This is a genomic window from Streptomyces sp. NBC_01267, from assembly GCF_036241575.1.
Taxonomy (GTDB): domain Bacteria; phylum Actinomycetota; class Actinomycetes; order Streptomycetales; family Streptomycetaceae; genus Streptomyces.
In genome coordinates this window covers 1,298,385-1,413,105 of record NZ_CP108455.1, presented here as the reverse complement: position 1 = coordinate 1,413,105, position 114,721 = coordinate 1,298,385, and the positions used below count along the sequence as shown (strand labels likewise).

102 protein-coding genes and 1 tRNA gene (2 of these 103 only partly in view) are annotated in these 114,721 nt (G+C 70.5%); 64 read left to right on the top strand and 39 right to left on the bottom strand.

Translation table 11 applies throughout. The annotated features are described in order from the left end of the window. The 3 genes from OG709_RS06560 to hmgA form a co-directional block, all read right to left on the bottom strand. On the bottom strand, positions 1-1,108 hold the beginning of the coding sequence (locus tag OG709_RS06560) for an MMPL family transporter (protein ID WP_329165212.1). It extends 1,163 nt beyond the left edge of the window; 1,108 of the gene's 2,271 nt are visible here — the first part of the coding sequence; it begins with the start codon at positions 1,106-1,108; the stop codon falls past the left edge of the window. 189 nt (positions 1,109-1,297) lie between these two features. Then, on the bottom strand, positions 1,298-2,047 hold the full coding sequence (locus OG709_RS06555; protein ID WP_266643831.1) for a GntR family transcriptional regulator: 750 nt from the start codon (positions 2,045-2,047) through the stop codon (positions 1,298-1,300). Between the two features lie 52 nt (positions 2,048-2,099). Further along, positions 2,100-3,437, bottom strand: coding sequence for a homogentisate 1,2-dioxygenase (gene hmgA, locus OG709_RS06550; protein WP_250303214.1), 1,338 nt, complete (start codon positions 3,435-3,437; stop codon positions 2,100-2,102). A gap of 101 nt (positions 3,438-3,538) precedes the next feature. Here hmgA and OG709_RS06545 point away from each other — a divergent pair, with 101 nt between their 5' ends. The 5 genes from OG709_RS06545 to OG709_RS06525 all read left to right on the top strand — a co-directional run bounded on the left by OG709_RS06545 (position 3,539) and on the right by OG709_RS06525 (position 10,622). Continuing rightward, positions 3,539-4,144, top strand: a complete 606-nt coding sequence (locus OG709_RS06545; protein WP_250303215.1) for a TetR family transcriptional regulator — start codon at positions 3,539-3,541, stop codon at positions 4,142-4,144. 122 nt (positions 4,145-4,266) lie between these two features. Beyond that, entirely contained in the window at positions 4,267-6,498 is a 2,232-nt protein-coding gene (locus tag OG709_RS06540; protein WP_250303216.1) for a molybdopterin oxidoreductase family protein, read from the top strand. Between the two features lie 62 nt (positions 6,499-6,560). Beyond that, complete coding sequence (locus tag OG709_RS06535; RefSeq protein ID WP_250303217.1) at positions 6,561-7,901, top strand: ABC transporter ATP-binding protein; 1,341 nt, start codon at positions 6,561-6,563, stop codon at positions 7,899-7,901. Positions 7,902-8,051: 150 nt separating this feature from the next. Continuing rightward, positions 8,052-9,446, top strand: coding sequence for an aldehyde dehydrogenase family protein (locus OG709_RS06530; RefSeq protein ID WP_329165209.1), 1,395 nt, complete (start codon positions 8,052-8,054; stop codon positions 9,444-9,446). A gap of 96 nt (positions 9,447-9,542) precedes the next feature. After that, positions 9,543-10,622 (top strand): Zn-dependent alcohol dehydrogenase, encoded by a 1,080-nt coding sequence (locus OG709_RS06525; RefSeq protein ID WP_329169063.1) that lies wholly within the window; start codon positions 9,543-9,545, stop codon positions 10,620-10,622. 118 nt (positions 10,623-10,740) lie between these two features. Here OG709_RS06525 and OG709_RS06520 read toward each other — a convergent pair whose 3' ends face one another. Beyond that, positions 10,741-11,397, bottom strand: a complete 657-nt coding sequence (locus tag OG709_RS06520; protein ID WP_250303219.1) for a TetR/AcrR family transcriptional regulator — start codon at positions 11,395-11,397, stop codon at positions 10,741-10,743. Positions 11,398-11,458: 61 nt separating this feature from the next. Between OG709_RS06520 and OG709_RS06515 the strand changes: the two genes are divergently transcribed. The 3 genes from OG709_RS06515 (at position 11,459) to OG709_RS06505 (ending at position 13,753) form a co-directional block, all read left to right on the top strand. Then, positions 11,459-12,610, top strand: a complete 1,152-nt coding sequence (locus OG709_RS06515; RefSeq protein ID WP_326695138.1) for an acyl-CoA dehydrogenase family protein — start codon at positions 11,459-11,461, stop codon at positions 12,608-12,610. 112 nt (positions 12,611-12,722) lie between these two features. Next, positions 12,723-13,010 (top strand): YiaA/YiaB family inner membrane protein, encoded by a 288-nt coding sequence (locus OG709_RS06510; RefSeq protein ID WP_250303221.1) that lies wholly within the window; start codon positions 12,723-12,725, stop codon positions 13,008-13,010. Positions 13,011-13,114: 104 nt separating this feature from the next. After that, the gene (locus OG709_RS06505) at positions 13,115-13,753 is read left to right on the top strand and encodes a TetR/AcrR family transcriptional regulator (protein WP_250303222.1); all 639 of its coding nucleotides are present in this window, start codon (positions 13,115-13,117) and stop codon (positions 13,751-13,753) included. A 41-nt stretch (positions 13,754-13,794) separates the two neighbouring features. On the opposite strand, the gene OG709_RS06500 is transcribed toward OG709_RS06505, so the two are convergent. Further along, on the bottom strand, positions 13,795-14,256 hold the full coding sequence (locus OG709_RS06500) for a MaoC family dehydratase (RefSeq protein WP_250303223.1): 462 nt from the start codon (positions 14,254-14,256) through the stop codon (positions 13,795-13,797). Between the two features lie 112 nt (positions 14,257-14,368). On the opposite strand from OG709_RS06500, the gene soxR reads away from it, so the two are divergent. Then, the gene (soxR, locus tag OG709_RS06495) at positions 14,369-14,836 is read left to right on the top strand and encodes a redox-sensitive transcriptional activator SoxR (RefSeq protein ID WP_250303224.1); all 468 of its coding nucleotides are present in this window, start codon (positions 14,369-14,371) and stop codon (positions 14,834-14,836) included. 98 nt (positions 14,837-14,934) lie between these two features. Here the strand turns inward: soxR and OG709_RS06490 are convergent, their stop codons facing one another. Next, positions 14,935-15,546 carry a hypothetical protein gene (locus tag OG709_RS06490; protein ID WP_250303225.1) on the bottom strand — a complete coding sequence of 204 codons (612 nt, stop codon included), beginning with the start codon at positions 15,544-15,546 and terminating at the stop codon, positions 14,935-14,937. Between the two features lie 214 nt (positions 15,547-15,760). Here OG709_RS06490 and OG709_RS06485 point away from each other — a divergent pair, with 214 nt between their 5' ends. Then, on the top strand, positions 15,761-18,538 hold the full coding sequence (locus OG709_RS06485) for a penicillin acylase family protein (RefSeq protein WP_250303226.1): 2,778 nt from the start codon (positions 15,761-15,763) through the stop codon (positions 18,536-18,538). 81 nt (positions 18,539-18,619) lie between these two features. Here OG709_RS06485 and OG709_RS06480 read toward each other — a convergent pair whose 3' ends face one another. Further along, positions 18,620-19,861, bottom strand: coding sequence for an exo-beta-N-acetylmuramidase NamZ family protein (locus OG709_RS06480; RefSeq protein ID WP_250303227.1), 1,242 nt, complete (start codon positions 19,859-19,861; stop codon positions 18,620-18,622). Between the two features lie 118 nt (positions 19,862-19,979). On the opposite strand from OG709_RS06480, the gene OG709_RS06475 reads away from it, so the two are divergent. From OG709_RS06475 to OG709_RS06465, 3 genes are all read left to right on the top strand, one after another. Then, positions 19,980-20,741 (top strand): SDR family oxidoreductase, encoded by a 762-nt coding sequence (locus OG709_RS06475; protein ID WP_250303228.1) that lies wholly within the window; start codon positions 19,980-19,982, stop codon positions 20,739-20,741. Further along, the gene (locus OG709_RS06470) at positions 20,738-22,393 is read left to right on the top strand and encodes a class I adenylate-forming enzyme family protein (RefSeq protein WP_329165202.1); all 1,656 of its coding nucleotides are present in this window, start codon (positions 20,738-20,740) and stop codon (positions 22,391-22,393) included. Before OG709_RS06475 ends, OG709_RS06470 begins: the two co-directional genes overlap by 4 nt. 85 nt (positions 22,394-22,478) lie before the next feature. Continuing rightward, positions 22,479-23,075, top strand: coding sequence for a TetR/AcrR family transcriptional regulator (locus OG709_RS06465; RefSeq protein WP_250303230.1), 597 nt, complete (start codon positions 22,479-22,481; stop codon positions 23,073-23,075). A 39-nt stretch (positions 23,076-23,114) separates the two neighbouring features. Here OG709_RS06465 and OG709_RS06460 read toward each other — a convergent pair whose 3' ends face one another. From OG709_RS06460 to OG709_RS06450, 3 genes are all read right to left on the bottom strand, one after another. Then, positions 23,115-24,329: an acyl-CoA dehydrogenase family protein gene (locus OG709_RS06460; protein WP_250303231.1), complete on the bottom strand. Its 1,215-nt coding sequence runs from the start codon at positions 24,327-24,329 to the stop codon at positions 23,115-23,117. Between the two features lie 7 nt (positions 24,330-24,336). Beyond that, the gene (locus tag OG709_RS06455) at positions 24,337-25,359 is read right to left on the bottom strand and encodes a phosphotransferase family protein (RefSeq protein ID WP_266643847.1); all 1,023 of its coding nucleotides are present in this window, start codon (positions 25,357-25,359) and stop codon (positions 24,337-24,339) included. 106 nt (positions 25,360-25,465) lie between these two features. After that, positions 25,466-26,377 carry an MBL fold metallo-hydrolase gene (locus OG709_RS06450; protein WP_250303233.1) on the bottom strand — a complete coding sequence of 304 codons (912 nt, stop codon included), beginning with the start codon at positions 26,375-26,377 and terminating at the stop codon, positions 25,466-25,468. Between the two features lie 204 nt (positions 26,378-26,581). On the opposite strand from OG709_RS06450, the gene OG709_RS06445 reads away from it, so the two are divergent. Next, the gene (locus tag OG709_RS06445) at positions 26,582-27,538 is read left to right on the top strand and encodes an NADP-dependent oxidoreductase (protein WP_250303630.1); all 957 of its coding nucleotides are present in this window, start codon (positions 26,582-26,584) and stop codon (positions 27,536-27,538) included. A 92-nt stretch (positions 27,539-27,630) separates the two neighbouring features. On the opposite strand, the gene OG709_RS06440 is transcribed toward OG709_RS06445, so the two are convergent. Beyond that, entirely contained in the window at positions 27,631-28,122 is a 492-nt protein-coding gene (locus OG709_RS06440) for an NUDIX domain-containing protein (protein WP_250303631.1), read from the bottom strand. A 104-nt stretch (positions 28,123-28,226) separates the two neighbouring features. Next, positions 28,227-29,114, bottom strand: a complete 888-nt coding sequence (locus tag OG709_RS06435) for a DMT family transporter (protein WP_250303234.1) — start codon at positions 29,112-29,114, stop codon at positions 28,227-28,229. 160 nt (positions 29,115-29,274) lie between these two features. On the opposite strand from OG709_RS06435, the gene OG709_RS06430 reads away from it, so the two are divergent. Beyond that, positions 29,275-30,963, top strand: a complete 1,689-nt coding sequence (locus OG709_RS06430) for an FAD-binding dehydrogenase (protein WP_329165199.1) — start codon at positions 29,275-29,277, stop codon at positions 30,961-30,963. 106 nt (positions 30,964-31,069) lie between these two features. Here OG709_RS06430 and OG709_RS06425 read toward each other — a convergent pair whose 3' ends face one another. Then, a complete protein-coding gene (locus OG709_RS06425) occupies positions 31,070-31,492 on the bottom strand; it encodes an ASCH domain-containing protein (protein ID WP_266643851.1) in 423 nt (140 codons plus the stop codon). A gap of 145 nt (positions 31,493-31,637) precedes the next feature. On the opposite strand from OG709_RS06425, the gene OG709_RS06420 reads away from it, so the two are divergent. Together OG709_RS06420 and OG709_RS06415 are read left to right on the top strand one after the other, a co-directional pair. Continuing rightward, a complete protein-coding gene (locus OG709_RS06420) occupies positions 31,638-32,579 on the top strand; it encodes a hypothetical protein (RefSeq protein WP_250303237.1) in 942 nt (313 codons plus the stop codon). 26 nt (positions 32,580-32,605) lie between these two features. After that, positions 32,606-34,150 carry an APC family permease gene (locus OG709_RS06415; protein ID WP_250303238.1) on the top strand — a complete coding sequence of 515 codons (1,545 nt, stop codon included), beginning with the start codon at positions 32,606-32,608 and terminating at the stop codon, positions 34,148-34,150. 93 nt (positions 34,151-34,243) lie between these two features. Here OG709_RS06415 and OG709_RS06410 read toward each other — a convergent pair whose 3' ends face one another. The 4 genes from OG709_RS06410 to OG709_RS06395 are packed head-to-tail and all read right to left on the bottom strand — an operon-like array spanning position 34,244 to position 38,039. Further along, positions 34,244-35,278 (bottom strand): L-idonate 5-dehydrogenase, encoded by a 1,035-nt coding sequence (locus OG709_RS06410; protein ID WP_250303239.1) that lies wholly within the window; start codon positions 35,276-35,278, stop codon positions 34,244-34,246. Beyond that, positions 35,278-36,045 carry an SDR family oxidoreductase gene (locus OG709_RS06405; RefSeq protein WP_250303240.1) on the bottom strand — a complete coding sequence of 256 codons (768 nt, stop codon included), beginning with the start codon at positions 36,043-36,045 and terminating at the stop codon, positions 35,278-35,280. The genes OG709_RS06410 and OG709_RS06405 overlap by 1 nt, the downstream gene beginning before the upstream one ends. A gap of 52 nt (positions 36,046-36,097) precedes the next feature. Next, the gene (locus OG709_RS06400) at positions 36,098-37,492 is read right to left on the bottom strand and encodes a GntT/GntP/DsdX family permease (protein ID WP_250303241.1); all 1,395 of its coding nucleotides are present in this window, start codon (positions 37,490-37,492) and stop codon (positions 36,098-36,100) included. Positions 37,493-37,529: 37 nt separating this feature from the next. Next, positions 37,530-38,039, bottom strand: a complete 510-nt coding sequence (locus tag OG709_RS06395; protein ID WP_250303242.1) for a gluconokinase — start codon at positions 38,037-38,039, stop codon at positions 37,530-37,532. A 130-nt stretch (positions 38,040-38,169) separates the two neighbouring features. Here OG709_RS06395 and OG709_RS06390 point away from each other — a divergent pair, with 130 nt between their 5' ends. From OG709_RS06390 to OG709_RS06375, 4 genes are all read left to right on the top strand, one after another. Beyond that, on the top strand, positions 38,170-38,871 hold the full coding sequence (locus OG709_RS06390; RefSeq protein WP_250303243.1) for a FadR/GntR family transcriptional regulator: 702 nt from the start codon (positions 38,170-38,172) through the stop codon (positions 38,869-38,871). A 144-nt stretch (positions 38,872-39,015) separates the two neighbouring features. Continuing rightward, positions 39,016-40,464 (top strand): amino acid permease, encoded by a 1,449-nt coding sequence (locus tag OG709_RS06385; protein WP_250303244.1) that lies wholly within the window; start codon positions 39,016-39,018, stop codon positions 40,462-40,464. 40 nt (positions 40,465-40,504) lie between these two features. Continuing rightward, positions 40,505-41,590, top strand: a complete 1,086-nt coding sequence (locus OG709_RS06380; RefSeq protein WP_250303245.1) for an S-(hydroxymethyl)mycothiol dehydrogenase — start codon at positions 40,505-40,507, stop codon at positions 41,588-41,590. After that, positions 41,590-42,219 carry an MBL fold metallo-hydrolase gene (locus tag OG709_RS06375; protein ID WP_250303246.1) on the top strand — a complete coding sequence of 210 codons (630 nt, stop codon included), beginning with the start codon at positions 41,590-41,592 and terminating at the stop codon, positions 42,217-42,219. Before OG709_RS06380 ends, OG709_RS06375 begins: the two co-directional genes overlap by 1 nt. Before the next feature lie 43 nt (positions 42,220-42,262). Here the strand turns inward: OG709_RS06375 and OG709_RS06370 are convergent, their stop codons facing one another. The 3 genes from OG709_RS06370 to OG709_RS06360 are packed head-to-tail and all read right to left on the bottom strand — an operon-like array spanning position 42,263 to position 44,212. After that, complete coding sequence (locus OG709_RS06370; protein ID WP_250303247.1) at positions 42,263-43,069, bottom strand: SAM-dependent methyltransferase; 807 nt, start codon at positions 43,067-43,069, stop codon at positions 42,263-42,265. A 46-nt stretch (positions 43,070-43,115) separates the two neighbouring features. Continuing rightward, entirely contained in the window at positions 43,116-43,352 is a 237-nt protein-coding gene (locus OG709_RS06365; protein WP_250303248.1) for a DUF397 domain-containing protein, read from the bottom strand. Beyond that, the gene (locus tag OG709_RS06360) at positions 43,352-44,212 is read right to left on the bottom strand and encodes a helix-turn-helix domain-containing protein (RefSeq protein ID WP_250303249.1); all 861 of its coding nucleotides are present in this window, start codon (positions 44,210-44,212) and stop codon (positions 43,352-43,354) included. The genes OG709_RS06365 and OG709_RS06360 overlap by 1 nt, the downstream gene beginning before the upstream one ends. Before the next feature lie 204 nt (positions 44,213-44,416). Between OG709_RS06360 and OG709_RS06355 the strand changes: the two genes are divergently transcribed. The 4 genes from OG709_RS06355 to OG709_RS06340 all read left to right on the top strand — a co-directional run bounded on the left by OG709_RS06355 (position 44,417) and on the right by OG709_RS06340 (position 47,394). After that, on the top strand, positions 44,417-44,875 hold the full coding sequence (locus OG709_RS06355) for an ATP-binding protein (RefSeq protein ID WP_250303250.1): 459 nt from the start codon (positions 44,417-44,419) through the stop codon (positions 44,873-44,875). Then, entirely contained in the window at positions 44,869-45,225 is a 357-nt protein-coding gene (locus OG709_RS06350; protein ID WP_250303251.1) for a hypothetical protein, read from the top strand. The genes OG709_RS06355 and OG709_RS06350 overlap by 7 nt, the downstream gene beginning before the upstream one ends. 166 nt (positions 45,226-45,391) lie before the next feature. After that, the gene (locus OG709_RS06345) at positions 45,392-46,126 is read left to right on the top strand and encodes a FadR/GntR family transcriptional regulator (RefSeq protein ID WP_329165190.1); all 735 of its coding nucleotides are present in this window, start codon (positions 45,392-45,394) and stop codon (positions 46,124-46,126) included. Then, positions 46,123-47,394 carry a CynX/NimT family MFS transporter gene (locus OG709_RS06340; protein ID WP_250303253.1) on the top strand — a complete coding sequence of 424 codons (1,272 nt, stop codon included), beginning with the start codon at positions 46,123-46,125 and terminating at the stop codon, positions 47,392-47,394. The genes OG709_RS06345 and OG709_RS06340 overlap by 4 nt, the downstream gene beginning before the upstream one ends. 40 nt (positions 47,395-47,434) lie before the next feature. Here the strand turns inward: OG709_RS06340 and OG709_RS06335 are convergent, their stop codons facing one another. The 5 genes from OG709_RS06335 to OG709_RS06315 form a co-directional block, all read right to left on the bottom strand. Continuing rightward, on the bottom strand, positions 47,435-50,287 hold the full coding sequence (locus OG709_RS06335; RefSeq protein ID WP_326695143.1) for an FUSC family protein: 2,853 nt from the start codon (positions 50,285-50,287) through the stop codon (positions 47,435-47,437). Then, the gene (locus OG709_RS06330) at positions 50,284-50,748 is read right to left on the bottom strand and encodes a MarR family winged helix-turn-helix transcriptional regulator (RefSeq protein ID WP_250303254.1); all 465 of its coding nucleotides are present in this window, start codon (positions 50,746-50,748) and stop codon (positions 50,284-50,286) included. The genes OG709_RS06335 and OG709_RS06330 overlap by 4 nt, the downstream gene beginning before the upstream one ends. Positions 50,749-50,833: 85 nt before the next feature. Continuing rightward, complete coding sequence (locus tag OG709_RS06325; protein ID WP_326695144.1) at positions 50,834-53,251, bottom strand: glycosyl hydrolase family 95 catalytic domain-containing protein; 2,418 nt, start codon at positions 53,249-53,251, stop codon at positions 50,834-50,836. A gap of 55 nt (positions 53,252-53,306) precedes the next feature. After that, positions 53,307-55,682 (bottom strand): right-handed parallel beta-helix repeat-containing protein, encoded by a 2,376-nt coding sequence (locus OG709_RS06320; RefSeq protein ID WP_250303256.1) that lies wholly within the window; start codon positions 55,680-55,682, stop codon positions 53,307-53,309. 307 nt (positions 55,683-55,989) lie between these two features. Next, positions 55,990-56,074 (bottom strand) — tRNA-Leu (locus OG709_RS06315). Positions 56,075-56,279: 205 nt separating this feature from the next. On the opposite strand from OG709_RS06315, the gene OG709_RS06310 reads away from it, so the two are divergent. The 3 genes from OG709_RS06310 to OG709_RS06300 all read left to right on the top strand — a co-directional run bounded on the left by OG709_RS06310 (position 56,280) and on the right by OG709_RS06300 (position 58,965). Continuing rightward, positions 56,280-57,596 carry a M20/M25/M40 family metallo-hydrolase gene (locus OG709_RS06310; protein WP_250303632.1) on the top strand — a complete coding sequence of 439 codons (1,317 nt, stop codon included), beginning with the start codon at positions 56,280-56,282 and terminating at the stop codon, positions 57,594-57,596. Between the two features lie 212 nt (positions 57,597-57,808). Further along, positions 57,809-58,042 carry a chaplin ChpH gene (chpH, locus tag OG709_RS06305; protein WP_250303257.1) on the top strand — a complete coding sequence of 78 codons (234 nt, stop codon included), beginning with the start codon at positions 57,809-57,811 and terminating at the stop codon, positions 58,040-58,042. Positions 58,043-58,185: 143 nt separating this feature from the next. Then, positions 58,186-58,965, top strand: coding sequence for a chaplin (locus OG709_RS06300; protein WP_250303258.1), 780 nt, complete (start codon positions 58,186-58,188; stop codon positions 58,963-58,965). Positions 58,966-59,034: 69 nt separating this feature from the next. Here the strand turns inward: OG709_RS06300 and OG709_RS06295 are convergent, their stop codons facing one another. Then, the gene (locus tag OG709_RS06295; protein WP_250303259.1) at positions 59,035-59,223 is read right to left on the bottom strand and encodes a DUF5703 family protein; all 189 of its coding nucleotides are present in this window, start codon (positions 59,221-59,223) and stop codon (positions 59,035-59,037) included. A gap of 47 nt (positions 59,224-59,270) precedes the next feature. Between OG709_RS06295 and OG709_RS06290 the strand changes: the two genes are divergently transcribed. Then, positions 59,271-59,969: a hypothetical protein gene (locus OG709_RS06290; protein ID WP_266643861.1), complete on the top strand. Its 699-nt coding sequence runs from the start codon at positions 59,271-59,273 to the stop codon at positions 59,967-59,969. 60 nt (positions 59,970-60,029) lie between these two features. On the opposite strand, the gene OG709_RS06285 is transcribed toward OG709_RS06290, so the two are convergent. Further along, positions 60,030-62,282, bottom strand: coding sequence for an ATP-dependent RecD-like DNA helicase (locus tag OG709_RS06285; RefSeq protein ID WP_329165185.1), 2,253 nt, complete (start codon positions 62,280-62,282; stop codon positions 60,030-60,032). Further along, positions 62,279-63,262, bottom strand: a complete 984-nt coding sequence (locus OG709_RS06280) for an aldo/keto reductase (protein ID WP_250303261.1) — start codon at positions 63,260-63,262, stop codon at positions 62,279-62,281. Before OG709_RS06280 ends, OG709_RS06285 begins: the two co-directional genes overlap by 4 nt. A gap of 128 nt (positions 63,263-63,390) precedes the next feature. Between OG709_RS06280 and OG709_RS06275 the strand changes: the two genes are divergently transcribed. Further along, positions 63,391-64,440 carry an LLM class F420-dependent oxidoreductase gene (locus OG709_RS06275; RefSeq protein WP_250303262.1) on the top strand — a complete coding sequence of 350 codons (1,050 nt, stop codon included), beginning with the start codon at positions 63,391-63,393 and terminating at the stop codon, positions 64,438-64,440. Positions 64,441-64,670: 230 nt separating this feature from the next. Further along, positions 64,671-65,459 carry a ferritin-like domain-containing protein gene (locus tag OG709_RS06270; RefSeq protein ID WP_250303634.1) on the top strand — a complete coding sequence of 263 codons (789 nt, stop codon included), beginning with the start codon at positions 64,671-64,673 and terminating at the stop codon, positions 65,457-65,459. 33 nt (positions 65,460-65,492) lie between these two features. Here the strand turns inward: OG709_RS06270 and corA are convergent, their stop codons facing one another. Further along, positions 65,493-66,485, bottom strand: a complete 993-nt coding sequence (gene corA, locus OG709_RS06265) for a magnesium/cobalt transporter CorA (RefSeq protein ID WP_250303263.1) — start codon at positions 66,483-66,485, stop codon at positions 65,493-65,495. Between the two features lie 74 nt (positions 66,486-66,559). Here corA and OG709_RS06260 point away from each other — a divergent pair, with 74 nt between their 5' ends. From OG709_RS06260 to OG709_RS06240, 5 genes are all read left to right on the top strand, one after another. After that, the gene (locus OG709_RS06260; protein ID WP_250303264.1) at positions 66,560-67,246 is read left to right on the top strand and encodes a histidine phosphatase family protein; all 687 of its coding nucleotides are present in this window, start codon (positions 66,560-66,562) and stop codon (positions 67,244-67,246) included. A 73-nt stretch (positions 67,247-67,319) separates the two neighbouring features. Next, complete coding sequence (locus OG709_RS06255) at positions 67,320-67,910, top strand: DUF3090 domain-containing protein (RefSeq protein ID WP_250303265.1); 591 nt, start codon at positions 67,320-67,322, stop codon at positions 67,908-67,910. Then, on the top strand, positions 67,874-68,692 hold the full coding sequence (locus tag OG709_RS06250) for an SCO1664 family protein (RefSeq protein ID WP_250303266.1): 819 nt from the start codon (positions 67,874-67,876) through the stop codon (positions 68,690-68,692). Before OG709_RS06255 ends, OG709_RS06250 begins: the two co-directional genes overlap by 37 nt. Positions 68,693-68,845: 153 nt before the next feature. Next, a complete protein-coding gene (gene mshC / locus OG709_RS06245) occupies positions 68,846-70,075 on the top strand; it encodes a cysteine--1-D-myo-inosityl 2-amino-2-deoxy-alpha-D-glucopyranoside ligase (RefSeq protein WP_250303267.1) in 1,230 nt (409 codons plus the stop codon). Between the two features lie 140 nt (positions 70,076-70,215). After that, positions 70,216-73,287 carry an NPCBM/NEW2 domain-containing protein gene (locus OG709_RS06240; RefSeq protein WP_329165180.1) on the top strand — a complete coding sequence of 1,024 codons (3,072 nt, stop codon included), beginning with the start codon at positions 70,216-70,218 and terminating at the stop codon, positions 73,285-73,287. 59 nt (positions 73,288-73,346) lie between these two features. Here the strand turns inward: OG709_RS06240 and OG709_RS06235 are convergent, their stop codons facing one another. After that, positions 73,347-74,354, bottom strand: a complete 1,008-nt coding sequence (locus OG709_RS06235; protein ID WP_250303269.1) for a PAC2 family protein — start codon at positions 74,352-74,354, stop codon at positions 73,347-73,349. 272 nt (positions 74,355-74,626) lie between these two features. On the opposite strand from OG709_RS06235, the gene OG709_RS06230 reads away from it, so the two are divergent. The 5 genes from OG709_RS06230 (at position 74,627) to OG709_RS06210 (ending at position 80,445) form a co-directional block, all read left to right on the top strand. Further along, positions 74,627-75,952 carry an enolase C-terminal domain-like protein gene (locus tag OG709_RS06230; RefSeq protein ID WP_250303270.1) on the top strand — a complete coding sequence of 442 codons (1,326 nt, stop codon included), beginning with the start codon at positions 74,627-74,629 and terminating at the stop codon, positions 75,950-75,952. Next, positions 75,949-76,728 (top strand): SDR family NAD(P)-dependent oxidoreductase, encoded by a 780-nt coding sequence (locus tag OG709_RS06225; protein ID WP_329165176.1) that lies wholly within the window; start codon positions 75,949-75,951, stop codon positions 76,726-76,728. The genes OG709_RS06230 and OG709_RS06225 overlap by 4 nt, the downstream gene beginning before the upstream one ends. 104 nt (positions 76,729-76,832) lie before the next feature. Continuing rightward, a complete protein-coding gene (locus tag OG709_RS06220) occupies positions 76,833-77,870 on the top strand; it encodes a sugar ABC transporter substrate-binding protein (protein WP_250303272.1) in 1,038 nt (345 codons plus the stop codon). 2 nt (positions 77,871-77,872) lie between these two features. After that, positions 77,873-79,414: a sugar ABC transporter ATP-binding protein gene (locus OG709_RS06215; RefSeq protein ID WP_250303273.1), complete on the top strand. Its 1,542-nt coding sequence runs from the start codon at positions 77,873-77,875 to the stop codon at positions 79,412-79,414. Next, on the top strand, positions 79,411-80,445 hold the full coding sequence (locus OG709_RS06210) for an ABC transporter permease (RefSeq protein WP_250303274.1): 1,035 nt from the start codon (positions 79,411-79,413) through the stop codon (positions 80,443-80,445). The genes OG709_RS06215 and OG709_RS06210 overlap by 4 nt, the downstream gene beginning before the upstream one ends. 22 nt (positions 80,446-80,467) lie before the next feature. On the opposite strand, the gene OG709_RS06205 is transcribed toward OG709_RS06210, so the two are convergent. From OG709_RS06205 to OG709_RS06185, 5 genes are all read right to left on the bottom strand, one after another. Next, positions 80,468-81,139, bottom strand: coding sequence for a FadR/GntR family transcriptional regulator (locus OG709_RS06205; protein WP_250303275.1), 672 nt, complete (start codon positions 81,137-81,139; stop codon positions 80,468-80,470). Positions 81,140-81,446: 307 nt separating this feature from the next. Then, positions 81,447-83,063, bottom strand: a complete 1,617-nt coding sequence (locus OG709_RS06200; RefSeq protein ID WP_250303276.1) for a glycerol-3-phosphate dehydrogenase/oxidase — start codon at positions 83,061-83,063, stop codon at positions 81,447-81,449. Between the two features lie 6 nt (positions 83,064-83,069). Further along, complete coding sequence (glpK, locus tag OG709_RS06195; RefSeq protein WP_250303277.1) at positions 83,070-84,599, bottom strand: glycerol kinase GlpK; 1,530 nt, start codon at positions 84,597-84,599, stop codon at positions 83,070-83,072. 46 nt (positions 84,600-84,645) lie between these two features. Continuing rightward, positions 84,646-85,422 (bottom strand): MIP/aquaporin family protein, encoded by a 777-nt coding sequence (locus OG709_RS06190; protein WP_250303278.1) that lies wholly within the window; start codon positions 85,420-85,422, stop codon positions 84,646-84,648. 250 nt (positions 85,423-85,672) lie between these two features. Next, positions 85,673-86,437: an IclR family transcriptional regulator gene (locus OG709_RS06185; RefSeq protein ID WP_266643869.1), complete on the bottom strand. Its 765-nt coding sequence runs from the start codon at positions 86,435-86,437 to the stop codon at positions 85,673-85,675. 240 nt (positions 86,438-86,677) lie between these two features. Between OG709_RS06185 and metH the strand changes: the two genes are divergently transcribed. The 3 genes from metH (at position 86,678) to OG709_RS06170 (ending at position 93,174) form a co-directional block, all read left to right on the top strand. Then, a complete protein-coding gene (gene metH / locus OG709_RS06180) occupies positions 86,678-90,193 on the top strand; it encodes a methionine synthase (RefSeq protein WP_250303280.1) in 3,516 nt (1,171 codons plus the stop codon). 181 nt (positions 90,194-90,374) lie between these two features. Next, complete coding sequence (locus OG709_RS06175) at positions 90,375-91,088, top strand: HAD family hydrolase (protein WP_329165168.1); 714 nt, start codon at positions 90,375-90,377, stop codon at positions 91,086-91,088. Between the two features lie 484 nt (positions 91,089-91,572). Continuing rightward, positions 91,573-93,174 carry an ABC transporter substrate-binding protein gene (locus OG709_RS06170; protein ID WP_250303282.1) on the top strand — a complete coding sequence of 534 codons (1,602 nt, stop codon included), beginning with the start codon at positions 91,573-91,575 and terminating at the stop codon, positions 93,172-93,174. Positions 93,175-93,264: 90 nt separating this feature from the next. On the opposite strand, the gene OG709_RS06165 is transcribed toward OG709_RS06170, so the two are convergent. Together OG709_RS06165 and OG709_RS06160 are read right to left on the bottom strand one after the other, a co-directional pair. Continuing rightward, entirely contained in the window at positions 93,265-93,939 is a 675-nt protein-coding gene (locus OG709_RS06165; protein WP_250303283.1) for a response regulator, read from the bottom strand. Positions 93,940-94,034: 95 nt separating this feature from the next. Continuing rightward, entirely contained in the window at positions 94,035-94,913 is an 879-nt protein-coding gene (locus OG709_RS06160; protein ID WP_401277263.1) for a RecB family exonuclease, read from the bottom strand. Between the two features lie 94 nt (positions 94,914-95,007). Between OG709_RS06160 and OG709_RS06155 the strand changes: the two genes are divergently transcribed. The 3 genes from OG709_RS06155 (at position 95,008) to OG709_RS06145 (ending at position 97,959) form a co-directional block, all read left to right on the top strand. Further along, entirely contained in the window at positions 95,008-96,246 is a 1,239-nt protein-coding gene (locus OG709_RS06155; protein ID WP_250303285.1) for a site-2 protease family protein, read from the top strand. A gap of 18 nt (positions 96,247-96,264) precedes the next feature. Next, complete coding sequence (locus OG709_RS06150; RefSeq protein ID WP_250303286.1) at positions 96,265-97,212, top strand: tRNA (adenine-N1)-methyltransferase; 948 nt, start codon at positions 96,265-96,267, stop codon at positions 97,210-97,212. Between the two features lie 165 nt (positions 97,213-97,377). Then, entirely contained in the window at positions 97,378-97,959 is a 582-nt protein-coding gene (locus OG709_RS06145) for a hypothetical protein (RefSeq protein WP_250303287.1), read from the top strand. Positions 97,960-97,963: 4 nt separating this feature from the next. Here the strand turns inward: OG709_RS06145 and OG709_RS06140 are convergent, their stop codons facing one another. Then, positions 97,964-98,275 (bottom strand): ferredoxin, encoded by a 312-nt coding sequence (locus OG709_RS06140; RefSeq protein WP_266643876.1) that lies wholly within the window; start codon positions 98,273-98,275, stop codon positions 97,964-97,966. 241 nt (positions 98,276-98,516) lie between these two features. Between OG709_RS06140 and arc the strand changes: the two genes are divergently transcribed. The 5 genes from arc (at position 98,517) to prcA (ending at position 104,174) form a co-directional block, all read left to right on the top strand. Next, positions 98,517-100,283, top strand: a complete 1,767-nt coding sequence (arc, locus tag OG709_RS06135) for a proteasome ATPase (protein WP_250303289.1) — start codon at positions 98,517-98,519, stop codon at positions 100,281-100,283. Between the two features lie 235 nt (positions 100,284-100,518). After that, positions 100,519-102,030, top strand: a complete 1,512-nt coding sequence (gene dop, locus OG709_RS06130; protein WP_250303290.1) for a depupylase/deamidase Dop — start codon at positions 100,519-100,521, stop codon at positions 102,028-102,030. A gap of 134 nt (positions 102,031-102,164) precedes the next feature. After that, positions 102,165-102,383 carry a ubiquitin-like protein Pup gene (locus OG709_RS06125; protein WP_250303291.1) on the top strand — a complete coding sequence of 73 codons (219 nt, stop codon included), beginning with the start codon at positions 102,165-102,167 and terminating at the stop codon, positions 102,381-102,383. Positions 102,384-102,529: 146 nt separating this feature from the next. Further along, positions 102,530-103,375 (top strand): proteasome subunit beta, encoded by an 846-nt coding sequence (gene prcB / locus OG709_RS06120; protein WP_329165162.1) that lies wholly within the window; start codon positions 102,530-102,532, stop codon positions 103,373-103,375. Between the two features lie 46 nt (positions 103,376-103,421). Continuing rightward, positions 103,422-104,174 carry a proteasome subunit alpha gene (gene prcA / locus OG709_RS06115; protein ID WP_250303292.1) on the top strand — a complete coding sequence of 251 codons (753 nt, stop codon included), beginning with the start codon at positions 103,422-103,424 and terminating at the stop codon, positions 104,172-104,174. A gap of 114 nt (positions 104,175-104,288) precedes the next feature. On the opposite strand, the gene OG709_RS06110 is transcribed toward prcA, so the two are convergent. After that, entirely contained in the window at positions 104,289-105,257 is a 969-nt protein-coding gene (locus tag OG709_RS06110) for a LacI family DNA-binding transcriptional regulator (RefSeq protein WP_250303293.1), read from the bottom strand. A gap of 239 nt (positions 105,258-105,496) precedes the next feature. Here OG709_RS06110 and OG709_RS06105 point away from each other — a divergent pair, with 239 nt between their 5' ends. The 12 genes from OG709_RS06105 to OG709_RS06050 all read left to right on the top strand — a co-directional run. Continuing rightward, a complete protein-coding gene (locus tag OG709_RS06105) occupies positions 105,497-106,753 on the top strand; it encodes an MFS transporter (protein ID WP_250303294.1) in 1,257 nt (418 codons plus the stop codon). 9 nt (positions 106,754-106,762) lie between these two features. After that, a complete protein-coding gene (gene pafA, locus OG709_RS06100) occupies positions 106,763-108,124 on the top strand; it encodes a Pup--protein ligase (RefSeq protein ID WP_250303295.1) in 1,362 nt (453 codons plus the stop codon). A gap of 138 nt (positions 108,125-108,262) precedes the next feature. After that, positions 108,263-109,264, top strand: a complete 1,002-nt coding sequence (locus tag OG709_RS06095; RefSeq protein ID WP_266643881.1) for an FKBP-type peptidyl-prolyl cis-trans isomerase — start codon at positions 108,263-108,265, stop codon at positions 109,262-109,264. Between the two features lie 42 nt (positions 109,265-109,306). Beyond that, positions 109,307-109,678, top strand: coding sequence for an FKBP-type peptidyl-prolyl cis-trans isomerase (locus OG709_RS06090; RefSeq protein ID WP_250303297.1), 372 nt, complete (start codon positions 109,307-109,309; stop codon positions 109,676-109,678). A 156-nt stretch (positions 109,679-109,834) separates the two neighbouring features. Further along, complete coding sequence (locus OG709_RS06085; protein ID WP_250303298.1) at positions 109,835-110,791, top strand: helix-turn-helix transcriptional regulator; 957 nt, start codon at positions 109,835-109,837, stop codon at positions 110,789-110,791. A gap of 7 nt (positions 110,792-110,798) precedes the next feature. Beyond that, positions 110,799-111,755: a helix-turn-helix transcriptional regulator gene (locus tag OG709_RS06080; RefSeq protein WP_250303299.1), complete on the top strand. Its 957-nt coding sequence runs from the start codon at positions 110,799-110,801 to the stop codon at positions 111,753-111,755. Between the two features lie 24 nt (positions 111,756-111,779). Continuing rightward, on the top strand, positions 111,780-112,025 hold the full coding sequence (locus OG709_RS06075; protein ID WP_250303636.1) for a hypothetical protein: 246 nt from the start codon (positions 111,780-111,782) through the stop codon (positions 112,023-112,025). A gap of 9 nt (positions 112,026-112,034) precedes the next feature. After that, positions 112,035-112,232 (top strand): hypothetical protein, encoded by a 198-nt coding sequence (locus OG709_RS06070; RefSeq protein WP_329165155.1) that lies wholly within the window; start codon positions 112,035-112,037, stop codon positions 112,230-112,232. A 208-nt stretch (positions 112,233-112,440) separates the two neighbouring features. After that, complete coding sequence (tatA, locus tag OG709_RS06065; RefSeq protein ID WP_250303301.1) at positions 112,441-112,728, top strand: Sec-independent protein translocase subunit TatA; 288 nt, start codon at positions 112,441-112,443, stop codon at positions 112,726-112,728. A gap of 62 nt (positions 112,729-112,790) precedes the next feature. After that, positions 112,791-113,753, top strand: a complete 963-nt coding sequence (gene tatC, locus OG709_RS06060; protein WP_250303302.1) for a twin-arginine translocase subunit TatC — start codon at positions 112,791-112,793, stop codon at positions 113,751-113,753. An 18-nt stretch (positions 113,754-113,771) separates the two neighbouring features. After that, complete coding sequence (locus OG709_RS06055; RefSeq protein ID WP_250303303.1) at positions 113,772-114,662, top strand: diacylglycerol kinase; 891 nt, start codon at positions 113,772-113,774, stop codon at positions 114,660-114,662. Between the two features lie 58 nt (positions 114,663-114,720). Continuing rightward, a protein-coding gene (locus OG709_RS06050; protein ID WP_250303304.1) for a DEAD/DEAH box helicase crosses the window boundary here: on the top strand, position 114,721 shows a 1-nt sliver of it. Its footprint extends 2,828 nt past the window's final position; a 1-nt sliver of its 2,829-nt coding sequence is all that appears in the window; only part of the start codon is in view: it crosses the right edge, with 1 base visible at position 114,721; its stop codon lies beyond the right edge, outside the window.

The window sequence follows — 114,721 nt, the reverse complement described above, 5'->3', positions numbered from 1 at the left end:
GCTTGCGGACCCGGTACTTGTCGATCCGCGGGCCGAGCAGCCCCAGCAGCGCGGGCACCAGGGTGAGCGCTCCGAGGACCGCGGTGACCACGGTGACAGCGGCGGCGACGCCGAGTTTGGAGATGAAGCTGATGCCGGAGACGGACAGCCCGGCCAGGGCGATGACGACCGTGCAGCCGGACACCAGGACCGCGCGCCCGCTGGTGGACACCGCCCGGCCCGCGGCCGTCACCGCTCCGGCGCCGTCCATCAGGCCCTGCCGGTGGCGGGTGATCAGGAACAGCGCGTAGTCGATGCCGACACCGAGGCCGATCATGGTGGCCAGGGTGGGGGCGACCGTGGCGAAGGCGAACGCGGAGGCGAGCAGCCCGAGACAGGCGAGCCCGCAGACGACACCGATCAGCGCGGTCAGCAGGGGCACACCCGCCGCGAGCACGCTGCCGAAGCCGATCACCAGGACCAGGATCGCCACCCCGAAGCCGATGAGTTCGCTGATCCTGTCGTTGGGCTGCGGGCGGGCCAGTTCGCCCAGCGGGCCGCCGTACTCGACGTCGACCCCGGCGGAGCGCAGCGGCTGGACGGCCCGGTCCACGCCGTCGAGGTAGGACGGATCCAGAGTGGAGGGCTGCACATCGAAGCGGACCGTGATGTAGCCGGTCGATCCGTCCGTGGACAGCGGCCCGACGTTCGGGCCCGACTGCGGGGGCGGAGTCGAGCCGTCGGACGGCAGCGGACTCTGCGCGGAGAGCACGTGCGGAAGCTTCTGAAGGCTGCCGATCACCGTGTTCATCTGCGAGCCGAAGTCCGTGAGCGGCTTCGACGTGTCGTGCAGCACGATCTGGCTGCCGTACCCGCCGACGGCCGGATCGTGCTTCTTCAGGACGTTCTGGCCCTTCTGCGCCTGGGACCCGGGCAGGGAGAAATTGTCGGAGTAGTCACCGCCGTACGTGTGGCTCAGGCCCTGGAGCGCCGCGAGGGCGACCAGCCAGCCCACGATCACCGTCACCCAGTGGCGGGCACACCACTCACCGAGCCCGCGCAGCGCGTCCTTCTTCCCGGGCGCCGCCCGGTGGGACCCCGGGCCGTGCGGCGGCTGAGCCAGCGGCATGCGTCTCTCCCAACGGGAACCGGCGCACGCGGGCCGCCGAGATCTGGAGGAGCCTTCCCGCGCGCTGCTCCGGAACGGGGCACCGTGCGACATGAAGAATTAAAGGCTCAAAACGCTGCTGAGGCATGTGCGGACCACCGCCGCGACGGGGCGCCTACGGGGGCCAGGGTCCGAAGGGTCCGACGGGCCCTACGGGGCCTCCACGGTGACCGAGAAGGAGAACCGGTCCCCCCGGTAGCGGATCCGGGCCACGTCGACGACCTGACCCGCCTCGTCGTACGTCACCCCGGTGTAGTGCAGGATCGGCGAGAGCAGCGGGACCTGGAGCAGGTCGGCCGTCACCGGGTCCGCGAGCCGTGCCTCGACCGTGTCGGTGATCCGGCTGATCCGCACCCCCACCCCGTCCCGCAGCACCTTGGTCATCGGCCAGCGCTCCAGGTCGCCGACGTCGACCCGGGCGGCGATCTCCGGGCGGAGCGCGTTCTCCGCCCAGTTGGTGGGCTCCCCGCTGTCGCCGTCGCAGCGCAGCCGGGTGTAGTCGACGATCTCCTCCAGGCCGGGGAAGTACTCGGCGAGCTCACCGGGCACCGGAACCGCGCCGTGCCCCAGTACCGTCGTGCGTTCGCCCGACTGCTGGGCGACGATCGCGTCGATCGACCCCAGCAGCCGGCGCGGAGCGCTCGGGCGGGCGCCGGGGTCGATGAAGGTGCCGCGCCGCCGGTGCCTGGTGATCAGCCCCTCGGTCTCCAGCTCCTTGAGGGCCTGACGCATGGTGAGCACACTGACGCGGTAGTGCCCGGCGAGCTGTTCCTCGGTGGGCAGCCGCAGCGGGTCCTGCGGACGGCGGCCCAGTATCGAGGCGCGCAACGACTGCGAGACCTGGTACCAGAGCGGCAGTCTGCGGTTCAGGACCAGCGAGTCGGGCGCGAAGGCGGTCACCTGGGTCTCCGTACGTACATACGACCGGCTGTCGTTTCCGGTGGAGTATCCCTCAGGCCTTCCAGTGACGTTGCAGCCCCTGCCACACGTCGTCGTACCGGGGCTGGAGGTGTCCCGCGGTCGCCGCCTGCCCGGTCGCCGTCACCGGCCAGCGCGTCTCGAACATGAAGGCCAGCCCGTCGTCGACCTTCTGCGGCTTCAACTCGGCCGCGCTGGCGCGCTCGAAGGTCTCCCGGTCGGGCCCGTGCGCGGACATCATGTTGTGCAGGGAGCCGCCGCCGGGCACGAAGCCGCCCTTGCCCGCGGTCTTCGCGTCGTACGCGCCCTCGATCAGGCCCATGTACTCGCTCATCACATTGCGGTGGAAGTACGGCGGCCGGAAGGTGTCCTCGCCGACCAGCCAGCGCGGCGCGAAGACCACGAAGTCCACACCGGCGAGCCCCGCGGTGTCCGACGGGGAGGTCAGCACCGTGAAGATCGACGGGTCCGGGTGGTCGTAGCTGATGGACCCCAGCACGTTGAACCGGTGCAGGTCGTAGACGTACGGCACGTGGTTGCCGTGCCAGGCGACCACGTCCAGCGGCGAGTGGTCGTAGGTCGCCGACCAGAGGTTCCCGCAGAACTTGTTGATCACCTGTACCGGGCGCTCCGCGGCCTCCCCGTCCTCGTACGCGGCGACCGGGGCCAGGAAGTCCCGTGCGTGCGCGAGGCCGTTGGCGCCGATCGGGCCCAGGTCGGGGAGCTGGAAGGGGCGGCCGTAGTTCTCGCAGACGTACCCGCGGACCGTGTCGTCGAGCGGCTCGACGCGGAACCGCACCCCGCGCGGGATCAGCGCGATCTGTCCGGGCCCGGCGCTCAGCAGCCCCAGTTCGGTACGGATCAGGAGCCCGCCGCGCTCGGGAACGATCAGCAGCTCGCCGTCGGCGTCGCTGAACACCCGGTCGGTCATGGGGGAGTTGGCGTGGTAGAGGTGCACGGCCATCCCGGTGCGCTGCGCCGCGTCGCCGTTGCCGCCCAGGGTCCACAGGCCGGCGAGGAAGTCCGTGCCCGGCGCGGGCTCGGGCAGCGGGTCCCAGCGCAGCCGGTTGGGGTCGGGGACCGTCTCGGTGAACGGCGCCCCGCGCACCGTGCCGTTGTCGATCCGTACGAAGGGCGGGTGCGCGGCCGACGGCCTGATCCGGTAGAGCCAGGAGCGCCGGTTGTGGGCGCGGGGCTCGGTGAAGGCGGAGCCGCTGAGCTGTTCCGCGTACAGGCCGAGCGGTGCGCGCTGCGGGGAGTTCCGCCCGTGCGGCAGGGCGCCGGGCGCCGCCTCCGTGCTGTGTTCGTTGCCGAAGCCGGAGGCGTAGGTCAGTGCCCCGGCCGTCTTCCTGGCCTGCTCGATGCCGCTCATCGCCCGCTCCTGTGCCGAAGGAATCCTATGCTCAACAGTAGGATTGCGGTTACCGCCCGTCAACGGGAGACTTCCCGGGCGGCCGGAGCGCGGCAGGCATCATGGAGCCCATGCCCGATCCGAACGCGCTCCGTCGCGTCCCCGTCCAGCAGCGCAGTGCCGAGCGGCTGACCCGGATACTCGACGCCTGCGCGGAGATCCTCGACGAGGGCGGGTACGAGCAGCTGACCACCCGTGCCGTCGCCGCGCGGGCCGCCGTCCCCATCGGCTCCGTCTACCGTTTCTTCGGCAACAAGCGCGCCATGGCCGACGCCCTGGCCCAGCGCAATCTGGACGGCTACGCGGACCGGGTCGCCGACCGGCTGAGCGCCGTCCCGCCGGCGGACTGGCGTGGTGTGATCGACACCGTGCTGGACGAGTACCTCGGTATGCGGCGTACCGTCCCCGGCTTCGCGTTCGTCGACTTCGGCGGACCAGGGGCCGTGGACGAACCCAATCCGAAGGTCGCCGACCGCCTTTCGGAACTGCTCGCCGCCCACCTCGGCCGCGCGGCGGACGGCAGGCTGCGCCGCAAGGTTCTCGTGGGCGTCGAGGCCACCGACGCCCTGCTCCAACTCGCCTTCCGCGCCCAGCCGTCGGGGGACACCGAGCTGATCGGGGAGACCCGGGAACTGCTGTACGCATACCTCGCGCCGGTGCTGGACTGAGACCGGCCCCGCACCGGGGGTGGGCGCGCGTCCCCGGATCCGGCCCGATCCCTCCCGTACATGCCTACCGGTCGGTATGCTCGGGGCGCCCGTGTGCCACCGCTGTCGCCCCGGGAGGGCCCGTGCTCGCACCTGACGAGGTACCCGCCACCAGCGCGGTCCGTACCGCTCCGCGTATCTGCCCGCTCTGCGAAGCCACCTGCGGACTCACCCTCACCATCGAGGGGACCAGCGTCACCGGGGCCCGCGGTGACCGTGACGACGTCTTCAGCCGCGGCTTCATCTGCCCCAAGGGCGCCTCGTTCGGCGAGCTCGACGCCGACCCCGACCGGCTGCGCGCCCCGCTGATCCGTCAGGGCGGCGCCCTCCGGCAGGCGGGCTGGCAGGAGGCCTTCGACCTGATCGCCGAGCGGATGCGGCCGTTGATCCAGGAGCACGGTCCGCACGCCGTGGGCGTCGTCCTCGGCAACCCGAACGTCCACACCGTCGCCGGGGCCCTCTACCCGCCCGCCCTGCTCGCCGCGCTGGGCACCCACAGCCTCTTCACCGCGAGCACCCTCGACCAGATGCCGAAACACGTGTCCAGCGGACTGCTCTTCGGCGATCCGCTCGCCATCGCGGTGCCCGACCTGGACCGTACGGACCACCTGCTGCTCCTCGGCGCCAACCCCCTGGAGTCCAACGGCAGTCTGTGCACCGCCGGGGACTTCCCCGGCAGACTCAAGGCGCTCCGCCGCCGCGGCGGCACCCTCACCGTCGTCGACCCCCGCCGGACGCGCACGGCGAAAATGGCGGACCGGCATCTCGCCATCCGGCCCGGCGCCGACGCCCTGCTGCTCGCCGCCCTCGTCCACACCCTCTTCGACGAGAAGCTCACCGCCCTCGGAGCGCTCACCGACCACGTCCAGGACCTGGACGAAGTCGAGCAAGCCGTACGGGACTTCACCCCCGAAGCCGTCGCCGGGCCCTGCGACCTGGACGCCGTCACGATCCGTACCCTCGCCCGCGACCTCGCCGCCGCTCCCACGGCCGCCGTCTACGGCCGGGTCGGCAGCAGCACCGTCGAGTTCGGCACCCTGGCCAACTGGCTGGTCGACGTGCTCAACATCCTCACCGGCAACCTCGACCGGCCGGGCGGCGTCCTCTTCCCGCTCTCCGCCACCGGCCGGGCACCGCGCCCCGCGGCCCCCGGCAAGGGCTTCGAACTCGGCCGCTGGCGGAGCAGGGTGAGCGGACACCCCGAGGCCAAGGGCGAACTGCCCATGACCGCGCTGGCCGAGGAGATCGAGACACCCGGCGAGGGGCAGATCCGCGCCCTGATCTCCATCGCCGCGAATCCGGTGCTCTCCGCACCCGACGGGGAGCGCCTCGACCGGGCTCTGGCCGGGCTCGACTTCATGGTGAGCATCGACCCGTACCTCAACGAGACCTCGCGCCACGCGGATGTGGTGCTGCCCCCGCCGCCGCCCTCGCAGAGTGCCCACTTCGACTTCGTCTTCAACGCGCTGGCCGTGCGCAACCAGGTCCGCTACTCACGGCCCGCCGTGCCCCTCGACCCGGGGCTGCTCGACGAGAGCGAGATCCACGCCCGGCTGATCCTGGCCCTGGGGGAGATGCACGGCAGCGACCCCGCCCAGGTCGACGCCGCGATCATCGGCCGGACGCTCAGCAGGGCGGGCGCACCCGCGGAACTGGCCGGGCAGCTCACCGGGCGAACCGGGCCCGAACGGCGCCTCGATCTGATGCTGCGCCTGGGCCCGTACGGCCTCACCCTCGACCAGCTCGTGGACCAGCCGCACGGAATCGATCTGGGACCGCTGCGGCCACGCGTACCGGAGGTGCTCAGGACCCGCAGCGGGCGCATCGAACTCCTCCCGGCCCCCCTCGCGGCCGATCTGCCCCGGCTGCGCCGCTCGCTGACCGCGCGGCCCGCGCCGCTGGTCCTCGTCGGCCGCCGTCATCTGCGCTCCAACAACAGCTGGATGCACAACCTTCCGGCCCTCAACGGCGGCTCCAACGTCTGCACCCTCCAGATCGCTCCGCAGGACGCCGCCCGGCTCGGACTCACCGACGGCGACCGGGCCAGGGTCCGTTCGGCGGGCGGCGAACTCGATGTACCGGTGGAGGTGACCGACGCGGTCAGGGCCGGAGTGGTGAGCCTGCCGCACGGCTGGGGGCACGACAGGAAGGGCACCCGGACGGCCGTCGCAGCCGCCCGCCCCGGGGTCAATGTGAACCAGTTGCTCGACGGTTCCCTGATCGATCCGCTTTCCGGGACCGCTGTGCTGAACGGATTCCCGGTCGAGGTGGAAAGGTCCGTTCAGGCCATTCCCAACCCCTCGGTATGCGGTTAGTTTGCGGACCGGTCGTCACATCAGTTCACAGCCGTCGCGCTGATCGCCCCGAGCGGAATTCCATGTCTCGCGCCATCTCTCTTCGCAGCGTCTCCAAGTCCTACGACCGTGGCGTCCGCGCCGTGGACCGTGTCTCCCTCGACGTGGAACCGGGCGAGTTCCTGGTGCTGCTGGGCCCCTCGGGATGCGGGAAGTCGACCGTCCTGCGCATGGTGGCCGGGCTGGAGGACATCACCGAGGGCGAGCTGCTGCTCGACGGCGCGTACGCCAACCACCTGCCGCCGGGAGAGCGCGGGATGGCCATGGTCTTCCAGAACTTCGCCCTCTACCCGAGCATGACCAGCCGCGACAACATCGGTTTCCCGCTCCGCTTCGAGGCACCCGGGGAGGACTCCGGCCCGCGGGTCGAGGCGACCGCCCGGATGCTCGGCATCGAGGACATCCTGGACCGCTACCCCGGCCAGCTCTCCGGCGGCGAACGGCAGCGCGTCGCCATGGGGCGGGCGATCTCGCGGCGCCCGTCGGTCTTCCTGATGGACGAGCCGCTGTCGAACCTCGACGCCAAGCTGCGCAACCATCTGCGGGCCGAGATCGCGCACCTCACCCGCGAGTTGGGTGTCACGACCGTGTACGTCACCCACGACCAGTCCGAGGCGATGTCACTCGGGGACCGGGTCGCGGTCATGCGCGGCGGGGTGCTCCAGCAGGTCAGTCGGCCACGTGAGGCGTACGGACTGCCGGAGAACGTCTTCGTCGCCGCGTTCATCGGCACCCCGCGCATCAATCTGCTGCAGGCCGTCGTGCACGCGCCGCTGGAGGGCGCGATGTCGATCGATCTCGGCCGGCAGCGGCTGCGGCTGCCCGAACCGCTCAGTACCGACCACCAGTTGCTCCGGATCCAGCAGGGCAGACAGCTCATCGTGGGCCTGCGCTCGGAGGCCGTACGGATCGCTCCGCCCAGCCAGGCCCGCCCCGGCGAGGTCCCGATCAGCGGTCTGGTCGAGCACCTGGAGTACCAGGGGCACGAGGCGCTGGTGCACCTCGACACCGGCTCGCGGCCCGCCGTCGTACCCGACCTGGAGTCGCCCCGCGCAGCCCCGCCGTCGCGGCGCCGCAGGAACCCCCCGCCGGGCGTACTGAACCGGATCAAGGCGCGTGCCGAGCGGCACGTCTCGGGACCCGTCGTGGTCCTCGACGAGCCCCAGGCCCCCCGCCCGGTGCACGCCCCGGACCGGCCCACGCTCGGGGGAAGCGACCTGGTGGTGCGCACCAGCCCCGATCTCCGGGTGCGGACCGGCGCGCAGGTGCCGCTCCTCGTCGACCTCGCCCACCTGTACGTCTTCGACCACTACGGGCGCAGGATCTGCCCGGCGCCGGCGGACCTGCCCGGACTCGACGTCTGATCCGTGGCGGGGCGTGTCCTGGCGCCGGAAAACTAACGGCGCTAGTTTGGGTGCTGGACGACTCACGCGGACGGCCTACGTGAACGGCTCATGGGGTCACGTCGCGTGTACGACGCGGCGGTACCTCGCCGGAGGCTCTGGAGGAGTGCGATGAAGGCCCACGACGGGATGTACATCGGCGGCGAGTGGCGGGCCGCCGCGGGCCAGGACACCATCGCGGTGGTGAATCCCGCGGACGAGCAGGTCATCGGCCGGGTCCCGGCCGGTACGCCGCAGGACGTGGACACCGCGGTGCGGGCCGCCCGCGCGGCTCTCCCCGGCTGGGCCGCGACCCCGCCCGCCGAGCGGGCCGCGCGGATCGCCGCCCTGCGGGACGCCCTCGTCGCCCGCAAGGACGAGATCGCCGAGACCGTCACCGCGGAACTCGGCTCACCGCTGCCGTTCTCGCAGACGGTGCACGCGGGCCTGCCGGCCCTGGTCGCGGGGTCGTACGCCGAACTGGCCGCCACCTACCCCTTCGAGGAGAAGGTCGGCAACTCCACCGTCCTCTCCGAACCGGTCGGCGTCGTCGGCGCGATCACCCCCTGGAACTACCCGCTGCACCAGATCGTGGCCAAGGTGGCCCCGGCGCTCGCCGCGGGCTGCACGGTCGTACTGAAACCGGCCGAGGACACCCCGCTGACGGCCCAGCTGTTCGCCGAGGCCACCGGCGAAGCGGGCCTGCCCGCCGGGGTGTTCAACCTCGTCACCGGGACCGGTCCCGTCGCGGGCCAGGCCCTGGCCGGTCACGACGGCGTCGACCTGGTCTCCTTCACCGGGTCCACCGCCGTGGGCCGGCAGATCGGCGCGGTCGCGGGCGCGGCCGTCAAGCGGGTCGCCCTGGAACTCGGCGGCAAGTCCGCCAACGTGATCCTCCCGAGCGCCGACCTGGCCAAGGCCGTCCATGTCGGGATCGCCAACGTCATGGGCAACTCCGGCCAGACGTGCAGTGCCTGGACGCGGATGCTGGTCCACCGCGACCAGTACGAGGAGGCGGTGGCCCTCGCCGCCGCCGCGATCGGCAAGTACGTACCGGGCGAGCGGGTCGGGCCACTGGTCAACGCCAAGCAGCAGGCCCGCGTGCGCGGCTACATAGCGAAGGGCGTCGAGGAGGGCGCCCGGCTCGTGGCGGGCGGCCCCGAGGCGCCGCTGGACCGGGGCTACTACGTCAGCCCGACCCTCTTCGCCGATGTCACCCCGGAGATGACCATCGCGCAGGAGGAGATCTTCGGCCCGGTCGTCTCGATCCTCCGGTACGAGGACGAGGAGGACGCCCTGCGGATCGCGAACGCAACCGTCTACGGCCTCGCGGGCGCCGTCTGGGCCGCGGACGAGGCGGAGGCCGTCGCCTTCGCCCGGCGGATGGACACCGGTCAGGTCGACATCAACGGCGGCCGGTTCAACCCGCGTGCCCCCTTCGGCGGTTACAAGCAGTCCGGCGTCGGCCGCGAGCTCGGCTCGCACGGCCTCGCCGAGTACCTCCAGACCAAGTCGCTCCAGTTCTGACCCGGCCTTCCGGTTCCGCCCCGGCTCTTCACCTCCGGCCCGGTTCTCCGGTTCCGGGCCGCAAGCCCTCCCGTTCCGAGCAAGGAGTACGTGAACGTGGTCCGCGCCGCCGTCCTGCCCGCTGTCGGTTCTCCCTTGGAGATCACCGACATCGAACTCCCCGAACCCGGCCCCGGCCAGGTGCGGGTCCGTCTCGCCGCCGCCGGGGTCTGCCACTCCGACCTCTCCCTCACCAACGGCACCATGCGGGTGCCCACCCCCGCCGTCCTCGGCCACGAGGGCGCGGGCACCGTCGTCTCCGTCGGCGAAGGCGTCACCCATGTCGCGCCCGGCACCGGCGTGGTGCTCAACTGGGCACCTTCCTGCGGAAGTTGCCACCCGTGCAGGCTGGGCGAGGTGTGGCTCTGCGTCAACGCGCTCGCGGGCGCGGGCCGTGTCCACGCCCGCACGGCCGACGGTACGGAGCTGCACCCGGGCCTGAACGTCGCGGCGTTCGCCGAGGAGACGGTCGTCGCCGCCGACTGCGTCCTCCCGGTGCCGGACGGCATCCCGCTCACCGATGCGGCGCTCCTCGGCTGCGCGGTCCTCACCGGGTACGGCGCGATCCACCACTCCGCGCGGGTCCGTGCGGGCGAGACGGTCGCGGTCCTCGGTGCCGGCGGTGTCGGGCTCGCCACGCTCCAGTCCGCCCGGATCGCCGGGGCGTCGGTGATCGTCGCGGTCGATGTCTCGCCGGAGAAGGAGGAGTTGGCGCGGGCGGCCGGAGCCACCGAGTTCGTGGTCGCGTCCGGCACGACGGCCAAGGACATCCGGAAGCTCACCGGCGGGTCCGGGGTGGATGTCGCCGTCGAGTGCGTCGGCCGCGCGGTGACGATCCGTACGGCCTGGGAGTCGACGCGGCGCGGTGGCCGCACCACGGTGGTCGGCATCGGCGGCAAGGACCAGCAGGTCACGTTCAACGCACTGGAGATCTTCCACTGGGGGCGCACCCTCTCCGGCTGCGTCTACGGGAACTGCGACCCGGCGGTGGACCTACCGGTGCTGGCCGGGCATGTGCGGGCGGGGCGCCTCGACCTGGCCGCGCTGGTCACCGAACGCATCGCGCTCGACGGGATTCCGGCCGCCTTCGAGAACATGATCGCGGGCAGGGGAGGCCGGGCGCTGGTGGTGTTCTGAGGGTGGTCGAGCGCACCAGGGCCGAGCTCCGCAGGACCGCTCAGGGCCTCTCGTCCGGATCAGGGTCGGGCGGCGGCAGAGGGGGCACGTTCTCCGGTGGCCGTGCCTCCAGGGTGCGTCAGTGAACCTTAGGCGCGGGCCGAACGGTCTCGTACTGCAGCGCCAGGCCGTCCACCAGCGCCCTGAGCCCCGTCTCGAAGGCGCCCTCGTCGACCTTCTGCTGCCGGTCGGCGAGCAGATGGGCCTGCCCGAGGTGCGGGTAGTCCGCCGGGTCGTACGCCGTCTCGTCGTCGACGAAGCCGCGGGCGAACGAGCCGAGCGCCGAGCCGGTGACGAAGTACCGCATCAGCGCCCCGATGTAGGTCGCCTGAGCGGGCGGCCAGCCCGCCCGGACCATCGCGCCGAACACCGCGTCGGCCACCCGCAGCCCCGCGGGGCGGCGGCCGGGGCCCCGTGCCAGTACCGGCACCACGTTGGGGTGCTCGGTGAGGGCCGCTCGGTAGGAGACGGCCCAGTCGTGCAGCGCCGTCCGCCAGTCGCGGGTGTCGTCCTCGTCGAACATCGACAGGTCGATCTGCGCGGAGAGGGCGTCGGCGACCGCTTCGAGGATCTCGTCCTTGGTGCGGAAGTGGTTGTAGAGCGAGGGCCCGCTGACCCCCAGTTCGGCGGCGAGCCGACGGGTGGAGACGGCCCCGAGCCCCTCGGAGTCCACGAGGGCGCTCGCGGTCGCGACGATGCGCTCCCTGCTGAGGAGGGGCTTGCGTGGGCGGGCCATGGCGCACATAGTAGGGCCTGCCAGCCAAAAACTAGCAGTGCTAATTAAAACGAGGTGCCCCATGAACCTGGAGCTCAGTGAGGAGCAGTCCGCCGTACAGCAGCTCGCCCAGGACTTCGTACGGCGCGAGATCAGCCCGTACGTCGTCGAGTGGGACCGCGCCGAGAGCGTCGACCGCTCCCTGGTGCGCAAGCTCGGCGAGGTGGGCTTCCTCGGGCTGACGGTCCCCGAGGAGTACGGGGGCTCTGGCGGCGACCACCTCTCTTACTGCCTCGTCACCGAGGAACTGGGCCGTGGCGACTCCTCGGTGCGCGGCATCGTCTCGGTCTCGCTGGGGCTGGTGGCCAAGACCGTCGCGCACTGGGGCAGCGAGGAGCAGAAGCGGCGCTGGCTGCCCGGCCTGACCTCCGGCGAACTGATCGGCTGCTTCGGCCTCACCGAGCCGGGCACCGGATCCGACGCCGGGAACCTCACCACGCGGGCCGTCCGGGCCGGCGGCGACTACGTCGTCAACGGCTCCAAGATGTTCATCACCAACGGCACCTGGGCCGATGTGGTGCTCCTCTTCGCACGCTCCACGGACGCCCCGGGCCACCGCGGGGTGTCCGCGTTCCTGGTCCCCACCGACACTCCGGGACTCACCCGCCGCACCGTCCACGGCAAGCTCGGGCTGCGCGGCCAGGCCACCGCCGAGCTGACCTTCGAGGACGTACGGATCCCGGCCGCCGCGATGCTGGCCCCCGAGGGCAAGGGCTTCTCGGTCGCGATGTCCGCGCTGGCGAAGGGGCGGATGTCGGTGGCCGCGGGCTGTGTGGGCATCGCGCAGGCGGCGCTCGACTGCGCGGTGGCGTACGCGACCGAACGCGAGCAGTTCGGCAGGACCATCGCCCACCACCAACTCGTCCAGGAGCTGATCACCGACATCGCGGTGGATGTGGACGCCGCCCGACTGCTGACCTGGCGGGTCGCCGATCTGATCGACCGGGGGGAGCCGTTCGCCACCGAGTCGTCCAAGGCGAAACTCTTCGCTTCGGAGGCCGCCGTACGGGCCGCGAACAACGCCCTCCAGGTCTTCGGCGGTTACGGCTACATCGACGAGTACCCGGTGGGCAAGCTGCTGCGCGACGCCCGGGTGATGACGCTGTACGAGGGCACCAGTCAGATCCAGAAGCTCGTCATCGGCCGTGCGCTGACCGGGGTTTCCGCGTTCTGACCACCAGGGCTGATCATCAGGGCTGACCGCCAGGCCTGACCGCCAGGCCTGAGTACGCGGCCTGAGTATCCGGGCGGATGTGGCACCGGGCGCGTCCGCCGATGCTGGCGGTATGAGTGACACACCGGTCAAGCCGCAGAACACCGCCGCGTACTTCGGGCAGGCCGTCGCCTCCTTCGGGATCGCGCTGGCCGCGATGGCCCTGGGGATCCTGAACCTGGACGTCGATGTCTGGGTGCGGGCCTTCCTCGGTCTCGGGCTGCTCTATCTCACGACGTCCGCCTTCACCCTCGCCAAGATCATCAGGGACCGGCAGGAGGCCGGGCAGATCGTGACCCGCGTCGACCAGGCCCGGCTGGAGAAGCTGCTGGCCGAGCACGACCCGTTCCAGAAGCTCTGACGCCTGTTTCTAAGCGCTTGCTCACCCTCGGGGTAGGGTGTGGATCCTGCACCGGAGCTGTACCAGCGGTGCGCCGGACTGCGTCACGGGTGGAGGAGCGAGCAATGAGCACGGCGGAGGAGACGGCCCGCGGCGACGATCAGCCGTGGGCCGAGGTCGGTCCCGAAGCTGCCAGGCGGCTGCTCGTCGCCGCTGTCGAGGCCTTCGCCGAACGCGGCTACCACGCGACGACCACACGTGACATCGCGGGCCGGGCCGGGATGAGCCCGGCCGCGCTCTACATCCACTACAAGACCAAGGAAGAGCTGCTCCACCGGATCAGCCGGATCGGCCACGAGAAGGCGCTGGAGATCCTGGAGACGGCGGCGGACGGCGACGGCACCCCCAGCGAGCGGCTAGCCGCGGCCGTCCGCTCCTTCGTCCGGTGGCACGCCGGGCACCACATGACGGCGCGCGTCGTGCAGTACGAGCTCGACGCGCTGGGTGACGAGCACCGCACGGAGATCGTCGGACTGCGCAGGCGCAGCGACGACGCGGTGCGCCGGATCATCGACGACGGGGTGCGGACAGGGGAGTTCGACGTGCCCTACGTCCCCGGCACCGCGCTGGCCGTGCTCTCGCTCTGCATCGATGTGGCGCGCTGGTTCAACGTCGAAGGACGCAGCACGCCCGACGAGGTCGGCGTGTTCTACGCCGACCTCGTCCTGCGCATGGTCACGGCCCCGGACCGGGCCCGGAAGTAGCCCTGGCCCAGTAGCAGTGCGGACACAGGAGCAGTCCCGGTTCAGAAGTAGTAGCGGGACACCGACTCCGCCACGCACACCGGCTTCTCGCTGCCCTCGCGCTCGACCGTGACGGCTGCGGTCACCTGCACGCCCCCGCCCGCCTCGGACACATCGGTGAGGACCGCGGTCGCCCGCAGCCGTGAACCGACCGGCACGGTGGCCGGGAAGCGCACCTTGTTGGTGCCGTAGTTGATGCCCATCTTCATGCCCTCGACCCGGAGGATCTGCGGAACGAAGGTGGGCAGCAGCGACAGCGTGAGGTACCCGTGCGCGATCGTCGTCCCGAACGGACCGTCCGCGGCCTTCACCGGATCCACGTGGATCCACTGGTGGTCCCCGGTGGCGTCGGCGAAGAGGTCGATCCGCTTCTGGTCGATCTGCAGCCACTCGCTCTGCCCCAACTGCTCGCCGACCCCGGCGCGCAGTTCCTCGGCGGATGTGAAGATCCTCGGCTCTGCCATGTTCGTGGTCCTGCCTTCCCGACGGAGTGTCCAAGCGCTTGCTCAGCATCGTCGGGTGCGCCGGTTCCTGTCAACGACCGGCCGTCCGGCCGCGGGCAGTAGGGTTCGATGAGTGCCGCAGATTCCAGAGAAGATCCATGAACTCACGGTCGGCCAGCTCTCCGCGCGCAGCGGGGCCGCCGTCTCCGCCCTGCACTTCTACGAGACCAAGGGCCTGATCAGCAGCCGCAGGACGAGCGGCAACCAGCGCCGCTACAGCCGTGACGCGCTGCGCCGGGTCGCCTTCGTACGCGCGGCACAGCGTGTCGGTATCCCGCTCGCCACGATCAGGAAGGCGCTCGCGGAACTGCCCGACGAGCGCACCCCCACCCGTGAGGACTGGGCGCGGCTCTCCGCCGCCTGGCGCTCCGAACTCGACCAGCGCATCGATCAGCTCGGCCGGCTCCGCGACCACCTCACGGACTGCATCGGCTGCGGCTGTCTGTCGCTGGAGAACTGTGTGCTGTCCAACCCGGACGACGTCGTCGGCGACCGGATCGTCGGATCGAGGCTGCTCCCCGGGGTGTCCGCGAAGCCCTGACCGCCCGTAGCCCCTGACCGCCGTAGCCCCTGACCACCCGTAGATCCGGACGCCCCGGAAGCCGCGGACCGCCCGGAAGTCCCTGGCCGCCCGGGTGTTCAGGCCGCCGAGGCGAGTTCCGTGTGCCGGTTCTTCCTGGCGCGGGCCAGTGCGACCGGGGTGAGGACCGGCTGGGGCACCAGGATCCCGCAGCGGGTGCAGACCGGGCCGGTCCACGGCTGCCTGGCGGACCCCGGGGTCCAGGTGATCGTTTTCTCGGCGCACACCGGGCAGGCCGTCGCGGGTTCCCCCCGGAGGGCGGAAATCAGCCGCCGCAATACCTCCGCCAGCGGCCGGGAAGGGTGCACCGCGGGGTCCCCGCACCAGGCGACACCGCACCCGCCCCAGGTCTGCCGGTGCCAGTCGTCGAAGGCGCCGGGACTGCGCAGGCCGTCGTGCTTCTCCCGCTTGCGGCGCTCCGCGAACTCCGCCTCGTAGGCGAGCCAGACGGCCCGTGCCTCCTCCAGTTCGTCGAGTGCGGCCATCAGCCGCGCCGGGTCGGGTGCCCGGTCCTCGGGCTCGATCCGGTGCCTGGCACACAGATGGTCCCAGGTCGCCCGGTGTCCGTAAGGGGCAAACCTCTCCAGGCACTTGCGCAGCGAATACCTCCGCAGGGCCAGATCGTGGTGCGGGTCGCGCACCTGTCTCGCGAGACTCCGGAAACCGGCCATCGCACTGCCACCTCCGTCGCTGATACATCGGCGTCATGTAGTGGACGTACGACTACCCGATTCGGCTCCATCGAATTTCCGATGACTGTCCTCGGTCGATGCGCCTTCCCTGGAACCCGTGTGGTGATTCGGAAAAGGTGACGCATGTTCACCTTACTGGCGGGTCACTTCGCCAGTAACGTCCGTCGAATCCGCTTCCCCTTCAGGAGCATGCATGCGACGACGTACCGGAAAACTCAGAACTGCCATCGCTGTAGCGGTGTTCGCACTGGGCGCGGGCCTGATGACACCGCTGCCGCAGGCGACCGCCGCGGCCGCGGACCCCGTCACCGACTACTGCAACAACCAGTGCAACGACATCATGCCGCCCGGCGAGAACGGCAACGCCACCCTCGCCGACATCCTCGGCAACCGTGCGTTCGGCACCCGCCCGGACCACAGCGCCGACCAGCTCGGACCGTACGACGCGCTGCCCGCGGGCGCCCCGTCCCTCACGGACGCGACGCTCAGCAACTTCTTCAACGACGCCTCGTTCGGGGTGCCCGCCGATCAGGTCGCCTCGGTCACCGCACCGCGCAACGACGTCACCATCACCCGGGACAAGAAGACCGGGGTGCCCCACATCAAGGGCACCACGCGGTACGGAACCGAGTTCGGCGCCGGCTACGCGGCCGGGCAGGACCGGCTCTGGCTGATGGACCTCTTCCGGCACATCGGGCGCGGCGAACTCACCTCGTTCGCCGGTGGTGCGCCCGCCAACCAGGGCCTGGAGCAGGAGTTCTGGCCGCAGGCCCCGTACACCGAGCAGGACCTCCAGGACCAGGCCGACCGCATCGCCGCCGGGAGTGCGCGCGGCAAGCAGGCCATGGAGGACGCCCAGGCGTACGTGGACGGCATCAACGACTACCGGCAGAAGGCCAAGGACGGCCGCTACTTCCCCGGTGAGTACGTCCTCACCGGGAAGATCGACGCCATCACCAACGCCGGTGAGATCGAGCCGTTCAAGATCACCGACATGATCGCGCTCGCCTCGGTCGTCGGCGGACTCTTCGGCGGTGGCGGGGGCGGCGAGGTCCAGGCCGCGCTCTCGCTGCTCTCCGCGCAGCAGAAGTACGGCGTCACCGAGGGCAGCAAGGTCTGGGAGTCCTTCCGGGAGCGCAACGACCCGGAGGCGACCCTCACCGTCCACGACGGCACCAGCTTCCCCTACGCGGAGAAGCCGGCCGACCCGAAGGGCACGGCCATGCCGGACCCGGGCTCGGTCAAGTCCGAACCGCTGATCTACGACCAGGTGGGCGGCGCCAAGACCGACGCCAAGACCCCGGTGAACGCCCCGAAGAAGCTCAAGCCGGTCCAGGGCATGTACGACGACGGAGTGCTGCCCGCCCATCTGTTCAGCAGCAAGAAGGGCATGTCCAACGCCCTCGTGGTCTCCGGTCAGCACACCGCGAGCGGGAACCCCATCGCCGTGTTCGGCCCGCAGACCGGGTACTTCCTGCCGCAGCTGCTGATGCTCCAGGAGATCCAGGGTCCCGGGATCAGTGCCCGCGGTGCCTCGTTCGCCGGTGTCGGCATGTACGTCCAGCTGGGCCGCGGCCAGGACTACGCCTGGAGCGCCACCTCGGCGGGCCAGGACATCACCGACACCTTCGCCGTCGAGCTGTGCCAGGACGACACCCACTACCTCTACCACGGCGTCTGCACGCCGATGGAGAAGATGGAGCGGACCAACTCCTGGTCGCCCACGGTCGCCGACTCCACGGCGGCGGGCTCGTACCGGATGCAGGTCTACCGGACCAAGTACGGCATCGTGACGCACCGGGCCACCGTGGGCGGCAAACCCGTCGCCTACACCTCGCTGCGCAGCACGTACCAGCACGAGGCCGACTCGGTCGTCGGCTTCCAGATGATGAACGACCCGTCGTACGTGAAGGACGCGAAGACCTTCCAGGAGGCCGCCGACCACGTCGGCTACACCTTCAACTGGTTCTACGCGGACTCCCGTCAGGCCGCGTACTTCAACAGCGGCATGAACCCGGTGCGCGCCGCCGGTGTGGACGCCTCGCTGCCCGTGCTGGCCGAACCGGCCTACGAGTGGAAGGGTTTCGACCCCGACAAGCACACCACCGACGTGACCCCGGCCGCCGAGCACCCGCAGTCCGTCGGCCAGGACTACTACGTCTCCTGGAACAACAAGCAGGCCAAGGACTTCACGTCCGCCGGGTTCGGCAACGGCTCGGTGCACCGGGTCGACCTGCTCGGTGACCGGGTGGCGAAACTCGTCGCCAAGGGCGGCGTGACCCGTGCCGATCTGACCCGCGCCATGGGTACGGCGGCCGTCACCGATCTGCGCGGCGAGGACGTCCTGCCCGAACTGCTGGACGTCGTACGGAGCAAGCCGGTCACCGACCCGGCGCAGGCCAAGGCCGTCGAGCAGCTGGAAGCCTGGGTGTCCGACGGCAGTCAGCGCAAGGAGAACGCCCAGAGTTCGCACGTCTACACCCACCCGGACGCGGTGCGGATCATGGACGCCTGGTGGCCGCTGCTCGTCGAGGCCGAGTTCAAGCCGGGCCTCGGTGACGATCTCTACTCGGCGCTCACCGCCAACCTCAGCACCGACGAGTCCCCCTCGGCCGGACACGGGCCCACCGGGGCGCACGCCGGATCGGCCTTCCAGTACGGCTGGTGGAGCTATGTCGACAAGGACATCCGCACGGTGCTGGGCCGTCCGGTCAAGGGCGGACTGGCCAAGACGTACTGCGGGGGAGGCGACCTGAGCGGGTGCCGCGACATCCTGCTCGACACCCTCACCCAGGCCGCGGCCAAGACCCCGGCCCAGGTCTACCCCGGCGACGCCAGTTGCTCCGCCGGTGACCAGTGGTGCTCGGACGCGATCATCCAGCGTCCGCTGGGCGGGCTCCAGTTCTGGCCGATCACCTGGCAGAACCGGCCCACGTACCAGCAGGTCGTGGAGTTCCCCTCGCACCGCTAGGGGAGTCCGGGAACAGTAGTCCGCGGGCCGGGCCGGGAACTCCGGTCCGGCCCGCGGCAGTTCGCCGGTGTGGGGGGCCGGTCAGCGGTACGTCAGGTACCTCTTCCGTACGGCGCGGAAGGCGGCCAGCTCGCCCTGCCAGGCTCCCACCACCTCGTCGGTGGACGCGCCCGCGTCGATCATCGTGCGGACCGCGGTGGAGCCCGTGAGGGTGTCGATCCAGTTGTCGGGCCGCCAGGCGAACCCGTCCCAGACCTTCTTCGCCGTCACCAGCAGGCCGATCGCCGTACGCACCGGGTCGAACAACTCGCGGTCCTGCACGTGGAGTTGGACGCCACCGACGGTCTTGCCCGCGAACTTCGAGAACGTCGGCGCGAAGTACGCCTCACGGAAGGTGACCCCGGGCAGCTCCAGCGCCCGCGCCGCCTCCGCCCACCGGCGGTCGATGCCCTCGGCGCCCAGCAGTTCGAACGGCCGGGTGGTACCCCGCCCCTCGGAGAGGTTCGTGCCCTCGAAGAGACAGGTCCCCGAGTACACCAGGGCGGTGTCGGGTGTCGGCATGTTGGGGCTCGGCGGCACCCAGGGCAGTCCCGTCGCGTCGAAGAAGTCGCCGCGCCGCCAGCCCGACATGGACACGGTCTCCAGCCGCACCGGCTCGGCCAGGAACTCACCGTTGAACAGCCGGGCCAGCTCCGTCACCGTCATGCCGTGGGCCTGGGAGATGGGCTTGCGCCCGACGAACGTCGCGAACTCCTTGTGCAGCACGGGGCCGAGGGCCGCCCGGCCGGTGACCGGGTTCGGACGGTCGAGCACCACGAACCGCTTGCCCGCGAGCGCCGCCGCCTCCATGCAGTCGTACAGCGTCCAGATGTACGTGTAGAAGCGGGCGCCCGCGTCCTGGATGTCGAAGACGACCGTGTCCACGCCCGACGCGGTGAAGATGTCCGCGAGGGCGCTGCCGCTCCTGGTGTACGTGTCGTAGACCGGCAAGCCGGTCGCCGGGTCGTCGTAGCGCCCCTCGGAGCCGCCGGCCTGGGCCGTGCCGCGGAACCCGTGCTCCGGACCGAAGACGGCGGTCAGCTTCACCCGCTTGTCGGCGTGCATGACATCGACGATGTGCCGGACGTCGTGGGTGATCCCGGTCGGGTTGGTGACGATGCCGACCCGCTGCCCGTCGAGCAGGCCGTAGCCGTCGGCGGCCAGCCGGTCGAAACCGGTACGCACCCGGCCGCGCGCGGGGTCGGCCGAGGCCGCCCCCGGCGTGGCCGCCACCATCCCCACGGCGCCGCCCGCGGCCAGCAGTCCCCGCCTGGACAAGTTCATCGCGCTACCTCCATGATCTCGCCGACTGTCATGGGCACGCAGGCTAGCCCGCACCCCTTCCCCTGTGACATACCGACTGGTTAGTCTGCTGGTGCATTCAACGGAGAGGCAGGTCCCGATGGGTACGGTCGACGGCGCGGGTGTCGTGGTGACGGGAGCGGGCGGCGGTATCGGCGCCGCGCTGGCCCGCAGATTCACCGCGGAGGGAGCCAGGGTCGTGGTCAACGACCTGGACGCCGGGAAGGCCGCAGCGGTGGCCGCCGAACTCGGCGCCACGGCCGTTCCCGGCGATGCCTCGACGGTGGTGGAGGCCGCCCGTGCCGCACTCGGCGGCCGGGTCGACATCTACTGCGCCAACGCGGGCCTCGGCTCACCCGGCGACCCCTTCGCCGACGAGTCCGTGTGGGCCTCGGCCTGGGACGTCAATGTCATGGCCCATGTCCGGGCAGCCCGCGCGCTGTTGCCCGACTGGCTGGAGCGCGGTGAGGGCCGGTTCGTCTCCACGGTGTCCGCCGCCGGGCTGCTGACGATGATCGGGGCGGCCCCGTACAGCGTCACCAAGCACGGCGCGCTCGCCTTCGCCGAATGGCTCTCCCTCACCTACCGCCACCGCGGTCTGAAGGTCCACGCGATCTGCCCGCAGGGGGTGCGCACCGACATGCTGACCTCGGCCGGATCGGCGGGCGAACTGGTGCTGGCGCCGACGGCGATCGAGCCCGCCGAGGTCGCCGACGCGCTCTTCGACGCCATCGCCGAGGACCGCTTCCTGGTACTGCCGCACCCCGAGGTCGCCGAGTACTACCAGGCGCGGGCCGCCGACCCCGACCGGTGGATCGGCGGGATGAACCACCTCCAGCAGAAGTGGGAGGCCGGGCAGTGAACGCCTCCGGGTACGCGGCCAGACCCTGGCTCGCGCAGCTCAGCGAGGCCCAGCGGCGCCCCGTGCACCCGGCGGCCAGTGTGGTGCACGCCTTCCGCGCCAGTGCGGCCCGCGCGCCGGGCCACCCGGCCCTCGCCTACTTCGACGGACGGCTGACCTACCGCGAGACCGACCGGCTCTCCGACTCGGTCGCCGGGCATCTCGTGGCGAAGGGCCTGCGCCGCGGCGACCGGGTCGCGATCATGCTGCAGAACACCCCGCACTTCGTGCTCGCGCTGCTCGGCGCCTGGAAGGCCGGCGCGGTCGTCGTCCCGCTCAACCCGATGTACAAGTCCGGCGAGGTCGCTCACGTCCTGCGGGACGCCGGGGTCACCGCGCTGATCTGCTCCGACCGCGCCTGGGAGGGGTACCTCAGGGAGACCGCGGCGGCCTCCGCGCTCCGGTTCGCGCTCACCGCCTGCGAGCGCGACCTGCAGACCCGCGACGACGAACGTGTCCTGGGCTTCGAGCGGCTGCCGCGGCCCGCGGACACCGACGACCTGGTGGCGGTCGCCCGCGCCGGCGCCGCGGCCCCCGCCGACCGCGATCCGCTCACCACCGACACCGCGCTGATCAGCTACACCTCGGGTACCAGCGGCGCCCCCAAGGGCGCCATGAACACCCACGCCAACATCATGGTCAACGCCGAGCGCCAGCGCACCGGCCACCCCGTCGCGGAGGGCTCGGCCTACTTCGCGCTCGCGCCGCTCTTCCACATCACCGGCATGGTCTGCGAACTCGCCGCGTGCCTCACCAACGCGGGCACCCTGGTCCTCGCCTACCGCTTCCACCCCGGCGTGGTGCTCGACGCCTTCGCCGAACACCGGCCCGCGTACACGGTCGGCCCGTCGACGGCCTTCATGGCGCTCGCCGCCGACCCGGCGGCCACCCCTGACCACTTCGCCTCCTTCGCCGTCATCTCGTCGGGCGGCGCCCCGCTGCCGCCCGCGCTGGTGGAGAAGTTCCGCGCGCGCTTCGGCCCGTACCTCCGCAACGGCTACGGACTCACCGAGTGCACCGCCCCCTGCGCCTCGGTCCCGCCCGAGAAGGAGGCCCCGGTCGACCCGGTCTCCGGCACCCTGTCGGTGGGTGTCCCCGGACCGGACACGGTCGTACGGATCGTCGACGCGCAGGGCGGCGAGGTCCCCTTCGGCGAGCAGGGCGAGATCGTGGTGCGCGGCCCGCAGGTGGTCCCCGGCTACTGGGGCCGCCCCGAGGCCACCGCCGAGGCGTTCCCGGACGGGGAACTGCGCACCGGCGACATCGGTTTCATGGACGGCGACGGCTGGCTCTACGTCGTGGACCGCAAGAAGGACATGATCAACGCATCCGGCTTCAAGGTCTGGCCGCGCGAGGTCGAGGACGTGCTCTACACGCACCCGGCCGTGCGCGAGGCGGCCGTCGTGGGCGTCCCCGACGCCTACCGCGGGGAATCGGTCAAGGCCTACGTGAGCCTGCGGCCGGGCGCGACCGTGGCGCCCGAGGACCTCGGCGCGTACTGCGAGGAGCGGCTCGCCGCGTACAAGTACCCCCGGGAGGTCGAGATCCTGCCGGAGCTGCCGAAGACCACGAGTGGGAAGATCCTCAGGCGGGAACTGCGTTCCCGGCACTGACGAGGCTCACGGTCGCGCGGGGCTCACCGCACGACCAGCACCAGCACAGGCACGACAGCACAGGCACAGAAGGAAGGTGGCGGCCATGGCAGCCAGGACGACCGACGGGAACGGCACCCCCGTCCCCCAGAGGCTGCTGGCCGCCGCCACCCGGCTCTTCGCCGAGCGCGGGTACGACCGGACGTCCGTCCAGGAGATCGTGGAGGCAGCCGGCGTCACCAAGGGCGCCCTCTACCACTACTTCGGCTCCAAGGAGGACCTGCTCCAGGAGGTCTACGCCCGGGTGCTGCGGCTCCAGCAGGAGCGGCTCGACGCCTTCGCCGACGCGGACGCCCCGGTCGAGCAGCGGCTGCGCGAAGCGGCGGCCGACGTCGTCGTGACGACCATCGACAACCTGGACGACGCGGCGATCTTCTTCCGCTCGATGCACCATCTGAGCCCGGAGAAGAACAAGCAGGTCCGGGTGGAACGGCGCCGCTACCACGAGCGGTTCCGCGCGCTGGTCGAAGAGGGCCAGCGCACCGGGGTCTTCTCGACCGGTATCTCCGCGGACCTGGTCGTGGACTACCACTTCGGGTCGGTCCACCACCTGTCGACGTGGTACCGGCCGGACGGGCCGCTCACGCCGCAGCAGCTGGCGGACCAGCTGGCCGATCTGCTGCTGCGGGCGCTGCGGCCGTGACGCGCGGGGGCACCCGGCCGTAGCGCCCCCGCCGCGCCGCTACAGGTACTTCTTGAGTTCCCGCCGGGCCAGCGAGCGCTGGTGCACCTCGTCGGGGCCGTCCGCCAGCCTCAACGTCCGTGCTCCCGCCCACAGTTCGGCCAGCGGGAAGTCCTGGCTCACGCCGCCCGCCCCGTACAGCTGTACCGCGTTGTCGATGATGTCGATGACCGCCCGCGGTGTGGCGATCTTGATGGACTGGATCTCGGTGTGCGCGCCGCGGTTGCCCACGGTGTCCATCAGCCAGGCCGTCTTCAGCACCAGGAGGCGCAGCTGCTCGACCGTGACGCGCGCGTCCGCGATCCAGTTCTGCACGACGCCCTGCTGGGCCAGCGGCTTGCCGAACGCCGTACGGGACACCGCGCGGCGGCACATCAGCTCGATGGCCCGCTCGGCCATGCCGATCAGCCGCATGCAGTGGTGGATCCGGCCGGGGCCCAGCCGGGCCTGGGCGATGGCGAAGCCGCCGCCCTCCTCGCCGATCAGATGCGACGCGGGGACCCGTACGTCGTGGAGGACCACCTCGGCATGGCCGCCGTGGGAGTGGTCCTCGTAGCCGTACACCTGCATGGCGCGGCGGACTTCGAGCCCCGGGGTGTCGCGCGGCACCAGGATCATCGACTGCTGACGGCGGACGTCCGCGCTGTCCGGGTCGGTCTTGCCCATCACGATGAAGATCTTGCAGTCCGGGTTCATCGCCCCGGAGATGTACCACTTGCGGCCGTTGATGACGTAGTCGTCGCCGTCCCGCACGATGCGCGTCTCGATGTTCGTCGCGTCCGACGAGGCCACCTCGGGCTCGGTCATCGCGAAGGCCGAACGGATCTCACCGGCCAGCAGCGGTTCCAGCCACTGCTTCTTCTGCTGCTCGGTGGCGAACTGGGCCAGCACCTCCATGTTGCCGGTGTCGGGGGCCGCGCAGTTCAGCGCGGTGGGCGCCAAGTGCGGGGAGCGGCCGGTGATTTCGGCGAGCGGGGCGTACTGGAGGTTGGTGAGCCCCGCGCCGTACCGCTCGTCCGGCAGGAAGAGGTTCCACAGGCCCTGCCTGCGCGCCTCCGCCTTCAACTCCTCCACCACGGCCGGGGTGTCCCAGGGCGACGTGAGGAGCTGCCGCTGCTCGTGGGCGACGGCCTCGGCGGGCAGGACGTGCTCGTCCATGAAGGCGAGGAGCCTGGCGCGCAGCTCTTCGGTGCGCGCGTCGAATGCGAAGTCCATGGGGTGTTCAGCCTTCCTGGAGGGTGATGAGGCCGTGCTGGATGAAGGCCGGGACCAGGTCGCCGATCCGGTCGAAGCCGGCGCCGACGGTCTGCCCGAGGGTGTACCGGTAGTGGATGCCCTCCAGGATCACGGCGAGCTTGAACCAGGCGAACGCCGTGTACCAGGCGATGGCGGAGGTGTCCCGGCCGGAGCGGGCCGCGTAGCGCTCGACGAGCTCGGCGGGGGAGGGGTGGCCGGGGGCGCCACTCGTGGTGGAGACGGGGGAATCCGGGATGCCCAGGTCGGAGCTGTACATCACCAGCAGGCCGAGGTCGGTGAGCGGATCGCCGAGCGTCGACATCTCCCAGTCCAGGATCGCGTTGATCCGGTCGTCGTCACCGAGCAGGACGTTGTCCAGCCGGTAGTCGCCGTGCACCACGGTGGGGGCGGGGGAGCGCGGCAGGTCGCGTCCGAGCGCGGCGTGCAGCTCGTCGATGCCCGCGAGTTCACGGTTGCGCGAGGCGTCGAGCTGCTTGCCCCAGCGGCGCAGCTGCCGGTCGAGGAAGCCGTCGGGGCGGCCGAAGTCGCCCAGGCCCACGGCCCGGGGATCGACGGCGTGCAGATCGACGAGCGTGTCGACCAGTCCGAGGACCGCCGCCCGGGTGCGCTCGGCGCCGAGGGGGGCGAGCTGGTCGGCGCTGCGGTACGGGGTTCCTTCGACGAACTCCATGACGTAGAACGGCGATCCGATGACCGACTCGTCCTCGCACAGCAGCACCGGCTCGGGCACCGGCACACCGGTCGGGTGCAGCGCGCTGATCACCCGGTGCTCGCGCCGCATGTCGTGGGCGGTGGCCAGTACGTGCCCCAGCGGCGGCCTGCGCACCACCCAGCGGCCGGAACCGTCCGTGACCGCATAGGTCAGATTGGACCGGCCGCCCTCGATCAGCCGGGCACTGAGCGGTCCGCGCACCAGTCCGGGCCGCTCGCGGTCGAGGTGACCGCGCAGCGCCTCGGGGTCGATTCCTGGTGGGTGGACTGTGCTCATGGTGCACCTCCGTGCGTAGGGGCGGAACGGCCCGCGCGACCGTTCGCCGAACCGTCCCGCCCCATCATGCCGACCAGTCGGTATGTCGTCCACCCCCGGGTCGGTCCTATGCGTGGCAGGCCACCGGCACACCGCCGTTCATCGCCGTCATGTCACCGAAGACGAGCAGCGGGTCGAGCGGCGAACCCTCGGGCAGTCCGTCCAGCTCGGCGTAGGCGCGGTGCAGATTCGCGACCAGTCGCTCGCGCTCCCGCAGCCCCGCGAACTCCCCCAGATCCGTCTGCCGGGCGGTCTCCAGCGGGCTGATCCCCTTGGCGTGTCCCTCCTCGGCGATCCCGGAGACGAAACGCAGATACCGCTCCGTCGCGTCGAAGGCGGACGGATCGGTGACCGGGCCGTGGCCGGGGACGACCGTCTCCGCGCCGAGACCGCGCAGCACGTCCAGGGCGCGCAGCGAACCGCTGACCGAGCCCATCGCGAGGAACGGCGTGCCGCCCTGGAAGATCAGGTCGCCGGTGAAGACGATCCGCTGCCCGGGAAGGTGCACGATCGTGTCCCCGATGGTGTGCGCCACCCCCGGATGGATCAGCCGGACCTCGACCCCGCCCACCTGGACGGTCAGCCGGTCGCCGTAGGTCAGCTCGGGCGGGGTGATCTCGACCTCGCCGAAATCGGTCCCCGGCCACACCACGTGCAACTGGCGCCCGGCGGCGAGCACTTCACTGCGGCAGGCGTCGTGCCCGATCAGCACGGCGTCCGGCCGGAAGACACTGTTGCCGTAGGTGTGGTCCCCGTGATGGTGGGTGTTGACGACGGTACGGGGGAGCGGCGCCCCGGCCGCGAGCACGGCCGCGCGCAGCGCGTGCGCCCGCGGCAGCGTCGCCGCCGTGTCGACGAGGAGGGTGGAGTCGCCGTCGGTGACGAACCCCGCGTTGTTCAGGCACCAGCCGCCGTCCGGCTGGACGTAGGCGTGGACGCCCGGCGCGAGCCGGACGGTGTACGGATCGGTGGCGGTCATGCAGGCCCCCAGGGTCTTTCGTCGTGGAGATCAGGCCGGGCTCGCGGAGTCTGGCACGACACTTCGCCGGTCGGAGGGACCCGGGGGGAAAACCGGTCCGTGGACGTCCCGGTTCCGATGGCCGCCGACCCGGTTGCGGTCCCGCTGCTGTCCCCGCTGCCGTCCCGGTTGCGCGAGGACAGGCCCGGCCAGAGGCTCGTAGGTATGAAGGCGATCAGCTACAGCCGTTACGGCGGCCCCGAGGTCCTGCAGTACGGCGACCGGCCCGACCCCAAGCTGGGGCCCGACTCCGTCCTGGTGAAGGTGCGGGCCGCGGCCGTCAACCCCGTCGATGTGCTCGCCCGCGAGGGCCACCTCGACAGCGCCCTGGACGTGGTCTTCCCGGTCGTGCCCGGCTGGGACGTCTCCGGGGTCGTCGTGCAGCCGGGTGCCGCGGTGACGGAGTTCGCGGTGGGCGACGAGGTGATGGGGTACGTACGCGAGGACTTCCTCTCGCGCGGCACCTTCGCCGAGTACGTGGCCGCGCCGGTCCGTACGCTCGCCCGCAAGCCGCTGCGGCTGAGCTTCGAGGAGGCCGCCGGACTGCCGCTGGCCGGACTCACCGCGTACCAGGTGCTCAGGGCGCTGGAGATCCGCTCCGACGACACGGTTCTCGTCCACGCGGCGGCGGGCGGGGTCGGCTCGATGGCCGTCCAGCTCGCCCTGCACTCCGGTGCGCGGGTCATCGGTACCGCGAGCGAACGCAACCACGCCCATCTGCGGGCGCTGGGTGCGGAGCCGGTGGCGTACGGGGACGGGCTCGCCGACCGCGTCAGGGCGCTGGCCCCCGAGGGCGTCGACGCGGTCTTCGACACCGTCGGCGGTGACACCCTGAAGATGTCGGCGAATCTCCTCGCCCCCGAGGGGCGGCTCGCGTCCATCGTCGACGGCGAGGTCATCGAGCTCGGTGGCCGCTATGTCTACGTACGGCCCGACGCGCTCGATCTGCACGTGCTCGGTGAGCTGGCCGACCAGGGGGTCGTCTCCGTCCACGTGGACCGGGTCCTGCCGCTGGAACAGGCCGCGGAGGCGCAGCGGCTGTGCGCGGAACGGCACACCCGGGGCAAGATCGTGGTCACCGTCGCCTGGGATCCCGTACCGCCGATCGACGCGCCGCTCTAGTGCCGCGACGGGGCAAAGCTTGCCGGGAACGGCACTAGCAAGTCGATCACCGCCGGGCGGTAGCGTCCGGCGGTGATCGCCCGCCTCACCGACTACAGCGGCCGGCGCGCGGTCAGCCTGCGGTACGCGGCGAGCCCGTCCGGCACCCACTCCCACTCGGTGAGGCGCCGCTCCAGTTCGCCGGGGGTGAGGAAGTCGTGCCAGGCGACCTCCTCCACCTGCGGGTTCACCGGCAGTTCGCAGCGCACCTCGTACACCCTGGACCACCAGCCCTGCCCCGCGCCCTCGTACAGGAACGTGAACAGCGGTACGGGCGCGGGCAGTCCCGGGACACCCAGCTCCTCCTCGGCCTCCCGCAGCGCGGCGGCGTCGTAGGACTCGCCGGAGCCGACCACGCCGCCGACGAACATGTCGTACAGCGAGGGGAAGACCAGCTTCACCGGGGTGCGCCGGTGGACGAAGATCCGGTCCTCGGCGTCGCGGGCGAGCACGAAGACGCAGCGGTGCAGCAGCCCCTTCGCGTACACCTCGCCCCGGCGCGCCCGGCCGATCACCTGGTCGGACGCGTCGACGACATCGAGCATCTCGTCGGCCGGGGAAGCCGTAGAAGCCGTAGAAGCCGGGGAATCCGCAGAATCCGGGACGTCGGGGGAGGCCGGGGAGCGTGGGGTGCCGGGGGTCGGAGCGGTCATGCGGCCATCTTCTCGCGGGTCGCTCGCGCCGTCCCCGGCGGCATCGCCGGATGTCGTCCCAGCAGTACGATCCCCAGCACGACCGCCGCCAGACCCGCCGCCTCCCAGGCCAGGGCCCCGGTGTCGGTGCGCAGTTGGTCCCCCAGGAAGCCGACGCCGCAGACGATGCCCGCGAGCGGCTGCGCGGCCGTCAGCGCCGGGAGGGACATCCGCAGCGGCGCCGTCTCGAAGGCGCTCTGCACGAGGACCAGACCGCTCACCCCGATCACCACCACGACGTACGGCTGCCACGTGGCGGCGAGCCCCGCCAAGCCGCTGTGCCCCAGCACCTGCCCGCTGACCCGGGTCAGGGCGTCCTGGAGTCCGTACAGCAGACCGGCCGCGAGCGCGAGGAGCGCGGGGCCGATGCTCAGCCTGGTGCGCTTGGCGCAGACCGTGACGAGCAGCGCCGTACCCGCGACCACGCCGATGATCAGCCAGTGCCGCAGCGGATTCACCGAGGCCGCGCCGGGATGCGGCTGGCCCGCCAGGATGAAGGTGGCGACGCCGCCCGCGAGCAGTGCGAGGCCGCCCCAGCCCTGTCGGCCCAGTGGCTGTCCGGTCTGGCGGCGCGACAGCGCCATGGCGAAGAGCAGGTTCGTCGCGAGCAGCGGCTCGACCAGTGAGATCTCGCCATGACCGAGCGCGAGCGCGCCCAGCACCATCCCGCACACCATCAGCGCGATGCCGCCGAGCCAGCGCGGCACCCGCACGAGGTCGAGCAGCAGTCGCAGGGAGAGGAAGTCGCCCAGCGGGGCGTGCTGGGCGGCGTTCTGCTGGAGCACGAAACCGAAGCCGAGACAGCAGGCCGCACTCACCGAGAGCGCGAGGACCAGTACCGACACGTGATCTACCTCAAGACCGGCCAGAAGGGGCGGGTTCCACGCGACGATAACGCCTGTGCGGGTACCCGCACCCGTCGAGTGAACCGAACGGGACGGTTGACGCGGCATCGGTACGAACTGAAGATGTGACCGACAAGTAACCTGGCAGGGGACGGAGCCCATGGCGGACGACGCTGACGTGATCGTGATCGGGGCCGGGCTCGCGGGCCTGGTGGCCACCGCCGAGCTGGTCGACGCGGGGAAGAAGGTGATCCTCGTCGACCAGGAGCCCGAGCAGTCGATCGGCGGTCAGGCGCACTGGTCCTTCGGCGGACTCTTCTTCGTCGACTCGCCGGAACAGCGGCGCTTCCGGATCAAGGACAGCCACGCGCTGGCGATGCAGGACTGGCTGGGTACGGCCGGTTTCGACCGCCCGGAGGACCACTGGCCGCGCCGGTGGGCCGAGGCGTACGTCGACTTCGCGTCGGGCGAGAAGCGGGCCTGGCTGCACGCGCAGGGGATGCGGTTCTTCCCGGTCGTCGGCTGGGCGGAGCGCGGCGGGTACGACGCCACCGGGCACGGCAACTCCGTACCCCGCTTCCACATCACCTGGGGCACCGGTCCGGGCGTCGTCGCGCCCTTCGAGCGGCGGGTGCGGGCGGGTGTCGCGCGCGGGCTGGTGCAGCTGCGGTTCCGCCACCGGGTCACGGGGCTCTCCCGCAGCGGTGGCGCCGTGGACACCGTGACGGGCGAGGTACTGGCGCCGAGCGGCGCCGAGCGGGGCACCGCCAGCAGCCGTGAGGTCGCCGGGGAGTTCTCCCTCAAGGCGCAGGCGGTGATCGTCACCTCCGGCGGCATCGGCGGCAACCACGATCTCGTCCGGGCCCAGTGGCCGGAGCGCCTGGGAACCCCGCCCGCCCATCTGCTCTCCGGCGTCCCCGCGCACGTGGACGGGCTGATGCTGGGCGTCGCGGAAGCGGCGGGCGCGCATCAGATCAACAGTGACCGGATGTGGCACTACACCGAAGGCATCCAGAACTGGAACCCGATCTGGGCGAAGCACGCCATCCGCATCCTGCCGGGCCCTTCGTCGCTCTGGTTCGACGCGCGCGGCAAACGGCTGCCCGTGCCGCTCTTCCCCGGCTTCGACACCCTCGGCACCCTCGACCACATCATGAAGTCCGGGTACGACTACACCTGGTTCGTCCTCGATCAGCGCATCATCGGCAAGGAGTTCGCGCTGTCGGGCTCGGAACAGAACCCGGACCTGACGGGAAAGTCGGTCCGGGGCGTGATCGGGCGGGCGCGCGCCGACGTTCCGGCGCCGGTGAAGGCGTTCATGGACAACGGCGCGGACTTCGTCGTCGAGAAGGATCTGGCCTCGCTGGTGCGCGGAATGAACGCGCTCACCGAGGAGCCGCTGATCGACGAGGCGGAACTGCGCCGCGAGATCGTCGCCCGCGACCGGGAGATCGACAACCCCTTCACCAAGGACCTCCAGGTGATGTCGATCCGCGGCGCCCGCAACTACCTCGGGGACAAGCTCATCCGGACGGCGGCCCCGCACCGGATCCTGGACCCGGCGGCGGGCCCGCTGATCGCGGTGAAACTGCACATCCTGACCCGCAAGTCGCTGGGCGGTCTGGAGACCGATCTCTCCGCGCGGGTCCTCGCCGAGGGCGGCGACCCGGCGCCGGACTCCGGTTCGCCCAGGGGGAACCCCGTCCCGGGGCTGTACGCGGCGGGCGAGGCGGCGGGCTTCGGGGGTGGCGGGGTGCACGGGTACCGGTCGCTGGAGGGGACGTTCCTCGGCGGGTGCATCTTCTCCGGGCGTACGGCGGGCCGGGCGGCGGCCCAAGCGGTGGATTAGGGTCCTTCGTCCGGGCCGGGCGGGCCGGGTGGGCCGGGCGCCGGACCAGGTGGTTCGAACCGGACGCTTCCCGGGCGGGCGGCGGGCGGCAGTTCGAGGACAGGCCCTACAGCCGCTCGACGACCCGGAACCTCTCGGCGACGATCATCGTCTCGTCGTCGACCGTGAAGTCCTCGTCGCCCAGCGCCTCCCGCATCTCCTCCCCGTTCCAGTACCGCTCGTGCCCCGCGCGCCATTCCGCGACCGATGTGTACCCCTCACCCTCGTCCAGCGCGTGCTGAAGGTCGACATCCCCCAGCCGCAGTACCCGAACCTCCGTCACCTCGATCACCGCGACCTCGCGCCCGTCCGAATCGATCAGGGCCGAACGCTCGCCGACGGGCGGGAGTTCCTCCTTCTCGGCTTCGAACTCGGCGAGAAGCCCGCTGGTCGAGACCTTTTCGCCGCGGAGAACGGCCTGCACCAGCTGGTCGCGCAGCGGGCCGGGAAACGCGAGCAGATACGGCTTCAGAGGTTCACGGTTCGTCATCCGGCCAGCCTACGCACCCGGTAAAACTAGGCGGTGCAAGGGGAGTTGAGGGCGCCGTGCGGACCGTCCGGCCTTGACGGGGAGCCGTCACTACCGCTTTGCTGTGCGTGATCATTGCCCCCGGCGCCCTTGAGGAACCCCGCGGATGCCCCCTCTCCTCGGCCGCTCCCGAAGACGGGGCGGCCCGCTCGCCGACCCGGCTCTCGACGACGTCGAACTCTCCGAAGTACGGACGCAGTTGGCGCAGGGGCGCTGGGTCAGAGTCAGCTCGCTGCTGGCCGCCACCGCCGACGACTGGGACCGCCGCGGTCACCGGCTCGTCGTGCTCGCAGAGGGCTCCGGATCGGCCGCGTGGGCGCGGGACTGGCTGCTCGCCGAGCCGGAGAGCGCGGACGCCGCGACCCTGCTGGCCTGTGCCACGGTCCTGCGCGCGCTGCGCGGCAAGGATCCGGAGGACCAGGCCCGTGAGGCGTGCCGCGCCGCTGCCCGGATGGCGCCCTCGGACCCGACTCCCTGGCTCGGCCTGCTGATCCTCGCCCGCTCCCGCGGCACCGAGGAGGAGGTCAGCCGGCTCTTCGACGAGGTCCGTTCGCGCCACCCCGAGCACCACCACGCCCACCATCTGATGGCGGCGCGGCTCGCGGAACGCCACCCGGACGCGGGCCAGGACCCGCTCCACGAGGTGTACGACTTCGCGGCCTGGGCCGCCGAACAGGCCCCCGCCGACTCGCCGCTCGCGGTACTGCCGGTGGTCGCCCACGCCGAGCGCTACCGGGTCCTCGCCACCGCCGGGAGCGAGCCGGACGACCCCGCGCTCTCCACGCACTGGACGGGCCGCCGCGCCCGCCAGGTGATGAAGGCCGCCTTCGACTGGTGGCTGGAGTGGGAGCGGGAGGACCATCCGCGCAACCGCATCGACCTCAACTTCCTGGCTCACGCGAAGTTCTGCGAGGGCCGTCCGGCCGAGGCCGCCGCGCTCTTCCACCGCATCGGTGAGCATGTCACCGCAGCTCCCTGGTCCTACCCGGACCGGGACCCGTACCGGGCATTCAAGGCCGCGCGCGGCGCCGCGCTCGGCACCGTGTAACTCCTCACCGAAAGGACCGACCCGCCATGCCGTCGGGCAGTTCGAGCACGAGCGAGATCAACGAGATCAGAACGTTCAAGGGCCAGGACCAGGCACTGCGGGCCGGCCGGCTGGGGACGGCGGGGCTGCTGCTCTCCGTACTCGCGGCGAGCGCCCCCCTGATGGTGGTCGCAGGTGTCATGCCCACGATCTTCGGGCTGATGGGGATCGTCGGCCAGCCGCTGATCTACGTCATCCTGGCCGTCGTGCTGGCGCTCTTCAGCGTCGGGTACGCGGAGATGAGCAGGCACGTCCACAACGCCGGAGCGTTCTACGCGTACATCGCCCGCGGCCTCGGCGCCACCGCGGGGGCCGGCGCCTCCTTCGTCGCCCTGGTCGCCTACAGCGCCATGCAGGTCGGCATCTACGGCATCTTCGGCTTCGAGGTGTCCGGCCTCTTCTCCACCTACCTGGACATCGAACTGGTCTGGTGGGTACCGGCGTTGGCGGCCGTCCTGATCGTCGGTGTGCTGTCCTGGCTGAAGATCGACCTCAATGCCAAGGTGCTCGGCGTCCTGCTGCTCATCGAGTGCGCGCTCGTGGTGATCTTCGATGTGGCCGCCGTCGCGAACCCGGCGAAGGAAGGCCTCTCGCTGCACGCCTTCAACCCTGACACCCTGACCGGTGCGGGCTTCGGCACCGCGCTCTGCTTCTGCATCGCGGCGTTCGTCGGCTTCGAACAGGCGCCGGTGTACGCCGAGGAGACCAGCCGCCCGCAGGTCGTCGTGCGCCGGGTGATGTTCCTCGCCGTCGGGTTCGTCGCGCTCTTCTTCGCCGTCAGCTCCTGGGCGCTGACCGTCGCCGCGGGACCGTCGACGATCGCCTCCCAGGCCGGGAAGCTCGGCCCCGGGCTCCTCTTCGGCCTCAGCGAGGGAACACTGGGCAAGTCCTTCACCGACGTCCTGCACGTGCTCTTCGTCACCGGAATGTTCGCCGCGATGCTCAGCTTCCACAACGTGGTCGCCCGCTACGCGTTCGCGATGGGCCGCGAGGGCCTGCTGCCCGCCACCTTCGGCCGTACGAACAAGAGCAGCGGCGCACCCGGCATCGGTTCCCTGCTGCAGACCGTGATCTCCCTGGTCGTCGTCATCGCCTTCGCGGTGACCGACAGCAAGCCCACCGGTGACCCGACGGCTCCCGTCCTGCATCTCTTCACCTGGATGGGGAACATCGGCGCGCTCGGCATCATCCTGCTGATGGCCGCCGCCTCCGTCGCCGTCATCGCCTTCTTCGTGCAGCGCGGCGCGGCCGGAGCGCAGATCTGGCGGCTGGTGGCCGCCGGGCTGGCCTGCCTGGCCCTGCTGGCCATCGCGTTCATGACGGTCAAGGACTTCGACGTACTGGTCAGTGCCGGTCCCGGTTCCGTACTGAGCTGGCTGCTCCCCGCCATCATCGGCCTGGCGCTGGCCGGAGGTCTTGTCTACGGCCTGGTGCTCCGCTCGCGGAAGCCGGAGGTGCACGCCCGCATCGGGCTCGGCAACGAGGCGTTCCAGCTCGACAAGGTGGCGGAGGCGGAAGCCGCCCACGTCTGACCGGCGGCTGACGCACGACGTACGCGCGACCGCCGGCTTCCGGCAGTCGCGCGTACGTCCTCGAACCCCGTTCTCGAACCCTTCGGGGCCTCCTCAGGCTCCGAAGTCCACCAGCACCTTGCACGACCGGCTGCGGTCCGCCGCGAGCGCGAACGCCTCCGCCGCCTGCTCCACCGGAACGACCGCACTCACCAGCGCGTCGAACGACGCCTCCCGCGCCAGCAGCGCGATCGCCTCGTCGAACTCCGTGTCGAAGCGGAACGCCCCGCGGAGCTCGATCTCCCGGCTCACCACCAGGTTCCCGGCGAACGGGCTCATCCCCGGCGGGAGCATCCCCAGCTGTACGACGGTGCCGCCCCGCCGCACCCGCCGCAGACAGGTGTCCAGACCGGCCGCCACCCCGGACGCCTCGATCGCCGTGTCCACCTCGTCGGGCCAGCCGGGATCGGCCGGATCGTCGGCCCGCACCAGGGTCGTCGCGCCCGCGGCGGCGGCGAACTCCAGGGCGCGCGGCAGGAGATCGGTGACCGTGACGGCCGCCGCACCGGCGGCCTTCAGCGCCGCGACCACCAGGCAGCCGATCGGCCCGGCGCCGGTGACCAGGACGTGTTTGCCCTCGACCGACCCCGCCCGGCGCACCGCGTGCAGCGCCACCGACAGCGGCTCGGCCAGTACGGCCCTGCGCAGTCCGAGACCGTCGGGCAGCGCCCGCAACTGGTCCGCGGGCACCACGACCAGGGCCGCGAACCCGCCCTGCACATGCGGCATGCGGGCCGCGCTGCCCAGGTAGCGGGTGTCCCGGCAGACATGGGCCCGGCCGTCCAGGCACTCGGGGCACGCCCCGCACGGGGTCGCCGGGTGCACGGCGACGGCCGTACCGACCGCGGGGCTCCCGACCGCCGGGACGCCCTCGCCGTACGCGACCACGGTGCCGACGACCTCGTGACCGAGCACCATCGGCTCGCGGAGCAGGAAGTCACCGACGCCGCCGTGGCGCCAGTAGTGCAGATCGGAGCCGCACACCCCGCCGTACCGCACCGCGACGACCGCCTGGCCGGGTCCGGCCACCGGCTCGGGCAGCTCGTCGACCCGGAGGTCACCGGCCCCGTGGATCACACATCCGCGCATCACAGCACACTCGTCATTCCGCCGTCGACGTACAGGATCTGGCCGCTGACGAAGTCCGCGGCCGGGGAGGCCAGGTAGAGCACCCCGCCCACCAGGTCCTCGGTCCGTCCCCAGCGCCCCGCCGGGGTCCGGCCGCGCACCCAGGAGCTGAACTCCTCGTCGTCGACCAGCGGCCGGGTCAGCTCGGTCTCGATGTAGCCGGGGCCGAGACCGTTGACCTGGATGCCGTACGGGCCCCAGTCGGCGCACATGCCCTTGGTGAGCATCTTCAGCGCGCCCTTGGTGGCGGCGTACGGCGCGATACCGGGGCGGACCACCTCGCTCTGCAGCGAGCAGACGTTGATGATCTTTCCGTAGCCGCGCTCCGTCATCCGCCGGGCCGCCTCGCGGCCCACCAGGAAGGCGCTGGTGAGGTTGGTGTCCACGATGCGGTGCCAGTCGGAGTCGGTGAACTCCAGCAGGGGTGCGCGCAGTTGCATGCCCGCGTTGTTGACCAGGATGTCGAGCGGTCCGGCCTGCTCCTCGATCCCGGCGATCCCGGCCGCGACCGAGGGGCCGTCGGTGACGTCGAAGGCGGCGGTGAGCACCGTGCCCCCGGTGTCCGAGAGCTCCTCTGCCGCGGCCTTCAGCCGGTCCTCGTCCCGGCCGTTGATCACCACGGTGCAGCCCGCTTCGAGCAGCCCACGGGCGAGTGCGTGGCCGATGCCCCGGCTCGACCCGGTGACCAGGGCGGTACGGCCGCTGATCTCGAACAGTGGATGTGCCATGACGTGTCTTTCCTCCGGAGTGCGGCAGGCGTACGGGGTGTCGCGCTCCGCGCTAGATGACGATCGAAAGCAGCAGGACGAAGATCAGCGAGACCACCGAGATGAGGGTCTCCATCACCGACCAGGTCTTGACCGTCTGGCCGACGTCCATGCCGAAGTACTCCTTCACCAGCCAGAAGCCCGCATCGTTGACATGGCTGAAGAAGAGCGAACCCGCACCGATCGCGAGCACCAGCAGCGACACGTGCGCGCTGGACATGTCGGCGGCGAGCGGGGCGATCAGCCCCGCGGCGGAGACGGTCGCGACCGTCGCGGAGCCGGTCGCCAGGCGGATCACCACGGCGATCAGCCAGGCCAGCAGCAGCGCCGGGATCGACCAGTCCTTGGAGATGTCCAGGACCATCTGCCCCACACCGGAGTCGATCAGGGTCTGCTTGAACCCACCGCCCGCGCCCACGATCAGCACCACACCGGCGATCGGGGCGAGCGACTTCTCGACGGTCGTCGAGAGCCGGTCCCGGGTGAATCCGGCCGCGCGGCCCAGCGTGAACATGGCCACGAGCACCGCGGCCAGCAGGGCGATCAGCGGCGAACCGGCGACGTCGAAGACGCGCTGGACGGTGTTCGCGGGGTCGTCGATCACGATGTCGACGAGCGCCTTGGCGAGCATCAGGACGACGGGCAGCAGCACGGTGCACACCGTGGCGCCGAAGCTCGGCAGCTTCTTGACGTCGGCCGAGGGGCGCTCGGGAACCATGCCGTCCGGCACCTGGATGTCGACCCAGCGGGCCGCGTAGCGGGAGAACACCGGACCCGCGATGATCACGGTCGGGATGGCGACGACCACCCCGAGTGCGAGCGTGAGACCCAGGTTGGCGTGCACGGCGTCCACGGCCACCAGCGGGCCGGGGTGCGGCGGAATGAGGCCGTGCATCACGGACAGACCGGCCAGCGCCGGGATGCCGATGCGCATCAGGGAGAAGTTGCCACGCTTGGCGACCAGCAGCACCACCGGGATCAGCAGCACGATGCCGATCTCGAAGAAGAGCGGCAGACCGACTATGGCCGCGATGAGCACCATCGCCCAGGGCATGCTGCGCCTGCTCGCCTTCGCGAGGATGGTGTCGACGATCTGGTCGGCGCCGCCGGAGTCCGCGAGGAGCTTGCCGAGGATGGCACCGAGCGCGATCAGCACACCGACGCTCGCGGTCGTGGAGCCGAGCCCCCCGGTGAAGCTGAGGATGACCTTGTCGAGCGGGGCGCCCGCGACCGCTCCCAGCACGAGCGAGCCGATGGTCAGCGACAGGAACGCGTGGAGCTTGAACTTCGTGATGAGCAGAACGATGACGGCGATGCCCGCGAGGACGGCTATCCCCAACTGGGCGTGACCGGCCGAGGATATCGGCGCTACGTCCGCTGCCAGCATCTCGACGCTGAGACTGGACACGTGGATTCCTTCGAGTTCGTACGGTGGGTAGAGGGTGCTACTGACCGAGGCGGCGCAGCGCTGCCACGGCCCGCTCGGTGATGTCCTCAGGCGTGCCTGAGATGTCGACGGCGACGCCGGTCTCGTCCGGCTCCAGCGGCTGGAGCGCGGCGAACTGCGAGTCCAGGAGCGCGGTGGGCATGAAGTGGCCCTTGCGCTCCGCCATCCGCTCCTCGATCAGGGCGCGGTCGCCGGTCAGATGCAGGAAGACGATGCCCGGCGCCTCGGCGCGCAGGCGGTCCCGGTAGGAACGCTTGAGCGCCGAGCTGCTGACCACCCCGCCGAGCCCCGCCCGGCCGTGTGCCCACTGGCCTATCGCATCGAGCCAGGGCCACCGGTCCGCGTCCTGGAGGGGTGTGCCGGCGGCCATCTTGGCGATGTTCGCCGGCGGGTGGAAGTCGTCGCCCTCGGCGTACGGAACGCCCAGTGCGGCGGAGAGCAGCGGACCGATCGTGGTCTTGCCGGTCCCTGCCACGCCCATCAGGACGACGACTTTCGGGGTGCTCATCGGTGGTGCCTCGTCTTCTTCGACATGGGTCCGTCGCGATACTGAAACCCATTAGGTACGACTTATTCAAGAGGTTGTGACCTAAAAGTCATACGTAATGTGAACGCGATGCGCATCGTAGGGTGAGCCCATGACCAATCAGGGCCCGGGGCTGCACGCCCATGTGCTGGGCAATCTCGGTCCCTCGATCACCTCGGGGGAGTACCCGCCGGGCAGCGTGCTGCGGACCGACGAGCTCGCCCAGCGCTTCGAGGTCTCCCGCACGGTGATCCGCGAGGCGGTCCGCGTCCTGGAGTCGATGCGGCTCGTGGAGTCCCGGCGCCGGGTCGGGGTGACCGTCCGGCCCACCGAGGAGTGGAACGTCTACGACCCGCAGGTCATCCGGTGGCGGCTGGCCGGGGCCGACCGGCCGCGCCAGCTCCGCTCGCTGACCGTCCTGCGGTACTCCGTGGAACCGGTCGCGGCCGGGCTCGCCGCCCGGCACGCCACACCGGAGCAGTGCGCCGCCCTGACCGAGCAGGCGCTCGGCATGGTCGCCACCTCCCGCGGCCAGCAGCTGCCCGCGTACCTCGTCCACGACATCGCCTTCCACCGCCTGGTGCTGCACGGTTCGGGCAACGAGATGTTCGCGCGGCTCGGTGACGTGGTCGCCGAGGTCCTCGCCGGACGCACCGAGCACCAGGTGATGTTCGACGACCCCGACCCCGCCGCGGTGACCCTGCACGTACAGGTCGCGGAGGCGGTACGGGAGGGCGACGCGGACCGCGCCGAGGACCTCACGAGAGAGATCGCGGTCGGCGCCCTGAAGGAACTCGACGTCCTGGCGCCCTGACCGCGCGCGGTTTCAAACATTCTGTGAAAAAGACGGCAATCGGTTCCCGGGCCACGGACGGCCCTTCTACGCTGACGCCCTGATCAGCCGGTCCTCCCCCATCACACCGGCAGTCCAGTCCCCCCACGTAAGGCGACGCACCACATGAGTGACCGCACCATCACCGCGGAAGCAGTCGTTCCCTCTCCGCACGTCGATGCCGGAGACGAGGGCTACAGCAAAGACCTGAAGTCCCGCCACATCAACATGATCGCCATCGGTGGCGCCATCGGCACCGGTCTCTTCCTCGGCGCGGGCGGCCGGATGGCAGGCGCGGGCCCCTCGCTGGCCATCGCCTACGCGATCTGCGGCGCGTTCGCCTTCTTCGTCGTACGGGCGCTCGGCGAGCTCGTGCTCTACCGTCCGTCCTCCGGCGCGTTCGTCAGCTACGCCCGTGAGTTCATGGGCGAGAAGGGTGCCTACACCGCGGGCTGGCTGTACTTCCTCAACTGGTCGACCACCGCGGTCGCCGACATCACGGCCGCCGCGACCTACGCCCACTTCTGGGCGATGTTCAGCTCGGTCCCGCAGTGGGTCTGCGCCCTGGTCGCGCTGGCCGTGGTGCTCACCGCCAACCTCATCTCGGTCCGCTACTTCGGCGAGATGGAGTTCTGGTTCGCGATCATCAAGGTCGCGGCGCTGGTCGCCTTCATGTGCATCGGCATCTACCTGGTGGTCACCCAGCACCAGGTCGACGGGCACACCCCCGGGATCGCCACCATCGGCGACAACGGGGGCATCTTCCCCAAGGGCATGATGCCGATGCTGCTGGTCATCCAGGGCGTCGTCTTCGCCTACGCCTCCGTCGAACTGTGCGGCGTGGCCGCGGGCGAGACGGAGAACCCCGCGAAGATCATCCCCAAGGCCATCAACTCGATCATGTGGCGGGTCGGCATCTTCTACGTCGGCTCCGTGGTGCTCCTGGCGCTGCTGCTCCCGTACACCGCGTACTCCGACGGCGAGAGCCCCTTCGTGACCGTGCTCGCCAAGATCGGCGTACCGGGGGCGGCCGGGGTGATGAACCTGGTCGTGCTGACCGCCGCGCTCTCCAGCCTCAACTCCGGCCTGTACTCCACCGGCCGCATCCTGCGCTCGATGGCGCTCGCCGGGTCCGCGCCCCGGTTCACCGGCCGGATGAACAAGGGGCAGGTGCCCTACGGCGGCATCCTGCTCACCGCGGGCTTCGGTGTGCTGGGTGTCGTGCTCAACTACCTCGTCCCCGGCAAGGCGTTCGAGATCGTCCTCAACTTCGCCTCGATCGGCATCCTGGGCACCTGGGGCATGGTCATGCTCTGCTCGCTGCTCTTCTGGCAGCGTTCGCGGGAGGGCCGGGTCAGCCGTCCGGCGTACCGGCTGCCGTGGGCCCCGTACACCCAGATCGTCACCCTCTGCTTCCTGGTCGTCGTGGCGTTCCTGATGTGGTGGGGCGGGGGAGTGGGCCGTACGACCGTGGAGTGCCTGCCGCTGATCGCCGCGGCGCTGGTCGGCGGCTGGTTCCTGGTGCGCGGCCGGGTCGCCGCCGTCGCCGCGGAGCGTCAGGGCCTGGGAGACTGAACCGACATACCGCTCGGTGACACGGAAGGCTGTTGACGGCATGACGCAGCAGGTCCAAGGGGTTGTGGCCCCAGGCAAGAACGAACCTCTCCGCGTGGAGACGATCCTGGTCCCGGACCCGGGCCCCGGCGAGGCCGTGGTCAAGGTCCAGGCCTGCGGCGTCTGCCACACGGACCTCCACTACCAGCAGGGCGGGATCAACGACGACTTCCCGTTCCTGCTCGGGCACGAGGCGGCGGGGATCGTCGAGTCGGTGGGCGCGGGCGTCACCGACGTGGCCCCCGGCGACTTCGTGATCCTCAACTGGCGCGCGGTGTGCGGCCAGTGCCGGGCCTGTCTGCGCGGCCGGCCGCAGTACTGCTTCGACACGCACAACGCGAAGCAGAAGATGACCCTCACCGACGGAACGGTGCTCACCCCGGCGCTGGGCATCGGCGCCTTCGCCGAGAAGACGCTCGTCGCGTCCGGCCAGTGCACCAAGGTCGACCCGGCCGTGTCCCCGGCCGTCGCCGGGCTCCTCGGCTGCGGGGTGATGGCCGGCATCGGCGCCGCCATCAACACCGGACAGGTCGGACGCGGCGACTCGGTGGCGGTCATCGGCTGCGGCGGCGTCGGTGACGCGGCCGTCGTCGGCGCCCGGCTCGCCGGAGCGGCCCGGATCATCGCCGTCGACATCGACGACAAGAAGCTCGCGACCGCCGTGAAGATGGGGGCCACGCACACCGTCAACTCCCGTACGACGGACCCGGTCGAGGCGATCCGCGAACTCACCGGCGGCTTCGGCGCGGACGTCGTGATCGAGGCGGTCGGCCGCCCCGAGACGTACCAGCAGGCCTTCTACGCCCGTGACCTGGCGGGGACGGTCGTCCTGGTGGGCGTCCCGACGCCGGAGATGCGGCTGGAACTCCCGCTCATCGACGTCTTCGGACGCGGCGGCGCGCTCAAGTCCTCCTGGTACGGGGACTGCCTGCCGTCCCGTGACTTCCCGATGCTCGTCGACCTGCACCAGCAGGGCCGGATCGACCTCGGCGCCTTCGTCACCGAGACCATCCGGCTCGACGAGGTGGAGAACGCCTTCGCGCGGATGCACGAGGGCGATGTGCTGCGCTCGGTGGTGGAGTTCTGATGGCGGCCCGCATCGACCGTCTCGTCACCTCCGGGACCTTCTCGCTCGACGGCGGCACCTGGGACGTCGACAACAACGTCTGGATCGTCGGCGACGACCGGGAGGCGGTCGTCATCGACGCCGCCCACGACGCCGCCGCCATCGAGGACGCGCTCGGCGGCCGTACGCTGCGCGCCATCATCTGCACGCACGCGCACAACGACCACATCGACGCGGCGCCCGCACTCGCCGCCGCGACCGGGGCACCGATCCTGCTGCACCCGGACGATCTGCCGCTGTGGAAGATGACGCACCCGGACCGGCTCCCCGACGGTGAACTCACCGACGGACAGACCCTCTCCGTCGCGGGCACCGGGCTGACGGTGCTGCACACACCGGGTCACGCGCCGGGTGCGGTCTGTCTGTACGCCCCCGAGCTGGCCACCGTCTTCACCGGGGACACGCTCTTCCAGGGCGGGCCCGGCGCGACGGGACGTTCGTTCTCGGACTACCCGACGATCGTCGCGTCCATCCGCGACCGGCTGCTGGCACTGGACGGCGACACGGTGGTGTGCACCGGCCACGGTGACTCCACCACGATCGGCGCGGAGGCCCCGAGCCTGCCGGAATGGCTGGCGCGGGGCCACTGAGAAGGTGCCGGACGGCCTCTGAGGCTGCGGGAAGCCCGGCAGGTCAGCGCTTGCGGGCGACGCCCACCCAACCGGGGATCGGGTCGTCGCCCGCGACCGGCACGGGCTCACCGAGCTCCGGCCGCCACTCGGCGGCCAGCGAGACCCCCGGCTCGATCAGCTCGAAGTCCGCGAAGAACCGGGCCGTCTCCTCGCGCGAACGGGGCCGCAGGGTCAGGCCCCTGGCGCGGTACATCGCCGCGGCCTTCGCCGAACCCTCCGGGTCGAAGTCCCCCGTGACGTGCGAGAGCACGAGACAACTGCCGGACGCCAGCGGCTCCATCAGCCGGTTCACCAGGTCGTACGCGTCCTCGTCGGCCACGAAGTGCAGCAGGGCCACCAGGGAGAGCGCGATCGGCCGGTCGAAGTCGAGGATCTTCCCGGCCGCTTCGATGATGGTGGCGGGTTCACGCGCGTCCGCCTGGATGTAGTCGGTCGCCCCCTCGGGGGAGGAGTGCAGCAGCGCCGCGGCGTGCGCCAGCACGATCGGGTCGTTGTCGCAGTAGACGATCCGGGCGTCCGGCGCGGACCGCTGGGCGATCTGGTGGAGATTGGGCTCGGTCGGTATGCCGGTGCCGACGTCCAGGAACTGACGCATGCCGCTCTCCGCGAGACAGCGGGTCGCGCGGTGCATGAACGCCCGGTTGACCCGCGCCATCTCCCTGCCCCGCGAATCCAGGGCGAGCAGTTGCTCGGCCATCTCCTGATCGACCGGGTAGTTGTCCTTGCCGCCCAGGAACCAGTCGTACATCCGCGCGGGATGGGGCTTGCTGGTGTCGATGTGGACGGATGCGGGCTCTGCTCCGGTCATGTGACGCTCCAGAAGTGGAAGGCGATACGGACAAAAGGTGCAGTAGTCAGGTGAGGAGGAAGTCGGCCTGGCCGGACTTGGCCCCCTGGATGAACGCGGCGATCTCGCCGGTGGAGTAGATGAGCGCGGGGCCTTCAGGGTCGGTCGACTGGCGTACGGCGACCCTGCCGTCGGCCAGCTTCATGGCCTCCACGCAGTTGCCGCCGTTGCCGCCGCTCCATGGCTTGTGCCAGCCCTCGGCACCGAGGTCCGCGGCGGGCATGCCGTTGTATATGCGATCCATTACAGCTCCTTGCGGAAATCCTTGAGGATCTCCTTCGTGCGTTGTGCAGTCGCGGCCTGAGCCGCCATGCGGTCCATGACCTCCAGGTGGGCCGCCACCTCCGGACGTGAGTCGAGGTAGACGGCGCCGGTCAGGTACTCGCTGTAGACCATGTCGGGCAGTTCGGGAACGGCGAACCGGAACAGCACGAAGGGGCCGTAGGTCCCCGGGTGGTGTCCGCTCGCGAATTCCGCGATCTGCAGGGTGACATGAGGCAGTTCGGCGACCTGCAGCAGCTTGTCGACCTGCCCCCGCATGACGTCGGGGCCGCCCGCGTGACGCCGGAGCACCGTTTCGTCCATCACGACCCACAGTGTCGGAGCATCCGGCCGCGTCAGCAGCGACTGCCGCTCCATGCGCAGCGCGACGTGCCGCTCGATGTCCTCCGGCCGGGTCTCGCCGACCGCGCCGCTCATCATGACGGCGCGCGCGTACCCCTCCGTCTGGAGCAGGCCGGGAACGAAGTGCGGCTCGTACTGCCTGATGAGCGCCGCGGCGCCCTCCAGGCTGACGTACATGCTGAACCAGTCGGGCAGGATCCCGTGGAACCTCTGCCACCAGCCGGGCTGGTTGGCCTCTTCGGCGAGCTCGACGAACGCGTCGGTCTCGGCCTCGTTGTTCCCGTACGCCTTCAGCAGTAACTGCACATAGGGGATCTTCAGCGCCACCTCGGCGGTCTCCATCCGACGGATGGTGGCCGGGGCGACCCGGAGTACCTTGGCAGCCTGTTCGCGACTCAAGTCGGCTTGCTCGCGCAGTACTTGCAGGCGCTTGCCGAGCACGACCTGGCCGACGGTCGGGGCGGACCGCGGCTCACTCAACTGAGACCTCCACATGGGCAGTTGTCCAGCAGTCTGCCATGCCCGTCCCGTCCATGAAACGCCACTCTGAACATTTCAAAGTGCCTCTTGCCAAGGTGTCCGATACGGAGGAGAGTAGACGGGCGAAGCAGTTCACGCGACTGGCGTGCGCCCATGGGGGATGGCGCGGCAGTCGCGGTACCCCCCACCGTGAGGATTTCGGCTGTGGCTCCAGGCACCGCGCTCATCCCCCAGCTCATCGACCGGTGCCCCGGGAGTGACGTACGGCGCTACGCATTCGAATTACCAGCACGTACCGACTCCGTCGCCCGCGCCCGTCGCCTGGCACGGAATCGGCTCGCCTGCTGGGACTTCTCCGAGGATGCCAGCGATACCGCGCTGTTGATCATCTCGGAACTGGTCACCAACGCGGTCGTGCACACGGCGGGTGATCACATCGCCTGTGAACTCCGTGACAACGGCGGCCAGTTGCGCATCGCGATACAGGACCAGGGGCACGCCTCCGCCGGTCCGCAGCTCTGCCGCACCCCCGAGGGGGAGCACGGCAGGGGTCTGCTGCTGGTCGACGCCGTGAGCAGCTCCTGGGGGGTGCGCGAGGCGGTGCACGGCCCCGGCAGGCTGGTCTGGGCGGAGCTGGAGCGCGACGCGGGGCGGCCGTGCTGAGGAACGCGCTCGCGCGCGTCCCGGCGCTCTCCACCCCGCTCGGCTGCGACGCGGTGGGCGTGCCCGACCACCACGGATTCCGGCTGCTGGCGCGGCTTCCCAACCCGGGCTGCGTGTTCGCCGACGACGACTGGTGGTGGTGGATCGTCCCCGCCGGGTCCGACCTCGAACTCGCCTGGCCTTCGCAGGTGCGCTACGCCCCCGGCGCCTACGCCCCGGCGTCACGTCCCCGCCTGCTCCACTGGCCGGAGGACTCCCTGCCCTACACGCCGCCGATCCCGCTCTACCTCATGGTGTGCCAGCTCGTGGGCGCGGTGCCCGACTGGGGCGGACCACTGACACCCGCCTGACCGGCCGGGTCCGGCGCGGGCGGGCGGACCGGCCCCGCCGGGTTGCCCTCGGGGCTGTCCGGCTCGCCATCCGCTGCCTTCCTTCCTGTTTCACCCGACCCCGTACACCCATGGATTCAAACATGGGATGTTAGGTTGATGGGAGTTATTCAATCTGGAGGTGGACATGCCGCTGCGCGCGACGGAGCGCTCCAGCCTGGTCGGACGGGTGATCGACCAGCTGCAGACCCTGATCGAATCCCGGGAGTGGCCGGTCGGTACGAAGATTCCCGCCGAGCCGGTCCTGGTGGAACTGCTCGGTGTCGGGCGCAACACCGTGCGCGAGGCCGTACGCGCACTCGTCCACAGCGGCATGCTGGAGCCGCGCCAGGGGGACGGGACCTATGTACGCGCCGCCGACGATCTCGGTGCCGCGCTGCTGCGGCGGCTGCGCCGGGCGAGCCATCTGGAGGCGCTGGAGGTCCGTGCCGGACTGGAGCGCGACGCCGCCCGGCTGGCGGCCGAACGCCGTACCCCCGAGGACGTGACCGCGCTGCGTGCCGCCCTGCGCCGGCGTGACGAGGCCCGGCAGGACCCCGATACCGGGAGGTTCGTCGACGCGGACGTCACCTTCCACCAGGCGGTCGTCGCCGCCGCGCACAACGGCATGCTCGCCGATCTGTACGGCCATCTCACCGAGGGGCTGCGCGCCGCGGTCACCTCCGTCGCCCATGCCCCGCTGCCGGACGGGCCGCGCTTCCAACTGGACTCGCACGCCGCCCTCGTGGACGCGATCGAAGCGGGCGACGCCGACCGGGCCATCGGCTGTGTCGAGAACTACATCAACGAGACCATCGCCTCCGTACGGACCCTGCAGGACGCGGATCCGCTGCCCGGCGAGAACACCGGAGCCGGCTCATGAAGAATGCCCGCACGCAGCAGGCCGCGACGCACCGGCAGCAGGAGCGCATACCGTCCGCACCGGCCTCCGGCGTACGGCCCGGCGGGCTCCTCGCCTTCGGCGTGATCGTCCTGGCCCTGAATCTGCGCCCGGCCCTGGTCGCCGCCTCCCCGCTGCTCGACACCATCCGCACCGACACCGGCATGTCCGCCACCGCCGTCGGGCTGCTGACCACCCTGCCGCTGCTCTGCTTCGGACTGCTGGCCCCCTTCGCACCACGGCTGGGACGCAGGTTCGGCATGGAACCCGCCCTCCTCGGCACCATGGTGCTGATCTGCGCCGGAACCGCGCTGCGGCTGATCCCGTCGATGGCCGCGCTGCTCGGCGGCACCGTGATCGTCGGTGCGGGCATCGCCGTCGCCAACGTCCTGCTGCCCGGAGTCATCAAGCGCGACTTCCCCGACCGGGTCGGCCTGATGACGGGCCTCTACTCGATGTCGCTGTTCGGCGGAGCCGCACTGGCGGCCGGCATCACCGTTCCCGTCGAGCACGCCGCCCACCTGGACTGGCGCACCACGCTCGCCCTGTGGGGGCTGCTGGCGGTACTGGCGGTGCTCGTCTGGGCCCCGCAGCTCCGGCGCCACAGCCGCCCCACCGCGGCCGAGGCGAGCGGCGCCGCGCACCCGGTCCGGGGGCTCTGGCGCCACCCGGTCGCCTGGCTGGTCGCGGGCTACATGGGCCTGCAGTCCCTCTCGTACTACGCCGCCGCCGCATGGCTGCCGACCATTCTGAGCAGTGCGGGAATGGCGGAGGGCACCGCCGGGTGGATGCTCTCCTTCTCCAGCTTGCTGGGGATCGCCGGGGCGTTCTTCACCCCGGTCCTCGCCTCGCGCGGGGTGCGTCCCGGACTGCTGGCCACGGTCGGCGCCGTGCTGACCGTGGCCGGTTTCGCCGGGCTGATCGTCGCTCCGGTGGGCGCGGCGTACCTCTGGATGGTGCTGCTCGGGCTCGGCCAGGGCGCGGCCATCTCGCTGGCCATGCTGTTCATCGTGGAGCGGGCACCGGACGGCCGGCACGCCGCCCAGCTGTCGAGCATGGCGCAGTGCTGCGGCTATCTGCTGGCCGCGGCCGGGCCGCTCGCCCTGGGCGCCGTGCACCAGGTGAGCGACAGCTGGACGGTGCCGCTGGTGCTGCTCATCGTGCTGCTGGTGCCGCAGGCGGTCATCGGTGTCGGCGCCGCCCGCGACCGGCACGCGGCGCCGGACCAGGGACCGCGGACACAGGACTGACGAACCGGGTCCGGCGGGCGCGGGCCCGCCGGACCCGGGCTCACTGCTGTGACGCGGACTTCAGCAGGATGTCGTGGTGCATCTCGCCCGCCGCGAGCTCCACCGTGAGGAACTCGGCGCGCGGGGCGTGCGACGAACCGGCGGCGATGAGCGTGTAGGTGCCGGGCTCCAGACCGGTGATCCGGTAGCGCCCGGCGACCGCGCGTACCCCTGCCCGGCGCTTGCCGCGGGCGCCGACCACCGTGATCCACGCGTCGCAGTCGGCGGGGTGGTCCGGGCACCGCAGGGAACCGCTGACCGTGACCGGACCTCCTGCGCCGCGCGTCCGTTCCCGTCCGGCGTTCTCCGTACGCGCGATGGCCACCGCGCCCGGTCCGGCATCCGGCGAAGAGACCAATGTGTCCGTCGCCACCGGGGGCGCGGCGTCGGCCGCGCCCGGTCCGCGGGCTTCCGGCGCCCGGTCCGGCTTCCGCTCGTCGGCCCGCCGGGTGTGTACCGCCCAGGCCGCCAGGACCTCCTGGGTACGGCGTTCCTGCGGCGTGGCGGCCGGTACCCGGGGAACTTCGGCGGGTGCCGGCCGCCGGTCGGCGGACGCGGCGACGGCCCGCAGCCCGAGGCCCTCGGCGAATCCCGCCAGCACCTCGTCCAGCGCCGCCAGTTCCCTGAGCGCGGTGTGCAGCCGGTCGGCGCGCGGCCCGGCCGGGGCCCGCAGTTGCGCTTCGAGCTCCCGCACCAGCGGGCTCACCCGCACCCAGGTGCCGCCCGGTTCACCGGTCGAGAAGTGCCGGTCGAGCGCGTGCAGGGACTCCAGGAAGGTCCGGGTGATCCGTTCGGCGTGACCGGTGAGCCGGGGCCCGAGGTCGATGTCGACGTCGGCCGCCGCGGCGAGCGCCCGCGCGTGCGCGGTGGCCGTGGCGAGGAGCGCGAGCCGGTTCTCGGCACCACGCCCCCGTACGCCCAGCGGCATCCGGACCAGCGGCCGGGCCACACCGCGGACCTGGAACAGCGCCGCGTCGACCCCGCGGGCCGCGCCGCGCAGCCGGACCGGGGCCTCCGGGTCCGCCCACCGCTGCTGGATCTGGGACACCAGGTGCTCCAGCGCCGCGACATAGCCCCGGTCGGCCTCCTGGGCGATCTTCCGGGTGCTGAGCGGGAAGATCAGCGCCGCGCAGGCGGTGGCGACGAGGATGCCGAGCCCGTTGTCCAGCAGACGCTCGGCCAGCAGGTGGTCCATGCCGCTGTACGGGGTGGACATGCCGTACAGCTGGACGAGAGCCGTGACGAGCCCCACGACCCAGTAGGCGTACTGGCGTTGCATGCCCCAGGCGCCGAGGGTCAGCCCCGCCACGATGACCAGCAGCGTCCAGTAGAGGTGTCCGGGGCCGATCAGCCGGAGCAGCCAGATGCCGATCACCGCGCCGGCCACCGTGCCGGCCATCCGGTGGGCGAGCTTGCGCAGGCGTTCGTGCGTGGTGTTGGTGCCGAACAGCGTGATCATGACGCCGACCAGGCCCCAGTAGAAGCGCCGGGGGTCGATGGCGTCGGTGATCGGGCAGACGATGGCGCAGGCCACCGCCGCGTGCAGCGGCACCCGTACGTACGGGACGACTCGTTGCCATCCCGTCAGTTCCTGGGCCGCCGCGATCCGCCGGGCGACGGCGCCGGTTCCGGCCGGGCGGTTCTGTTCCAGCGCGACCGTGGGCCGGAAGGGGACCTTCGCCCGCGCCCGCGGCGCGTTCCAGCCGAGGTCGAGCCAGTGCGCGAGGGCGTCGGCGAGTGAATCCAGCAGATGGCCGACGCGACGGGCCAGTACCGCGGCCTCGGCGTCCTCGGGGCCGCAGTCCGGATCGGCGAGGACGTCACCGGCCTGCTGCTGGATGAGCCGGGCCGCCGGGTGCAGCGCGTCGGCCCGGCCGAGCGGGGTGTCGCGGGCGACGACCAGTGCCACGACCAGCGCCTCGCGCAGATGCGGGGGGACGGACAGCCGGGCCAGCCGCTGCACCGCCTGGCCGATGCCCTGCAGGGCGAGTTCGGCGTCGAAGAGGTACTGGTGGAGCAGTTCGGCGGTGTGCGGGTCGGCGGCGACCTCGGGCTGGGCGAGGCGGCCGTCGATGGTGACGGTGGTGATGTTGAGACGGCGCAGGCTCCGCCGCATCCGCTTGACCGCGGCGTCCGGGGCGGCGGGGCCGGCGTCGGGGTCCAGCGCGGCGATGGCCGCGTCGCCCACCCTGCGGGCCTCGACGACGAACGCGCGCTGGGTACGGAGCAGATCCTCCCGCGGCATCGGACAGCAGAGCAGCAGCCGGGCGGCGAGGACGGCCGCCGAGGTCACCAGGGCCACGACGAAGAGCTTCCCGCACAGGTTCAGCGGGATGTCCGCCATCACGCCGACCATGAAGGAGTTGAAGAGCATCATGCCGGTGAGCAGCGCCAGCGACCCGAACCGCGCGAGGAAGAAGGTCAGCGCGAGCGCCACCACCATCAGGGTGAGTTCCAGCGCACGGTCGTCGTGCAGCCACGCGGTGAGCGGCAGCACGGCGGAGTAGGGGAACGGCATCCACAGGATGGAGCGGGTCAGCCGGAGCGGGGTGTTCTCGGCTATGGCGAACGCGCTCATCAGCCCCATCATGCCGCCGACCATCATGCCGAGCATGGCCGGCAGGGTCAGCAGGACGGACATCCCGTACCCGACCGCGAGGCCGGTGGTGATCGAGACCAACGAGCGCCAGCCGGCCTGCAGTTGGCCCAGACCGGGGTCGGCTGCCAGTACCCCGTCCCACCAGCGTCTCGGCCCGCCGACCCGGCGGGGTGCGACGGCACCTCCCGTACGGGGTGGGCGGCCCGCCTCCTGTCCGGTGGCGGGGTCCAGGGCTTCGGTGGCTGAGGTGGTCAACTGACCTCCGGTTCGACGGCGTGCAGAAGGGTGGACACCGCATCCCGGGCCAGGCCCACGGACCGCTCCGGATCGTCGACGGCAGCGGATGACCGCAGCCCTTCGAGGAGGGCGGCGGCCATCCGCTGCCGCGCCCGCTCCAGCAGCTCTGCGCCCGCGGGCGTGAGCGACGCCTCCACGACGCGCCGGTCCCGGGAGCAGCGCTCCCGCTCGATGAGCCCGCGCTCCTCCAGCTCCTGGAGGACGACGGTCACCCGGGGCTGGGCGATGCCGGTGTAGGCGGCGATCCCGGTGACCCGGCGCGCCTCCGGCTCCAGGGCGTCGAGTACGGCGACATGGCTGCGCGGCAGCCCGAACTCCCCGGACCGGAAGAGCGCTTGGGAGAGCCGCCCGATGCCTCGCAGGAGCCCTCGGGCGGCGTCCTCGATCCGCTGCTCGTCGGGGACCGGAGATAGATGCATAGCGCAATTATATGTTGCCGCCGTACCGCCCGGTGCACCGCCTCCCTCAGGGCGGCGCACCGGGTCACCGCCGGTCCCGCACACGTCACGGCCGCAGCGTGACCTCCCGGCCCGCCTTCAGCTGGACCGTGCGGTGCCAGCTCCCGGCCCGCACCTCGGTGGTCGTGCTCACCGAACTGCGCAGGACGGCCTGGGTGACCTTCCCCGCGCTCCACTGCAGATCCACGGTGATCCCGCCACGGGCACCGACACCGGTGATCCGGCCCGCCGCGGCCCAGGCGTCGGGCAGCGCGGGAAGCAGCTCGACCACCCCGGGCCGGGAGTAGACCAGCATCTCGATCATCGCGGTCGGGGCGCCGAAGTTCGCGTCGATCTGGAGGGTGGCCCGGGAGCCGAGGTCGTACATGTCGAAGAGGTTCGGCGAGGTGCCGTTGCTGCCGCCGGTGGACGGCTTCATGACCGTACGCACCAGCTGGTACGCCTTGTCCGCGTCCTTGAGCCGCGCCCAGCTGGCCGCGCGCCAGGCGCAGCCCCAGCCGAAGCTCTCCATCCCGCGCGCCGTGAGCAGATTGCGTACGCCGGTGACCAGCGCCGCCGGGCTGTCCTGGGGGGTGATCCGGTCCCCGGGGAACAGCCCGATCAGCGGCGAGAGGTGGCGGTGCGCCGTCTCACCGAGGTTCGCCGGGGTCATCCACTCCTCCAGCCAGCCGGTCTCCGGGCTGACCTGCGGCATGTACAGCTGGGACTGGAGAGTGGCGATGGTCTTCGCGTAGGCGGCGTCCTTGGAGAGCAGCCCGGCCGCGGTGCGGTAGCTCGCGAAGAGGTCACGGACCAGTTCCTGGGCGTAGGTGATGCCCTTGGCGTCGGTCGGGCCCTGCTCCGGCGACCAGTCGCTGTCGTCGATGAGGACCTGGCGGGAGGCGCCGGTGTCCGGGTCGGTGACGGTCGTGGTGATCAGCCGCGCCTCCCAGAACTCGCAGGCGCCCTTGAGCAGGGGGTAGATCTTCTTGAGTTCCTCGCGGTCCTGGGTGTACTCGTAGTGCTGCCAGAGCGAGTTGCACAGCCAGGCGTTCCCGGCCGGGTGCCACCACCAGCCCATGCCGCCGTAGACATTGGTGGAGATGGCGGTCGTCCAGCCGGCGATCTTCCCGCTGGAGTTGCGGAACCCGTTGCGCGGGTCGTTGAACGTCTTCTGCGTGGTCACCGTCCAGGACGGCACCTGGGTGACGCAGTAGTCGAGGAACGCGTCGAAACAGTCGGACAGGCCCGCGCGGTCGGCCAGCCAGTAGTTCATCTGGACATTGATGTCCGTGTGGTAGTCGCCCATCCAGTCCGGGTCCGTGCGGTCGATCCACAGCCCCTGGAGGTTGAGCGGCACGCTGTCGCGCGAGCCGCTGATCATCAGATAGCGGCCGAACTGCAGGTAGGCGGCCTCCAGTTCCGGGTCGGCGGGCGCGCCGGTGGCGCCCAGCGCGCTGAGCCGGGCCGCGGTGTCGAGGGAGCGCTGCGCATCGGTGGAGGTACCCAGGTCGACCGTCATCCGGTTGAACAGCGGCTGGTAGTCGGCGAGATGCGTGCGCAGCAGCGCGGGGCCACCGGCCTTCGCGGCGGCCCGCAGCCTGCTCGCGGCGATGGCTCCCGGGTCGGCCGCCGGGTCCTTGTGGCCGGTGGAGGCGTCGCGGGAGTAGTTCGTGCCGCCGGTGAGGAGGACGAGTACCTCGTCGCAGCCGGTGAAGGTGACCCGGGCGCCGTCCACGGCCACCGTGCCGGTCGCGCTCGTGGCGCTCGCCGTCGCCGCGTAGGCCAGGCCGTTGGCGAACTTGCCGGTGAACGACGCGGCCTTCCCGGCGGCGTCACCCGTGGTCGTCTCGCCGTGCCACCCGCCGAGGGTGAGCGACCCCGTGTACGTGCCCCCGCCGCTCTGCGTCAGGCGGACGACGACGACGTCGTCGGGGTGGCTCGCGTACACCTCGCGCCGGTAGTCGACACCGCCCAGCGTGTAGGTGACCGTACTGAGGCCGTTGCTGAGATCGAGGGTGCGGCGGTAGCCGGTGACCTTGGACAGGTCATGGCCGGGCAGCTGGAGCGTGGCCTTGGCCAGCAGCGTGAAACTGCCGAAGTTGTCGGCGTCGTACGGGAACTGGCCGTCGCCCTGGAGGCTGTCGTTCAGCCCGCCGGTCCACAGGGTGGCATCGGTCAGGTAGAGCACGTCGTTCGCGGGGTCGCCGGTCAGCAGCGCGCCGATCCGGCCGTTCCCGATCGGCAGCCCCTGCTGGATGATCACGTTCTCGGCCGCGGGCGCCGGGTAACGCAGCACGGTGGCGGCGGCTTCGGCCACCAGGTGTGCTCCGTGGCCGGCGTGCCCGGCGTGGTGGCGGGGCGTGGCGGCGGCAGCGGTGAACGGCCGGAGACCGCCGAGCGCGAAGCCCGCCGCGAGAGTGCCGCCCGCCACCCCCAGAACGCTGCGACGCGAGGGGGCTGGCCGGTCCGGGGTGTTGCTCATCTGTCGGTCCCTTCGATGGGGTGGGTGGATCCGGGGTGTCGAAAGCTGCGGGCGGTCAGGTCCGCGCGGCGCTGCCCCGCGCCGCGGGCTGCGTGGGGGCGGAAGCGGTGACGCTTCCGCCGCGGGTCACCACCGTCAGCCGCGACGGGGGGACACCGGCGGGTGCGGTGGCGACCAGGAAGCCGGGCGAGAGCACGGTGACCTTCGTGGCGGGGACGTCCCCGAAGCTCACGCGGGCGTGCGCGTCGAAGCCGGTGCCCGCCACGAGTACGTCGGTGGGGGCGGAAGCGGATCCGCCCGGCGTGCTCTGCAGGTATCCGACGGTCGGCGCTTCCGTGGCGGCCGGATGCTGGAGGCGGCCGGCCGGTCCGGCCGAGGCCAGGGTGTCGAGCGGCAGGTCGGCGGGGCCGGGACGGGCCGGGAGCGTGCGGTTGTCGGCGAACCGGGTGTCGACCGGCGCGGGCGGCGAGCAGGCGAACTGGCCGATCGGATCGGCGGAGGCGTTACCGGTGTAGTCGAGGTGCCCGGTGGTCTCGCAGCCGCCCTGGCCGAGGGCGCCGCCCCATTCGACATTGCCGGTCCAGGCCAGCCACTGGGCGCCCGCGTCGTCGTACCAGGTGAAGTTGGAGTTGCCCTGGTCGTAGGCGACGTTGTCGGCGACCGTGAGCCCGTGCGCGATGCTCGCGGCCCGGTCGACGGAGCCGTCGGCGGCGGTGAGCGTCTGCCCCTGGTGGCCTTCCACGTACACCGCGCCGCCGTCCTTGAGGACCTGCATGAAGCGGTGGATCAGGTTGTGGCTGATGGTGTTGTCGCTGTTGATGTTGGTGGAGTTCTCCGGGTGCGCGGCATTGTCGACATGGCCCTGGATCACTCCGGCGGTGATGGCGGTGTACGGCAGGTCCCGCAGTTCGTTGTGCACGACGCTCGTGTGCTGGGTGAAGAACAGGGTGATTCCCGCCGCACTGGGGTAGTCGGCGCCGACGTGGTGGATCAGATTGCCGACGACGGTGTTGTACGCGCTGATCTCCCGGTCGTCGGCGCCCACGTCGGACGGGTGCGGATCCGTGGTGTCGCCGAGAATGATCCCGTTCCCGGAGATGTCCGCGAAGGTATTGCCCTCGACGGTGTTGTCCCGGCTCCCGTACTCCAGGACCAGCCCCGCGGCGCCGAGATGGCTGAAGGTGTTGCCCGCGAAGGTGATGCCGTGCGCGGCGGTGAACCCGACATTGCCCGGCTCCCGGGTCAGCGCCCCGAACGGGCAGGTGCCGGGCGGGGTGCCGAAGGTACAGGTGGCCTGCGGGTGGGCCGGATCGTCACCGGTCAGGCGGAGGTTGTCCTGCACATCGGCGAATCCGGCGCGGCTGCTCGGGTCCAGCCAGGTGGCGTACGAGAACTGGAGGCCGGAGAAGGTGATGTTCCGCACCGGCCGGTCCGGGGTACCGGTGCCCGTCACCAGCGAGCTGAGGCGCGGGACCTCGACATCGGTGGCCGACAGGTCCTGGCCCGCGGCGGGAACGTAGTCGAGGACGGCGCGCTCGCGGTCCAGGAACCACTGCCCGGTGTGCAGGAACGGATAGGCGTTCTCGATCCGGGTGGGCGCGGTGCCCGCCGCCATCGACGGCAGGCCGCCCGACGCCTGGGTGAAGACCGGGCGTTTGATGACATTGCCCCAACAGGGCTGCTGCATGAGGACGTTCGGACCGTCGGTGGGGGCGATCCGGCAACGCGACTGGGTCCAGGGGCCGTTACCACCCTGGTAGACGAACTCCACCCCGGACAGCGCGGCCGTACCGATCCGGCTCCGCAGGTCCTGGCCCCAGGACGCCGGGGTGGTGGTGTAGCCGCCGTCGGCAGCGGCGAAGGTGAGCTTCTGCTCGGCGGGCGTCGTCTGCGCGATCGGCGCCCGCACCCCGTCGACGTACACCTGCCGGGTGTCCAGGCCCTTCGGCACCGGAGCCTCCCAGATGCCCCGGTCCGCGTCGTGCAGCTTCCAGCCGGTGACTCGTACGGCTCCGCTCAGCACGGGATGCGCCCCCGGAGCGGCCGTCCAGTTCACCCGGTGCCCGCCGCGGCCGGAGTCCTGGGGGCCGAACCGCAGCGGCTTCGAGAGCCGGTACGTGCCGTCGCTCAGCTCGACGGACAGGTCCGCCGACCTTCCCGCTCCGGCGCCGAGCAGCTGTGCGACCCGCTGTTGGGCACCGGGGAGGGAGCACGGCCGGTGCTCCGTGCACGCGCTGCCGGTGCCGTCCGGAGCGGCGTGGAGGACCTTCGCCGGAGGCCCGGCGTGCGCGACGGCGGCCGGCGCCGCCTCACGTGCGCTGCCGGCCGCCGCTGGGGGAGCGGCAACTGCCGTACCCGGTAACGAGGAACCACCGGCCGCCGTGGCGACGACGACCATGGAGACGACCCATCGTCCGACTGCGCGAAACACCCGCCCACCCCCGAAATTGCTGGTTTAGACCACTTCGGATGGCAGCGGACTCTACTGGCGCCCAGCGGTCGGCGCCAGAGTTCGCGCACGCTGAATCGCCTTATAGATCCGATCAATTGAGTCGAGCGGCCTGGAAGAACCGGTGGAGTGTCACGGTATCGACCGGTTCGGTGACTGGCGGTGCGGATACATGGGACGTTAGCCGGGTCGGAGAGGCGGAGCCCGAAACGAACGAAGCCCGCTCCTGGCCAAAGCCGGGAACGGGCATCGAAAGCTGCTGGCGAAAAGAGCCAACGTGTATGAAAAGTGTCCGAGGGGGGACTTGAACCCCCACGCCCGATAAAGGGCACTAGCACCTCAAGCTAGCGCGTCTGCCATTCCGCCACCCGGACAAGGTGTCTGTCTCGCGGCCCTGGGCCGTTCCGACGTGGAAAACCATAGCAAACATTGGGAGGTGCTCGATCACCCGCCGGCCGGCGTGAACCCCGTATGACAACGGGCGGCCGGGCTTGGGTACGAGAGGGCGGCGCGGGAGGATGGGACGGCGGACCACCAGCAGTGACAGTGGGAGGAAACAGCGTGAGCGAGTCGAACAGGATGGACAAGGCGCAGCCCGTCTCCGGCGAGGACGAGGTCGTGGACCTCTGTCGCGATCTGATCCGGATCGACACCAGCAACTACGGCGACCACTCGGGGCCGGGGGAACGTGCCGCCGCGGAGTACGTGGCGGAGAAGCTCGCCGAGGTCGGTCTCGAACCGCAGATCTTCGAGTCCCACCCCGGACGCGCCTCGACCGTGGCCCGGATCGAGGGTGAGGACCGGTCGAGGCCCGCGCTCCTCATCCACGGCCACACCGATGTCGTACCGGCCAACGCCCAGGACTGGCAGCACCACCCCTTCGCCGGGGAGGTCGCGGACGACTGCGTGTGGGGCCGGGGCGCGGTCGACATGAAGGACATGGACGCGATGACCCTCGCGGTCGTCCGCGACCGGATGCGCAGCGGCCGTAAGCCCCCGCGCGACATCGTCCTGGCCTTCCTCGCCGACGAGGAGGCGGGCGGTACGTACGGCGCGCGGTACCTCGTGGACAAGCACCCGGGTCTCTTCGAGGGCGTGACCGAGGCCATCGGTGAGGTCGGCGGCTTCTCCTTCACCGTGAACGAGAACCTCCGGCTGTACCTCGTGGAGACCGCGCAGAAGGGCATGCACTGGATGCGGCTCACCGTCGACGGCACCGCGGGCCACGGTTCGATGACCAACAACGACAACGCCATCACCGAACTGTGCGAGGCGGTGGGGCGGCTCGGCCGGCACGAGTGGCCGGTGCGGGTCACCAAGACCGTGCGGTCCTTCCTCGACGAGCTGTCCGACGCGCTCGGCACGCCGCTCGACCCCGAGGACATGCAGGCCACGCTCGCCAAGCTCGGCGGCATCGCGAAGATGGTGGGCGCCACCCTGCGCAACTCCGCGGCGCCCACCATGCTCGGCTCCGGCTACAAGGTGAACGTCATCCCCGGACAGGCGACCGCCCACGTCGACGGCCGGTTCCTGCCCGGCTACGAGGAGGAGTTCCTGGCCGACCTCGACAAGCTGCTCGGTCCGCGGGTGCGGCGCGAGGACGTCCACGGCGACAAGGCGCTGGAGACCACCTTCGACGGCGATCTGGTGGATGCCATGCAGGTGGCGCTCAAGGCCGAGGACCCGATCGCGCGGGCCGTGCCGTACATGCTCTCCGGCGGCACCGACGCCAAGTCCTTCGACGACCTGGGAATCCGCTGCTTCGGCTTCGCGCCGCTGAAGCTGCCCCCCGAGCTGGACTTCGCCGGGATGTTCCACGGTGTCGACGAGCGGGTGCCGGTCGACGGCCTGAAGTTCGGTGTGCGCGTGCTCGACCGGTTCCTGGACAAGTGCTGAACCGGTTCCTGGGCAAGTGCTGAACCCGTTTCTGGGCAAGCGCTGAACTTGTCGTCTTCGACCGGGGAGGGGCACCGAATAATCGGCTGTACGTGCGCAACAGACCGGAAAGAGTGAATGGTCCGACCGGGTCGTAGCCCCGCCGGATTCTCCTCGTTACAGGTGATGCGGTCCGCAGTCTGGGGCCGCATTGCCAACTAGGAGGAAAACCAATGATCAAGAAGGTCGTCGCCGTTGCGGCTGCCACCGGTGGTCTGGTGCTCGCAGGTGCGGGCATGGCCATCGCGGACTCGGGCGCTCAGGGTGCTGCCGTGCACTCCCCCGGCGTGATCTCGGGCAACGTCGTCCAGGTACCGATTCACATTCCGGTGAACCTGTGCGGCAACACGATCTCCGTGATCGGGCTGCTCAACCCCGCCTTCGGCAACACGTGTGTCAACGCCTGACGTTGTTCCTCCGACCCGCAAGGGTCTGAGCCTCACCGGCCTCGGAGCGCGCGCCATGCGCTCCGGGGCCGGAGAGGCATTCGGCCCCTGGGCAATGAAGTCCGCGGGCTTTTCCGGAAGGTAGAAGGCAGGAAACGAAACCTATGCGACAGGTCACGAAGAAAGGCCTGATCACGGTGGCGGCTGCAGGCGGGGTGCTCGCCATGACTGGCGGCTACGCGCACGCCGACTCCGCGGCTGACGGCAGTGTCTCGAATTCGCCCGGTGTGCTGTCGGGCAACTCGATCCAGGCCCCGGTGAACGTGCCGGTGAACGTCTGTGGCAACACCGTCGATGTCATCGGACTGCTCAACCCGGCGTTCGGCAACAAGTGCGTCAACGCGTCGTCGGCCACGCCCGGCCCTGGGAAGTCCCACACCGGGAACCAGAACGCCGGGGGTCAGAACGCCGGTGGCCAGAACCAGGGCAGCGGCCACCACCGCACCCCCGCCCACGGCACCAGCGGCCACGGCGGCGGAGCGACGGCCGTGGGTCACACCAGTGGCTCGCCCGGCGTTCTCTCCGGCAACAGCGTGCAGCTGCCGGTCGACGTCCCCGTGAACGCCTGCGGCAACAGCGTCTCCGTCGTCGGACTGCTCAACCCGGCGTTCGGCAACGACTGCGCCAACCACGAGAGCGTCGCGCCGCCGGTCGGTGTTCCGCATCACCCCACCGAGCCGGGCACCCCGCGCGGCCACGGGCCGCACACCCCGCCGAAGCCCGCGACGCCGCACGCGCCGGTCACTCAGACGGTCTCGGTGCCCGAGGGCCCCGCGCAGCTCGCGCACACCGGATCCGCCCCGCTCGGGCTGATCATCCCGGCGAGTGCCGGAATGATGCTCGGGGGGATCATCCTGTACCGGCGCTCCAGGGCAGCCGCGTAACAGATCGCTGAACCGCTCGCGTACGTACGGAAAGGAGCGGGTCCCGCAGCCGCGGGGCCCGCTCCTTCTTCACCATGTGGCGCGTATCTGGCGAATGATCCGCCGGCGCAACCGCACTCTGCGGCTGCCGTCCCGGTGCAGACTCAGTCGGTCCAACTCCCAGTGTCCGTACTCGGCATGGTCGGTGAGCAGACGTGTCGTATCCGTGCGGGAGACCCCGCGCGGTACGTACACGTCGACAAATTCGTATTCCGGCATCGCATCTATTGTGCGGGCAGAGGCTCTGTACGGATAGCGTCTGCTCTATGTCTGATGCTGCGCAGCCCACGGCTGCCGAGGTACGCGCCGCCGCCGAGGCGGTCAAAGCCGCGCTGGACCGTCACCTCGACGCGGTCGAAGCCCGTACGGGAGAGGACGACCCGGCCGTCTACAACGCGTTCAACGCGCTGGCCGCCGCCGCCGAGGCCTACGACGAGAAGCTCTACGACCGCTACGACGAGGTCACTCCCTTCGAGATTCCCGGTGCGGACGACTCGCTGCCGCCGTACGCGGGTCCCGACGAGCCCCATGCGCTGAGTGTGCTGATCCGCCGTGACTACGCGGTGGTCGAGCCGCAGCGGCTGCTCGCTCAGGCACAGCGCATCGTGGACCTCGACCCGGAGGCGGACTCCGGCAGTGGGGTCAACGCGGTCGTCGGCAGCAGTGTGCATGCTGCTCTGGGGGTGCTGTTCGGCGAGTACGAACCGGACGAGGTCGCCTCGCGGCACCAGGAGTTCGGTCTGGAGGAGGGGGACTCCACGCTCTGGGTCTCCGCTTCGGACGAACTGCCCGAGCCGGGGGAGTGGCTGGAAGCGCCCTTCGACGGCGCCGACCCGCAGCAGATCGTGTGCCGCTTCGACGTCAGCTCCGTCTTCGACGACGAGGACCTGCTCGACGACGGGGACGACGAAGGCGACGAGGCGGACAGCGAGCTGGACGCCGAGCTGGAGGACGACCGGGCCTGACCTCGTTCGTCTACGTCGATGGCCGGGACCCCGGGTCCCGGCCATCGGCTGTGTCCGTGTCTACCCGGCCGCGGGCCGCAGCAGCGTACGCAGCCGGGTGGTGCGCTCCTGGGCGGGGACCTCCGCCACCGCCCGCGGCAACGCCTGGTCCACTCCGTGCACCACCGACAGATGACGCTCGCCGCGGCTGAAGGCGGTGTACACCCAGGGGCGGCTCAGCCCCTGGGCCGCGTCGCCCGGCAGCACGACCACCACGGCCGGCCAGCGCAGCCCGGCGGCCTGGTGCGCGGTGACCGCCCAGCCGTGCCGCACCGACCGGTCCACCTGGTCCTTCGGTACGACGACAGGCGCACCCGCACAGTCCAGACGCAGCCCGTCCCCGTCCGCCGAGACGACCGTGCCGGTCACTGTCCTGCCGGGTACCGGCGCATACGCGACCCGGTCGCCGGGGTCGAAGCCGCCGAAGCGCCCGGGGCCGGGGTTGAGGCGCTCCTTGAGCGCCGCGTTGAGCGCACGGGTGCCCGCCGAGCCGCCGTGGCCCGGCGTGATGACCTGGGTGTCGGCCGGCGGCACACCGATGGCCCTGGGCACCGAGTCGGCCACCAGCTGAACGGTCCGGTGCACCGCCTCCCCGGCGTCCCGCACGGGAACGATCACCACTTCCTTGCCGGGCGCCGCCACCTGGTTCAGCTCGCCCACCCCGATGCCCGACACCAGCTCGCCGATGGGCCCGGGGTCCGGGGTCCGGGAGACGACCTGGGGGCACGCGCGGGCGGCCAGTACATCGGCGAACACCTGCCCGGCGCCCGCCGAGCAGAGCACCCCCGGATCTCCGCCGAGGACCAGCCGAGTGCCGTCGGCGAGCGATTCGATCAGCGCCGCCGCGCTCTCGACGTCCAGCTGCGGCGCATCCGGCACGGCCAGCAGATCGAGCGCCAGAGCCCCCTCGGCATCCCTTCCCGGCCCTTCCGAACCGGTGAGCAGCCCGGAGACGGTGACGGCCGCCGACGGGTCGTCGAGCACTGCCGCCAGCCTGCGCCGGCCGTCGGGGGTGTGGGCCGCCGCGTAGGCCCGCAGCCCGAGCGCGCGAGCCGCCGTGACCAGCGCGGCCGGTTCGCCGCGGGCGGCCTCGCCGCCGGTGTGGGTCACCAGTCCGTGGGCCGCGGCTGCCCGGATCAGCTCGGCGGCCGACGGGGACGCCGCGTCCGTGGCGGCCGATTCCCAGTCGGGCTCCCCGTCGGCCGGGGCGAGGGCGCTCGCGTTCACCAGCCGGGCGAGGCCGTCGGCCAGGCTCTCCTCCGCGAGTGCGTACCGGTCCAGGCCCAACAGGACCCGTACGGGCTGCTCCTCGCCCTCGTCGTCCTCCCCGTCCGGGGCGGGTACGGGCGCAGTCGCGGGGCCGGTCTCCAACGCGTCCTGGAAGACCAGCACCACGCCCTCCGCGATCGCGCTCTGCAGCGCCTCGTCCGGGTCGGGGACGGAACGCCGGGCGAGCTCGGCCCGGACGGTGTCGGACTCCATCGCCGTGTGCCCCTGGAGCGCGGCCCGCTCCAGCAGCCAGCCGACCAGGGCGGCGGCCCGTCGCTCGTCGCCAGGCCCGCACTCCGCGCCGAGCAGGGCGCGGGCGAAGCCGTCGGCCTGCTCGGGCCGCACCCCGGGCACGGACAGCAGCTGCCAGGGGTCCGCACGCAGCGCGTCCGCCGCCTGCTCGCCCAGCGTCTCGGCGGCCCGGACCGCCAGCGCCTCCGGCGCACCGCCCTCGGTGAGGACGGCCCGCACCGCCGATACGGTCCCGGGCGCGGCCCCGGCAGCCGGTGGCGCCGCCCGGAGTGCCGCGGCCACCGGCGTGGTGACAGCGGCCGGTGCGGGACGGCGCGGCTCGGCGGGCGGCGGGAGGAAGGAGGCGGTGGACGGCTTCTCGCCGCTCTCCACCGCCCGTACCGCGGCGAGGAGATCGGCGGCCCGTCCGCTCAGCTTGGTGCCGGCCTCGACGGGGCCGTCCTTCTCGGCCTTGCGCTGCTCGATCCTGGCCCGCAGTTCGCGTTGCGCGGCCAGCTCGGCCTCGGCCTCCGACAGGGCGGGAGCCGCCTCGGGCGTCGCCGCGTCCCCGGCCGTCTCCGCCCGGCTCTCCGCCTCCTTCCCCGCCTCGTCCGCCGCGTCAGGTGCCGCGGCCGACTCCGTGCTCCCGCCGTCCTCGGGGATGCCGGCGGCCACGGTGTCCCCACCGGCCCCGGCGGTCCCGGATGCGGTCCCGGGAACGGCTTCGGCGTCGGCCTCGGTGCTGGCCTCGGTGGCGAGGCGGTCCGTACTCACAGCTCGGTCCAGTCCTGATCGGGATATCGGTGAACGGGCGCCGACACATCGTCGAGCGCCCGGCAGATCTCGTCAGGAAGACTAAGCGTCTCCACTGACAATGCCGCCGTGAGCTGCTGCGCGTTGCGCGCCCCGATGATCGGGGCGACCACTCCGGGCCGGTCGCGGACCCAGGCGAGCGCCACCTCCAGGGGTGTGGTGGCCAGCCCGTCGGCGGCCGTGGCCACCGCGTCGACGATGCGGCTCGCCGCCTCGTCCAGATACGGCGCGACGAAGGGCGCCAGCTGCTCCGAGGCCCCGCGCGAACCCGCCGGTGTGGCTCGGCGGTACTTGGCGGTGAGCACCCCGCGGCCGAGCGGTGACGAGGGCAGCAGCCCGACACCCAGGTCCACGGCGGCCGGCAGCACCTCCCGCTCCACGCCGCGCTGGAGCAGCGAGTACTCCATCTGCGTGCTGGCGATCCGGGTGCGGACGCCGGGAGCGGCCAGCTGCCAGGTCGCCGCCTTGGCGAGCTGCCAGCCGGAGAAGTTGGACAGTCCCGCATAGCGGGCCCGGCCGCTGGCGACCGCGATGTCCAGGGCCTGCAGCGTCTCGTCCAGCGGCGTCTCCGGGTCGAAGGCGTGCACCTGCCACAGATCCACGTAGTCGGTCCCGAGCCGCTCCAGGGAGGCGTCCAGCGCGTCCAGCAGGTGCCCCCGGGAGCCGTCGAAGCGGCGGTAGGGGTCGGGCACGCTGCCCGCCTTGGTCGCGATGACCAGGTCACGGCGCGGCACGAGCCGTTCGCAGAGCTGCCCGAGCAGGTATTCGGCGTCCCCGTCACCGTAGACGTCCGCCGTGTCGACGAGTGTGCCGCCCGCCTCCCAGAAGCCCTTCAACAGATCCGCGGCGTCGTGCTCATCGGTGCTCCTTCCCCAGGTGAGCGTGCCGAGCCCGATCCGGGATACGCGCAGGCCCGTGCGGCCGAGATGCCTCTGCTCCATGGGCGCTGAGGGTACTGGGCACAGGGCCACCCGGTGTGAGCCTGTGGACAACACGGTCCTGACGGATCCCGCCGAGCGCGCTAGAGTCCCCCGGAACAGAGACGTTACTCATCGGTAAGGGAGCGGTCATGCGGCTCGGAATCAACCTCGGCTACTGGGGCGCGGGGATGGACGGCGACAACCTCGCCGTCGCGCAGGAGGCCGACCGGCTCGGCTACGACGTCTGCTGGGCGGCCGAGGCGTACGGCTCCGACGGACCCACCGTGCTCTCCTGGGTCGCCGCCCAGACCGAACGCATCGACGTCGGCTCCGCGATCTTCCAGATCCCGGCCCGTACGCCCGCGATGACGGCGATGACCGCGGCCACCCTCGACTCGCTCTCGGGCGGCCGGTTCCGGCTGGGTCTCGGGGTCTCGGGCCCGCAGGTCTCCGAAGGCTGGTACGGAGTCAAGTTCGACAAGCCGCTCTCCCGCACCCGCGAGTACGTCGACATCGTCCGCAAGGCGATGTCCCGTGAGCGGCTCTCCTACGAAGGGCAGCACTGGACGCTCCCGCTTCCCGGCGGTCCGGGCAAGCCGATCAAGCTCACCGTGCACCCGCAGCGTGAACACATCCCGCTCTACATCGCGGCGATCGGCCCCAAGAACCTGGAGCAGACCGGTGAGATCGCCGACGGGGCGCTGCTGATCTTCCCGTCCGCCGATCACCTGGAGGACACCGCGCTCCGTCACCTGCGCGCGGGCCGGGCGAAGGCGGGGCTGACGATGGACGGCTTCGACGTCTGCCCGACGGTGCCGCTCGCCCTCGGCGACGACGTGAACGCGCTGGCCGACATGTTCCGTCCGTACACCGCGCTGTACGTCGGCGGCATGGGCAGCCGCAAGCAGAACTTCTACAACCAGCTCGCCCAGCGCATGGGGTACGAGAAGGAAGCGGCCGAGATCCAGGACAAGTACCTGGCGGGCGACAAGGCCGGCGCGGCCGGTGCCGTACCGCACCAGCTGATCGACCAGACGACGCTGCTGGGGTCGGTGGACCGGATCGCCGAGGGGATGCAGCGGTACGCGTCGGCCGGGGTCACCACGCTGACGCTGGCTCCCGCGGGGTTCACGCTCGACGAGCGGGTGGCCGCGCTGCGGGCGGGCACGGAGGCGCTGGAGCGGGCCGGGCTGGCCTGACGGGCGGACGCGTCGGTGGCGGGGAGAGGTCCGCGGCCGTGGTGGGGGCTCGGGGGTCTTCCCCGCCACGGCCGTCGCGCTGAACAACGTCCCCGCCGCGACCCGGTTACGCGTCGGCGGCGGCCGGGCGCCCCGCTCCTTTCGGCGGAACTGCCCCGCGTACGTATTGCCGGTCACCTGATATCGCATTTGACTCAGTTGTGTCAGATGTCCGTATGGAGGTGGCAGTGGTGCTTTCGGCCCGAAGTATTTTCCAGGAGATCATCGAGAACGACGATGCCTTCCGGCTGTTCTGCTCCATCGCCGCTGCCGGGGAGAGCCAGGGCGGCTGGGAGAACGGACGCATCGCCGCGCTCGTCCCCGGGAGCATGAGCGACCTCGCCCCCAAGATCGCCCGGCACGGCGCCGACGAGGACAAACACGGCAGGATCTTCAACGCGCTGCTCAAGAAGCGCGGCCTCGAACCCGTCGGCGTACCGCCGGAGTGCGACTACACGATGCTGCTGGAACAGCGCGGTATCGGCCTGAGCCACGAGAAGCTGCGCGGCAGTGCGCCGCTGACCGAGCGGGACGTCGTCGTCTATCTCGCGCACAGCAGGGTCACCGAGCAGCGGGCCGCCGAGCAGATGAACACCCTGGTCCGGTACGTCGGGGAGCAGGCCGGGATCGGCCGGGCCGTGCGGATGATCTGCCACGACGAGGACAACCACCTGGCCTACTGCCACGAGGAACTGCTGCGGCTCGCCGCGCAGGGGCACGCCCGCACCATCCACGCCGTGCTGCGGGAGAGCGCGCTGGCGGAGATCCGGGTGTACCGGGAGGTGGGTCTCGCCGTGCTGGGCCACATGGGCCGCCTCCTGCACTGGCCGAAGGCGAAGACGTCCCTGCTGGCCGCCGGGGCCAACGGCCTCCACGGGTACGAACGGCTGGGCGGCTGGCACCGCATGGTGAGCCTGAGCATGCCCGAACGGCGCAACGCACTCGGCGGACCCGCGCCCGCCGCGGCCGAATACGCCTGAACCCGGCCGGCCGGGCCGCCCGGCGGCAGCAGCTCAGAGCCAGCCGCGCCGTTTGAACTGCCGGTAGAGCCCGAAGACGACCCCGGCCATCAGCGCGATCACCGCCGGGTAGGCCCAGACCCACTTCAGCTCCGGCATGTGCTCGAAGTTCATCCCGTAGATGCCCGCGACCATGGTCGGTACCGCGGCCATCGCCGCCCAGGCGGAGATCTTCCGCATGTCGTCGTTCTGCCGCACGCCCATCTGCGCCAGATGCGCGGCCAGGATGTCGGACAGCAGCCTGTCCAGCCCCTCCACCTGCTCGTTGGCGCGGGTGAGGTGGTCGCTGACGTCCCGGAAGAACGGCCGCGAATGTTCCCGCACGAACGGCACCGCCGCCCCCGAGAGCCGGTTCATGGGATCCTTCAACGGCCCGCCGGCCCGCCGGAATTCGAGGACCTGGCGCTTGAAGGTGTAGATCCGTGACGCGGTGTTCTTCGACGCGCTGCCGTCGGGCGCGAAGACCTCGGCCTCCAGCTCCTCCAGGTCGGTCTGGAGCTCGGCGGCCACGCTGATGTAGTGGTCGACGACCGCGTCACTGACCGCGTACAGAACAGCGGTGGGGCCGTGCTTGAGGACGTCGTGCTCCTCCTCCAGCCGCTTGCGCACGGCGGCGAGCGGGGCGCCCTGTCCGTGCCGCACCGTCACCACGAAGGAGTCACCGACGAAGATCATCAGCTCGTCCGTGGTCACGGAGTCGCTGTCCGTGTCGTACACCACCGGCTTCAGCACCATGAAGAGCGAGTCGTCGTACACCTCCAGCTTCGGTCGCTGATGGGCCCGCAGGGAGTCCTCCACCGCCAGCGAGTGCAACCCGAAGTCACTGCTGACCAGGTCGAACTCCTCCCGCGACGGCTCGTGCAGCCCGACCCAGAGGAAGGCGTCCCCGTCGGCCCGTGCCTCGGCGAGGGCCGCGGAGAAGTCCGAAGGTCCCTCGATGCGGCAGCCGTCCCGGTAAATGGCGCAATCGACAATCACGGCGCGCATTCTTCCCTGACCGGCTCCGGAGCGCATGCCTGGGGGTGGCGGGACACGTTTCGGCACGGCTTAGGCTTCCAGCCATGGCCACGCTGATTCTCGTACGGCACGGACGTTCCACCGCCAACACCTCCGGCGTGCTCGCGGGGCGGACGCCGGGTGTCTCCCTCGACGAGCGCGGTGCCGCCCAGGCCGCCGCGCTGCCCGACCGGCTGGCCGGGCTGCCGCTGGCCGCCGTCGTCACCAGTCCGCTGCAGCGCTGCCGGGAGACGCTCGAACCGCTGCTGGCGGCCCGGCCCGGACTGGTGCCGCAGGCCGAGGACCGGATCAGCGAGTGCGACTACGGCGACTGGTCGGGACGCAAGCTCGCCGAGCTCGGCGAAGAGCCGCTGATGAAGGTCGTGCAGCAGCACCCCTCGTCCGCCGCGTTCCCCGGCGGCGAGTCGATGCGCGCGATGCAGGCCCGCGCGGTGGACGCGGTGCGCGACTGGAACGCGCGCATCGACGCCGAGCACGGTGGTGACGCGGTCTACCTGATGTGTTCGCACGGCGACATCATCAAGTCCGTGATCGCCGACGCACTCGGGATGCACCTCGACCTCTTCCAGCGGATCCACGTCGACCCGTGTTCCCTCACGGCCATCCGCTACACCGAGGTGCGGCCGTTCGTCCTGCGGCTCGGCGACACCGGGGAGTTCGGCTCGCTGGCGCCGCACGGGAGCGGTTCCGGATCGGACGCCGCAGTCGGTGGTGGCGCGGGCGCACCGTGATCGCTCCGCGCAGTAGGGTGGGCGGGCCGTAATCCGGCCCACACCGCAGCCGAACCCCCATGGAGATCTGGACGTGTCCCGACAGGTGTACTTCTACGACCCGCCGGACCGCTTCGTTGCCGGTACGGTCGGGCTGCCTGGGCGCCGTACGTTCTTCCTCCAGGCCTCGTCCGGGCCCCGTGTCACCAGCGTGGCGCTGGAGAAGACCCAGGTGGCCGCGCTCGCCGAGCGCATCGACGAACTGCTCGACGAGGTGGTGCGCAGGACCGGGGGCAATTCCCCGGTCCCGGCCGTCGCTCCCACCGAGGCCGGTGACACCGCGCCGCTGGACGCCCCCGTCGAGGAGGAGTTCCGCGTCGGCACGATGGCCCTGGCGTGGGACGGCGACGAACAACGCATGATCATCGAGGCCCAGGCGCTGGTCGAGCTGGACGCGGACAACGACGAAGATCTCGCGGAGGCCGAGGAACGGCTCCTCCAGGACGACGAGAACGGCCCGCCGATGCTCCGCGTCCGGCTGACCGGGGCACAGGCCAGGGCCTTCGCCAAGCGCGCCCTCGACGTCGTCAACGCGGGCCGCCCGCCGTGCCCGCTGTGCAGTCTGCCGCTCGATCCGGAGGGACACGTATGCCCGCGCCAGAACGGATACCGCAGGGGAGCGTGACGGCCACCGAACTCCTCCTGAAGGGGGAGCTGACGGTACGCGGCCGGGTGCGTGAGGCGTCCAACGCGGTGCTGTACTGCTCGGTCTCGTACGAGGGGCGCGAAGCGGCCTGTGTGTACAAGCCCGTCGCCGGTGAGCGCCCGCTGTGGGACTTCCCTGACGGGACGCTCGCCCGGCGCGAGGTCGCCGCGTACGAGATCTCCGAGGCGACCGGCTGGGGATTCGTCCCGCCGACCGTGCTGCGCGAGGGTCCGTACGGCGAGGGCATGTGCCAGCTGTGGATCGAGTCCGCCGCCGAGCCGTCGCTGCTGGCCCTCGTCGAGGAGGAGGAACCGGGCGAGGGCTGGAAGGCCATCGCCTTCGCCGAGGTGGGCGAGGGGCGCACGGCGCTGCTGGTGCACGCCGACGACGAGCGGCTGCGGCGGCTGTCGGTGCTGGACGCGGTGATCAACAACGGCGACCGCAAGGGCGGCCACCTGCTGCCGACGGACGAGGGGCGGCTGTACGGCATCGACCACGGCGTCACCTTCAACGCCGAGGACAAGCTGCGGACCCTGCTGTGGGGGTGGGCCGGTGAGCCGCTGACGGCCGAGGCCGTGACGGTACTGGACCGGCTGGCCGGTGACCTGGCCGCGGGCACCGCACTGGCCGCCCGGCTGGGTGAACTGATCACCGGGGCCGAGGTGGAGGCGCTGCGCGGCCGGGTGGCGGCGCTGAGGGCCGGCGGGCGGCATCCGGAGCCGAGCGGGGACTGGCCGGCGATTCCCTGGCCGCCGGTGTAGCGGGAGCGGAGGCGGGCGGCTCCGCCGCGATCCGCGTACGCGGCCTCCGCACGCCGTCCGCACACAGGATCCGGACAAGCGCAAGAGTGCCGATTCGGCCATTGTCCCCACTCCGGTTCGTTCCTTGAACTGGCGTCCGGTTACGCTCAAGACATGCATGCCTGGCCCGCTTCTGAGGTTCCCGCCCTGCCCGGTGAGGGCGCCGACCTCCAGATCCACGACACAGCGACCGGCGGTCGGATCACTCTCGACCCCGGTCCCGTCGCCCGTATCTACGTCTGCGGCATCACGCCGTACGACGCGACCCACATCGGTCACGCGGCGACCTACAACGCGTTCGACCTCGTGCAGCGCGTGTGGCTCGACACCAAGCGGCAGGTTCACTATGTCCAGAACGTCACCGACGTGGACGATCCGCTGCTGGAGCGGGCCGTGCGCGACGGCGAGGACTGGACCGCGCTCGCGGAGCGCGAGACAGCACTCTTCCGCGAGGACATGACCGCGCTCCGGATGCTCCCGCCGAAGCACTACGTCGGTGCCGTCGAGGCCATACCCGGCATCGTGCCGCTCGTCGAGCGGCTCCGGGACTCGGGTGCGGCGTACGACCTCGACGGCGACGTGTACTTCTCCGTGGAGAGCGACGCGCACTTCGGCGAGGTGTCCCACCTGGACGCCGAGGCGATGCGGCTGCTCTCGGCCGAGCGCGGCGGTGACCCCGACCGCCCCGGCAAGAAGAACCCCCTGGACCCGATGCTCTGGATGGCCGCCCGTGAGGGCGAGCCGAGCTGGGACGGCGGCTCCCTGGGCCGTGGCCGGCCCGGCTGGCACATCGAGTGCGTGGCCATCGCCCTCGACCACCTCGGGATGGGCTTCGACGTCCAGGGCGGCGGGTCCGACCTCGCCTTCCCGCACCACGAGATGGGCGCCTCGCACGCCCAGGTGCTCACCGGTGAGCACCCCTTCGCCCAGGCGTACGTCCACGCCGGGATGGTCGCGCTGGACGGCGAGAAGATGTCCAAGTCCAAGGGCAATCTGGTCTTCGTGTCCAAGCTGCGCCACGACGGTGTGGACCCGGCCGCGATCCGGCTCGCCCTGCTCGCGCACCACTACCGCTCCGACTGGGAGTGGACGGACCAGGTCCTCCAGGACGCCGTCGAGCGGCTCGGCCGCTGGCGGGCGGCCGTCTCCCGGCCCGACGGACCGTCCGCGGACGCCCTCGTGACGGAGATCAGGCAGGCGCTCGCCGACGATCTCGACGCGCCCGCAGCGCTGCTCGCCGTCGACCGCTGGGCCGCGCTCCAGCAGTCCGGCGGCGGTACGGACGAGGGCGCGCCGGGCCTGGTCTCGCGCGCGGCCGACGCGCTGCTCGGCGTCGCCCTGTAGGGCCGGTCCGGGGCGGCCCGGCCGTCCCGCTCTCCCTTCTGCCCCTTCCGTCCCTTCCGCCCCCGGACTCGCATCAGAGTCCGGGGGCGGATTTCGTATTTCCCCTAGCCCCGTGCTCGTTTCTGCGCTAAATACGCTCTATGCAATCAACAATACGCATGAGAGCGGCGGCAGTTGGCGCACTGCTCGGCCTTGCCGCGGTCTTCGCGGGGTCGGGCAGCGCACAGGCCGGACCGCCGGGCGCCACCGCGGGCGACAGCGCGGCAGCCGACACGACCGTCGGCAACGTCACCGGCTTCTCCGCGGACGGGTCCGTCTACCACCTGAACGCGGGAGCGGCCGAGGCCCGCGTCAGTTTTGTTTCCACCGAGACCTTCCGCATCGAGCTGGCGCCGGACGGGAAGTTCACCGACCCGACGGGCAGCGACATCGTCCTGCCGCAGGGCAAGGCACCCAAGACCCACTGGAAGGAGAAGAGCGACCGCTACGAGCTGAGCACCGGCAAGGTCACCCTGCGCGCGTACAAGGCCCCGCTGCGCTTCGCGCTGTACGGCGCGGACGGGCATCGCATCTGGTCCGAGACCCGCGGGATCAGCTGGACCGGTGACACCACCACCCAGACCCTGGCCCGCGGCGCCGACGAGCAGTACTACGGCGCCGGTATGCAGAACGGCCGGGGCAACACCTCGCACCGCGGCCAGACCGTCGAGGTCGGCGTCGACGGCAACTGGGACGACGGCGGTCACCCCAACTCCGTCCCGTTCTACCTCTCTTCGGCCGGGTACGGCGTCTACCGCAACACCTACGCCCCCAACACCTACGCGTTCGACGACCCGGTGACGGCCAGCGCCAAGGAACAGCGCTTCGACGCCTACTACTTCGCGGGCAGCGGCGCCAAGGATGTCATCGGGCAGTACACCAAGCTCACCGGCAAGCCCTTCATGCCGCCGATCTACGGCCTGGAGAACGGCGACGCCGACTGTTATCTGCACAACGCCAACCGCGGCGAGCGGCACACTCTCGACGCCCTCAAGGTCGCCGACGGTTTCGTGGCGAACGACATGCCCAACGGCTGGATGCTCGTCAACGACGGCTACGGCTGCGGCTACGAGAACCTCGCGGAGACCGCCAAGGGCCTCCAGGCACACGACACCCAGCTGGGTCTGTGGACCCAGGACGGCATCGCCGACCTCGCCCAGCAGGTCAAGGACGGCCAGCGGGTCGCCAAGCTGGACGTGGCCTGGGTCGGCGCCGGGTACAAGTTCGCGCTCGACGGCTGCAAGGACGCCTACAAGGGCATCGAGGACAACAGCGACGCCCGCGGCCTGACCTGGGCGCCGGAGAGCTGGGCCGGTGCGCAGCGCTGCGGCGTGCAGTGGTCCGGCGACCAGACCGGCAGCTGGGACTTCATCCGCTGGCAGATCCCGACGTACGCCGGGGCCACCATGTCCGGACTCGCCTACACGACGAGCGACGTGGACGGCATCTTCGGCGGCAGCCCCCAGACGTACACCCGTGACCTGGAGTGGAAGTCCTTCCTGCCCGCGATGATCACGATGGACGGGTGGGCGGCGAGCGACAAGCAGCCCTTCCGCCAGGGCGAGCCGTACACCTCCATCAACCGTAAGTACCTCAAGCTCAAGGAGTCGCTGCTGCCGTACATGTACTCGTACGCGCACGAGGCGAACGAGACCGGTGTGGGCCCCGTCAGGCCGCTCGCGCTGGAGTACCCGGACGACCCGGAGGCGGCCACCGACGCCGCCAAGTACGAGTTCCTGACCGGCGAGGACTTCCTGGTCGCACCGGTCTACAAGGACACCGGCACCCGGGACGGGATCTACCTCCCGAAGGGCACCTGGACCGACTACTGGACCGGCCGCACCTACCAGGGCCCGACCACGGTCAACGGGTACAGCGCCCCGCTCGACACCCTGCCGCTGTTCGTCAAGGGCGGTGCCGCCGTGCCGATGTGGCCGGGCATCAGGTCGTACGCCGACCGGAAGTCCGACTCCCCGCTGGCCTGGGACATCTACCCGCAGGGCAAGTCGTCCTTCGACCTGTACGAGGACGACGGCGTCACCCGGCAGAACCGCGCCGGGAAGTACGCCACCCAGCGCGCCGAGGTCGACGCGCCGCGTGCGGGCGGCGGCGACGTGTCCGTGCACATCGGCGCGAGCAAGGGCGAGTTCAAGGGCAAGCAGACCTCGCGTCCGTACCAGTTCACCCTGCACACCGGTGACGCGCCGAGCGATGTCCAGCTGTCCGGTCACAAGCTGCCGCAGCTGACGTCGGCCGCCGCGTACGCCAAGGCCGCCCAGGGCTGGTGGTACGACCGCGACGACCGCGGCGGTGTGGTCAAGGTCAAGACGGCCTCGCTCCGCACCGACAAGGCGTTCTCGCTGAAGCTGAAGAACACCAGCGCGATCGGCGGCGCCCGGCCGGGCGCCACGGCCGTGGTCGCCGCGGCACCGGGCCAGGAGCTCGGCGCGGGCGCAGCGGGCAAGGTCACCGTCGACGTGACGGCGGGCAACCAGGACGCCACGGGCGTCACCGTCGGCGTGGACGCTCCGGCGGGCTGGAAGACCACCACGGCGACGACGGTCGCCAGGATCCCGGCGGGCACCACCAGGCACGTCGAGGTGGCCGTCACCCCGGCCGGGGACACCAAGGCGGGCGCCACCACGCTCACCGCCACCGCGCGTTACGGTTCGGCGGGCCAGGACCGTACAGCCGTGCAGCCGTTCGGGGTCTCGGTCATGCCGGCGCCACCGGGCGGTGACGTCTGGGCGAGCGACATGGAGTGGCTGACGTCCACCAACGGGTACGGACCGGCCGAACGCGACCGCAGCAACGGCGAGTCGGGCGCGGACGACGGGCACACCCTGACGCTGGACGGCAAGACGTACGAGAAGGGAATCGGTACCCACGCCGACTCCGACATCGAGGTCTACCTCGGCGGGCAGTGCTCGAAGCTCACCGCCGACGTGGGCATCGACGACGAGATCAACGGCTACGGCGAGGTGGCCTTCTCGGTCGAGGCGGACGGCAAGGTCCTCTGGACCTCGCCGAAGGTGACGGGGGCCTCGGCCACCGTGCCGGTGGACGTCGACCTCTCCGGTGCGCGCCATGTGCACCTGAAGGCGACCGCCACCAGCAACACCCACACCGGTGACCACGCGGACTGGGCCGCCGCGCACTTCACCTGTACCTGATCCCGCACGGCGGAGAGGGGCGGTGCGTGCTGCACCGCCCCTCTCCGCCGGACCGGGTGTCACTCCCCGGAGGACTCCTCCGGGCCGTTGTCCTCGTCGCTCGGCCCGCCGGAGTCCGGGTCGGGCCGCTGCGGCTTCGGCGGTCTGGTCCGGCCGCCGGAGGTGTCCCGCAGATAGCTGCTCGCGTCGCCGCCGTCCGTGGCATGGCCGCCGGGCTGCCCCGGCCCGCCGTCGCGCCGCCGCAGATACCGCTCGAACTCGCGGGCGATGGCTTCGCCGGACGCCTCGGGGAGCTCCGCGGTGTCGCGTGCCTCCTCCAGCGTCTGGACGTACTCGGCCACTTCGCTGTCCTCGGCGGCCAGTTGATCGACACCGACCTGCCAGGCCCGTGCGTCCTCGGGCAGTTCACCCAGCGGGATGCGCAGATCGATGAGGTCTTCCAGCCGGTTCAGCAGAGCCAGTGTCGCCTTCGGGTTGGGCGGCTGCGACACGTAGTGCGGCACCGCGGCCCACAGACTCACCGCGGGCACCCCCGCGTGCGTGCACGCCTCCTGGAGGATGCCGACGATGCCCGTGGGGCCCTCGTAGCGCGTCTCCTCCAGATCCATCGTGCGCGCCAGATCGGCGTCCGAGGTGACTCCGCTCACCGGGACCGGCCGGGTGTGCGGGGTGTCGCCGAGCAGCGCGCCCAGGATCACCACCATCTCGACGCCGAGTTCATGGGCGAAGCCGAGTATCTCGTTGCAGAACGAGCGCCAGCGCATGGAGGGTTCGATCCCGCGGACCAGCACCAGGTCGCGGGGTTTGTCACCGCCGATGCGGACCACCGAGAGCCGGGTCGTGGGCCAGGTGACCTTGCGCACCCCGTCGTCCAGCCACACCGTGGGCCGGTTGACCTGGAAGTCGTAGTAGTCCTCGGCGTCGAGCGCGGCGAAGACCTCACCCTTCCACTCCCGGTCCAGGTGGGCGACCGCGGTGGAGGCTGCGTCGCCGGCGTCGTTCCAGCCCTCGAACGCGGCCACCATGACCGGGTCGATCAGCTCGGGAACTCCCTCGAGCTCGATCACCCAGTGCCTCCTTCCGAAGTTCTTCCCGTACGGACCAACCTTACGGCTTCCCGGGGTGCCGGCCGCAGGCCTCGTACGGGCCAGGACAGGCCCGTACGGACTCGGCGGCACGGGGAAGCCGTTCAAGCAGCCTTCCCATATCGCACCGATTCATCCGAGCTGTACAGGCAAATTTCGTTCCACCCCTGGACGCGTAGGCATGTCCGGCGCTATACATCGGATGACCAATTAAAGGTCCGATGTTCTTACCGACGTCTTACCAGGGAGTGTGGATGAGTCCGACCGTCACGGGGTTCGAGGTCTACGACATCCGATTCCCCACCTCGGAACAGCTCGACGGCTCGGACGCCATGAACCCGGATCCCGACTACTCGGCGGCCTATGTGGTGCTCAGCACCGACATGCCGGGTGGGGTCGCGGGACATGGCTTCTGTTTCACCATCGGGCGCGGCAACGACGTCACCGCTGCCGCCATCGAAGCGCTGCGGCCCTACGTGGTGGGGCGGCCCGCTCCGCTCACCCCGGAGGGGCTCGCGGCGCTCCACCACGATCTCACCCACGACTCGCAGTTGCGCTGGCTCGGTCCGGAGAAGGGGGTGATGCACATGGCCGCGGGCGCGGTCGTCAACGCCGCCTGGGACCTGGCGGCGACCGTCGCGGGCAAACCCGTGTGGGAGTTCCTGGCGGACATGTCGCCCGAGGAGCTCGTCTCGCTCGTCGACTTCCGTTATCTCAGCGACGCCCTCACCCCGGACGAGGCCCTTGCCATCCTGCGGGCCGCGGAGCCCGGCCGCGCCGAACGCGCCGCCCGGCTGCGCGCCGAGGGATACCCCGCGTACACCACGTCGCCCGGCTGGCTCGGTTACTCCGACGAGAAGCTGGTCCGGCTGGCCCACGAGGCCGTCGACGCGGGTTTCGCCCAGATCAAGCTCAAGGTCGGCGCCGATCTCGACGACGACGTCCGCAGGATGAAGCTCGCGCGCGCGGCCGTCGGCCCCGGCATCCGGATCGCCGTGGACGCCAACCAGCGCTGGGACGTGGCGGACGCGGTGCGCTGGATGGAGGCGCTGGCCCCCTACGATCCGCACTGGATCGAGGAGCCGACCAGCCCGGACGACATCCTCGGCCACGCGGCCGTGCGCGCCGGGCAGCCCGTGAAGGTCGCCACCGGCGAGCACGTCGCCAACCGCGTCGTCTTCAAGCAGCTGCTCCAGGCGGGCGCCGTCGACTTCGTGCAGATCGACGCCGCGCGGGTCGCGGGGGTCAACGAGAACCTCGCCATCCTGCTGCTCGCCGCCAAGTTCGGCGTGCCCGTCTGCCCGCACGCGGGCGGTGTGGGCCTGTGTGAACTCGTCCAGCATCTGGCCATGTTCGACTTCGTGGCCGTCTCGGGCAGCGTGGAGGACCGCGTCATCGAGTACGTGGACCACCTCCACGAGCACTTCACCGACCCCGTGGTGATCGAGCGGGGCCGTTACCTGGCACCTTCGGCGCCGGGCTTCTCCGCCCGTATGCTTCCCGCTTCGATCGCCGACCACCGTTATCCCGACGGCCCTGTCTGGCAGGCCCGCCGCACCACCGAGGAGATCAACTCGTGACCACTGCAAGCGATTTCGAAGGCCTCTCCGCCCTGGTCACCGGCGGTGCCTCCGGCATCGGGGCGGCCATCGCCACCGAACTGCTCGCACGCGGCGCCCGCGTCGCCGTGCTCGACCGGGAGACCGCGGGGGCACCGGAGGGCAGCTTCGCGGTCAAGGCCGACGTCACCGACGACGCGGCGGTACGCGCGGCGGTCGACGCCGCTGCCGCCGAACTCGGCGGCCTGCACACGGTGGTGTCCAACGCGGGCATCGGCGCCGTCGGCACGGTCGCCGACAACCCGGACGACGAGTGGCAGCGCGTCCTGGACATCAATGTCCTCGGCATGGTCCGCACCGCCCGTCACGCGCTGCCGCACCTGCGGCGCGCGGCGGAGGAGCGCCCCGGCTGCGTGTCGATCACCCACACCTGCTCGATCGCCGCGACCGCCGGTCTGCCGCAGCGCGCCCTCTACAGCGCGAGCAAGGGCGCGGTACTCTCCCTGACCCTCGCCATGGCGGCCGATCACGTCCGCGAGGGGATCCGGGTCAACTGCGTCAACCCCGGTACCGCGGACACCCCGTGGGTCGGGCGCCTCCTCGGCCAGGCCGACGACCCGTCGGCCGAGCGCGCCGCGCTCAACGCCCGCCAGCCCACCGGGCGGCTGGTCACCGCCGAAGAGGTGGCGGCAGCGGTCGTCTACCTCGCGAGCCCCGCCGCGGCTGCCGTGACAGGGACGGCACTCGCGGTCGACGGCGGTATGCAGGGCCTGCGCCTGCGCCCCGCCGCCGACTAGTCGCCGCGACCGACCCGTTGCCGCGACCGGCAACAGACGGACGTACATCCGGCCGCCCCGGCCGACAGAGCATCAAGCGCCACTCGAACAAGGACGGGACACCAATGAGAGTGCGTACAACGAGTGCTGCGGCCTGCGTCGTACTGCTGGCCGTGACCGCGCTCGCGGGCTGCAACCGTGACTCGGGCAGCAGCTCCGACGACAAGAAGGTCGGCATCGACCTGCCGCGCAGCGACAGCGACTTCTGGAACTCCTACCAGCAGTACATCAAGAAGGGCGTGGACGCCGGGGAGGTCAAGGCGCTGCCCTTGACCAATTCGCAGAACGACATCGGCAAGCTCGTCGCCAACGTCCAGACGTTCAGCGACCAGGGAGCCAAGGCCGTCGTCATGGCCCCCCAGGACACCGGCGCCATCGCCTCGACGCTGGCGAACCTGAACCAGAAGAAGATCCCGGTCATCAGCGTCGACACCCGGCCCGACAAGGGCGATGTCTACATGGTGGTGCGCGCCGACAACCGCGCGTACGGCGAGAACGCCTGCAAGTACCTCGGCCAGCAGCTCAAGGGCCAGGGCAAGGTCGTCGAGTTCCAGGGCGACCTCTCCTCGATCAACGGCCGGGACCGCTCCCAGGCGTTCAAGTCGTGCATGACGAAGGAGTTCCCGAAGATCAAGGTGTTCGAGCTGGCCACCGACTGGAAGGGCGACGTCGCGTCGGCCAAGCTCCAGTCCACGCTGGCCGCGAACCCCGACATCAACGGCATCTACATGCAGGCGGGCGGCGTCTTCCTGCAGCCCACGCTCGCGCTCCTGGAGCAGAAGAAGCTGCTGAAGCCGGCCGGTACCAAGGGCCACATCACGATCATCTCCAACGACGGCATACCGGAGGAGTTCGACGCGATCAAGGCCGGGAAGATCGACGCGACCATCTCCCAGCCCGCCGACCTCTACGCGAAGTACGCGCTGTACTACGCCAAGGCGGCCGTCGACGGCAAGACGTTCAAGGTGGGCCCGACCGACCACGACTCGCACATCATCAAGATCCCGAACGGCTACGAGGACCAGCTCCCCGCGCCGCTCGTGACCAAGGCCAATGTGAACGACCCGAAGCTGTGGGCCAATCAGCTGGGGAAGAAGAACTGACCATGCCCGATGCACCAGCGGTTCATGCGGAAGGCATCGTCAAGCGCTTCGGTCCCACCGTCGCGCTCGACGATGTCCGCCTGACAGTCCAGCCCGGTGAGTCGCACGCCCTCGTCGGGCGCAACGGCGCCGGAAAGTCCACGCTCGTCAGCGTCATCACCGGGCTCCACAAGCCGGACGCCGGCACGGTCGCCTTCAACGGCGAGCCCGCGCCGGCCTTCGGGGACACCATGGCCTGGCAGTCCAGGGTCGCCTGTGTCTACCAGAAGTCCATGGCCGTGCCCGATCTCACCGTGGCCGAGAACCTCTTCCTGAACAACTACGGACTCGACCGCGGGGAGAAGGGTGGCCGCTGGATCAGCTGGGGACGGCTGCGCAAGCGGGCCGAGGCGCTGCTCGCCGAGTACGGGGTCAATGTCGACCCCAACACCCGGGCGAAGGACCTCTCCGTCGAGCAGGTCCAGTTCGTGGAGATCGCACGGGCGCTGTCGTTCGGCGCCCGTCTGATCATCCTGGACGAGCCGACCGCCCAGCTCGACGCACGCGGTATCCAGAGCCTCTTCACCAAGCTGCGGGACCTGCAGAGCCAGGGGGTGGCGTTCCTCTTCATCTCGCACCACCTCCAGGAGGTGTACGAACTGTGCACCGCCGTCACGGTCTACCGGGACGCCCGGCACGTCCTCACGGCGCCCGTCGCCGAGCTGGACAAGGCGGATCTGGTCGCGGCGATGACCGGCGAGACCGCGACCGGGCCGGTGGCCTGGCACGCGGCTCCCGGTACACCGCGGGCCGGATCCGCGGGCACCGGCCGGGCCGAGCCCGTGCTGCGGACCGAAGGGCTCAGCCTGGAGGGCGAGTTCGAACCGCTGGACATCGAGGTCAGGCCCGGTGAGGTGCTCGGTATCGCGGGCGCCGCGGCCAGCGGCAACACGGCGCTGGGCGAAACCCTGGTCGGCATGCGCAAGGCCACCGCGGGGCGCGTCTCGGTCCGCGGCCGGGACGTCAAGCCCGGCAGTGTGCCGCACGCCCTGGACGCGGGTATCGGGTACATCCCGGAGGACCGCCACCGGCAGGGGCTGGTCCTGGAGCGCAGCATCGCGGAGAACGCCACGCTCACGGTCGCCGACCAGCTCGGGCCGTGGGGGACCGTACTGCCCTCCCGCACCCGGGAGTTCGCGCGGAACATGATCTCCTCGCTGGACATCAAGACGACCGGGCCCGAGCAGAAGGTCTCCGGGCTCTCCGGAGGCAATCAGCAGAAGGTCGTGGTCGCCCGCGCGCTCGCCCGTAAGCCGAGCACGCTGGTGGCGGTGCGGCCGACGGCGGGTGTGGACATCAAGTCCAAGGACTCGCTCCTGGGCGTGGTCAGGCGGGTTGCCGAGGAGGGCAACGCCGCTGTGATCATCTCCGACGAACTCGACGACCTGCGGGTGTGCGACCGGGTGGTCGCGCTCTTCCACGGACGGGTCGTCGCCGAATACGACAGTGGGTGGACGGACGGGGAACTGGTCGCCGCCATGGAAGGTGTGGGGGAGCGGTCATGACCGACACGATCGGGCCGGTGGCGGCCGAGGAGACGAAGGTACAGGTCAGCCCGTTGCGGGGCAGGCTGGCGCTGATCCGCTGGAGCGACTTCTCGCTCGTGCCGGTGATCCTGGTGCTGATGGTGATCGGGTTCATCGTCTCGCCGGTGTTCCTGACGTCCGAGAATCTGATCAACGTCATCCAGCAGTCGTCCGAACTCAGTCTGCTGGTGCTCGCCCAGGCCTTCATCCTGATCTGCGGACGGATGGACCTGTCGCTGGAGTCGACGATCGGCATCGCGCCGGTCCTCGCGCTCTGGCTGGTCCTGCCGTCGGAGGGCGACCGGTTCACCGGGCTCGGGCTGTTCCCGTCCTGGATGGCGATCCCGCTCTGCCTGCTGGCCGGGCTCGCGATCGGTGCGTTCAACGGCTTCCTGATGCTGAAGCTGAGGGTCAACGGCTTCATCGCGACCCTCGGCATGCTGATGATGCTCCGCGGGCTCCACATCGGGATCACCGAGGGCAAGTCGATCATCGAGGTGCCGGCTTCCTTCAGCTACCTGGGACGGGCCTCCTGGCTCGGCGCCCCGGCCGCCGTCTGGATCTGCCTGGCACTGTTCGCCGTCGGCGGGGCCGCGCTGGCCTGGACCCGGCACGGGCGCTCGCTGTACGCGATCGGCGGCAACCCGGAGGCGGCGCGGGCCGCAGGTATCCGCGTCGACCGGGTCACCTGGATCGTCCTGGCCATCGGCGGGCTGCTCGCGGCCTTCGCCGGAATCCTCTACACCGGCCACTACGGATCGGTCGGTGCCGCACAGGGCAAGGACATGATCTTCCAGGTCATGGCCGCCGCGGTGATCGGCGGGATCGGGCTGAAGGGCGGCCGGGGCACCATCTTCGGCGCGCTCACCGGTGTGCTCGCCCTTCAGCTGGTGGTGAATGTGATGACGCTCGCCGGGGTGCCCGGACAGTGGGAGACCTTCCTCAACGGCGCCATCATCATCATCGCCCTGATCGCCTCGCGCTTCGCCAGCGGTGAGGAGCAGGACTGACCGCTCCCCCCGCCGGCCGCACTCAGAGCGTCGAACGCAGCCACTGCTCGACGCTGGCGATGTGCACCGTCGCCCAGGACCGGGCCGCTTCGGCGTCCCGGTCCCTGAGCGCTGTCAGGATGGCGCGGTGCTCGTGGAGCGTACGGCTGACCGCGTCCTCCTGGGTCAGCCCGCGCCACACCCGCGCCCTGGTGGTCGGCCCGGAGAGGCTGTCCAGCAGTGAGCAGAGCACCGAGTTGCCCGAACTCTGCACGATGCCCCGGTGGAACTCCAGGTCGCCGGCGACGAGTTCCTCCACCGAGGGCTGCGGGCCCAGCGCGTCCAGCTGGGCGCTGAGCGCCTCCAACTCCTCCTGGCTGATCCGGTGCGCGGCCATCGCGGTCGCGGCCGGCTCCAGGATGCGCCGTACGGCCAGGAATTCCAGCACCGTGTCGTCCCGGTGGAAGTCCACGACGAAGCTCATCGCTTCGAGCAGCAACTGGGGATCGAGACTGGTGACGTAGGTGCCGTCGCCCTGGCGCACATCGAGGATGCGGATCAGCGACAGCGCGCGCACCGCCTCGCGCAGCGAGTTGCGGGACAGGCCGAGTTCGGCGGCGAGTTCACTCTCCTTGGGCAGCCGGTCACCTGGCCGCAGTGCACCCGAGACGATCATTTCCTTGATCTTCTCGATGGCCTCGTCGGTCACAGCCATGGGGAACCTCGCCTCAGCAGACATCCGATGTATCTCCCGATTATGGCTCCTGTTCGAGCGCTCGCGCACACAGTCCCCGGAACTGCACGGGATCGGCTGTCGGGACACCCCCGGAGGGGCGTCCGGAGACGGCGCTGCGGAGCCGCCCCGAAGGGGTCCCGCCATGACAACACGCCACGAGCGACCGCGCCGTCCGGCCACGGGCCACGGGACACGGGACACGGGACACGGGACACGGGTGAGGGGCGGCCCCGGCCGGGAGCCGCCCCTCACCCGAACTGTCCCTACTTCCGACCGCCGCTGCTTCTCACTGTCCCTGCTTCTTGCCGAGGACGTCCTCGACCTTCGCCACGACGTCGTCCGTCGCCAGGCCCCGGATCGTCAGCGTCGTACGGCGGCGCAGCACGTCGTCCGCGGTCTCGGCCCACTCGTGGTCGCGGGCGTACACGACCTGCGCCCAGATCTCCGGGGCGTCCGGGTGGACCCGCTCGGCCAGCGACGGGTCCTCGTTCGCCAGCCGGGCGATGTCGAAGGAGAGCGAGCCGTAGTGCGTGGCCAGATGGCGAGCGGTGTCCGCCGCCATCCGCGGACCGGGCGTACCGCCGTCCACCAGCAGCCGGTGCGCGACCGCGTTCGGGTTGGCCATCCCGGGCAGCGGCTGCTTCTTCGGCAGCCGCGAGACCGGCTCCATGTCCTCACCGAGGGGGTGCCCCGGCAGATCGGCCAGCTTGTTCATGACCGTCCGGCCGATGTGCCGGAAGGTCGTCCACTTCCCGCCGGCCACCGAGAGCATCCCGCCGCGTCCCTCGGTGACGACCGTCTCCCGCTTGGCCTTCGAGGTGTCGCCGGGGCCACCGGGCAGCACCCGCAGGCCCGCGAAGGAGTAGGTGATCAGATCACGCGACAGCTGCTGGTCACGGACCGAGAAGGCGGCCTCGTCCAGGATCTGCGCGATGTCCTTCTCGGTGACCCGTACATCGGCGGGGTCGCCCTCGTACTCCTCGTCGGTCGTACCGAGCAGCAGCTGGTCCTCCCACGGGAGGGCGAAGGTGATCCGGTACTTGTCGATCGGCGTCGCCAGCGCGGCGCGCCACGGCGAGGTGCGCTTGAGCACCAGGTGGGCGCCCTTGGACAGCCGGATGGACGGGGCCGCGTTCGGGTCCTCCAGCTTGCGCAGGTGGTCGACCCAGGGGCCGGTGGCGTTCAGTACGAGCCGGGCACCGACGCCGAACTCGCTGCCGTCGAGGCTGTCCCGCAGCTCCGCGCCCGTCACCCGGCCCCGGGTGAAGCGCAGCCCGGTGACCTCGGCGTGGTTGAGCACGGTGGCGCCGGCCTCGACCGCCGCGCGCACCGTCATCAGGGCCATGCGCGAGTCGTTCATCTGGTCGTCGCCGTAGACCGCGACGGCCTTGAGGTTGTCCGTACGCAGCTCCGGCACGTCCCGCTGGGCCCGCGCCGGGGAGATCACGTGCCCGACACCGTCGCCGAAGGCGGAGAGCGCCGAGTAGGCGAAGACCCCGGCCCCGAGCTTGGCGGCGCCGTGCGGGCCGCCCTTGTAGACGGGCAGGTAGAACGTCAGCGGGTTCGCCAGGTGGGGCGCGACGTCGCGGGAGACGGCCCGGCGCTCGAAGTGGTTCTCGGCGACCAGCTTCACGGCCCCGGTCTGGAGGTAACGGAGTCCGCCGTGGAGCAGTTTGGAGGAGGCGGACGATGTGGCGCCGGCGAAGTCACCGGCGTCCACCAGGGCCACCCGCAGCCCGGACTGCGCGGCGTGCCAGGCGGTGGAGATGCCCAGGATTCCGCCGCCGATCACCAGGAGGTCGTACGTTGCCTTGGAAAGCTGCTCCCGAGTCTCGGCGCGGCTCGGAAGGGAGCCGGAGGCCGGGTGCGTCCCGAGTGCGGGGACGCTCTGCAGGGTGGTCATATCTGGTTACTCCTCGTCTTCGAGCCAGCCCATGGTCCGCTGGACGGCCTTGAGCCAGTTCTTGTACTCGCGGTCACGGGTGGCCGCGTCCATGCGGGGTGTCCACTCGGCGGCCCTGCGCCAGTTGGCGCGCAGCGCGTCGGTGTCCGGCCAGAAGCCGACGGCGAGACCGGCGGCGTAGGCGGCGCCGAGGCAGGTCGTCTCGGCGACCATCGGGCGCACCACCGGTGCGTCCAGGAAGTCAGAGAGCGTCTGCATCAGCAGGTTGTTGGAGGTCATTCCGCCGTCGACCTTGAGCGCGGCCAGTTCGACGCCGGAGTCCTTGGTCATGGCGTCGCTGATCTCGCGGGTCTGCCAGGCGGTGGCTTCGAGCACGGCGCGCGCGATGTGCGCCTTGGTGACGTAGCGGGTCAGGCCGGTGATCACGCCGCGCGCGTCGGGGCGCCAGTACGGGGCGAACAGGCCGGAGAACGCGGGCACGATGTACGCGCCGCCGTTGTCGTCGACCGAGGAGGCCAGGGTCTCTACCTCGGCCGCGCTGTTGATCATCCCCATCTGGTCGCGCAGCCACTGCACGAGCGAACCGGTGACGGCGATCGAACCTTCGAGGGCGTACACCGCCTTCTGGTCGCCGATCCGGTATCCGACGGTCGTCAGCAGGCCGTTGTACGAATTGACGGGCGTCTCACCGGTGTTCATCAGCATGAAGGTGCCGGTGCCGTACGTCGACTTCGCCTCGCCCTCGGCGAAACAGGTCTGGCCGAACAGCGCCGCCTGCTGGTCGCCGAGCGCGGAGGCGACGGGGACACCGGCCAGGGCGCCGCCCTTGGCGGTTCCGTACACCTCGGCGGAGGAGCGGATCTCCGGCAGCACGGCCGCCGGGATGCCGATGGAGGCGAGGATCTTCGGGTCCCACTCCATCCGGTGCAGGTTCATGAGGAGCGTGCGGGACGCGTTGGTGACGTCGGTGACGTGGACGCCGCCGTTCACCCCGCCCGTCAGGTTCCAGATGACCCAGGAGTCCATGGTGCCGAAGAGGATGTCGCCGGCCTCGGCGCGCTCGCGCAGGCCGTCGACGTTGTCCAGCAGCCAGCGGATCTTCGGGCCGGCGAAGTACGAGGCGAGCGGCAGCCCGGTCTCGCGGCGGAAGCGGTCCTGGCCGACGTTGCGGCCGAGCTCCCGGCAGAGTGCGTCGGTGCGGGTGTCCTGCCAGACGATGGCGTTGTGGACGGGCTCACCGGTGTTCTTGTCCCAGAGCAGCGTGGTCTCGCGCTGGTTGGTGATGCCGATGGCCTTGACGTCGGCGGCGGTGATCCCGGCCTTGTGGACGGCGCTGGCCACGACTTCCTGGACGTTCGTCCAGATCTCGGCGGCGTCGTGCTCGACCCAGCCCGGCTTCGGGAAGATCTGCTCGTGTTCCTTCTGGTCGACGGCGACGATCCGGCCGTCCTTGTCGAAGACGATGCAGCGGCTGGAGGTGGTGCCCTGGTCGATGGCCGCGATGAACGGTCCGGTGGTGTGAGCGTCAGTGGTCACGGTGTGCTCCGAAAGTCCGAAGGGGGTGGTCGTCAGTACCGGGGGCTCACGCGAAGGCGAGGTTGTAGAGACCGCCTGCGAGAGCGCCGCCTATGAGCGGTCCGACGACGGGTATCCATGCGTACGTCCAGTCGGAGCTGCCCTTGTTGGGCAGCGGCAGCAGCGCGTGGACGATGCGCGGGCCGAGGTCGCGGACCGGGTTGATGGCATATCCGGTCGGGCCGCCGAGCGAGAGGCCGATGGAGACCACGACGAGTGCGGTGATGAGCGCGCCGAGGGTGCCCAGCCCGTTGCCGTTGTTGTTCAGCCCCTGGGTGAGGATCGCCAGGACCAGCACCACGGTGCCGATGATCTCGGTCGCCAGGTTCTGTACGACGTGACGGATCTCCGGTGCGGTGAAGAAGACACCGCCCACGGGGCCGGGTCCGGGCTCCGCCTTCGTGACGCGCTTCGCCTGCGCGGCGATCTCGGGGTCCCGCAGGTGCGCCTGGAAGTGTCCGTAGTACGCGACCCAGACGAGCACCGCGCCGATCATGGCGCCGAGCAGCTGCGAGCCGAGGTACAGCGGCACATCGCTCCACTTGGTGCCGCCCTCGATGGCGAGGCCGATGGTGACCGCCGGGTTGAGGTGGGCACCGGAGACGCCGCCGGCCAGGTAGGCGCCGGTCAGTACGGCGAAGCCCCAGCCGAACGTGATGGCGAGCCAGCCAGCGTCCTTGGCCTTCGAGCGCTTGAGCGTGACCGCGGCGCACACACCGGCGCCGAGCAGTATGAGTACGGCGGTACCGATGGTCTCGCCGATGAAGATGTCGGAGCTGGACACCCGCGACTCCTTTGTCCTTCGTCCAGGGGAAGCCGGACACCGGTTTCCTCCGGTCGTCCGCGCCCTCAGGTGAGGGCGTTGCCGGCCCTTGGCGCTGTCACACCTTAACGCGTATTTCCGGTAAGTGTTCGACAATGCCGACCGATGAACGGCAGTTTTCTCCTCCGAGTCGACAAAGGTCAAGAGGTTGTGACGGGAAACTCGAACACAGCTCCGGAAAGGTTCCTCCGGTACGCCGAGGGGGGAGCGCTCAGAAGCGGCTGGCGCCCAGATCGCGGGAGACGGAGCGGGCGCAGTCGCGCACCGCGGCGATGAGTTCGGGGCGCAGTTCCCCGTCGGTGCAGACCCGCTCGACGGCGCCGGTGACGGCTATGGCGCCGACCGGCATCCTGCGCCGGTCGTGGATGGGGGCGGCCACCGAGGCCACGCCCTCCCAGGTCTCCTCGATGTCGGATCCCCAGCCGCGTGCTCTCGTCAGGTCCAGTACGGACTCGAACTCCGTGAGGTCGCTGACGGTCCGTGGGGTGAAGCTCTTGCGTTCGGTCTCCAGGACCTCGCTGTGTGCCACCGGGTCGAACGCCGAGAGCACCTTGCCCAGCGCGCTGGAGTGCAGCGGCTGCATGGCCCCGACCTCCAGGACCTGGCGGCTGTCGTCGGGGCGGAAGACGTGGTGGACGATGAGGACGCCGTGCTGGTGCAGCACGCCCAGGTAGACGCTCTCGCCGCTGGAGCGGGCCAGGTCGTCGGTCCATACGAGCGCGCGGGCCCGCAGCTCGTGCACATCCAGATAGCTGTTGCCCAGCCGCAGCAGCTCGGCCCCCAGCTGGTAGCGGCCGGACGCCGCGTCCTGCTCCACGAAGCCCTCGTGCTGGAGTGTGCGCAGGATGCCGTGGGCGGTGCCCTTGGCGAGATCGAGCGAGGAGGCGATGTCGGACAGGCCGAGTCTCCGCTCGCCGCCGGCGAGCAGCCTCAGCATCGCAGCCGCCCGCTCCAGGGACTGAATGTTCTTCGCCATTGCTCGGCCACCCTCCACACTGTTCGGCAATGCTGAACACTATCGGTCGATGTCGACCCAGTGTCACCCGGAGCAGGGCCGACCGGTAGCTGACCGGTTCCGCGCTACCCGGGCGGGGGAAGCCGTCCGCCCCGTGGGACACCGCACCGGCCGAGCGCGGTCCCCGTTACCCTGGCCAGGTGCGCCATCCTGCCGGAGGGCGCAAAGCCGACAGCCGTCGCATCCCAGGGAGTACATTCCATGGCCTCGTTGCCGACCCCTTCCGCTGACAGCCGGACCCGGGCAGACGCCCTCCGTGAGGCACTCGCCACCCGTGTGGTGGTGGCGGACGGTGCCATGGGCACCATGCTCCAGGCACAGGATCCCACCCTTGAGGATTTCCAGGATCTGGAAGGCTGCAACGAGATCCTCAACGTGACCAGGCCGGACATCGTCCGCTCGGTCCACGAGGAGTACTTCGCGGTCGGCGTGGACTGCGTGGAGACGAACACCTTCGGCGCGAACCACTCGGCGGCGAACGAGTACGAGATCGCCGACCGGATCGTCGAGCTGTCCGAGGCGGGCGCCCGCATCGCCCGCGAGGTCGCCGACGAGTTCGGTGCCAAGGACGGCCGGCAGCGCTGGGTCCTCGGCTCGGTCGGCCCCGGCACCAAGCTCCCGTCGCTCGGGCACATCACGTACGACGTGCTGCGGGACGGTTACCAGCAGAACGCCGAGGGCCTCCTCGCCGGTGGCGCGGACGCCCTGATCGTGGAGACCACACAGGACCTGCTGCAGACCAAGTCCAGCCTCATCGGAGCACGCCGGGCGATGGACGCCCTGGGCATCGACGTGCCGCTGATCTGCTCGCTCGCCTTCGAGACGACCGGCGTGATGCTGCTCGGCTCCGAGATCGGCGCCGCGCTGACCGCCCTGGAGCCGCTGGGCATCGACCTGATCGGCCTGAACTGCTCGACAGGACCGGCCGAGATGAGCGAGCACCTGCGCTATCTGGCCCGCCACTCGCGTACGCCGCTGATGTGCATGCCGAACGCCGGCCTGCCCGTGCTGACCAAGGACGGCGCACACTTCCCCCTCGGCCCCGAGGGCCTGGCGGACGCGCAGGAAGCGTTCGTGACCGACTACGGCCTGTCCCTGATCGGCGGCTGCTGCGGTACGACGCCCGAGCACCTGCGCCAGGTCGTCGAGCGGGCCCGCGCGCTGACCCCCACCCCCCGCGACCCGCGTCCCGAGCCGGGCGCCGCCTCCCTCTACCAGACCGTGCCGTTCCGTCAGGACACGGCGTACATGGCCATCGGTGAGCGCACCAACGCCAACGGCAGCAAGAAGTTCCGCGAGGCCATGCTGGAGGCCCGCTGGGACGACTGCGTGGAGATGGCCCGCGACCAGATCCGCGAGGGCGCGCACATGCTCGACCTCTGCGTCGACTACGTGGGCCGCGACGGCGTGGCCGACATGTCCGAGCTGGCCGGCCGCTTCGCCACCGCATCGACCCTGCCGATCGTGCTGGACTCCACCGAACTCCCCGTCCTGCGGGCCGGGCTGGAGAAGCTGGGCGGCCGGGCCGTCCTCAACTCGGTCAACTACGAGGACGGCGACGGCCCCGAGTCCCGCTTCGCCAAGGTCACCGAGCTGGCGGTCGAGCACGGCGCCGCGCTGATCGCGCTGACCATCGACGAGGAGGGCCAGGCCCGCACCGTCGAGCACAAGGTCGCCATCGCCGAGCGGCTGATCGAGGACCTGACCGGCAACTGGTCGGTACGCGAGTCGGACATCCTCATCGACACCCTGACCTTCACCATCTGCACCGGGCAGGAGGAGTCGAGGGGCGACGGCGTCGCCACCATCGAGGCCATCCGCGAACTCAAGCGCCGCCACCCGGACGTCCAGACCACGCTGGGCCTCTCCAACATCTCCTTCGGCCTCAACCCGGCCGCCCGCGTCGTCCTCAACTCCGTCTTCCTCGACGAGTGCGTGAAGGCGGGCCTGGACTCGGCGATCGTGCACGCGTCCAAGATCCTGCCGATCGCCCGCCTGGAGGAGGAGCAGGTCGAGGTCGCCCTCGACCTGATCTACGACCGCCGCGCCGAGGGCTACGACCCCCTGCAGAAGCTCATGGAGCTCTTCGAGGGCGTCAACATGAAGTCGATGAAGCAGGGCAGGGCCGAGGAACTCATGGCGCTCCCGCTGGACGAGCGCCTCCAGCGCCGCATCATCGACGGCGAGAAGAACGGCCTGGAGGCCGACCTCGACGAAGCGCTCCAGGACCGTCCGGCCCTGGACATCGTCAACGACACCCTCCTGGAGGGCATGAAGGTCGTCGGCGAGCTCTTCGGCTCCGGCCAGATGCAGCTGCCGTTCGTGCTCCAGTCCGCCGAGGTCATGAAGACCGCGGTGGCCCATCTGGAGCCGCACATGGAGAAGACGGACGACGACGGCAAGGGCACCATCGTGCTGGCCACCGTCCGCGGCGACGTCCACGACATCGGCAAGAACCTCGTCGACATCATCCTGACCAACAACGGCTACAACGTCGTCAACCTCGGCATCAAGCAGCCCGTCTCCGCGATCCTGGAAGCCGCCGAGGAGCACAAGGCCGACGTCATCGGCATGTCCGGCCTCCTCGTCAAGTCCACGGTGATCATGAAGGAGAACCTGCAGGAGCTCAACCAGCGCAAGATGGCGGCCGACTTCCCCGTCATCCTCGGCGGCGCCGCACTGACCAGGGCGTACGTCGAGCAGGACCTGCACGAGATCTACGAGGGCGAAGTCCGTTACGCCCGCGACGCCTTCGAGGGCCTGCGCCTGATGGACGCCCTGATCGGCGTCAAGCGGGGTGTCCCCGGCGCCGTACTGCCCGAGCTCAAGCAGCGCCGGGTGCCCAAGCGCGACACCGCCGCCGTACTGGAGGTCCAGGAGCCCGAAGGCCCCGTCCGCTCGGACGTCTCCACCGACAACCCGGTCCCGGAACCGCCGTTCTGGGGTACCCGCGTCGTCAAGGGGATCCAGCTCAAGGAGTACGCCTCCTGGCTGGACGAGGGCGCGCTCTTCAAGGGGCAGTGGGGGCTCAAGGAGGCCCGCAAGGGCGAAGGCCCCACCTACGAGGAGCTGGTGGAGAGCGAGGGCCGCCCGCACCTGCGCGGCTGGCTGGACCAGCTGCACACCAAGAACATGCTGGAGGCCGCCGTCGTCTACGGCTACTTCCCCTGTGTGTCCAAGGGCGAGGACCTGATCCTCCTCAACGAGGACGGCAGCGAGCGCACCCGCTTCACCTTCCCGCGCCAGCGCCGCGGCCGTCGGCTCTGCCTAGCGGACTTCTTCCGCCCCGAGGAGTCCGGCGAGAGGGATGTGATCGGCCTTCAGGTGGTCACCGTCGGTTCGAGGATCGGCGAGGCCACGGCCGAGCTGTTCGAGGCCAACGCCTACCGCGACTACCTCGAACTGCACGGTCTCTCCGTGCAGTTGGCGGAGGCGCTCGCCGAGTACTGGCACGCCCGGGTGCGCTCCGAACTCGGCTACGCCGGTGAGGACCCCTCGGACGTCCAGGACATGTTCGCGCTGAAGTACCGCGGTGCGCGCTTCTCGCTCGGCTACGGCGCCTGCCCCGATCTGGAGGACCGGGCGAAGATCGCCGAACTGCTCCAGCCCGAGCGGATCGGCGTGCACCTCTCCGAGGAGTTCCAGCTGCACCCCGAACAGTCCACCGACGCGATCGTGATCCACCACCCCGAGGCGAAGTACTTCAACGCCCGGTAGGGCTCCCGCCCGGATGGTGCCGGACCCGTACCGCGCGGTGCGGCCGGGCGCCGGTGTCGGGACCGATGGCGGGGCGCGCCCGGCCTTCCGGACGTACACTGGTCGGTCCAGTGCGGGCCGGTCCTCTCCCCGGCAGGGGGAGGGGGACCGGCCCTCATGTCCCTCCAGGAGGTGTGCCCGGATGACCAGTACGGTCCCTGCGCTCAGTACCCGTATGGCCGAGGACTCCGTCCTGCAGGCCGTCTTCCTCGACATGGACGGCACCCTGGTGGACACCGAGAGGTTCTGGTGGGAGGCCGAGGTCGAGGTCTTCGCCGGTCTCGGGCACCAGCTCGACGAGGGCTGGCAGCATGTCGTGGTGGGCGGGCCGATGACCCGCAGCGCGGGATACCTCATCGAGGCCACCGGCGCGGACATCACCCTTCCCGAGCTCACCGTGCTGCTCAACGACGGCTTCGAGGCGCGTATCTCGCGCGGGGTCCAGCTGATGCCGGGAGCCATGCGACTGGTCACCGAGCTGGCCGCCCACCGCGTGCCCACCGCCCTGGTCTCCGCCTCGCACCGGCGCATCATCGACCGGATCCTGATGTCGCTCGGCCCGGACAACTTCTCGCTGACGATCGCGGGTGACGAGGTCACGCGTACGAAGCCGCACCCGGAGCCCTATCTCGCCGCCGCAGCCGCTCTCGGGGCCGATCCCGCGCGCTGCGCCGTCATCGAGGACACCGCGACCGGGGTGGCGGCGGCCGAAGCCGCGGGCTGCCGGGTGGTGGCGGTGCCCTCGGTCGCACCGATCGCCGCCGCGGACGGCCGGATGGTCGTGGGATCGCTGGAAGAAGTCGATCTGGAATTCCTCAAGGCCCTGGTCAACGGAATGCACCGGGACGGATACTGACCGGGTTTCTTTCGCTTTGACGTGAATCGGTGCCCGTCGACCTTGTGTTTTTCATGTGCACGCGAGAGCAGTTGGCGCTTTGCGAAAGACCGGGCGGGAGTGACGTTCGTCACCTGGTGAGGCGTCGACACGGGCTCATGCGCGTGCTGTCGCGCCGGAGCTCCGCTCTGCACATGCCCATGTGTCCCGATTGGTGAAGCGGTGCGTGAATCATTTCGGTGGTCGAATATGGACGCTCCGCTATTCGTGAAGATGATGTGGATACGGCTCAAGTCGCCCCCGTTCCAGGTTTCCTGACGTTCCCCACTAATCTCGTGGCGAGAACTTCGCCGTACACTTCCGTGCCCCCTGCGCCCGCAAAGCTGACGGGAACACTGGACCGATCGCTCTGTACCCGGCCCGATCGCCCCGCCCCGAACGGGCGGCAGCGGCGGAGTGTCTGTACATCGCTGTATCCCAGTGCCGGATGAGGAGAACGTCCAGAATGAACCGCAAGACTCTGGTGCTGCCGGCCATAGCGGGCCTGCTCACTCCGGTACTCGCCGCGTGCGGCAGCACGGACAGCGGTGGCGGAGGCGGCAAGCCCATCGTCGTGGGCATCACGGACTCCTTCGTGGCCACCAAGAAGGCTCCGGCGCCGCTCGACCCCGCTTACACCTATGACACGGGCGCCTGGAACATCCTGCGCCCCACTCTCCAGTCACTGATGCAGATGCCGCGCGGCGGCGGCCTGCCCATCCCGGACGCCGCCTCCGGCTGCCGGTTCACGGACAGCGAGAACGAGAGCTACCGCTGCAAGCTGCGCAGCGGCCTGGAGTTCTCGAACGGCCACCGCCTCACGGCCGCCGACGTGAAGTACTCCCTGGACCGCGTCACCCACATCCACGACCCGAACGGGCCGGCCGGTCTCTTCGACAACATCGACACCATCGAGCCGGTGAGCGATCGGGAACTGGTCTTCCACCTGAAGACCCCGGACGCCACTTTCCCGTACAAGCTGGCGACCCCGGCCGCGGGCATCGTGGAGAAGGCCGCCTACGCGCCGAACAAGCTGCGCAACGGCTTCGAGATCGACGGCTCCGGCCCGTACACCTTCAAGGCGGAGGTCAGGAACAACCGCCTGGAGAAAGCGGTCTTCACCAAGAACCCCCGGTACAAGGGGGCGTTGAAGCTGCAGAACGACAAGGTCGAGATCCGGTCCTTCACCGGCGCCGCGGCCATGGGCGCGGCGCTGAAGTCGGGGAAGGTCGACATGATGACCCGCGCCATCTCCCCTGAGCAGATCAAGGAGTTCTCCGCCGGATCGTCGCCGGACATCAACTTCGTCGAGAGCCAGGGTCTGGAGATCCGCTACCTCGGCTTCAACACCAATGACCCGTCGGTGAAGAACAAGGCGGTCCGCCAGGCGATGGCCGCACTCGTCGACCGCGGCCAGATCGCCAGCCAGGTGTACGGCGCGACGGCCGAGCCGCTCTACTCGCTGATCCCCACCAGCGTCGGCGGGCACACGAATTCGTTCTTCAACAAGTACGGCGATCCGAGCAGGGCCGAAGCCACCCGGATCCTGCGCAACGCCGGGATCACCGACAAGGTGCGGCTGACGCTGCATTACACGAACGACCACTACGGCCCGAATACGGCGAAGGAGTTCGCGCTGCTCAAGAAGCAGCTGAACGCGTCCGGGCTCTTCGACATCACGATCCAGGGCACCCAGTGGGATCAGTTCCGTCCCGCGGAACTCCACGGTGACTACGCGGTCTACGGCATGGGCTGGTTCCCGGACTTCCCCGACGCGGACAACTTCATCTCGCCGTTCCTCAGCAAGGGCAACTTCCTCAACCTGCCCTACGCGAACAGCACCATCCGCGACAAGTACATCCTGGATTCCCGGCGGGCCTCCGACCGCACCACGGCCGTGATCCCCCTCCAGAAGATCCAGGACATCGTCGCGGACGACGTCCCTGTGCTGCCGCTCTGGCAGGGCAAGCAGTACGTCGCCGCCCGCGACGACCTGACCGGGGTGGAGTGGGCGCTCAGCAACTCGTCCGCCCTGCAGATCTGGGAACTCGGCCGGGGCATCAGCTGACCTGTCCGGCCCCGGACGCCGACGGGTGTCCGGGGCCCCTCACAGGCCGGAACTCACGGACCGGACCTCACGCCTGGGCGCCGCCGGGTGTCACTGCTGGGCGCCGGGGCGCACCAGCCCGCTCTCGTACGCGTACACCGCGGCCTGGACCCGGTCGCGCAGCCCCAGCTTCGTCAGCACATGCCCCACATGGGTCTTCACCGTGGTCTCGCTGACGAACAGGTCGGCGGCGATCTCCGCGTTCGACAGGCCGCGCGCGACCAGCTTCAGCACCTCGACCTCACGCTCGGTCAGCGTGTGCAGGGTGTTGGGCACGGGATCCTCGCCGGACGGCAGGTGGTCCGCGTACTTGTCGAGCAGCCGGCGGGTGATGCTCGGCGCCAGCATCGCCTCGCCCCCGGCGACCACCCGGATCGCCTGGACGAGTTCGTTGGCGGGGGCGTCCTTCAGGAGGAAGCCGCTCGCACCGGCGCGCAGCGCCTCCACGACGTACTCGTCGAGGTCGAAGGTGGTCAGTACGAGAACCTTCGCGGGGCCGTCCCGGCCGGGGCCGGTGATCTGACGGGTCGCCTCGACCCCGTCCATCCGGGGCATCCGGATGTCCATCAGTACGACATCGGGCTGAAGCGCCCGGACCTGGTCGAGGGCCTGCAGACCGTCCCCGGCCTCGCCGACCACCGCGAGGTCCTGCTCTGCCTCCAGGATCATCCGGAAGCCGGTGCGCAGCAGCGGCTGGTCGTCGACCAGTAGGACGCGGATCGCCACGGGATCTCCTTCGATAGACCAGCCCCATTCTGCCCTGAGCGGCCCGCCCGGACTCCTGCGGGGCGTATCGCCGGACGGCCGGGGAACGGCCCGGCTCAGGCGGGCTCGGCCGCCCGGACGACCGTCAGGGGGTACACCGGAGGCGTACCGCCGAATTCGGGACAGACCGCCTGGTGGTCGCACCAGCCGCACAGCTTGGTCGGCCGCGGCTGCCAGTCGCCCGTCTCGGTGGCCTTCTTGATCGCGTCCCACAGTGCGAGCAGCTTGCGCTCGACCCGCTCCAGATCGGCCTCGACCGGGTCGTACGTCACCACCTCGCCGTTCCCCAGGTACACCAGCTGGAGCCGGCGCGGCACGATCCCCTTCAGCCGCCAGACGACCAGCGCGTAGAACTTCATCTGGAACAGCGCGCCCTCCGCGTACTGCGGACGCGGCGCCTTCCCCGTCTTGTAGTCGACGATCCGCACCTCGCCGGTCGGTGCCACATCCACCCGGTCGATGATGCCGCGCAGCCGCAGCCCCGACTCCAGCTCCGTCTCGACGAACAGCTCGCGCTCGGCCGGTTCGAGACGGGTCGGGTCCTCCAGCGTGAACCACCGCTCGACCAGCGACTCGGCCTCCGAGAGCCACTGGGCCAGCTGCTCGCCCCCGGCGTCCTGCGCGAACAGCTCGGCCAGCTCCGGCTTGGCGGCGAGAAGCCGGTCCCACTGGCCGGGAACCATCGCTCTGGCACGCGGAACCGTCCGGTCCGCAGCCGGGTCGTCGAACATCCGCTCAAGCACCGCGTGCACCAGGGTGCCGCGCGTCGCCGCCGGGCTGGGCTTCTCCGGCAGCTTGTCGATCACCCGGAACCTGTACAGCAGAGGGCACTGCATGAAGTCGCTCGCCCGCGACGGCGAGAGAGACGTGGGCTGCTGGGCGGTAGTCATGCTCCAGACCCTACGACCCGCCACTGACACAGAGCCGCATACCATCGACGGTAGGCCCCCTCGCACTGCATGATCAGGACATCGCGGTAAGCAGCGATGGAGAATGGTCCGAGGGACACGAAGGATACGAAGGGACATCGTGGACGAGAGCGGCGACAGCGGGCGCCCGCAGTCCGGCGCGGACGGGCCCGGCCCCGGTTCCGCGCCCGAGGGCGGCAAGCCGCAGCGCCGGGACGCACCGGGCGGCGGGATCCTGATGGGCCGCCCCTTCGGGGTCCCGGTGTACGTCGCACCCAGCTGGTTCCTGGTGGCCGCGCTCATCACCTGGGTCTTCGGCGGCCAGCTCGACCGCGTCCTGCCCGAACTGGGCAACCTCCGGTACCTGGTCTCGCTCTTCTTCGCGGTCGCCTTCTACGCCTCCGTACTCGTCCATGAACTGGCACACACCGTGGCGGCCCTGCGCTTCAAGCTCCCGGTGCGCCGCATCCAGCTGCAGTTCTTCGGCGGCGTCTCGGAGATCGAGAAGGAGTCGGACACCCCGGGACGGGAGTTCGTCCTCGCGTTCGTCGGACCGCTGCTCTCCCTCGTGCTCTCCGGCGTCTTCTACCTCGGCATGAAGGCCGTGGAACCCGGCACGGTGCCGGGTGTGCTGCTCGCGGGACTGATGATCTCCAACCTCATCGTGGCGATCTTCAACCTGCTGCCCGGCCTGCCGCTGGACGGTGGCCGGATGCTGCGCGCGGTCGTCTGGAAGATCACCGGCAACCCGATGAGCGGCACCGTCGCCGCCGCCTGGTTCGGCCGGGCGCTCGCCGTCTCCGTACTCATCGGCCTCCCGCTGCTCACCCACACCGGCTCCGACGCCGACGTGGGCGGTATGGAGACCGTGATGGACGCGCTGCTCGCCGCGATCCTCGCGGCCATCATCTGGACCGGTGCGGGCAACAGCCTGCGGATGGCCCGACTGCGCGAACACCTCCCCGAGCTCCGCGCCCGCACGCTCACCAGGCGCGCCGTCCCCGTCGAGACCGGCACACCGCTCTCCGAGGCGCTGCGCCGGGCCAACGAGGCCGGAGCGCGCGCACTGGTCGTGGTGGACAGCCACGGCGATCCGACAGCCCTGGTCAGGGAAGCGGCCATCGTCGGCGTCCCCGAGCACCGGCGCCCCTGGGTCGCCGTGAGCGGGCTCGCCCAGGACCTCACCGAGGGCATGAAGGTCCCGGCCGAACTGGCCGGCGAGGCGCTCCTCGACAGGCTGCGGGCCAGCCCGGCCACCGAGTACCTGGTGGTCGAGGAGAGCGGCGCGATCTACGGAGTCCTCTCCACCGCCGATGTCGAACGTGCCTTCGTCCAGGCGATGGCGCGACCGGGTTCCTGAGGCCGGTAGGCTGCTCGTATGTCCGAACCGACCGGTGCCGCCCGCCGACGTGGGCCCTTCAAAGTCGGGGACCAGGTCCAGCTCACCGACCCCAAGGGACGCCACTACACCTTCACGCTCGAAGCAGGAAAGAATTTCCACACCCACAAGGGTTCTTTCCCGCACGACGAGCTGATCGGTGCCCCCGAGGGCAGTGTTGTCCGTACCACGGGGAACGTCGCCTATCTCGCGCTGCGCCCCCTGCTCCCCGACTTCGTCCTGTCCATGCCCCGCGGCGCTGCCGTGGTCTATCCCAAGGACGCGGGCCAGATCCTGGCCTTCGGCGACATCTTCCCCGGCGCACGGGTCGTCGAGGCGGGAGTGGGCTCCGGCGCACTCAGCAGCTTCCTGCTCCGCGCCATCGGCGAGCAGGGCATGCTGCACTCGTACGAGCGCCGTGAGGACTTCGCCGAGATCGCCACCCAGAACGTGGAGCGCTACTTCGGTGGCCCGCACCCGGCCTGGCAGCTGACCGTCGGCGACCTCCAGGACAATCTGTCCGACACGGACGTCGACCGTGTGGTGCTGGACATGCTGGCTCCCTGGGAATGCCTGGAGGTCGTCTCCAAGGCACTCGTCCCCGGCGGCATCCTCTGCTGCTACGTCGCCACCACCACCCAGCTCTCGCGCACCGTCGAGTCCATCAGGGAGATCGGCTGCTTCGCCGAGCCGCAGCCCTGGGAATCGATGGTCCGCAACTGGCACGTCGAAGGCCTGGCCGTCCGTCCCGACCACCGGATGATCGGCCACACCGGCTTCCTGGTCACCGCCCGGCGCCTCGCCGACGGTGTGGAGGCCCCGCTGCGCCGCCGCCGCCCGTCCAAGGGTTCGTACGGCGATGACTACTCCGGACCAGGAGCGACCGCCTCCCGGGCGAAGTCCGGTGCGGAATCCGGGGGAGAAGCCGACCCCGTGACCGAAGCCTGACCGGTACAACGCACGGACGCCGCCGCCGAGTTCCCTCCGCACGAAGGGGAACTCGGCGGCGGCTTCTTTATGTTGGCCGTACGGACCCCGCCGTTCCGAACTCCTGTGACGTGTGGCACCATTCTGGCCACCCCCTCCGGTACTGCCCCACAGGAGACCTCCCGCGTGCAGCCCTCCGCGCTCCCGGACCTTGCGCTCCCGGACCTCGCGCACACCCGGACCAGTCCGGTCCACTGGCTGGCCACGGCCACCGCGATGGCCGCCGTCGTCGCCGTGGCGGGCGTGCTCACGCCCGGCCCGGCCACCGCCTCCCAGCCCGATCCGAAACCGGCCACCGCGGCGGCGCCCGACGCGGCAGCCGCCACCTTCCCGCTGGACTGCGGAAGTGTGGGAACGGTCGTCACGAAGAAGGCGGTGGGCGACCTCGACCGCGACGGGAACCCCGAAACGGTGGCCGCCGTGCGCTGCGACGCGGGATCGGGGACGCCGCCGAGCGGGATCTACGTCCTCACCCGGTCGAAGGCCGGGAACGGCCCGCCACGGGTCGTCGCGACGCTGGTCGCCCCGTCCGAGCAGCAACAGGTCGGTGCTCTCGCCGTGGAGGGAGGCGCGGTGACCGCGACGCTTCTCGGCTACTCCTCGCCCGACGTGCCGCGCTGGAAGCCCGATGTGCGGCAGCAGGCCAAGTGGCGCTGGCAGGGCGGGAAGTTCGTACGCTCGGCGCCGTCCCAGGCGCGGAGCGTATGACGCGTCACCCGGCAGCGGGGCCGTAGACCTCGACGCTGTCCGAAACGCGGCGCACATGAATGCAGTCGCCCGGACACTCCTTGGCGGAGTCCACGACGTCCTGGAGGAGCGGCAGCGGCACGGGCGTTGTGGCTCCGGTCTCCTGCAGCAGCTCGTCGTCGGCGCTCTTCACGTACGCCAGTCCGTCGATGTCGAGCTCGAAGACCTCGGGCGCGTACTGGGCGCAGATACCGTCGCCGGTACAGAGGTCCTGGTCGATCCAGACCTCTAGCGCCTCTGCGGCGTCACCGGTGGGAGCCTCGTCCTGCACGGTCATTTCTCCTGCCGTTCCTGCGCGGTTGAACCAATTGAAGCCAGCCCTGACGGGTGTTGAACACTTCGACGATACAACCGGCCGCTTTCCGATGTTGATGGGTGGGTATTCCCAAGGCGTGAGGGAGTACGCAAGGGTGAAGATCAGACACACCCCGACGGTCTTTGTGATCTAGGGGTTTCAATCACCAGCCGCCCAGGTAGGGTCAGGAAGCGTCCAGCTCCCCTTGGAGGAGGTGAGGACCGTGGCAGCCCACGACGATGACATCAACCGCGGCATCCGGCCCGCGCGAGGGTCTGAGGACCCCGCCGGCCAGGTTGCCTATCTCGAGCAGGAAATCGCCGTCCTGCGCCGCAAGCTCGCCGACTCTCCGCGTCACACGAGGAATCTCGAAGAGCGGATCGTCGAGCTGCAGACCAACCTGGCAGGCGTGTCCGCGCAGAACGAGCGGCTCGCCAATACGCTCCGCGAGGCCCGCGACCAGATCGTGGCTCTCAAGGAGGAGGTCGACCGGCTCGCACAGCCGCCGGCCGGCTTCGGTGTCTTTCTGCAGTCCAACGAGGACGGGACGTGCGACATCTTCACCGGGGGCCGCAAGCTCCGGGTGAATGTCAGTCCCAGCGTCGAGCTCGAAGAGCTCAGGCGCGGCCAGGAAGTCATGCTCAACGAAGCGCTCAACGTGGTCGAGGCCATGGAATTCGAGCGCGCCGGGGACATCGTCACCCTCAAGGAAGTACTTGAGGACGGCGAGCGCGCCCTGGTGGTCGGGCACACCGACGAGGAACGGGTGGTGCGGCTCGCCGAGCCTCTGCTGGACATCACCATCCGCCCCGGCGACGCCCTGCTGCTCGACTCCAGGTCCGGTTACGTCTATGAAGTGGTGCCGAAGAGCGAGGTCGAGGAGCTCGTCCTCGAAGAGGTCCCGGACATCGACTACGACAAGATCGGCGGTCTGGGCGACCAGATCGAGCTGATCCGCGACGCGGTCGAGCTGCCCTACCTCCACCCCGATCTGTTCAAGGAACACGAGCTGCGGCCGCCGAAGGGCATCCTGCTCTACGGCCCGCCCGGCTGCGGCAAGACACTCATTGCCAAGGCCGTCGCCAACTCCCTTGCCAAGAAGGTGGCCGAGGTCACCGGCCAGCCCGCGGGGAAGAGCTACTTCCTCAACATCAAGGGCCCCGAGCTCCTCAACAAGTACGTCGGTGAGACCGAGCGGCACATCCGCCTGGTCTTCCAGCGCGCCCGGGAGAAGGCGAGTGAGGGTACCCCCGTCATCGTCTTCTTCGACGAGATGGAATCCCTCTTCCGCACCCGTGGGTCAGGCGTCAGCTCGGACGTGGAGAACACCATCGTCCCGCAGCTCCTCGCCGAGATCGACGGGGTGGAGGGCCTGGAGAACGTCATCGTCATCGGTGCCTCCAACCGTGAGGACATGATCGACCCCGCGATCCTGCGGCCGGGCCGGCTCGACGTCAAGATCAAGATCGAGCGTCCGGACGCGGAGGCCGCGAAGGACATCTTCGCCAAGTACCTGCGGTCCTCGCTGCCGCTGCACACGGACGATCTGGCCGAGCACCGGGAGAACCCGGAAGACACGGTGAGCGGCATGATCCAGTCCGTCGTGGAGCGGATGTACACGGAGTCCGAGGAGAACCGGTTCCTCGAGGTCACGTACGCCAACGGCGACAAGGAAGTTCTGTACTTCAAGGACTTCAACTCCGGCGCGATGATCCAGAACATCGTCGACCGGGCCAAGAAGATGGCCATCAAGGCCTTCCTGGACCAGGGACAGAAGGGTCTCCGGGTCTCCCATCTCCTCCAGGCGTGTGTGGACGAGTTCAAGGAGAACGAGGACCTGCCGAACACCACCAACCCGGACGACTGGGCCCGAATCTCCGGCAAGAAGGGCGAGCGGATCGTCTTCATCCGCACCCTCGTCACCGGAAAGCAGGGCGCGGACACCGGGCGTTCCATCGACACGGTGGCCAACACCGGTCAGTACCTGTAAATGGCAGGGCGGCTGCGGGGCTCCTCGACGGGTCCCGCAGCCGCCGTGTTTTCCGGCCTTCGGCCGCAGGAACAGCAATGCCTGTAATGATCTCCCCACCGGCGCAACGGCGTTCTAAGGTCTTCGGTACCACCGGGTCGCGCAGCGCGGGGAGGGGTGACCGCGCACGCACCGGAGAACCAGCGGTACTTGAGCGACGTCCCCGCAAGGGGCGCTGCCGGGCAAGGAGGGCCGCATGACCGTACGGCGAGTAATGGGCATCGAGACGGAGTACGGCATCTCCGTCCCGGGTCACCCGAACGCCAATGCCATGCTCACCTCGTCCCAGATCGTCAACGCCTACGCGGCGGCGATGCACCGGGCGCGCCGCGCCCGCTGGGACTTCGAGGAGGAGAATCCGCTGCGGGACGCGCGAGGGTTCGACCTCGCCCGGGAGACCGCGGACAGCAGCCAGCTGACGGACGAGGACATCGGCCTGGCCAATGTCATCCTCACCAACGGCGCCCGGCTCTACGTCGACCACGCGCACCCCGAGTACAGCTCGCCCGAGATCACCAACCCGCTCGACGCCGTGCTCTGGGACAAGGCCGGCGAGCGCGTCATGGCGGAGGCCGCGGAACGCGCGGGCGAGGTACCCGGTGCGCAGCCGATCCATCTGTACAAGAACAACACCGACAACAAGGGCGCCTCGTACGGCACGCACGAGAACTACCTGATGAAGAGGGAGACCCCCTTCTCGGACATCGTGCGCCATCTGACACCGTTCTTCGTCTCCCGTCAGGTGGTGACCGGCGCGGGACGGGTCGGAATCGGCCAGGACGGCCGTGAGCACGGCTTCCAGATCAGCCAGCGCGCGGACTACTTCGAGGTCGAGGTCGGCCTGGAGACCACGCTCAAGCGGCCCATCATCAACACCCGTGACGAGCCGCACTCGGACGCCGAGAAGTACCGCAGGCTCCATGTGATCATCGGTGACGCCAACCTCGCGGAGATCTCGACGTATCTCAAACTGGGGACGACGTCCCTGGTGCTCGCGATGATCGAGGACGGCTTCATCAATGTCGACCTCGCGGTCGACCAGCCGGTGCGCACCCTGCACCAGGTCTCGCACGATCCGACCCTGCGGCAGCTCATCACGCTGCGCAGCGGGCGCACCCTCACCGCGGTACAGCTCCAGATGGAGTATTTCGAGCTGGCGCGGAAGTACGTCGAGGAGCGCTACGGCGTGGACGCCGACGAGCAGACCAAGGACGTCCTCGGCCGGTGGGAGGACGTGCTGAACCGGCTGGAGAACAACCCCATGAGCCTCTCCGGGGAGCTCGACTGGATCACCAAGCGGGAGATCCTGGAGGGCTACCGCCGCCGGGACGGTGTCGACTGGGACGCGGCCAGGCTCCACCTGGTGGACCTCCAGTACGCGGACGTACGGCCCGAGAAGGGGCTGTACAACCGTCTGGTGGCCCGCGGGAAGATGAAACGGCTCCTGGACGAGCCGGCCGTCGCACGGGCCCGGACGAGCCCGCCCGAGGACACCAGAGCGTATTTCCGCGGTCGCTGTCTGGAGCAGTACGCCGACGACGTGGCCGCCGCCTCCTGGGACTCGGTCATCTTCGATCTGCCGGGTCATGACTCTCTGCAACGGGTGCCCACCCTGGAACCCCTGCGGGGGACCCGTAACCACGTCAAGGAGCTGCTGGACCGCTGTCGTACGGCAGAAGACCTGGTCCGGGTGCTCTCCGGAGGCTGAAAGGGCCCGCACTGGGGAATCATCGGGGTAGGCCCCGGACGTTGTGGAAAGTACGGGGCCGATGTCGGACCCCGCTTGTAGGGTCTGATCAAGAGGGCCTGAACCAGTACATCGAACCGAGCGGGGTGAGGTAGATGGCGACCAAGGACACCGGCGGCGGACAGCAGAAGGCGACGCGCTCGACCGAGGAGACCGAGGAGCAGGCGCCCGAGGCGCAGGGCTCGGAGGACCTCAAGGAGCGCCAGGAGAAGCTGTCCGACGACGTGGACGACGTTCTGGACGAGATCGACGACGTCCTGGAGGCCAACGCCGAGGACTTCGTGCGCTCGTTCGTTCAAAAGGGCGGCGAGTAACGGCTGTTGTCCGTGAGCCGGTGCGGTCGGCGGAAGCCGACCGCACCGGGGCGGATGACCCGTGCGGGCACGGGTAAGGTCCGTGCACAGTCGCAAGATCGGCCCGGCCCCAGAAGGGGGGCCGCCGCCTATCCGGAAGGAAACGTGTGGAAGCCAACCCTCGTAGCACCGGGCGTCTGCCGGCCGCCTTCCTGACGCCGGGATCCTCTTCGTTCATGGACTTCCTGTCCGACCACTCGCCGGAGATCCTGCCGGGCAGGCGTCCGCTGCCGCCCACCCAGGGGCCGATCGAGGCGCCGCACGGGACGACCATCGTCGCTGCGACCTTTCCCGGCGGGGTCGTCCTCGCCGGTGACCGGCGCGCGACCATGGGGAACATGATCGCGCAGCGCGACATCGAAAAGGTCTTCCCGGCCGATGAGTACTCGGCGGTCGGGATCGCGGGCACGGCCGGTCTCGCCGTCGAGATGGTCAAGCTCTTCCAGCTGGAACTGGAACACTTCGAGAAGGTCGAGGGCACCACCCTCTCGCTGGAGGGCAAGGCGAACCGGCTCTCCACGATGATCCGCGGCAATCTCTCCATGGCCATGCAGGGCCTCGCCGTGGTCCCGCTGTTCGCCGGTTACGACGTCGACCGCGAGAAGGGCCGGATCTTCTCGTACGACGTCACGGGCGGGCGCTCGGAGGAGCACGGCTACGCCTCCACCGGCTCCGGTTCGATCTTCGCGCGCGGCTCGATGAAGAAGCTCTACCGCGACGACCTGACGGAGCAGCAGGCCACCACCCTGGTCGTACAGGCCCTGTACGACGCGGCCGACGACGACTCGGCGACCGGGGGGCCCGACGTGGCCCGCCGTATCTACCCGATCGTCACGGTCATCACCGACGAGGGCTGTCGCAGGCTGACCGAGGCGGAGGGGTCCGAGCTCGCCCGCGCGATCCTGGAGCGGCGTCTCGAACAGCCCGACGGTCCGCGCGCCGAGCTGCTCTGAGGCCCTTCCGATGCACTCGTCACTGACAGAAAGGGACGGATAGCCGGTGTCGACGCCGTTCTATGTCTCACCCCAGCAGGCCATGGCCGACCGGGCGGAATACGCCCGGAAGGGCATCGCCCGTGGTCGCAGCCTGGTTGTGCTGCAGTACGCCGACGGCATCGTGTTCGTCGGCGAGAACCCGTCCCGTGCGCTGCACAAGTTCAGCGAGATCTACGACCGGATCGGCTTCGCCGCCGCCGGTAAGTACAACGAGTACGAGAACCTGCGGATCGGCGGGGTGCGCTACGCGGATCTGCGTGGATACACCTACGACCGCGACGATGTGACGGCCCGTGGCCTGGCGAACGTCTACGCGCAGACGCTGGGCACGATCTTCTCCAGCGCGGCCGAGAAGCCGTACGAGGTGGAGCTGGTCGTCGCCGAGGTCGGTGCCGAGCCGGACGGGGACCAGATCTACCGGCTGCCGCACGACGGATCGATCGTGGACGAGCACGGTTCGGTCGCGGTCGGCGGTAATGCCGAGACGATCAGTACCTTCCTCGATCAGCGGCACCGCGAGGGGATGACCCTCGCCGAGGCGCTGAAACTGGCGGTCCAGGCCCTTTCCAGGGACACCAACGGAAGCGAGCGGGAGATTCCCGCCGAGCGTCTCGAAGTGGCCGTCCTGGACCGCACACGGCCGCAGAAGCGGAAGTTCAAGCGCGTCGTCGGCCGTCAGCTCTCCAGGCTGCTCGCCGCGGACGACGCTGCGACGGCGAAGACGGACGCGCCGTCCGACGAGGACGAGGACGAGTAGCCCAGCAGACTCCGTCCGTGCCCGGACGAGTGCCCCGGACCGCAGTGGCGGTCCGGGGCACTCGCCGTTACGGGCCGGTGGCCGCGGACTCCGGTACCTGGCGGGACGCCGTCCTCATTCCGCCGCCCGCGCGGTCGATCCGCGGACGAGCAGCTTCACCGGCAGGTCGTCGCTCTCGTACCGGCGGCCGTCCAGCACGGCGAGGAGCGCCGTCATGCCGCGCCGGCCGATCTGTTCGGCGGGGAGCGCCACAGTGGTGAGTTCCGGCTCGACGGCGGTCGCCAGCGCCAGGTCGTCGAAGCCGGTCACGGACAGATCCTCGGGAATCCGCAGCCCCAGTCGCCGGGCCGCCTTGCAGGCACCCGCGGCCAGGATGTCGTCGTCGCAGATCACGGCGGTCGGCCGGGGGCCGGCGCAGGTGAGTGCCGCTTCGGTGGCCTGCCGTGCGGCATCCACGTTCAACGGGGCGGTGACGCCGCGGACCTCGGTACCGCGCAGGGCGGTCCGCAGCGCGTCCGCACGCACGTCGAAGGTCCAGGAGTCGATCGCCGGTGCGAGGTGGACGAACCTGCGGTGGCCGAGGGCGAGCAGATGGTCCGTCACCTGTCGCATGCCGTCGCCGATGGCCAGGTTCACATGCGCGGATGCGCCCTCCTGGGCCGGATCGCTGTCCAGCATCACCAGGGGCAGATCGGATCCCTGGATGGCGGCCAGTGCGCCGACGGCCATGGAGGAGGCGATGACCCCGTCCAGCGCGGTCCGCGCCGAGGCGAAGGGATCCCTTGCCGGCCCCACTCCGTCGGGTGACGGGTACAGCACCACACCGAAACCGTGTTCGGCGGCGGTGGCCTGCGCGCCCGTGTAGACGCGGGCGAAGAATTCGGTGGTCAGCGCGGGGACGACCAGCAGTGCGGTGCGGGTACTGCCCAGCCGGAGATTGCGGGCTGCGAGATTGGGGCGGTACCCCAGCTGTCCGGCCGCTTCGCGCACCACGCCCGCAGTGCGTTCGGAGACCCGGCCACGCCATTTGCCGCCGAGCACCAGCGAGACCGTGGCCTGCGAGACACCGGCCGCGCGAGCCACGTCACGACTGGTCGGGCGGGCCGGAACCACCGGTTCCCCGCCCGTCGCTCGGGCGTCCGCCGGGACTTCCGCCGGGACCTCCACTGGGACCTCCACTCGGGCCGGGGTGCGGCCGGTTCCTGCTGCGGCCGTCTGGACCCGCGGTCTGCGCACATGGTACGTATAACCCGGACGTTATACGTAACACTCCAGCGGTACCGGGGACCACCGGATGCCGGCCGGAAGACAAGGGGCGGATCATGGCCGCGGGCTACGCGGAACTCTTCGGCACCAGACACGTGACGCGCCTGCTCACCGGAACGCTCGTCGGGCGGCTGCCGAACGCGACAGCCGCCATCGCCGTGGTGCTCTTCGTCCGCGCGGAAGGCGGCAGCTACTCGCTCGCCGGCGCGCTCTCCGCCGTCTACGGGCTGGCCACCGCGGTCGGCCAGCCGCTGCTGGGCCGGGCCGTCGACCTGTACGGGCAGCCGCGCGTGCTGCTCCCGTCCGCGGTCGTCTCCGCGCTCGGGATGGTGCTCTTCGCCCTCGTCGGCACCGATCCCCTCCCGCCGGCCGTCGTCGCGATGCTGATCGCGGGCCTGTTCACGCCACCCCTGGAGGGCGGCCTGCGCGCCCTGTGGCCCAGCGTCCTGAAGGGCGAGGACCGGGTGCACGCCGCCTACGCGATGGACGCCGTGGCCCAGGAGGTGATGTTCACCGTCGGCCCGCTGCTGATCACCCTGGCGGTGTCGCTGTGGTCCGAGGCGACCGCTCTGATCGCGGTCAACGCTCTCGGCGCACTGGGGGCGCTCTCGGTCGTCGTGTCCGAGCCCTCCCGTACCTGGCGCTCCGCGCCCCGCGAGGCCCACTGGCTGGGCGCCCTCCGCTCACGCGGACTGCTCGCACTGCTCGGCGCCTTCTTCTTCGTCGGTCTGGCTCTGGGCTCGATCACGGTGGCCGCGGTCGCCTACGCCGACGCGCACGGCGGTGACGCGACGTACGGCGTGCTGATGGCCGCGATCGGTCTCGGCGCACTCGTCGGCGGGCTGCTGTACGGCGCGCGCCAGTGGCCCGGTACGGCGGAGAAACGGCTGCGGGTCATCGTGGGCTGCCTGGCGCTCGGGTATCTGCCGCTGATGCTGGTGCCCGGGGTGACCGCGATGGCCGTCCTGATGACGGTGGCCGGAGTCTCCCTGGCGCCCGCCATCGCCTGCGCGTTCATCGTCGTCGACCGGCACGCCCCGCGCGGCACCGTGACCGAGGCGTTCTCCTGGCTGGTGACCACGTTCGGCGTCGGCGCCGCGCTGGGAACGGCCGTTGCCGGACCGGCCGTGGAGAGCGGCGTGGCCGCAGGGTTCGCGGCGGCGGGCGCCGGAGGGATCGCCGCTCTGCTCGTCCTGCTCCTCACGCAGCGGGTCCTCGCAGTTCCCGGCGGTCCGGGCTCCGCCGTGGCTGCTTCCGAAAATGATCGAAACGGGGCCGTCGAACCCGGTTTCAGGACAGGCCATCAGGCGTAATGTTCAGTCATGGACCGCCGCATTTTCGGGCTGGAGAACGAGTACGGCGTCACGTGCACATTCAGGGGACAGCGCCGACTGTCACCTGACGAAGTGGCGCGCTACCTCTTCCGCCGTGTTGTGTCATGGGGCCGCAGCAGCAATGTCTTTCTGCGGAACGGCGCCCGCCTCTACCTCGACGTGGGATCGCATCCGGAATACGCAACTCCCGAGTGCGACAACGTGGCTGAGCTGGTCACCCACGACAAGGCAGGCGAGCGCATTCTCGAAGGCCTGCTCGTCGACGCCGAACGCCGCCTGCACGAGGAGGGAATCGCGGGCGACGTCTATCTCTTCAAGAACAACACCGACTCGGCAGGAAACTCCTACGGCTGCCACGAGAACTACCTCGTCGCCCGCCACGGAGAGTTCTCCCGGCTCGCGGACATTCTCATTCCCTTCCTCGTCACCCGCCAATTGATCTGCGGTGCGGGCAAGGTGCTCCAGACTCCGCGCGGAGCGGTCTTCTGCGTGAGCCAGCGGGCGGAGCACATCTGGGAGGGTGTCAGTTCGGCCACCACCCGCTCCCGTCCGATCATCAACACCCGCGACGAGCCGCACGCGGACGCCGAGCGCTACCGCAGGCTGCACGTCATCGTCGGCGACTCGAACATGTCCGAGACGACCATGCTGCTGAAGGTCGGCGCCACCGACCTCGTACTGCGCATGATCGAAGCGGGCACGGTGATGCGCGATCTGACCCTGGAGAACCCGATCAGGGCCATCCGCGAGGTCAGCCACGACATCACCGGCCAGCGCAAGGTGCGTCTGGCCAGTGGCCGTGAGGCCTCGGCGCTCGAAGTCCAGCGCGAGTACTACGAGAAGGCCGTGGACTTCGTGGACCGCCGCGGGATCCGTACCGGCCAGGTGGCGCAGGTCCTGGAGCTCTGGGGCCGCACCCTCGACGCGGTCGAGGCCGAGGACCTCGACCGGATCGGCACCGAGATCGACTGGGTGATGAAGTACAAACTCATCGAGCGGTACCGGGCGAAGCACAACATGACCATGTCGAACCCGCGGGTCGCCCAGATAGACCTCGCCTACCACGACATCCACCGGCGCCGCGGGCTCTACTACCTGCTGGAGAAGCGCGGACAGGCCGCCCGTATCTGCGACGACCTGAAGATCTTCGAGGGCAAGTCCGTGCCCCCGCAGACCACCAGGGCGCGGCTGCGCGGGGACTTCATCCGCCGGGCCCAGGAGCAGCGCCGGGACTTCACCGTCGACTGGGTGCATCTCAAGCTCAACGACCAGGCGCAGCGCACCGTGCTGTGCAAGGACCCCTTCCGGTCCGTCGACGACCGGGTGGAGAAGCTCATCGCCGGAATGTGACCGTCGCCCTTCGGCTGCGTGAGGGCCCCGCACAGATCGCTGTGCGGGGCCCTCACGCATGCCGCGAGCCCGGACCGGAGGCGCAGGGTCGTAGAGTGGCGGCCGATGATGACCATCCCAGCTACCCCGAGGACCACTGTGCGACGCCGTCTTGCAGCCTTGCTCATCGTGCCGGCCCTGGTGCTGACCGCCTGCGGAGGTGAGGACTCCAAGAAGAAGGACGACTCGGCTTCGTCCACCGCCCAGCCCTCTTCGACGGCCGTGCCCAAGCCTGTCGATTCGGCGTCCCCGCTTCCCACGGTCAGTGGTGACGCGGGCAAGAAGGCGACCATCACCATCCCCAAGAAGGATCCGAGCGGCAAGTTCGTCGTGCACGTCGTCAAGCAGGGCAGCGGCGCCGTGGTCAAGAAGGACGACCTGGTGCTGGCGAACTTCACCGGCAAGATCTGGAAGAGCGGGAAGGACCTCGGCAGCTCGTTCGACAAGGGCGGAGCGCCGCAGCTCATCACCGCCGGTTCCAAGACCATCATCCCGGCTTTCGCCGACGCCGTCACCGGTCAGAAGATCGGCAGCCGCGTGCTGGTCGTCGCTCCGCCGAGCGCCGCCTTCGGCAGTGCGGGCCAGCAGCAGCTCGGTGTCACGGGCACCGACACCCTGGTCTTCGCGCTCGACATCGACAAGGTGATCCCGAAGAAGGCAGAGGGCACCCAGTCCGCCGTTCCGTCGGACCTCCCGCAGATCAAGGCCGACCAGGAAGCGCCCGCCACCATTGCGGTGCCGAAGAACGACCCGCCGAAGAAGCTGGTCGACAAGGTGCTGATCGAGGGCAAGGGCGCCACGGTCAAGAGCGGCCAGACCGTGTACATGCAGTACAGCGGCGCCGCGTGGAAGGCCAACGAGGGCAAGTCCTCCGCCACGCTGTTCGACTCCTCCTGGAAGTCCGGCCAGCCGTTCCAGACGGTGATCGGCAAGGGTGCGGTCATCAAGGGCTGGGACCAGGGCCTCGTGGGCAAGAAGGTCGGCAGCCGGGTCCTGCTGGTCATTCCGCCGGACCTGGCGTACGGCGACAAGGCGCAGAGCGCGGACCTGCCTGCCAAGTCGACGCTGGTCTTCGTCGTCGACATTCTGGCGGCAATGTAAGACTGTCCCGGTTGCCCAGTACCAAGAAGTAGGAGCAATTACGTGAGCATCGAGAAGCCCGAGATCGACTTCCCGGGCGGCGAACCGCCGGCCGACCTGGAGATCAAGGACATCTGGGAGGGCGACGGCGCCGTCGCCAAGGCCGGTGACAAGGTCAGCGTTCACTACGTGGGCGTGGCCTTCTCCTCCGGTGAGGAGTTCGACGCGAGCTGGAACCGCGGCACCCCGCTCCAGTTCCAGCTGGGCGTCGGCCAGGTCATCTCCGGCTGGGACCAGGGCGTGCAGGGCATGAAGGTCGGCGGCCGTCGCCAGCTGACCATCCCCGCGCACCTCGCGTACGGCGACAGCGGCGCCGGTGCCCGGATCAAGCCGGGCGAGACGCTGATCTTCGTCTGCGACCTGATCGCTGTCTGAGCGGAACTGATCGTTTCTGAGGGCCCGTGCCGGTCGGCACGGGCCCTCGGCTTTTGCCACGACACCACGGAGCGGTACGGTCGACGGTCGAAGCGTGCTGCATTCTTCCGGGTGAACCGCCCGAGAAGACACGCCCGGACCTCAGAGAGGGCGTCGATGGCGATTGCCAAGGCCGAGCGGCTGATGAACCTGGCGCTGTGCCTGCTCGGAACCCGGCGCCCGCTCAGCAAGCGCGAGCTGAGGGGCTCCATCGAGGCCTACCTCGAAGCGGGGTCCGACGACTCCTTCAACCGGATGTTCGAGCGCGACAAGGACGATCTGCGCGAACTCGGGCTGGTCATCGAGACGGTCGAGAGCCTGGACGGTGATGCGGGCTATCTGGCCCGCCGCGACAGCAACAGGCTCCCTCCGGTCGCCCTCGACGCCGAGGAAGCGGCGGCTCTCGGCCTGGCCGCGAAGGTGTGGCAGCAGGCCCGGCTGGCCGGCGCGGCCAGCGGCGCGCTGCAGAAGCTCCGTGCGGCCGGGATGCCCGAGGCCGAGGACCCGTACGCCGTGCAGCACGGCGCGCTGGAGCCGCGGATTCCGGTGCACGAGGCCGCTTTCGAGCCGCTGATGCTGGCCTGCCGGGACCGCCGCCCGGTCGCCTTCGACTACCGCAAGGCCAACGCCGCCCGCCCGGAGCCCCGTCAGGTCGAGCCCTGGACCCTGGAGTGCTGGCGCGGTCACTGGTATCTGGCGGGCTGGGACCGGGACCGGGGCGCGGAGCGGGTGTTCCGGCTCTCCCGGATCGCGGGCCGGGTCCGGTCCAGGGCGGGGGCCTTCACCGCCGAGGTGCCGGACGTGGTGACCGTGCGCGAGACCGTGGAGACCTGGGCGGGGGAGACCGCGACCCGCACCGCGCTGATCCGGCTGCGCGCGGGAGCCGGGTACCCGCTGCGCTCACGCGCCACGTCCAGCCGGGAACTCGGCGGCGGGTGGGACGAGTTGGAGATTCCGTACGGCCACGGGCTGGACGCCTGGCTCGTCGAGTTCGGTCCCGATGTGATCGTGCTGGAGCCCGCGGATCTGCGGGCCGATGTGGTCGACCGGCTGCGTGCCGTGGCCAAGGACTGAGGAGCACGTGGCTACGAACGCGATCGACCAGACCCGCCGGATGCTGTCGTTGGTGACCTATCTGCGCGAGCGCCCCGGCGCGCGCGTCGCGGACGTCGCGCGCGCCTTCGGTATCACCGAGGACGAACTGATCTCCGACCTCGACGTGCTTCCCATGTGCGGTACGAGCTTCCGGGGCGGGGACCTCCTCGACATCGACACCGACGGCGAGTCCATCTGGTGGCACAACGCCGACGACGTCGCCGAGCCGCTGCGGCTGGCCGCCGACGAGGCCACGGCCCTGCTGGTGGCCGCGCGCGCCGTGGCGACCCTTCCCGGGCTGCGTGAGGGCGACCGGCAGGCCCTGCTGCGGGCCACGGCCAAGCTGGAGGCCGCGGCGGGCGAGGTGGCGGGCGCCAGCTCCCGGCTGTCGGTGACCTTCGAGTCCGAGGGCGGTGTCTTCGCCGACGTCGACCGGGCCATCTCGGAGCGGCGCAGGCTCTGGCTGCGGTACTACTCGCCCGCCCGTGACGAGCTCACCGAGCGAGAGGTCGACCCGATCAGGCTCTTCGCCGTCGGCCATACGTACATGGAGGCCTGGTGCTATCTCTCCGAGGCCAGGCGCACCTTCCGGCTGGACCGGGTGGCGGAGATCAGGCTGCTCGACGAGGCTTCCGCGCCGCCCGAGCTGGAACTGCGTGATCTGTCCGAAGGGCTCGTCCAGCCCGCCGCCGAGGACCCCGAGGTCGTCGTGGAGGTGGGTCCCGGCGGGCGCTGGGTCGCCGAGTACTACCCGCACGACAGCGCGGAGGAGCTGGCCGACGGCGGCCTGCGGATCACGCTGCGTACCCCCGACCCCGCGTCGCTGCGCCGGCTCGCCCTGCGGCTGGGCCGGGAGGGGCGCATCGTCTCGCCGCAGGGCCTGGCGGCCAGTGCGCAGCTCGCGGCCCGCGAGGCGCTCGCCGCCTATGACGGGCAGGAATAAAGGGAGTTGCGGAATATGTCTGTAATGCCCGGTTTCTCGGCCCAGGTAGGGCCGGTCGTCTTCAAGGCGGCCTGCCCGGACTGCCGGGGCCGTTTCGAGCTGGCCGCGAGCGCCTTCAGGCTGGCGATCGGCGCCAGCCGCCGTACGACCTTCTACTCCTTCACCTGCCCCGAGTGCGGGTCGTCGGTGCGTAAGCCGGCCGGTGAGCGGATCGTTGAACTCCTCACCGGCGGGGGCGTGCGGACGCTGCGCCTCCACTCGACTGTCTAGGGTGGGTACATGTTCTGGCCGATGACCGCCATCGCTCTCGGGTTCCTCGGGATCGCCGTGCTCGGCGTGCTCGCCGTGCGGGTCTTCGTCGAGGCCCGGCGCCTCGGCAGCCAAGTGGCCCGCGCCACGGAGCAGATCAATACCGCGGCCGAAGGGCTGGAGCGCGCCGCCACGGGCCTGGCCCGGAGTGGCGAAAGTTTGGGATAGAACGGCTGCGGTCTGCTACAGGGCCGTTTCGAGCGGTACGCTGCTGGTCGCGGCCCCGGGAGCGAGGCGCGGGCCGCAATCGCGAGTCTGCACAGGCATTGCCCTGCGTTTACTCCCGCGGGTTACGATCGCTGCCAGTACGACGGCCGGACACCTGTCCGATCGGTCGGCAGCCCACCCCAGCCGCCTCGGTGAGAAGGTACAGCTTATGTTCGGAAGGCTCGGCGCCCCCGAGATCATCCTGATCCTCGTCGTCATCGTCCTGCTGTTCGGTGCGAAGAAGCTTCCGGACATGGCCCGTTCGCTGGGCAAGTCCGCCCGCATCCTCAAGAGCGAGGCCAAGGCGATGAAGTCGGACGGCCACCAGAGTGCCCCCGCCGACCCGCCCCAGGACACCAACGCGCAGACCGACGTCCCGCGTACGATCCAGGCTTCCCCGGGAGACGTCACCAGCGCTCGCCCCGTGACCGAGCCTTCGGACTCGACCAAGCGCTGACAACCGGGCCGGAGCGGGCGCCGCGGTCAGCGGCTGCCCGCCGCACAAGATGAGGACGTGGGTTGCTCGTGTCTGCCCGCAAAGAGGCCAAGGACTCCGAGGGGCGTATGCCCCTTGTGGAGCACCTGCGTGAGCTGCGTAACAGGCTGGCGAAGGGGCTGCTGGGGATCGTCGTCGTCACGATCGCCGCTGCCTTCTTCTACAGGGACATCATTGAATTCTTCACCAACCCGGTGTTGCACGCGGTCGGTTGCCATTCGACCTTCGCGGAGCTCTCGCAGAAGAAGGACGGCACCTGCGCCCGTATCGTCCTGAACGGTCTGCTGACTCCGTTCACCCTGGCGCTCAAGGTCTCCTTGATGTCCGGTGTGGTGCTCTCCTCGCCGATCTGGCTCTACCAGCTGTGGGCCTTCGTCGCGCCAGGTCTGCACAAGCACGAGCGCAAGTACACGATCGGCTTCGTGGCTGCGGGCTTCCCGCTCTTCCTCGCGGGTGGCTTCTTCGCGTACAAGACGCTCCCCACGATGGCGAAGGTCCTCCTCGACTTCTCGCCCGCCGGGCTCGACAACCAGCTGCCACTCGACGATCTGCTCGATCTGATCACCCGCATGGTGGTCGTCTTCGGGCTCTCCTTCGAGCTGCCGCTGCTGCTCGTCATGCTCAACTTCGTCGGCATCATCACGGGTAAGCGGATGGCCGGCTGGTGGCGCGGCATGATCATGGGCATCACGGTCTTCGCCGCGGTCGCGACTCCCAGTACCGACCCGCTGACCATGCTGGCGCTGGCCGGGCCGATCTGGGTGCTGTACGGCGTCGCCACGGTCATCTCGCTGATGAACGACCGGCGCAAGAAGCTCCGCGCCGCGGAGGGCCCCGACGACGACGAGGCCTCCGATCTCGACCTCACACCCGAGGACGTGGGCGAGGTGGAGACCGTTCCGGCCTCCCGGATGCCCGAGCAGGCCGGAGGCGAAGCGGATGCTTCCAGGCCGTCCGGTCTCAACGGTTACGACGACATCACCTGACCTTGTAAGGTCCGGCGGGTGACCAGCGAGATCACCCTTTTCGTCAATCCCACCGCAGGACGCGGCCGGGGCGCGCACGCCGCGCAGCCGGCCGCTTCCGCGTTGCGGGACGCAGGTTTTTCCGTACGCACCGTGCTCGGCGCCGACGCGGACGACGCGCTGCACCGGGCGCGCGAGGCGGTGGCGGGCGGGACCGGCGCGCTCATAGCCGTCGGCGGGGACGGCATGATCAACCTCGCCCTGCAGGCCGTCGCGGGCACCCGCACCCCCCTGGGAGTGGTGGCCGTAGGTACCGGCAACGACTTCGCCCGCGAGCTGGGGGTGCCCGTACGGAACCCGGCCGCCGCCGGACGTTCGGTGGCCACCGCGCTCAAGGCCGGGAACATCAGGGACATCGACCTGGGCCGGGTGGGGGAGCGGTGGTTCGGCACGGTGCTCGCCTCCGGATTCGACTCCCGGGTCAACGACCGCGGCAACCGGATGCGCTGGCCGGCCGGGCGCTTCAAGTACGACCTGGCGATGGTCGCCGAGCTCGCAGCCTTCCGCCCGGTCCCGTACCGCCTCGTCCTCGACGACGGACCGGCCCTGGAGATCGAGGCGACGCTGGTCGCCGTCGGCAACGGTTCGTCGTACGGCGGCGGGATGCGGATCTGTGCCGGTGCCGAGCTGGACGACGGGCTGTTCGACGTCACCGTGGTCGGCGACTGCTCCCGTACGACGCTGGTCAAGGTCTTCCCGAAGGTCTACCGGGGCACCCACCTCGGCCACCCCGTGGTCACGTCGTACCGGGCGCGCAGCGTCCGGCTGGAGGCCGCCGGGATCACGGCGTACGCGGACGGGGAGCCGCTGGGAGCGCTGCCGCTGACCGTGGAGTGCGTGCCGGGAGCGGCCCGGGTCATCGGCTGTTGAAATGCTGAAATAAAGATCGGGCTGACTGTCGGAGGCGGCGGGTAGGCTCGATCACAAGA

What these genes read in the sequence shown, in the direction of transcription:
- OG709_RS06520 (WP_250303219.1), bottom strand. Translation starts at nt 11,397, where the DNA reads ATGGCCCGCCCACGCAAGCCCCTCCTCAGCAGGGAGCGCATCGTCGCG.
- OG709_RS06510 (WP_250303221.1), top strand. Translation starts at nt 12,723, where the DNA reads ATGAGTGACACACCGGTCAAGCCGCAGAACACCGCCGCGTACTTCGGG.
- OG709_RS06410 (WP_250303239.1), bottom strand. Translation starts at nt 35,278, where the DNA reads ATGCGCGGATGTGTGATCCACGGGGCCGGTGACCTCCGGGTCGACGAG.
- OG709_RS06505 (WP_250303222.1), top strand. Translation starts at nt 13,115, where the DNA reads ATGAGCACGGCGGAGGAGACGGCCCGCGGCGACGATCAGCCGTGGGCC.
- OG709_RS06290 (WP_266643861.1), top strand. Translation starts at nt 59,271, where the DNA reads ATGTCTGATGCTGCGCAGCCCACGGCTGCCGAGGTACGCGCCGCCGCC.
- OG709_RS06205 (WP_250303275.1), bottom strand. Translation starts at nt 81,139, where the DNA reads ATGGCTGTGACCGACGAGGCCATCGAGAAGATCAAGGAAATGATCGTC.
- OG709_RS06365 (WP_250303248.1), bottom strand. Translation starts at nt 43,352, where the DNA reads ATGGATCGCATATACAACGGCATGCCCGCCGCGGACCTCGGTGCCGAG.
- OG709_RS06325 (WP_326695144.1), bottom strand. Translation starts at nt 53,251, where the DNA reads ATGAGCAACACCCCGGACCGGCCAGCCCCCTCGCGTCGCAGCGTTCTG.
- mshC (WP_250303267.1), top strand. Translation starts at nt 68,846, where the DNA reads ATGCATGCCTGGCCCGCTTCTGAGGTTCCCGCCCTGCCCGGTGAGGGC.
- OG709_RS06545 (WP_250303215.1), top strand. Translation starts at nt 3,539, where the DNA reads ATGGAGCCCATGCCCGATCCGAACGCGCTCCGTCGCGTCCCCGTCCAG.
- OG709_RS06455 (WP_266643847.1), bottom strand. Translation starts at nt 25,359, where the DNA reads ATGAGCACAGTCCACCCACCAGGAATCGACCCCGAGGCGCTGCGCGGT.
- OG709_RS06200 (WP_250303276.1), bottom strand. Translation starts at nt 83,063, where the DNA reads ATGACCACCCTGCAGAGCGTCCCCGCACTCGGGACGCACCCGGCCTCC.
- OG709_RS06345 (WP_329165190.1), top strand. Translation starts at nt 45,392, where the DNA reads ATGCCGCTGCGCGCGACGGAGCGCTCCAGCCTGGTCGGACGGGTGATC.
- OG709_RS06485 (WP_250303226.1), top strand. Translation starts at nt 15,761, where the DNA reads ATGCGACGACGTACCGGAAAACTCAGAACTGCCATCGCTGTAGCGGTG.
- OG709_RS06250 (WP_250303266.1), top strand. Translation starts at nt 67,874, where the DNA reads ATGCCCGCGCCAGAACGGATACCGCAGGGGAGCGTGACGGCCACCGAA.
- hmgA (WP_250303214.1), bottom strand. Translation starts at nt 3,437, where the DNA reads ATGAGCGGCATCGAGCAGGCCAGGAAGACGGCCGGGGCACTGACCTAC.
- OG709_RS06125 (WP_250303291.1), top strand. Translation starts at nt 102,165, where the DNA reads ATGGCGACCAAGGACACCGGCGGCGGACAGCAGAAGGCGACGCGCTCG.
- OG709_RS06465 (WP_250303230.1), top strand. Translation starts at nt 22,479, where the DNA reads ATGGCAGCCAGGACGACCGACGGGAACGGCACCCCCGTCCCCCAGAGG.
- OG709_RS06535 (WP_250303217.1), top strand. Translation starts at nt 6,561, where the DNA reads ATGTCTCGCGCCATCTCTCTTCGCAGCGTCTCCAAGTCCTACGACCGT.
- OG709_RS06500 (WP_250303223.1), bottom strand. Translation starts at nt 14,256, where the DNA reads ATGGCAGAGCCGAGGATCTTCACATCCGCCGAGGAACTGCGCGCCGGG.
- OG709_RS06440 (WP_250303631.1), bottom strand. Translation starts at nt 28,122, where the DNA reads ATGCTCGATGTCGTCGACGCGTCCGACCAGGTGATCGGCCGGGCGCGC.
- OG709_RS06475 (WP_250303228.1), top strand. Translation starts at nt 19,980, where the DNA reads ATGGGTACGGTCGACGGCGCGGGTGTCGTGGTGACGGGAGCGGGCGGC.
- OG709_RS06515 (WP_326695138.1), top strand. Translation starts at nt 11,459, where the DNA reads ATGAACCTGGAGCTCAGTGAGGAGCAGTCCGCCGTACAGCAGCTCGCC.
- OG709_RS06490 (WP_250303225.1), bottom strand. Translation starts at nt 15,546, where the DNA reads ATGGCCGGTTTCCGGAGTCTCGCGAGACAGGTGCGCGACCCGCACCAC.
- dop (WP_250303290.1), top strand. Translation starts at nt 100,519, where the DNA reads ATGACCGTACGGCGAGTAATGGGCATCGAGACGGAGTACGGCATCTCC.
- chpH (WP_250303257.1), top strand. Translation starts at nt 57,809, where the DNA reads ATGATCAAGAAGGTCGTCGCCGTTGCGGCTGCCACCGGTGGTCTGGTG.
- OG709_RS06445 (WP_250303630.1), top strand. Translation starts at nt 26,582, where the DNA reads ATGAAGGCGATCAGCTACAGCCGTTACGGCGGCCCCGAGGTCCTGCAG.
- OG709_RS06310 (WP_250303632.1), top strand. Translation starts at nt 56,280, where the DNA reads ATGGACAAGGCGCAGCCCGTCTCCGGCGAGGACGAGGTCGTGGACCTC.
- OG709_RS06260 (WP_250303264.1), top strand. Translation starts at nt 66,560, where the DNA reads ATGGCCACGCTGATTCTCGTACGGCACGGACGTTCCACCGCCAACACC.
- OG709_RS06215 (WP_250303273.1), top strand. Translation starts at nt 77,873, where the DNA reads ATGCCCGATGCACCAGCGGTTCATGCGGAAGGCATCGTCAAGCGCTTC.
- metH (WP_250303280.1), top strand. Translation starts at nt 86,678, where the DNA reads ATGGCCTCGTTGCCGACCCCTTCCGCTGACAGCCGGACCCGGGCAGAC.
- tatA (WP_250303301.1), top strand. Translation starts at nt 112,441, where the DNA reads ATGTTCGGAAGGCTCGGCGCCCCCGAGATCATCCTGATCCTCGTCGTC.
- OG709_RS06170 (WP_250303282.1), top strand. Translation starts at nt 91,573, where the DNA reads ATGAACCGCAAGACTCTGGTGCTGCCGGCCATAGCGGGCCTGCTCACT.
- OG709_RS06075 (WP_250303636.1), top strand. Translation starts at nt 111,780, where the DNA reads ATGCCCGGTTTCTCGGCCCAGGTAGGGCCGGTCGTCTTCAAGGCGGCC.
- OG709_RS06175 (WP_329165168.1), top strand. Translation starts at nt 90,375, where the DNA reads ATGACCAGTACGGTCCCTGCGCTCAGTACCCGTATGGCCGAGGACTCC.
- OG709_RS06530 (WP_329165209.1), top strand. Translation starts at nt 8,052, where the DNA reads ATGAAGGCCCACGACGGGATGTACATCGGCGGCGAGTGGCGGGCCGCC.
- OG709_RS06385 (WP_250303244.1), top strand. Translation starts at nt 39,016, where the DNA reads ATGAGTGACCGCACCATCACCGCGGAAGCAGTCGTTCCCTCTCCGCAC.
- OG709_RS06150 (WP_250303286.1), top strand. Translation starts at nt 96,265, where the DNA reads ATGTCCGAACCGACCGGTGCCGCCCGCCGACGTGGGCCCTTCAAAGTC.
- pafA (WP_250303295.1), top strand. Translation starts at nt 106,763, where the DNA reads ATGGACCGCCGCATTTTCGGGCTGGAGAACGAGTACGGCGTCACGTGC.
- OG709_RS06430 (WP_329165199.1), top strand. Translation starts at nt 29,275, where the DNA reads ATGGCGGACGACGCTGACGTGATCGTGATCGGGGCCGGGCTCGCGGGC.
- OG709_RS06230 (WP_250303270.1), top strand. Translation starts at nt 74,627, where the DNA reads ATGAGTCCGACCGTCACGGGGTTCGAGGTCTACGACATCCGATTCCCC.
- OG709_RS06420 (WP_250303237.1), top strand. Translation starts at nt 31,638, where the DNA reads ATGCCCCCTCTCCTCGGCCGCTCCCGAAGACGGGGCGGCCCGCTCGCC.
- OG709_RS06380 (WP_250303245.1), top strand. Translation starts at nt 40,505, where the DNA reads ATGACGCAGCAGGTCCAAGGGGTTGTGGCCCCAGGCAAGAACGAACCT.
- OG709_RS06105 (WP_250303294.1), top strand. Translation starts at nt 105,497, where the DNA reads ATGGCCGCGGGCTACGCGGAACTCTTCGGCACCAGACACGTGACGCGC.
- OG709_RS06330 (WP_250303254.1), bottom strand. Translation starts at nt 50,748, where the DNA reads ATGCATCTATCTCCGGTCCCCGACGAGCAGCGGATCGAGGACGCCGCC.
- OG709_RS06480 (WP_250303227.1), bottom strand. Translation starts at nt 19,861, where the DNA reads ATGAACTTGTCCAGGCGGGGACTGCTGGCCGCGGGCGGCGCCGTGGGG.
- OG709_RS06070 (WP_329165155.1), top strand. Translation starts at nt 112,035, where the DNA reads ATGTTCTGGCCGATGACCGCCATCGCTCTCGGGTTCCTCGGGATCGCC.
- OG709_RS06160 (WP_401277263.1), bottom strand. Translation starts at nt 94,913, where the DNA reads ATGGTATGCGGCTCTGTGTCAGTGGCGGGTCGTAGGGTCTGGAGCATG.
- OG709_RS06295 (WP_250303259.1), bottom strand. Translation starts at nt 59,223, where the DNA reads ATGCCGGAATACGAATTTGTCGACGTGTACGTACCGCGCGGGGTCTCC.
- OG709_RS06375 (WP_250303246.1), top strand. Translation starts at nt 41,590, where the DNA reads ATGGCGGCCCGCATCGACCGTCTCGTCACCTCCGGGACCTTCTCGCTC.
- OG709_RS06370 (WP_250303247.1), bottom strand. Translation starts at nt 43,069, where the DNA reads ATGACCGGAGCAGAGCCCGCATCCGTCCACATCGACACCAGCAAGCCC.
- OG709_RS06085 (WP_250303298.1), top strand. Translation starts at nt 109,835, where the DNA reads ATGGCGATTGCCAAGGCCGAGCGGCTGATGAACCTGGCGCTGTGCCTG.
- corA (WP_250303263.1), bottom strand. Translation starts at nt 66,485, where the DNA reads ATGCGCGCCGTGATTGTCGATTGCGCCATTTACCGGGACGGCTGCCGC.
- OG709_RS06340 (WP_250303253.1), top strand. Translation starts at nt 46,123, where the DNA reads ATGAAGAATGCCCGCACGCAGCAGGCCGCGACGCACCGGCAGCAGGAG.
- OG709_RS06185 (WP_266643869.1), bottom strand. Translation starts at nt 86,437, where the DNA reads ATGGCGAAGAACATTCAGTCCCTGGAGCGGGCGGCTGCGATGCTGAGG.
- OG709_RS06275 (WP_250303262.1), top strand. Translation starts at nt 63,391, where the DNA reads ATGCGGCTCGGAATCAACCTCGGCTACTGGGGCGCGGGGATGGACGGC.
- OG709_RS06405 (WP_250303240.1), bottom strand. Translation starts at nt 36,045, where the DNA reads ATGGCACATCCACTGTTCGAGATCAGCGGCCGTACCGCCCTGGTCACC.
- OG709_RS06140 (WP_266643876.1), bottom strand. Translation starts at nt 98,275, where the DNA reads ATGACCGTGCAGGACGAGGCTCCCACCGGTGACGCCGCAGAGGCGCTA.
- OG709_RS06415 (WP_250303238.1), top strand. Translation starts at nt 32,606, where the DNA reads ATGCCGTCGGGCAGTTCGAGCACGAGCGAGATCAACGAGATCAGAACG.
- OG709_RS06210 (WP_250303274.1), top strand. Translation starts at nt 79,411, where the DNA reads ATGACCGACACGATCGGGCCGGTGGCGGCCGAGGAGACGAAGGTACAG.
- OG709_RS06240 (WP_329165180.1), top strand. Translation starts at nt 70,216, where the DNA reads ATGCAATCAACAATACGCATGAGAGCGGCGGCAGTTGGCGCACTGCTC.
- OG709_RS06300 (WP_250303258.1), top strand. Translation starts at nt 58,186, where the DNA reads ATGCGACAGGTCACGAAGAAAGGCCTGATCACGGTGGCGGCTGCAGGC.
- OG709_RS06425 (WP_266643851.1), bottom strand. Translation starts at nt 31,492, where the DNA reads ATGACGAACCGTGAACCTCTGAAGCCGTATCTGCTCGCGTTTCCCGGC.
- OG709_RS06395 (WP_250303242.1), bottom strand. Translation starts at nt 38,039, where the DNA reads ATGAGCACCCCGAAAGTCGTCGTCCTGATGGGCGTGGCAGGGACCGGC.
- OG709_RS06390 (WP_250303243.1), top strand. Translation starts at nt 38,170, where the DNA reads ATGACCAATCAGGGCCCGGGGCTGCACGCCCATGTGCTGGGCAATCTC.
- OG709_RS06220 (WP_250303272.1), top strand. Translation starts at nt 76,833, where the DNA reads ATGAGAGTGCGTACAACGAGTGCTGCGGCCTGCGTCGTACTGCTGGCC.
- OG709_RS06460 (WP_250303231.1), bottom strand. Translation starts at nt 24,329, where the DNA reads ATGGACTTCGCATTCGACGCGCGCACCGAAGAGCTGCGCGCCAGGCTC.
- OG709_RS06280 (WP_250303261.1), bottom strand. Translation starts at nt 63,262, where the DNA reads ATGGAGCAGAGGCATCTCGGCCGCACGGGCCTGCGCGTATCCCGGATC.
- OG709_RS06450 (WP_250303233.1), bottom strand. Translation starts at nt 26,377, where the DNA reads ATGACCGCCACCGATCCGTACACCGTCCGGCTCGCGCCGGGCGTCCAC.